Origin of the sequence: Catelliglobosispora koreensis DSM 44566 (assembly GCF_000379685.1) — a bacterium.
Lineage (GTDB): Bacteria > Actinomycetota > Actinomycetes > Mycobacteriales > Micromonosporaceae > Catelliglobosispora > Catelliglobosispora koreensis.
In genome coordinates this window covers 454054-565576 of record NZ_KB903250.1, presented here as the reverse complement: position 1 = coordinate 565576, position 111523 = coordinate 454054, and the positions used below count along the sequence as shown (strand labels likewise).

At 64.7% G+C, this 111523-nt stretch carries 113 protein-coding genes, 4 tRNA genes and 1 pseudogene (2 of these 118 running past the window's edge); 76 read left to right on the top strand and 42 right to left on the bottom strand.

From position 1 onward, the window contains the following. Nucleotides 1-2205 carry the 5' portion of a GDSL-type esterase/lipase family protein gene (locus A3E1_RS0109880; protein WP_020520598.1) on the bottom strand. 1545 nt of this gene lie to the left of the window's left edge, so the window shows 2205 of its 3750 coding nt (coding positions 1-2205); the start codon lies at nt 2203-2205; the stop codon falls past the left edge of the window. A 195-nt stretch (nt 2206-2400) separates the two neighbouring features. On the opposite strand from A3E1_RS0109880, the gene A3E1_RS0109875 reads away from it, so the two are divergent. The 3 genes from A3E1_RS0109875 to A3E1_RS39665 all read left to right on the top strand — a co-directional run bounded on the left by A3E1_RS0109875 (nt 2401) and on the right by A3E1_RS39665 (nt 6800). Next, nucleotides 2401-3954 carry a glycosyltransferase family 2 protein gene (locus A3E1_RS0109875; protein WP_020520597.1) on the top strand — a complete coding sequence of 518 codons (1554 nt, stop codon included), beginning with the start codon at nt 2401-2403 and terminating at the stop codon, nt 3952-3954. Between the two features lie 87 nt (nt 3955-4041). Further along, nucleotides 4042-6012, top strand: coding sequence for an acyltransferase family protein (locus A3E1_RS39670; protein WP_020520595.1), 1971 nt, complete (start codon nt 4042-4044; stop codon nt 6010-6012). Beyond that, nucleotides 6009-6800, top strand: coding sequence for a family 16 glycosylhydrolase (locus A3E1_RS39665; RefSeq protein WP_020520594.1), 792 nt, complete (start codon nt 6009-6011; stop codon nt 6798-6800). The genes A3E1_RS39670 and A3E1_RS39665 overlap by 4 nt, the downstream gene beginning before the upstream one ends. A gap of 139 nt (nt 6801-6939) precedes the next feature. Here A3E1_RS39665 and A3E1_RS0109860 read toward each other — a convergent pair whose 3' ends face one another. Then, nucleotides 6940-7701, bottom strand: a complete 762-nt coding sequence (locus A3E1_RS0109860) for a hypothetical protein (RefSeq protein ID WP_020520593.1) — start codon at nt 7699-7701, stop codon at nt 6940-6942. Nucleotides 7702-7744: 43 nt separating this feature from the next. On the opposite strand from A3E1_RS0109860, the gene A3E1_RS0109855 reads away from it, so the two are divergent. Next, complete coding sequence (locus A3E1_RS0109855; protein WP_020520592.1) at nt 7745-8665, top strand: Ppx/GppA phosphatase family protein; 921 nt, start codon at nt 7745-7747, stop codon at nt 8663-8665. 18 nt (nt 8666-8683) lie between these two features. Beyond that, nucleotides 8684-9475, top strand: coding sequence for a sugar phosphate isomerase/epimerase family protein (locus A3E1_RS0109850; protein WP_245571116.1), 792 nt, complete (start codon nt 8684-8686; stop codon nt 9473-9475). Here the strand turns inward: A3E1_RS0109850 and A3E1_RS0109845 are convergent. Genes A3E1_RS0109845 through A3E1_RS0109835 form a run of 3 tightly spaced genes read right to left on the bottom strand, consistent with a single transcriptional unit; the run spans nt 9472 to nt 11523 of the window. Continuing rightward, complete coding sequence (locus A3E1_RS0109845; protein ID WP_026208273.1) at nt 9472-10041, bottom strand: CGNR zinc finger domain-containing protein; 570 nt, start codon at nt 10039-10041, stop codon at nt 9472-9474. The two genes, A3E1_RS0109850 and A3E1_RS0109845, sit on opposite strands and share 4 nt — an antisense overlap. Before the next feature lie 46 nt (nt 10042-10087). Next, on the bottom strand, nt 10088-11179 hold the full coding sequence (locus A3E1_RS0109840) for a glutathionylspermidine synthase family protein (protein WP_020520589.1): 1092 nt from the start codon (nt 11177-11179) through the stop codon (nt 10088-10090). Next, nucleotides 11167-11523, bottom strand: coding sequence for a hypothetical protein (locus tag A3E1_RS0109835; RefSeq protein ID WP_020520588.1), 357 nt, complete (start codon nt 11521-11523; stop codon nt 11167-11169). The genes A3E1_RS0109840 and A3E1_RS0109835 overlap by 13 nt, the downstream gene beginning before the upstream one ends. A gap of 60 nt (nt 11524-11583) precedes the next feature. Between A3E1_RS0109835 and A3E1_RS0109830 the strand changes: the two genes are divergently transcribed. From A3E1_RS0109830 to A3E1_RS0109805, 6 genes are all read left to right on the top strand, one after another. Continuing rightward, on the top strand, nt 11584-12510 hold the full coding sequence (locus A3E1_RS0109830; RefSeq protein ID WP_020520587.1) for a proline dehydrogenase family protein: 927 nt from the start codon (nt 11584-11586) through the stop codon (nt 12508-12510). A 24-nt stretch (nt 12511-12534) separates the two neighbouring features. Next, nucleotides 12535-13917 carry a hypothetical protein gene (locus A3E1_RS0109825; protein ID WP_157631418.1) on the top strand — a complete coding sequence of 461 codons (1383 nt, stop codon included), beginning with the start codon at nt 12535-12537 and terminating at the stop codon, nt 13915-13917. 50 nt (nt 13918-13967) lie between these two features. Further along, nucleotides 13968-14177, top strand: coding sequence for a helix-turn-helix domain-containing protein (locus A3E1_RS0109820; protein ID WP_026208270.1), 210 nt, complete (start codon nt 13968-13970; stop codon nt 14175-14177). A gap of 84 nt (nt 14178-14261) precedes the next feature. Further along, nucleotides 14262-14363 carry a 30S ribosomal protein bS22 gene (locus A3E1_RS45995; protein ID WP_020520584.1) on the top strand — a complete coding sequence of 34 codons (102 nt, stop codon included), beginning with the start codon at nt 14262-14264 and terminating at the stop codon, nt 14361-14363. A gap of 19 nt (nt 14364-14382) precedes the next feature. Then, complete coding sequence (locus A3E1_RS0109810; protein WP_026208269.1) at nt 14383-15411, top strand: NAD-dependent epimerase/dehydratase family protein; 1029 nt, start codon at nt 14383-14385, stop codon at nt 15409-15411. Next, the gene (locus A3E1_RS0109805) at nt 15398-16258 is read left to right on the top strand and encodes a lysophospholipid acyltransferase family protein (protein WP_020520582.1); all 861 of its coding nucleotides are present in this window, start codon (nt 15398-15400) and stop codon (nt 16256-16258) included. The genes A3E1_RS0109810 and A3E1_RS0109805 overlap by 14 nt, the downstream gene beginning before the upstream one ends. Nucleotides 16259-16261: 3 nt before the next feature. Here the strand turns inward: A3E1_RS0109805 and A3E1_RS39660 are convergent, their stop codons facing one another. Next, complete coding sequence (locus A3E1_RS39660) at nt 16262-17464, bottom strand: MDR family MFS transporter (protein ID WP_020520581.1); 1203 nt, start codon at nt 17462-17464, stop codon at nt 16262-16264. Between the two features lie 46 nt (nt 17465-17510). Between A3E1_RS39660 and pdxR the strand changes: the two genes are divergently transcribed. Then, nucleotides 17511-18893 carry a MocR-like pyridoxine biosynthesis transcription factor PdxR gene (gene pdxR / locus A3E1_RS0109795; protein WP_020520580.1) on the top strand — a complete coding sequence of 461 codons (1383 nt, stop codon included), beginning with the start codon at nt 17511-17513 and terminating at the stop codon, nt 18891-18893. Here the strand turns inward: pdxR and A3E1_RS0109790 are convergent. The 4 genes and pseudogenes from A3E1_RS0109790 to A3E1_RS0109775 all read right to left on the bottom strand — a co-directional run bounded on the left by A3E1_RS0109790 (nt 18883) and on the right by A3E1_RS0109775 (nt 22914). After that, the gene (locus A3E1_RS0109790; RefSeq protein ID WP_020520579.1) at nt 18883-20001 is read right to left on the bottom strand and encodes a hypothetical protein; all 1119 of its coding nucleotides are present in this window, start codon (nt 19999-20001) and stop codon (nt 18883-18885) included. The genes pdxR and A3E1_RS0109790 overlap by 11 nt on opposite strands. After that, entirely contained in the window at nt 19986-20822 is an 837-nt protein-coding gene (locus tag A3E1_RS0109785) for an HAD family hydrolase (RefSeq protein ID WP_020520578.1), read from the bottom strand. Before A3E1_RS0109785 ends, A3E1_RS0109790 begins: the two co-directional genes overlap by 16 nt. Before the next feature lie 297 nt (nt 20823-21119). Next, nucleotides 21120-21959 (bottom strand): annotated as a pseudogene (locus A3E1_RS39655) (DUF5667 domain-containing protein); the annotation flags it as partial. Between the two features lie 88 nt (nt 21960-22047). Then, on the bottom strand, nt 22048-22914 hold the full coding sequence (locus A3E1_RS0109775) for an ECF subfamily RNA polymerase sigma factor, BldN family (protein ID WP_051104957.1): 867 nt from the start codon (nt 22912-22914) through the stop codon (nt 22048-22050). Nucleotides 22915-23270: 356 nt separating this feature from the next. On the opposite strand from A3E1_RS0109775, the gene A3E1_RS0109770 reads away from it, so the two are divergent. From A3E1_RS0109770 to hemB, 8 genes are all read left to right on the top strand, one after another. Next, complete coding sequence (locus tag A3E1_RS0109770) at nt 23271-24686, top strand: class I adenylate-forming enzyme family protein (RefSeq protein WP_020520575.1); 1416 nt, start codon at nt 23271-23273, stop codon at nt 24684-24686. After that, nucleotides 24679-24912 (top strand): glutaredoxin family protein, encoded by a 234-nt coding sequence (locus A3E1_RS0109765; protein WP_020520574.1) that lies wholly within the window; start codon nt 24679-24681, stop codon nt 24910-24912. The genes A3E1_RS0109770 and A3E1_RS0109765 overlap by 8 nt, the downstream gene beginning before the upstream one ends. 10 nt (nt 24913-24922) lie before the next feature. Next, nucleotides 24923-25540: an HAD family hydrolase gene (locus A3E1_RS0109760; protein ID WP_020520573.1), complete on the top strand. Its 618-nt coding sequence runs from the start codon at nt 24923-24925 to the stop codon at nt 25538-25540. A gap of 399 nt (nt 25541-25939) precedes the next feature. Beyond that, nucleotides 25940-26611 (top strand): redox-sensing transcriptional repressor Rex, encoded by a 672-nt coding sequence (locus A3E1_RS0109755; RefSeq protein ID WP_020520572.1) that lies wholly within the window; start codon nt 25940-25942, stop codon nt 26609-26611. Beyond that, nucleotides 26608-27915: a glutamyl-tRNA reductase gene (locus A3E1_RS0109750; RefSeq protein WP_020520571.1), complete on the top strand. Its 1308-nt coding sequence runs from the start codon at nt 26608-26610 to the stop codon at nt 27913-27915. Before A3E1_RS0109755 ends, A3E1_RS0109750 begins: the two co-directional genes overlap by 4 nt. After that, complete coding sequence (gene hemC, locus A3E1_RS0109745; protein WP_020520570.1) at nt 27912-28811, top strand: hydroxymethylbilane synthase; 900 nt, start codon at nt 27912-27914, stop codon at nt 28809-28811. The genes A3E1_RS0109750 and hemC overlap by 4 nt, the downstream gene beginning before the upstream one ends. Further along, nucleotides 28808-30388 carry a bifunctional uroporphyrinogen-III C-methyltransferase/uroporphyrinogen-III synthase gene (locus A3E1_RS0109740; protein WP_020520569.1) on the top strand — a complete coding sequence of 527 codons (1581 nt, stop codon included), beginning with the start codon at nt 28808-28810 and terminating at the stop codon, nt 30386-30388. Before hemC ends, A3E1_RS0109740 begins: the two co-directional genes overlap by 4 nt. Before the next feature lie 5 nt (nt 30389-30393). Beyond that, entirely contained in the window at nt 30394-31359 is a 966-nt protein-coding gene (gene hemB, locus A3E1_RS0109735) for a porphobilinogen synthase (protein WP_020520568.1), read from the top strand. On the opposite strand, the gene A3E1_RS0109730 is transcribed toward hemB, so the two are convergent. After that, complete coding sequence (locus A3E1_RS0109730; RefSeq protein ID WP_020520567.1) at nt 31356-32378, bottom strand: GNAT family N-acetyltransferase; 1023 nt, start codon at nt 32376-32378, stop codon at nt 31356-31358. The two genes, hemB and A3E1_RS0109730, sit on opposite strands and share 4 nt — an antisense overlap. A 114-nt stretch (nt 32379-32492) precedes the next feature. Further along, nucleotides 32493-33266 (bottom strand): lysozyme family protein, encoded by a 774-nt coding sequence (locus A3E1_RS39650; protein WP_157631416.1) that lies wholly within the window; start codon nt 33264-33266, stop codon nt 32493-32495. 168 nt (nt 33267-33434) lie between these two features. Here A3E1_RS39650 and A3E1_RS0109720 point away from each other — a divergent pair, with 168 nt between their 5' ends. Then, the gene (locus A3E1_RS0109720) at nt 33435-36104 is read left to right on the top strand and encodes an adenylate/guanylate cyclase domain-containing protein (RefSeq protein ID WP_020520565.1); all 2670 of its coding nucleotides are present in this window, start codon (nt 33435-33437) and stop codon (nt 36102-36104) included. 1 nt (nt 36105) lies between these two features. On the opposite strand, the gene A3E1_RS0109715 is transcribed toward A3E1_RS0109720, so the two are convergent. The 3 genes from A3E1_RS0109715 to A3E1_RS0109705 all read right to left on the bottom strand — a co-directional run bounded on the left by A3E1_RS0109715 (nt 36106) and on the right by A3E1_RS0109705 (nt 38005). Beyond that, entirely contained in the window at nt 36106-37020 is a 915-nt protein-coding gene (locus A3E1_RS0109715; RefSeq protein ID WP_020520564.1) for a hypothetical protein, read from the bottom strand. Further along, the gene (locus tag A3E1_RS0109710; RefSeq protein WP_020520563.1) at nt 37017-37355 is read right to left on the bottom strand and encodes a hypothetical protein; all 339 of its coding nucleotides are present in this window, start codon (nt 37353-37355) and stop codon (nt 37017-37019) included. The genes A3E1_RS0109715 and A3E1_RS0109710 overlap by 4 nt, the downstream gene beginning before the upstream one ends. Before the next feature lie 122 nt (nt 37356-37477). After that, a complete protein-coding gene (locus tag A3E1_RS0109705; RefSeq protein WP_020520562.1) occupies nt 37478-38005 on the bottom strand; it encodes a phospholipase in 528 nt (175 codons plus the stop codon). A 200-nt stretch (nt 38006-38205) separates the two neighbouring features. Here A3E1_RS0109705 and A3E1_RS45990 point away from each other — a divergent pair, with 200 nt between their 5' ends. Further along, nucleotides 38206-38427, top strand: coding sequence for an FmdB family zinc ribbon protein (locus tag A3E1_RS45990; protein ID WP_083929418.1), 222 nt, complete (start codon nt 38206-38208; stop codon nt 38425-38427). Between the two features lie 100 nt (nt 38428-38527). On the opposite strand, the gene A3E1_RS0109695 is transcribed toward A3E1_RS45990, so the two are convergent. The 3 genes from A3E1_RS0109695 to A3E1_RS45610 all read right to left on the bottom strand — a co-directional run bounded on the left by A3E1_RS0109695 (nt 38528) and on the right by A3E1_RS45610 (nt 43194). Then, nucleotides 38528-39553 carry a 2-oxoacid:ferredoxin oxidoreductase subunit beta gene (locus A3E1_RS0109695; protein ID WP_020520560.1) on the bottom strand — a complete coding sequence of 342 codons (1026 nt, stop codon included), beginning with the start codon at nt 39551-39553 and terminating at the stop codon, nt 38528-38530. Then, nucleotides 39546-41396, bottom strand: coding sequence for a 2-oxoacid:acceptor oxidoreductase subunit alpha (locus A3E1_RS0109690; RefSeq protein ID WP_020520559.1), 1851 nt, complete (start codon nt 41394-41396; stop codon nt 39546-39548). Before A3E1_RS0109690 ends, A3E1_RS0109695 begins: the two co-directional genes overlap by 8 nt. Nucleotides 41397-41529: 133 nt before the next feature. Further along, nucleotides 41530-43194, bottom strand: coding sequence for a SigE family RNA polymerase sigma factor (locus A3E1_RS45610; RefSeq protein WP_020520558.1), 1665 nt, complete (start codon nt 43192-43194; stop codon nt 41530-41532). Nucleotides 43195-43245: 51 nt separating this feature from the next. Here A3E1_RS45610 and A3E1_RS0109680 point away from each other — a divergent pair, with 51 nt between their 5' ends. The 3 genes from A3E1_RS0109680 to A3E1_RS0109670 all read left to right on the top strand — a co-directional run bounded on the left by A3E1_RS0109680 (nt 43246) and on the right by A3E1_RS0109670 (nt 44684). Next, entirely contained in the window at nt 43246-43617 is a 372-nt protein-coding gene (locus tag A3E1_RS0109680; protein ID WP_020520557.1) for an NADH-quinone oxidoreductase subunit A, read from the top strand. 69 nt (nt 43618-43686) lie between these two features. Further along, nucleotides 43687-44217 carry a DivIVA domain-containing protein gene (locus A3E1_RS39640; RefSeq protein ID WP_020520556.1) on the top strand — a complete coding sequence of 177 codons (531 nt, stop codon included), beginning with the start codon at nt 43687-43689 and terminating at the stop codon, nt 44215-44217. Beyond that, nucleotides 44214-44684, top strand: a complete 471-nt coding sequence (locus A3E1_RS0109670) for an SRPBCC family protein (RefSeq protein WP_020520555.1) — start codon at nt 44214-44216, stop codon at nt 44682-44684. Before A3E1_RS39640 ends, A3E1_RS0109670 begins: the two co-directional genes overlap by 4 nt. Here the strand turns inward: A3E1_RS0109670 and A3E1_RS0109665 are convergent. Next, complete coding sequence (locus A3E1_RS0109665) at nt 44622-45497, bottom strand: sterol desaturase family protein (RefSeq protein ID WP_020520554.1); 876 nt, start codon at nt 45495-45497, stop codon at nt 44622-44624. The genes A3E1_RS0109670 and A3E1_RS0109665 overlap by 63 nt on opposite strands. Before the next feature lie 20 nt (nt 45498-45517). On the opposite strand from A3E1_RS0109665, the gene A3E1_RS0109660 reads away from it, so the two are divergent. Both A3E1_RS0109660 and A3E1_RS0109655 read left to right on the top strand, forming a co-directional pair. After that, entirely contained in the window at nt 45518-46063 is a 546-nt protein-coding gene (locus tag A3E1_RS0109660) for a DNA-3-methyladenine glycosylase I (RefSeq protein WP_020520553.1), read from the top strand. Continuing rightward, nucleotides 46060-46263: a hypothetical protein gene (locus A3E1_RS0109655; RefSeq protein ID WP_020520552.1), complete on the top strand. Its 204-nt coding sequence runs from the start codon at nt 46060-46062 to the stop codon at nt 46261-46263. Before A3E1_RS0109660 ends, A3E1_RS0109655 begins: the two co-directional genes overlap by 4 nt. On the opposite strand, the gene A3E1_RS0109650 is transcribed toward A3E1_RS0109655, so the two are convergent. Together A3E1_RS0109650 and A3E1_RS0109645 are read right to left on the bottom strand one after the other, a co-directional pair. After that, a complete protein-coding gene (locus A3E1_RS0109650) occupies nt 46260-47045 on the bottom strand; it encodes an enoyl-CoA hydratase-related protein (RefSeq protein ID WP_020520551.1) in 786 nt (261 codons plus the stop codon). The genes A3E1_RS0109655 and A3E1_RS0109650 overlap by 4 nt on opposite strands. Further along, a complete protein-coding gene (locus A3E1_RS0109645) occupies nt 47045-47836 on the bottom strand; it encodes a PaaX family transcriptional regulator (protein WP_020520550.1) in 792 nt (263 codons plus the stop codon). Before A3E1_RS0109645 ends, A3E1_RS0109650 begins: the two co-directional genes overlap by 1 nt. Nucleotides 47837-48037: 201 nt before the next feature. Between A3E1_RS0109645 and A3E1_RS45985 the strand changes: the two genes are divergently transcribed. Then, nucleotides 48038-48205, top strand: a complete 168-nt coding sequence (locus A3E1_RS45985; RefSeq protein WP_020520549.1) for a DUF3117 domain-containing protein — start codon at nt 48038-48040, stop codon at nt 48203-48205. A 129-nt stretch (nt 48206-48334) separates the two neighbouring features. Next, on the top strand, nt 48335-49750 hold the full coding sequence (locus A3E1_RS0109635; protein ID WP_407637348.1) for a leucyl aminopeptidase family protein: 1416 nt from the start codon (nt 48335-48337) through the stop codon (nt 49748-49750). Here the strand turns inward: A3E1_RS0109635 and A3E1_RS0109630 are convergent. Next, on the bottom strand, nt 49737-50297 hold the full coding sequence (locus tag A3E1_RS0109630; protein WP_020520547.1) for an O-methyltransferase: 561 nt from the start codon (nt 50295-50297) through the stop codon (nt 49737-49739). The genes A3E1_RS0109635 and A3E1_RS0109630 overlap by 14 nt on opposite strands. Nucleotides 50298-50398: 101 nt before the next feature. Between A3E1_RS0109630 and A3E1_RS0109625 the strand changes: the two genes are divergently transcribed. Both A3E1_RS0109625 and A3E1_RS0109620 read left to right on the top strand, forming a co-directional pair. Further along, complete coding sequence (locus tag A3E1_RS0109625) at nt 50399-51640, top strand: S1C family serine protease (protein WP_020520546.1); 1242 nt, start codon at nt 50399-50401, stop codon at nt 51638-51640. Nucleotides 51641-51679: 39 nt separating this feature from the next. Continuing rightward, nucleotides 51680-52069, top strand: a complete 390-nt coding sequence (locus A3E1_RS0109620) for a Sec-independent protein translocase family protein (protein WP_020520545.1) — start codon at nt 51680-51682, stop codon at nt 52067-52069. Here the strand turns inward: A3E1_RS0109620 and A3E1_RS0109615 are convergent. Continuing rightward, nucleotides 52066-53205, bottom strand: coding sequence for an Mrp/NBP35 family ATP-binding protein (locus A3E1_RS0109615; RefSeq protein ID WP_020520544.1), 1140 nt, complete (start codon nt 53203-53205; stop codon nt 52066-52068). The two genes, A3E1_RS0109620 and A3E1_RS0109615, sit on opposite strands and share 4 nt — an antisense overlap. A gap of 104 nt (nt 53206-53309) precedes the next feature. Further along, nucleotides 53310-53795 (bottom strand): hypothetical protein, encoded by a 486-nt coding sequence (locus A3E1_RS0109610; protein ID WP_020520543.1) that lies wholly within the window; start codon nt 53793-53795, stop codon nt 53310-53312. Nucleotides 53796-53876: 81 nt separating this feature from the next. Here A3E1_RS0109610 and A3E1_RS0109605 point away from each other — a divergent pair, with 81 nt between their 5' ends. After that, a complete protein-coding gene (locus A3E1_RS0109605; RefSeq protein ID WP_051104921.1) occupies nt 53877-54800 on the top strand; it encodes a DMT family transporter in 924 nt (307 codons plus the stop codon). On the opposite strand, the gene A3E1_RS0109600 is transcribed toward A3E1_RS0109605, so the two are convergent. Continuing rightward, nucleotides 54748-55506, bottom strand: a complete 759-nt coding sequence (locus A3E1_RS0109600) for an SDR family NAD(P)-dependent oxidoreductase (protein WP_020520541.1) — start codon at nt 55504-55506, stop codon at nt 54748-54750. The genes A3E1_RS0109605 and A3E1_RS0109600 overlap by 53 nt on opposite strands. Before the next feature lie 63 nt (nt 55507-55569). Here A3E1_RS0109600 and A3E1_RS44585 point away from each other — a divergent pair, with 63 nt between their 5' ends. Together A3E1_RS44585 and A3E1_RS0109590 are read left to right on the top strand one after the other, a co-directional pair. Beyond that, nucleotides 55570-56004: a DUF4190 domain-containing protein gene (locus A3E1_RS44585; RefSeq protein WP_083929417.1), complete on the top strand. Its 435-nt coding sequence runs from the start codon at nt 55570-55572 to the stop codon at nt 56002-56004. Continuing rightward, nucleotides 55980-57077, top strand: coding sequence for a class I SAM-dependent methyltransferase (locus A3E1_RS0109590; RefSeq protein WP_020520539.1), 1098 nt, complete (start codon nt 55980-55982; stop codon nt 57075-57077). Before A3E1_RS44585 ends, A3E1_RS0109590 begins: the two co-directional genes overlap by 25 nt. Here the strand turns inward: A3E1_RS0109590 and A3E1_RS0109585 are convergent. The 5 genes from A3E1_RS0109585 to A3E1_RS0109565 all read right to left on the bottom strand — a co-directional run bounded on the left by A3E1_RS0109585 (nt 57037) and on the right by A3E1_RS0109565 (nt 61716). Next, nucleotides 57037-58083 carry a hypothetical protein gene (locus tag A3E1_RS0109585; protein WP_020520538.1) on the bottom strand — a complete coding sequence of 349 codons (1047 nt, stop codon included), beginning with the start codon at nt 58081-58083 and terminating at the stop codon, nt 57037-57039. The genes A3E1_RS0109590 and A3E1_RS0109585 overlap by 41 nt on opposite strands. 18 nt (nt 58084-58101) lie before the next feature. Further along, nucleotides 58102-59034 carry a biliverdin-producing heme oxygenase gene (locus A3E1_RS39630; RefSeq protein ID WP_020520537.1) on the bottom strand — a complete coding sequence of 311 codons (933 nt, stop codon included), beginning with the start codon at nt 59032-59034 and terminating at the stop codon, nt 58102-58104. A 35-nt stretch (nt 59035-59069) separates the two neighbouring features. Further along, entirely contained in the window at nt 59070-60599 is a 1530-nt protein-coding gene (locus A3E1_RS39625) for a DEAD/DEAH box helicase (RefSeq protein ID WP_051104919.1), read from the bottom strand. Between the two features lie 226 nt (nt 60600-60825). Then, nucleotides 60826-61053, bottom strand: coding sequence for a DUF3107 domain-containing protein (locus A3E1_RS0109570; protein WP_020520535.1), 228 nt, complete (start codon nt 61051-61053; stop codon nt 60826-60828). A gap of 36 nt (nt 61054-61089) precedes the next feature. Beyond that, nucleotides 61090-61716: a TetR/AcrR family transcriptional regulator gene (locus A3E1_RS0109565; RefSeq protein ID WP_020520534.1), complete on the bottom strand. Its 627-nt coding sequence runs from the start codon at nt 61714-61716 to the stop codon at nt 61090-61092. Between the two features lie 117 nt (nt 61717-61833). Here A3E1_RS0109565 and A3E1_RS39620 point away from each other — a divergent pair, with 117 nt between their 5' ends. From A3E1_RS39620 to moeZ, 3 genes are all read left to right on the top strand, one after another. Further along, on the top strand, nt 61834-63450 hold the full coding sequence (locus A3E1_RS39620) for a hypothetical protein (RefSeq protein ID WP_020520533.1): 1617 nt from the start codon (nt 61834-61836) through the stop codon (nt 63448-63450). After that, entirely contained in the window at nt 63447-64262 is an 816-nt protein-coding gene (locus tag A3E1_RS39615; protein ID WP_026208264.1) for a DUF3152 domain-containing protein, read from the top strand. The genes A3E1_RS39620 and A3E1_RS39615 overlap by 4 nt, the downstream gene beginning before the upstream one ends. Nucleotides 64263-64334: 72 nt before the next feature. Beyond that, nucleotides 64335-65516, top strand: coding sequence for an adenylyltransferase/sulfurtransferase MoeZ (gene moeZ, locus A3E1_RS0109550; RefSeq protein ID WP_020520531.1), 1182 nt, complete (start codon nt 64335-64337; stop codon nt 65514-65516). A gap of 162 nt (nt 65517-65678) precedes the next feature. Here the strand turns inward: moeZ and A3E1_RS0109545 are convergent, their stop codons facing one another. Both A3E1_RS0109545 and A3E1_RS0109540 read right to left on the bottom strand, forming a co-directional pair. After that, nucleotides 65679-66461, bottom strand: coding sequence for an ArsR/SmtB family transcription factor (locus A3E1_RS0109545; protein ID WP_020520530.1), 783 nt, complete (start codon nt 66459-66461; stop codon nt 65679-65681). A gap of 80 nt (nt 66462-66541) precedes the next feature. Beyond that, the gene (locus tag A3E1_RS0109540) at nt 66542-67525 is read right to left on the bottom strand and encodes an ArsR/SmtB family transcription factor (RefSeq protein ID WP_020520529.1); all 984 of its coding nucleotides are present in this window, start codon (nt 67523-67525) and stop codon (nt 66542-66544) included. Nucleotides 67526-67755: 230 nt separating this feature from the next. On the opposite strand from A3E1_RS0109540, the gene A3E1_RS0109535 reads away from it, so the two are divergent. Beyond that, entirely contained in the window at nt 67756-68535 is a 780-nt protein-coding gene (locus tag A3E1_RS0109535) for a prenyltransferase/squalene oxidase repeat-containing protein (protein ID WP_026208263.1), read from the top strand. Between the two features lie 23 nt (nt 68536-68558). Here A3E1_RS0109535 and A3E1_RS0109530 read toward each other — a convergent pair whose 3' ends face one another. After that, on the bottom strand, nt 68559-69788 hold the full coding sequence (locus A3E1_RS0109530; RefSeq protein ID WP_020520527.1) for a glutamate-5-semialdehyde dehydrogenase: 1230 nt from the start codon (nt 69786-69788) through the stop codon (nt 68559-68561). A gap of 2 nt (nt 69789-69790) precedes the next feature. Next, a complete protein-coding gene (gene proB, locus A3E1_RS0109525) occupies nt 69791-70855 on the bottom strand; it encodes a glutamate 5-kinase (RefSeq protein ID WP_020520526.1) in 1065 nt (354 codons plus the stop codon). Between the two features lie 66 nt (nt 70856-70921). Here proB and A3E1_RS0109520 point away from each other — a divergent pair, with 66 nt between their 5' ends. From A3E1_RS0109520 to A3E1_RS0109500, 5 genes are all read left to right on the top strand, one after another. Further along, nucleotides 70922-71215, top strand: a complete 294-nt coding sequence (locus tag A3E1_RS0109520; protein WP_020520525.1) for an MGMT family protein — start codon at nt 70922-70924, stop codon at nt 71213-71215. 139 nt (nt 71216-71354) lie between these two features. Continuing rightward, the gene (locus A3E1_RS0109515; protein ID WP_026208261.1) at nt 71355-71906 is read left to right on the top strand and encodes a helix-turn-helix domain-containing protein; all 552 of its coding nucleotides are present in this window, start codon (nt 71355-71357) and stop codon (nt 71904-71906) included. Further along, nucleotides 71903-72565: a tetratricopeptide repeat protein gene (locus A3E1_RS0109510; RefSeq protein ID WP_157631415.1), complete on the top strand. Its 663-nt coding sequence runs from the start codon at nt 71903-71905 to the stop codon at nt 72563-72565. Before A3E1_RS0109515 ends, A3E1_RS0109510 begins: the two co-directional genes overlap by 4 nt. A gap of 65 nt (nt 72566-72630) precedes the next feature. Then, nucleotides 72631-73158, top strand: coding sequence for a SigE family RNA polymerase sigma factor (locus A3E1_RS0109505; RefSeq protein ID WP_020520524.1), 528 nt, complete (start codon nt 72631-72633; stop codon nt 73156-73158). A 79-nt stretch (nt 73159-73237) separates the two neighbouring features. Then, entirely contained in the window at nt 73238-74287 is a 1050-nt protein-coding gene (locus A3E1_RS0109500) for a hypothetical protein (RefSeq protein WP_020520523.1), read from the top strand. Here A3E1_RS0109500 and A3E1_RS0109495 read toward each other — a convergent pair. Continuing rightward, nucleotides 74274-75287: a tetratricopeptide repeat protein gene (locus A3E1_RS0109495; protein ID WP_020520522.1), complete on the bottom strand. Its 1014-nt coding sequence runs from the start codon at nt 75285-75287 to the stop codon at nt 74274-74276. The two genes, A3E1_RS0109500 and A3E1_RS0109495, sit on opposite strands and share 14 nt — an antisense overlap. An 11-nt stretch (nt 75288-75298) precedes the next feature. Beyond that, entirely contained in the window at nt 75299-76699 is a 1401-nt protein-coding gene (locus tag A3E1_RS0109490) for a gamma-glutamyltransferase (RefSeq protein ID WP_020520521.1), read from the bottom strand. A 28-nt stretch (nt 76700-76727) separates the two neighbouring features. Here A3E1_RS0109490 and A3E1_RS39610 point away from each other — a divergent pair, with 28 nt between their 5' ends. From A3E1_RS39610 to nuoK, 9 genes are read left to right on the top strand one after another with little or no spacing between them, the layout of a single operon-like run. Continuing rightward, a complete protein-coding gene (locus A3E1_RS39610) occupies nt 76728-78077 on the top strand; it encodes an MFS transporter (RefSeq protein WP_083929415.1) in 1350 nt (449 codons plus the stop codon). A gap of 10 nt (nt 78078-78087) precedes the next feature. After that, nucleotides 78088-78600 (top strand): NADH-quinone oxidoreductase subunit B, encoded by a 513-nt coding sequence (locus tag A3E1_RS0109480; RefSeq protein WP_020520519.1) that lies wholly within the window; start codon nt 78088-78090, stop codon nt 78598-78600. 50 nt (nt 78601-78650) lie between these two features. Continuing rightward, the gene (locus A3E1_RS0109475) at nt 78651-79949 is read left to right on the top strand and encodes a DUF2252 domain-containing protein (RefSeq protein WP_026208259.1); all 1299 of its coding nucleotides are present in this window, start codon (nt 78651-78653) and stop codon (nt 79947-79949) included. Nucleotides 79950-79970: 21 nt separating this feature from the next. Then, the gene (locus A3E1_RS0109470; RefSeq protein WP_020520517.1) at nt 79971-80525 is read left to right on the top strand and encodes an NADH-quinone oxidoreductase subunit C; all 555 of its coding nucleotides are present in this window, start codon (nt 79971-79973) and stop codon (nt 80523-80525) included. Further along, entirely contained in the window at nt 80522-80908 is a 387-nt protein-coding gene (locus tag A3E1_RS0109465; protein WP_020520516.1) for a hypothetical protein, read from the top strand. Before A3E1_RS0109470 ends, A3E1_RS0109465 begins: the two co-directional genes overlap by 4 nt. Nucleotides 80909-80914: 6 nt before the next feature. After that, the gene (locus tag A3E1_RS0109460) at nt 80915-81892 is read left to right on the top strand and encodes a complex I subunit 1/NuoH family protein (protein WP_020520515.1); all 978 of its coding nucleotides are present in this window, start codon (nt 80915-80917) and stop codon (nt 81890-81892) included. A 55-nt stretch (nt 81893-81947) separates the two neighbouring features. Next, on the top strand, nt 81948-82481 hold the full coding sequence (locus A3E1_RS0109455; RefSeq protein ID WP_020520514.1) for a NuoI/complex I 23 kDa subunit family protein: 534 nt from the start codon (nt 81948-81950) through the stop codon (nt 82479-82481). A 5-nt stretch (nt 82482-82486) separates the two neighbouring features. Then, complete coding sequence (locus tag A3E1_RS39605) at nt 82487-82984, top strand: NADH-quinone oxidoreductase subunit J family protein (protein WP_083929436.1); 498 nt, start codon at nt 82487-82489, stop codon at nt 82982-82984. Next, on the top strand, nt 82984-83289 hold the full coding sequence (gene nuoK / locus A3E1_RS39600) for an NADH-quinone oxidoreductase subunit NuoK (RefSeq protein WP_040390699.1): 306 nt from the start codon (nt 82984-82986) through the stop codon (nt 83287-83289). Before A3E1_RS39605 ends, nuoK begins: the two co-directional genes overlap by 1 nt. Here nuoK and A3E1_RS39595 read toward each other — a convergent pair. Next, the gene (locus tag A3E1_RS39595) at nt 83286-83792 is read right to left on the bottom strand and encodes a hypothetical protein (protein ID WP_020520511.1); all 507 of its coding nucleotides are present in this window, start codon (nt 83790-83792) and stop codon (nt 83286-83288) included. The genes nuoK and A3E1_RS39595 overlap by 4 nt on opposite strands. Before the next feature lie 117 nt (nt 83793-83909). Between A3E1_RS39595 and A3E1_RS0109435 the strand changes: the two genes are divergently transcribed. Genes A3E1_RS0109435 through A3E1_RS0109425 form a run of 3 tightly spaced genes read left to right on the top strand, consistent with a single transcriptional unit; the run spans nt 83910 to nt 88515 of the window. Next, nucleotides 83910-85658 carry an NADH-quinone oxidoreductase subunit 5 family protein gene (locus A3E1_RS0109435; RefSeq protein WP_407637351.1) on the top strand — a complete coding sequence of 583 codons (1749 nt, stop codon included), beginning with the start codon at nt 83910-83912 and terminating at the stop codon, nt 85656-85658. Beyond that, nucleotides 85652-87103: a complex I subunit 4 family protein gene (locus A3E1_RS0109430; RefSeq protein WP_020520509.1), complete on the top strand. Its 1452-nt coding sequence runs from the start codon at nt 85652-85654 to the stop codon at nt 87101-87103. Before A3E1_RS0109435 ends, A3E1_RS0109430 begins: the two co-directional genes overlap by 7 nt. After that, nucleotides 87100-88515 carry an NADH-quinone oxidoreductase subunit N gene (locus tag A3E1_RS0109425; RefSeq protein WP_020520508.1) on the top strand — a complete coding sequence of 472 codons (1416 nt, stop codon included), beginning with the start codon at nt 87100-87102 and terminating at the stop codon, nt 88513-88515. Before A3E1_RS0109430 ends, A3E1_RS0109425 begins: the two co-directional genes overlap by 4 nt. Nucleotides 88516-88599: 84 nt before the next feature. Here A3E1_RS0109425 and A3E1_RS0109420 read toward each other — a convergent pair whose 3' ends face one another. From A3E1_RS0109420 to htpX, 3 genes are all read right to left on the bottom strand, one after another. After that, nucleotides 88600-89820, bottom strand: a complete 1221-nt coding sequence (locus A3E1_RS0109420; protein ID WP_020520507.1) for an MFS transporter — start codon at nt 89818-89820, stop codon at nt 88600-88602. Nucleotides 89821-89948: 128 nt separating this feature from the next. Continuing rightward, nucleotides 89949-90617, bottom strand: coding sequence for a hypothetical protein (locus A3E1_RS0109415; protein WP_157631414.1), 669 nt, complete (start codon nt 90615-90617; stop codon nt 89949-89951). 36 nt (nt 90618-90653) lie between these two features. After that, nucleotides 90654-91514 (bottom strand): zinc metalloprotease HtpX, encoded by an 861-nt coding sequence (gene htpX, locus A3E1_RS0109410; protein ID WP_020520505.1) that lies wholly within the window; start codon nt 91512-91514, stop codon nt 90654-90656. Between the two features lie 136 nt (nt 91515-91650). Between htpX and A3E1_RS0109405 the strand changes: the two genes are divergently transcribed. Beyond that, entirely contained in the window at nt 91651-92565 is a 915-nt protein-coding gene (locus A3E1_RS0109405; RefSeq protein WP_020520504.1) for a hypothetical protein, read from the top strand. Here the strand turns inward: A3E1_RS0109405 and A3E1_RS0109400 are convergent. Further along, complete coding sequence (locus A3E1_RS0109400) at nt 92562-93056, bottom strand: YajQ family cyclic di-GMP-binding protein (RefSeq protein WP_020520503.1); 495 nt, start codon at nt 93054-93056, stop codon at nt 92562-92564. The two genes, A3E1_RS0109405 and A3E1_RS0109400, sit on opposite strands and share 4 nt — an antisense overlap. A gap of 92 nt (nt 93057-93148) precedes the next feature. Between A3E1_RS0109400 and A3E1_RS0109395 the strand changes: the two genes are divergently transcribed. From A3E1_RS0109395 to rplA, 14 genes are all read left to right on the top strand, one after another. After that, nucleotides 93149-93232 (top strand) — tRNA-Tyr (locus A3E1_RS0109395). Nucleotides 93233-93496: 264 nt separating this feature from the next. Beyond that, nucleotides 93497-94258: a class I SAM-dependent methyltransferase gene (locus tag A3E1_RS0109390; RefSeq protein WP_020520502.1), complete on the top strand. Its 762-nt coding sequence runs from the start codon at nt 93497-93499 to the stop codon at nt 94256-94258. 210 nt (nt 94259-94468) lie between these two features. Continuing rightward, nucleotides 94469-94669: a hypothetical protein gene (locus A3E1_RS0109385; RefSeq protein WP_020520501.1), complete on the top strand. Its 201-nt coding sequence runs from the start codon at nt 94469-94471 to the stop codon at nt 94667-94669. 39 nt (nt 94670-94708) lie between these two features. Beyond that, on the top strand, nt 94709-97249 hold the full coding sequence (locus tag A3E1_RS0109380) for a putative bifunctional diguanylate cyclase/phosphodiesterase (protein WP_020520500.1): 2541 nt from the start codon (nt 94709-94711) through the stop codon (nt 97247-97249). Nucleotides 97250-97309: 60 nt separating this feature from the next. Further along, nucleotides 97310-97382 (top strand) — tRNA-Thr (locus A3E1_RS0109375). A gap of 27 nt (nt 97383-97409) precedes the next feature. Beyond that, nucleotides 97410-97482 (top strand) — tRNA-Met (locus tag A3E1_RS0109370). Between the two features lie 87 nt (nt 97483-97569). Beyond that, nucleotides 97570-97737 carry a 50S ribosomal protein L33 gene (gene rpmG / locus A3E1_RS0109365; RefSeq protein WP_020520499.1) on the top strand — a complete coding sequence of 56 codons (168 nt, stop codon included), beginning with the start codon at nt 97570-97572 and terminating at the stop codon, nt 97735-97737. Nucleotides 97738-97806: 69 nt separating this feature from the next. Next, the gene (locus A3E1_RS0109360) at nt 97807-98250 is read left to right on the top strand and encodes a MaoC family dehydratase N-terminal domain-containing protein (protein WP_020520498.1); all 444 of its coding nucleotides are present in this window, start codon (nt 97807-97809) and stop codon (nt 98248-98250) included. Further along, nucleotides 98247-98651: a MaoC family dehydratase gene (locus A3E1_RS0109355; RefSeq protein ID WP_020520497.1), complete on the top strand. Its 405-nt coding sequence runs from the start codon at nt 98247-98249 to the stop codon at nt 98649-98651. The genes A3E1_RS0109360 and A3E1_RS0109355 overlap by 4 nt, the downstream gene beginning before the upstream one ends. Nucleotides 98652-98726: 75 nt before the next feature. After that, nucleotides 98727-98799: transfer RNA gene (locus A3E1_RS0109350), tRNA-Trp, on the top strand. Nucleotides 98800-98914: 115 nt separating this feature from the next. After that, nucleotides 98915-99307 (top strand): preprotein translocase subunit SecE, encoded by a 393-nt coding sequence (secE, locus tag A3E1_RS0109345; protein WP_020520496.1) that lies wholly within the window; start codon nt 98915-98917, stop codon nt 99305-99307. Between the two features lie 84 nt (nt 99308-99391). After that, nucleotides 99392-100051: a transcription termination/antitermination protein NusG gene (gene nusG / locus A3E1_RS0109340; protein ID WP_322786256.1), complete on the top strand. Its 660-nt coding sequence runs from the start codon at nt 99392-99394 to the stop codon at nt 100049-100051. 89 nt (nt 100052-100140) lie between these two features. Further along, complete coding sequence (gene rplK / locus A3E1_RS0109335) at nt 100141-100572, top strand: 50S ribosomal protein L11 (protein WP_020520494.1); 432 nt, start codon at nt 100141-100143, stop codon at nt 100570-100572. Nucleotides 100573-100630: 58 nt separating this feature from the next. After that, nucleotides 100631-101344: a 50S ribosomal protein L1 gene (gene rplA / locus A3E1_RS0109330; protein ID WP_020520493.1), complete on the top strand. Its 714-nt coding sequence runs from the start codon at nt 100631-100633 to the stop codon at nt 101342-101344. A gap of 34 nt (nt 101345-101378) precedes the next feature. On the opposite strand, the gene A3E1_RS39590 is transcribed toward rplA, so the two are convergent. After that, nucleotides 101379-101747 carry a GntR family transcriptional regulator gene (locus A3E1_RS39590; RefSeq protein ID WP_407637347.1) on the bottom strand — a complete coding sequence of 123 codons (369 nt, stop codon included), beginning with the start codon at nt 101745-101747 and terminating at the stop codon, nt 101379-101381. Between the two features lie 304 nt (nt 101748-102051). Here A3E1_RS39590 and rplJ point away from each other — a divergent pair, with 304 nt between their 5' ends. The 6 genes from rplJ to A3E1_RS0109295 form a co-directional block, all read left to right on the top strand. Beyond that, the gene (rplJ, locus tag A3E1_RS0109320; protein ID WP_020520492.1) at nt 102052-102582 is read left to right on the top strand and encodes a 50S ribosomal protein L10; all 531 of its coding nucleotides are present in this window, start codon (nt 102052-102054) and stop codon (nt 102580-102582) included. Between the two features lie 46 nt (nt 102583-102628). After that, nucleotides 102629-103012 carry a 50S ribosomal protein L7/L12 gene (gene rplL / locus A3E1_RS0109315; protein WP_020520491.1) on the top strand — a complete coding sequence of 128 codons (384 nt, stop codon included), beginning with the start codon at nt 102629-102631 and terminating at the stop codon, nt 103010-103012. A 392-nt stretch (nt 103013-103404) separates the two neighbouring features. Next, the gene (gene rpoB, locus A3E1_RS0109310; RefSeq protein ID WP_020520490.1) at nt 103405-106845 is read left to right on the top strand and encodes a DNA-directed RNA polymerase subunit beta; all 3441 of its coding nucleotides are present in this window, start codon (nt 103405-103407) and stop codon (nt 106843-106845) included. A 4-nt stretch (nt 106846-106849) separates the two neighbouring features. Beyond that, a complete protein-coding gene (locus A3E1_RS0109305; RefSeq protein ID WP_020520489.1) occupies nt 106850-110719 on the top strand; it encodes a DNA-directed RNA polymerase subunit beta' in 3870 nt (1289 codons plus the stop codon). A 65-nt stretch (nt 110720-110784) separates the two neighbouring features. Beyond that, complete coding sequence (locus A3E1_RS0109300) at nt 110785-111108, top strand: hypothetical protein (protein WP_020520488.1); 324 nt, start codon at nt 110785-110787, stop codon at nt 111106-111108. A 21-nt stretch (nt 111109-111129) separates the two neighbouring features. Beyond that, a protein-coding gene (locus tag A3E1_RS0109295) for a DUF4190 domain-containing protein (RefSeq protein WP_157631413.1) crosses the window boundary here: on the top strand, nt 111130-111523 show its 5' portion. Its footprint extends 197 nt past the window's final position; only the first 394 of its 591 coding nucleotides appear in the window; it begins with the start codon at nt 111130-111132; its stop codon lies beyond the right edge, outside the window.

Here is a 111523-nt window from a genome sequence, read left to right as displayed (position 1 = left end):
GTACGAGGCGACCTCAGATTGGATCGAATACCTTGCCTGTGCTGCTTGCCAGCCCCACCTCGCGAGGTGCTGACTGTCAAACGAAAGCGTGCCGCCCGGACCGTATTTTCCGTCAGTGAACGCTGTCGGTGGGGTCGTCACCGAGAGGTGATGCGTTCCCACCCACGGACCGACAAAGTCGGTGGTGACCCCCTTGGCGTTGAAGTGTTGCTTGAGCCGGTAGCGCCAGGTGTAGTCGCCTTCGTGGCCCTGGCTTATCGAGTCACCAACGACCATGATTCGCGGTGCCGTAGGCAGATAGTGGACATAAAGCATTTTCACCGGAGCGGTGTAGCCGGTTGCCGGATAGTGCTGATTCTCGGTTCCGATGATTTCGACGTTGATATCCCCGGCCCCGCTGATGTTCTGCCACTCGGCTGCGGTAGGTGTGTAGCTGGGAGTGGTCACTATTTTGTCGACCAGGACAGCGCCGGTGTTCTTGTTAGTGATCTTTAGCCCAAACTGGTTATTCGGATGGTTGGGACCGCCGCCAGGCTTCCATTTGAAGGCAACAGGATTTGGGTTTAGCACACCGGAGGCTGGCTCCGTCAGCTCGGGCACGATTCCCTGTGTCTGCAGAATCGCCCGGGCCGATTGAAGTTCACTCGCACTGCGGCCTGCCGTTAGCGCGACATAGGCCTCGTAAAAGGTCGTCGCGCCAGCCGACACGAGCCGGTTGTACATGTCGGTAAAGCTCCACGCGAGGCCGTCGTCGGTTCCGTTGTCAAACCACATGTCCCACAAGACCCGTTGAACGGCGAGCTCGCTATCTTCCCCGGTCGCCTCCGGAGGCGTGCAGTAGTTCTGGGTTTCAAGGCTGTAGACAAGGGAGGAGCCTCCCGTATTGTGCGGCGGCCCAGCGACGTCTCTGTAGACGCCGTATTCCACCAACGGCATGCCCGTGGGGATCGCTACCGATACCTGTGCCACTTCGCCGAAGAAGGTCGCCCATCCTTCGGACCAGGCGAGGGCGAGGGCGTCGTCTTTGTTGACGCTTCCTTGCCAAGCGCCTTGGCAGATGTAGTGTGTCCCGCCCGGTGAGTCCTCGATCCCGGCGAAGTCTCCAACGAGGTGGCCCAGCTCATGCGCCGTCGTGTCCCAGTCGAACGCGTCCTCCGGGCACCAGTCGTTGGCACCCGTCCCACACTTCGTTTCGCCGCCACTGGTGAAGATGAAGCCATCACGGTAGAAACTGCCGTCAGTCCCGTTTGGATACACGGCGCGAAGTTCCGTGGGCCAGCCCGATTGCCGAATCGATTGGTAGAACGTCTGCAATGAATATAGGGAGTCAAGGAGCGCGAGGGCTCGGCCGCTCTCACCCGCGTGGTCGAAATCGATGTTGATCCCTGACACGGTTTGTCCCGGTGTCAGGTTCATGGAAGCGCTGTAGCCAAGGTGGAGCGAATAGAGGTCCAAGTCAGTTTTCGTGACGTAACCCCGGGTGCTGTTGGTGGAGACCCGAACGCGATAAATGCCCGCGGCGAGGTCGGCGACCGCGAGGGTGAAGTTGCCGTTGACGTCGGTGTATCCCTCGGCAACGCCCGCATCGGATTGGTTGACGAGTTCCACGCGAACCTGGCGGTTGGCGAAGGCGACGTCGTTGTGGGCGCGATAGGTGGTGCGGCCGCTCAAGGTCGTAGTGCTGGCCAACGTGGCAAATGTGGACACCGCACCTGAGCTGCCCGGCACTTCATACAGCGCCGCCTTTTGCTGGGCGAAGTCCTGGTCTGACAAGCGTCCTTCGGAGCGGTCAGTTTGCAGGGCGATGTCGGTTAGCTGGGCGAATGATCCGGCGCTGATGAGTTTGCCCCGGTGCCAGGACACGGCAAGGAATTTGCTTCCGAGCGAGGTGCCGTTGGAGGTCACTTCGGCCACGACGCCACTTGTGCCCGCGGGAAGGCTGGCGAATTCGATGTTGTGAGCCGCGCTGGACGCTAGGGTGCCGAGCGCGATCTCGGCGCCCGAAATCCGGTGCTTGTCCTGCCACAGAGCCACCTTGAGGACGGCGTTGGGCAGCGGGCGAGCCGCGGTGGCGGTGACGGTCACGGTCGGCGTCTTTGTCGCCGCCAATGAAACGGTGAGGTCTAGGAGCCGGTTGTGCTTAGGAGCTGCGGGTGGCGCCGCTGGTGCCGCGGCGGGGAGAAAGACCAGCCCTAACTGAAGCAACAGTGCTCCACATAGGACGCCTCCCATACGTCTGAGTTGGCTCGCCATCATGGCCGGAATGATCTATAAGGGGTGCTTGCCCGGCAACAACTATTCGCCTCAAGGAATATGCCCTTCGTAGTGGACGGTTCAAGTTCAGTGTGACTTCCGTTAAGTTTCTTTACTGTTTAACATAGGCGGCCTAACTTAGAGATCATGTCGCTCGCCGCCCCGGCGCGCACGACAGCACCGCTCGATGATGAGCTCTATTGGTATTTCGGCCCGCAAAGACGTTGGGTCCTGTTGTGCGTTTCGGCTTCCTACACGTTCACCGCTGTCACCCTCTTCCTCTTCTCACTACGGCACCCGGCGCTCTGGGTGTTCCTCGCCGTGCTGGCCGTCAACATCGTCGCCTGGTCAATGTCGTTATTGGACGGGCAGAAATCGCGGCGCCTGACCAAGCAGTCGCACGAGATTTTGGTACGGGGCTGGAAACCTGACGCCAAACCGTCCGTTGACGTATTCCTGCCGAGCGCAGGAGAAGACTTCCACATCCTGCGCAACACCTATGAGCACGTGTCCAAACTGGACTGGGACGGGGAACTGACCGTCTGGGTTCTCGATGACGCCGCGTCACCCCTGGTCAAGACACTCGCGTCGACCTACGGTTTCCGTTACCTGAGCCGGCCCGATCGTGGGCACCTCAAGAAAGCTGGCAACCTCAACCACGGATATCAGCACAGCGACGCTGATCTGATCGTCATCTTCGATGCCGACTTCTGCCCACGGCCAGACTTCCTCAGTCACCTGGTGCCGTATTTCGAAGACCCGACCGTCGGCATCGTGCAAAGCCCACAGTGCTTTGACACCAGGCCGGAGATGAACTGGATCGAACGTGCCGCAGGAGCGGCACAGGAGATGTTCTTCCGCTGGTTACAGCCGTCACGTGACGCTGACGACGCGGCCATTTGCTGTGGCACGAACGCGGTCTATCGTCGCGCGGCGCTGGACGCGATCGGTGGCTTCCCGAAGCTGGAACACAGCGAAGACATGTTCACCGGCATCGAGATGCGCAAGGTCGGCTGGCGCACCCAGTACGTCCCCGTGTTGCTAGCCAAAGGACTTTCGCCCGACACGTTGACCGCGTTCGTGAACCAGCAATACCGCTGGTGCATGGGCAACCTGGAACTGATGGTGGACAAGAGCTTCCACCGGACGAAGCTTCCGCTCAGGGTGCGGCTCGCGTTCTGGAACGGGTTCGCGAGCTATTTCGTGAACGCGGTGAACGTGTTCACCATCCCGCTGCCCGCGATCATCATGCTTTGGTTCTATCCCGGGGACATCCGGCCGTGGCACATGCTGCCGTTCCTCGCGCCCGCATGGATTTGGTTCGTGCTGCTGCCAGCCGTGTCTAAGACGCGCTGGCGGTTCGAAGTGACGCGAGCGCAGATGCTTTATGCCCTCGTGCACGCCGTCGCCATCGTGCACCTCATCAAACGCCGTCAGGCCGAGTGGGTCCCCACCGGAGCCAAGGCCAAGAAGAGCCCGCTGGCGCGCACTGTCAGCATCCTCGCGATCGTCTGGTTCACCGCCAGCAACGTGGCCGGCTGGGCTGGCCTGCTCAACGTGGGCTGGCAAAACGGCTGGGCGACAACGTTTTTCCTCGCTGTGAACACCTATCTCGCCGTGCCGCTAGTCAGGGACGCCTGGCGGACACTGCGCCCGCGCAAACCAAGGAGACGTCATGAAGCAATCACTGAGCTGGCCTGACTCGCTAGCGATCACCGTCGCCCTGCTGCTCGCGGGTTTGGCCGCGTCCGGCTTCCTTGATCCGATGCTGCCCTGGATGCAGCAACCATGAGGTTCCGCACTGATATCGAGGGATTGCGGGCCGTCGCGGTTGTTACGGTCCTCGGATTCCACGCTGGCGTACCGTTTTTCACCGGTGGCTATATCGGCGTTGACGTCTTCTTCGTCATCTCCGGGTTTCTGATCACGGGACTTCTGCTGTCACAAGAGAAGATCCGGCTGGGCGAGTTCTATGCCCGGCGAGCGCGACGGATTCTGCCCGCTGCCGCGGTGGTCCTGGTGGGGACCGCATTGGCTAGCTGGATCCTGCTGCCCCCGCTGCGTCAGCGCGATGTCGCGCTCGACGTGGCGGGAGCCGCGCTCAACCTCGCCAACTGGCGGTTCATCGAGGGACAGACCGACTATCTCGCGGCCGGCCAGGCACACAGTCCGCTGCTGCACTACTGGTCGCTCGCGGTGGAGGAGCAGTTCTACCTACTCTGGGCGCCGCTGCTGCTCGTGGTGCGCCGCTTCGCCGTGTGGGCGATGGCGGTGTTCACGGCCGGTTCGTTCGCTCTCAGTCTGCATTGGACAACCATCAGCGAGCCGTTGGCCTACCTCTCTTCGCCGTCTCGCGCCTGGCAATTCGGCCTCGGTGGCCTGCTTGCCTACGCGGCGGTTCGCTTGCGCCGCAACGCTTCCGCATCTGCCCATCCTGAACCGGTCGCGTTAGTGCCCGCGGCCTTGCCTGCTTCGAGTGATTCGGGTGCGCTGGTGACTGCGGGACGCGGCACCCTGGGGCTGCTCGGCATGGCCGCAGTGATTGTCTCGACCACGTTCTTTACCGCTGACACGGCGTTTCCGGGACGGGCCGCTTTACTGCCAACCCTCGGGGCCGTGGCCATCATCGCCGCGGGACCCGCCAGCTTGGTGGGCCGTTTTCTTTCCCTTCCGTGGGTACGCCGTATCGGCCGCCTGAGCTTTGCCTGGTACCTATGGCATTGGCCGGTGCTGGTGCTCACCGAGGCGCAAACCGGTGAACTGCACTGGGGTTACAAGGCCGCTCTCGTGCTCGCCAGTGCGATCCCGGCGTGGCTGACGATGCGGCTCGTCGAGATTCCGTTGCGGCGCAGCAAGTCCCTGAGTGTCAGTCCACGGCCGTCGTTGAGCTTTGGCGCGACGATGATCGTGGTTCCGCTGACGCTGGCGCTTGTATTCGGCAGTGTGGCCACCCGGACCATGGCCGACGCCGCTGTCGCGGCTCCCGCCACCCTCGCCGGTGCCGTGGACGGACCCAATCTGACGGTCACGCCGATTCAAGGCATGTTCCCGTCGCCTTATGAAGCACGCAAGGATCATCCTCACGTGGGTGAGTGCCAGGTGCCGCCAACGGCGGTGACCAGCCCGCCCTGTGTGTTCGGCACTGGCACGCAACGGATCGTCCTGTTTGGAGATTCGCACGCGTCACAATGGTTCCCCGTCGCGCAGCACCTTGCCGCGAGCCGGGGATGGTCGGTGGAGGTGCTGACCAAGTCGGGCTGCCCGGTGCCGGTGTTGCCGGTGACCAATCCGCAACTCGGGCGGGAATACCGCGAGTGCGATGCGTGGCGTGATTATGCCTTGCAGCGCATCGCTTCTGGGGTGCGGCCAAAACTGATCCTCGTGGGTTCGCTCAACCGCTACGCCCAAAATGAACTGGCTTTGAAGAAGGCGTGGGAGGAGCCGCTCGGCAAGCTGAAGGCGGCCGGCGCCCCGATCGTGTATTTCCGGGACACTCCTTTCCCGGGCATGGATATTCCAACTTGTTTGTCGGCAGGCGATCCGTGCACGTTCAGCCGGCAAAGCGCGCTGTGGGCCGATCCTGTCTCCTCGGTGACAGTAGTGAACGTTAACGACATCCTGTGCCCCGGGCTGGAGTGCGCGGCGGTCCGCGAAGGTGTTGTGCTGTATAGGGATGACGCGCATCTGACGAACACGGTAGTCACGTTGCTGGCTCCGCGCGTGGAGAAGATGCTCACTGGGTTCGGGGTGATCTCATGAAACGCTTGCTGGTCTTGGCTTTGCTGCTGGCGGGCTGTTCGCCAGTCGCTGCCGCACCTTCCACGACGGACCGTTGGACACAGGTCTTCCGTGACGATTTCGATCAGCCCGTGGCGGCCAACTGGCGCTATGAGCTGGGGGAGCCGAAGTGGACGGGGGAGATCGCGACCTTCACCGTGCCCAATGTGGCTGTCTCCCAAGGAAAGCTGACGATCACGCCGACGTCGCAAGGTGGCAAGTGGACTTCTGGGCGCATCGAAACGTTGCGTTCTGACTTCGCCTACCCGGCGGGCGGAACGCTGCGAGTGGAAGCATCCTTGAAGCTGCCCGAGGTTTCCACAGCGGACGGAGCCGGGTATTGGCCCGCGTTTTGGATGCTCGGCGCCCCAATCCGCGACAAGGGTGAAGGCTGGCCGCAGTGGGGTGAGCTGGACATCATGGAGCAGGTCAACGGACGGCCCGGCATCTATGCGGCGATGCACGCGACGGGAGTCGATGCCGGATCTGCTGAACTGCCCTGCTGTGTGGGCGGATTCCACGTGTTCGCGATGGAACTGTCAGCGTCGGAAGCGCGGTTTTACGTGGACGGGGAAATGCACCATCGCGTAGCAGCTTCCTCCATGCCATCGGCGGCATGGCAAGACGCCACGGCTCATGGCTTCTACCTGATTCTCAACGTCGCCATCGGCGGACAGTTCCCGCAAGCCCTCGGCGGCGGCCCCAACGCGGCAACCGTGTCCGGCAAACCCCTTACCGCCGACTACGTCGCCGTCTACACCCGCCCTTAGGGCAAGTGGTGCTGTGCCACGCCGCCGCCGCTTAGCGGAGGTTATGCGGACCGCGAGCCAATCACGGATCCGCCGGAACCGAGGGCAAGCGGCGGTGGCCATGAATCATGGCCCGCGCGGCACAGCACCACTTAACGCTTTAGGGCTTTGCGGCGGTGGTGGCGGGGTGGATGGCCAGCAGACCGCGCGAGGCGGAACGTTGCTGGCACAGGTCTTGCAGCATCGCGTAAGCCTTGTCGCCCAGCAGGGCGGTCAGTTCGGGTCCGTAGGAGACGTAGACCGGTTCCTTGCCCACGTGGGCTTCTGGCGACGATGTGCACCACCAGTCGAGGTCGTGGCCGCCGGAGCCCCAGGCGCGGCGGTCGAACTCGCCGATGATCGACACCAGGACCTTGGTCTCATCGGGACGCGTGACCCACTGCTGATCCCGGCGAATGGGCAGTTGCCAGCACACATCGGGCTTGTATTCCAGCGGGTGCACGCCGTCGCGCAGCGCTTGGCCATGCAGGGCACAGCCGCCACCGGCGGGGAAGTCAGGATCGTTCTGGAACACGCATCCCGCGTTTTTCCGGGTTGCCGTGCGGCGCGCGGGCTTGTCGTCGAGCTCGTCCTCATCGGTCCAGTTCTTGAAACCCTTGCGGTAGTACTGCCACGTTTCCGGGGTCAGTCGCTTAACCGCCGCACGCACTCTCTTCACATCGTCTTTGTCAGTGAAGAAGGCGCCATGGGAACAACAGCCTTCAACAGCCCGGCCGGCGATGATGCCTTTGCAGCCTGTGCCATAGATGCAGCTCCAGCGAGACAGCAGCCAGGTGAGGTCGGCCCGGATCAGATGGTCTTCGTCGCCGGGATCGCTGAATTCGATCCACTCACGCGGGAAGCCAAGCAGCACTTCTTTCACGAGCCAAGCGTACGCGGGTGCGAGCGAGCATTACGGTAGGCGCATGCGCTTAGGTGTGCTTGACGTTGGTTCCAACACCGTTCACCTGCTCGTGGTGGACGCGCATCCCGGTGCGCACCCGTGGCCGGCGCATTCGCAGAAGGAACAGCTGCGCCTTGCCGAGCAGCTCCACCAAAACGGCGCGCTCAGTAAGCACGGCTCGGATTCCCTCGTGGCCGCGTGCCGTCAGGCCAAGCTCGCGGCGGAACGGCTTCAAGTGGACGAGTTCATGGCTTTCGCCACCAGTGCCGTCCGCGATGCCAGCAATTCCGCCGAAGTGCTGCGCCGGGTGTGGCTGGAAACGGGCGTCGATCTGAAGGTGCTCTCCGGAGAGGATGAGGCGCGCATGACGTTCCTGGCGGTCCGCCGCTGGTTCGGATGGTCGGCGGGACGGCTCCTAGTGCTGGACATCGGCGGCGGCTCGCTCGAAATCGCGGCAGGCATCGACGAATCGCCCGATGTAGCTATTTCGCTGCCCTTGGGAGCCGGCCGGCTGCGCCGCGAACGGCTCAAGAACGATCCACCGGCGCCTGCCGAACTCGAGTCGCTTGAGTCCTATGTGGACAAGCTGCTGGATCACAAAGAACTCGACAAGGTCGGCGGCTGGGATCTGGCGGCGGCGACCTCCAAGACGTTTCGCACCCTCGCCCGGCTCGCGGGAGCGGCGCCCTCCGCCGCAGGGCTGTGGGCGCCCCGCCAGCTCACGCTCACGGGACTGCACCAAGTCAGTGCGTTCATCCGCCGGATTCCGTCTACCGGACTGGCCGAATTGGACGGCGTCAGTCCTAGCCGCGCCCATCAGCTGCCCGCGGGTGCCATCGTCGCCCAGCGCGCGATGCAGCGCCTGGGGCTCGACGAGCTGCGGATCTGCCCGTGGGCTCTGCGCGAAGGGGTCATTCTGTCGCGTTTAGACCAGCTGACTTAACGGGTTAGGGTGGAGGGCGTGTCTGTTCCAGTGCTGCTATCGACCTCTTCGGTCTTTCCGGAGCCCACAGCAGCTGCCTTCGAGGTAGCGGCGACGCTTGGCTATGACGGGGTAGAGGTGATGGTCTGGACCGACGCCGTTAGCCAGGATCCCAGCGCGCTTAAGGGCTTGGTGCACCATTACGGCGTACCCATCAAATCTATTCATGCTCCTTGTCTTTTGGTGACGCAGCGTGTGTGGAGCAGTGACCCGATGGAGCGGCTCCGGCGTGCGGTGATCCTCGCCGAGGAGCTGGAAGCACCGACGGTCGTCGTGCACCCGCCATTCACCTGGCAGCGTGATTACGCCCGTGGCTTCGCCGATGGCCTGCACAAACTGGCCGGGCGGCATCCGGGCATCAAGATTGCCGTCGAGAACATGTACCCGGTGCGCATGGGCAAGCGGAAGTTCGTGCCCTATTCGCCTGGCTGGGACCCAACCGAGACAGGTTACGAGTCATACACTTTGGACGTTTCGCACTGCGCGGCGTCGCGAGTGGACGCCGTCGAGATGGCCGACACGATGGCCAGCAATCTGGCACACATCCACCTCGGTGACGGCACAGGTGAAGGACGCGACGAACACCTCGTGCCCGGCCGCGGCGCACAGCCGTGTGCCGAGCTGCTCGAATCACTCGCGGGACGGGGTTTCACCGGTTCGGTGGCACTCGAAGTCGCCACCCGGCGTTCGCGCAGCAGGGCCGACCGGGAGCGTGACTTGGCTGAGGCCCTGGCTTTCACCAGGGCACATTTGAGCGTTGCGGTTAGTTAGCCGACCGGCGCCAGCTGCACCGCGTCGAGCCGCATCGCGGTCTCCTCGATCGCGGCGCGCTTGCGGGCACGGTGCGCGGCGACGTGCGACCTGGTGGCGCAGCGCTCCGAGCAGAACCGGCGGCAGTTGTTAGACGACGTGTCGAGGTAGACGTTGCCGCAGCGTTCGTCGGCACACACGCCAAAGCGTGCGCTGCCGAACTCGCACAGCCAGACCGACAGACCCCAGACCGCTCCAGCGAGGTATTCAGCGCTGACCATCGAGCCGCGCGACGTCACGTGAATGTGCCAGTTGCCGGACTCATGTCCGGAGATGCGTGGGTGCACCGGGTGCTGTTCCAGCAGCGAGTTCAGTTCGTCGACCGCGTCGTGCTCGCGGCCGCCCGATCCGTGTTCGAAAACGTCGCGCAGCCTCTTCTGAGCCCGCCGGAAGATCTGGAGATCGCGGTCGGTGGGGTCCTCACACATCCATTCCGGTTCCGGGAACAGGGCTTTGAGGTCGCTGAGATCGTCCAGAGGCGCATTGACTAGGTCAACCGCCATTCGGGCGTACGCATCGAAGTCCACCCGACAAAGGTAGTGCACTTCGCGGCGAATCGGTGTGCCACGGTTGTTACAAGATGTAATGCGGGACGAACCGCGCAGATGAATCGGTGATTAGTCCAGCGCTTTCCCGAATGCCGAGCCCGGCCGCCTCGCCGCCAGCAATCCACGAACCGAGAACCGGGTGATTCCCGTCGAAATCCGGTAAAGGCATCCATTCTTGATAGCAATGTCCCGCGCCGGGCGTTTCGTTGATCGTGATTCCGGCGCCTTCGCGTCCGTGCAGCGGCTTGGCCACATAGGCGCTCAGCTCACGCGGGCCGTCGAGGTAGGCGGGCAGCAGCAGCTCATGGCCCGGATAGAGCTCCCAGAGAATCGCTAGCAGGGCTTTGTTCGACAGCAGGAGTTTCCACGACGGTTCGATCCACGTCGTTGGCGTGCCCGGCTCAAGCGCGAGCCTGCCGTAAGGCTCGGCCAGCATCCACTCCCACGGGTAGAGCTTGAAGCACGTCCGCAGCGGATCGCCGGCGCTGTCGCGGAACTCGCGGCCGTCCCACGCGATGTCCAGCATCGGCGTGACCTTGATCTCCAGACCGGCCTGGTGAGCGGTCTCGGCCAAGTAGCCGACCGTCATCAGGTCTTCGTAGGTCTCTTCGAGATTCGACCAGGCGAAGTGGACCGGGCCGTCGAGAGCGAACTTCTGCCACGTGGCGACCAGCGACTCATGCAGGCTGTTCCACTGGTCGTGCGCCGGATGCGTGTCCTGGAGCCAGAACCACTGGATGATCGCGGCCTCAAGCACAGAGGTCGGGGTGTCGCCGTTGAACTCAAGCAGCTTTGGGTTGCCGGTGCCGTCATAGCGCAAGTCGAACCGGCCGTAGAGGCTAGGCGGCTGTTCCCGCCAGCTGCTCCGGACGGCATCGTGTGCCCAAGCGGGCACACCGAAGTCGGCTAAGCGGTTCGTTTCAATGACGTGACCTGCGGCGGTGAGGCACATCTCATACAGCCGCTCGGTCTGCTCCTCCAGCTGGAGCACCTCAGCCATCGAGAACGCGTAGGCCGCCGTTTCATCCCAGTAGCGGACGTCTTCGGCGTACACCAACCCCTGCGAGCGGACTGTCTCGCGCCAGCCCGCCCGCGGAGTGCTGGCTATCCGCCGCATGACGCCAAATGGGTGCCAAAACCGCCCGTCGCCGGAACGACAGCGCCCTGTTCGCGTGCCGCCGGAGGAGCCGCTTGCACGCCGGAAAACCCAGCCGCGAAGACCTGTTCTCCGTTGGGGGCCATCGAATCGCAGTCGTCGTCGTCAATGTTGCTGCACACGCAGGCACCCACCGCGAGAAGCGCGACGATGCTGCCGAGGACGAGCATCGGCTTTTTCAAGCTGCTTTTCGGAGGCGGCTGGATCGGGCCACCGTTGCGTCCCTGCTGGCCCGCTTGGAAATTGCGCTGTTGGGCCTCCTTGATCAGGTCGCGATCGCGCTTGCGGGGTGGATGTTTCTTCACGCCTGCATTTGTAGCCGAGGCCGACAAGAGACGGGAGAGGTGGAAGCTAGTCTGATCCTTATGCTGCGTTCAGCCATCCTCGCCGCCGCCCGGTCACCCCGAGTGGAGAAGCTGGTCGAGACCGCCCCCGTTAGCCGCGATGTCGTCAAAAGATTCGTGGCTGGAACCACCACCGATGACGCGCTTGCCGCCACCCAGCAGCTAGCCGCCAGCGGGCTGAGCATCACCCTTGATCACCTCGGCGAAGACACCCTCAACGAGGCACAGGCGACCGCGACGACGGACGCCTACCTGGAGTTGTTGAAGGCGCTCGATTCCGCTGGCTTGACGAAGAACGGCCAGTCCGAGGTGAGCCTGAAGCTTTCCGCCCTGGGGCAAGCCTTCGATGAGGCCAAGGCCGAACGCAACGCCCGGGAGATCTGTGCGGCAGCAGCAGCCGCTGGCACGACCGTGACCCTGGACATGGAAGACCACACGACCACGGATTCCACCTTGGACATCCTGGCCCGGCTGCGGCGCGACTACCCCTCGACGGGCGCTGTGCTTCAGGCCTACCTGCGGCGCACCGAAGCCGACTGCCGGGAACTGGCGACCGCTGGCTCCCGGGTGCGGCTGTGCAAGGGCGCTTACAAAGAGCCCGAGCACGTGGCCTACCAGTCAGACCTTGAGGTCGACAAGTCCTACGTGCGGTGCATGAACATCCTCATGGCCGGCGACGGGTACCCGATGCTGGCGACCCACGACCCGCGGCTCATCGCGATCGGGGAAGACCGGGCGCGCTGGTTCGACCGCGAGCACGACCGGTTCGAATTCCAGATGCTCTACGGCATCCGGCCGGAGGAGCAGCTACGGCTGTCGCGGCTGGGCTACACCGTGCGGGTTTATGTGCCTTACGGGACGCAGTGGTACGGCTACCTCATGCGCCGGCTAGCCGAACGGCCCGCCAATCTCGGCTTTTTCGCTCGCGCACTGATGAGCAAGAAGTAGCCGTCTGCGGTAAGTTTGCCGCTCGTGCACCCCCAACACACGCCACACCCGCAGAACCCTCAGTACCCGCAGTACTACCCACACCCTCCGCAGTGGCCCGTTCAGGTGCCACCGCCGCAGCCGAAACGGCGCTGGGGCCGGTGGGTCGCGCTTGGTGCGGCGGTTCTCGTGTTGTGTTGCGCGGGCTCGGTGGCCGCGATTGTGGTGGTGCCGTCGCTGGGCAAGAAGGATCTGTTCACGAGCGCTAAGGCGCAGCCGACCAAGTCGCCTTCGATCGCGCCAGCGAAGAGTCCTTCGGCGGGCGATCCGCAGTCGGTGTTCCAGGCGTGGGCACACGAGAAAGTGCGTGAAGCGCTGGCTAAGCAGCGCACCGCCCTGCTCGCGGGCAACGAATCCGGTTTCCTGGCGGTCATCGACCCGAAGATCCCGGGGACGGAGAAGAACGCGCTCCTACGCACGTTCCGCTCGCTGCGCGCGATGAAGGTCGCCGATTGGCGCGATTCACCTGGTACGGCGGTGGATAAGTCGAATGGTTTGTGGGCCTTTGAGATTTTCAGCACGGCTTGCTTCGTCTCCGCCGAGTGTGAGGACGGCCCGGCTTCCGCTGACACCATTTGGCGAGTTGAGGGAGCCACGGCGACCTTGACATCGTGGAAGGCTTCCGACGAAGCGCACCCGTGGCAATACAGCGAACTGGTCGCCTCGTCCGGCGGGCGAACCGTGGTGGCTACGACCAAGAACTACGAGTCGCGCCTGCCGCAGCTCGTGGCCGAGGCGGAGAAGGCCGCCATCGTCGCGGACCGTTTCGCCCCAGCGGGTAAGACCCCGTCGCGTTATGTCATCTACTTCGCTGGCCAGACCGAGTGGAAGAACTGGTTTGGCTGGGATCCGCCGGAGTGGTCCGGTGGCGTGGCCATTGACGTCAGCGATGACCGCTACGAGCTGGTGCTCAACGGTCAGCTGCACCGCTCGGCCGTCGATGACCTGCTGCGGCACGAACTCACGCATGCCTCGTCGCTAGTCGGCAAGATTGGCGGCTCAAACGCACTGTGGTGGCTGATTGAAGGCATCGCCGAGTACGCCGAGATGCAAGGCGCGCCAGCCTCAACGCATCCGGGCATTTCCGAGGTGAAGAAGCTCGTCGATTCCGGTGATGTCACCAAAATCGATATCTCGGGACCGGGCCGCAAGACGGCTGAAGACGTCGTGGCCGGGCAATATGGCATCGCGTTCCTGGCGACGCGCTGCCTCGCGGAGCGGTTCACCGAGGAGAAGATGGTCGAGTTCTTCCACACCGTCGTGCACGACCAGAAGACGCTGGTGACCGCGTCGACTCAGGTCTTTCAGAGCGACTGGGGTTCGGTGAGCGCTGACTGCTTCAACTATGTGAAGCAAGCGGCCGGCTGATCTTTTCGAAGTCTCGCATTAGTCACTTCTGTCTCGGTAACATCGCAAATATGGTTAGTCCCGTGCATCAAGCGCGCTTGGGGGACGTCAAATTCCTCACCGTCGCTGAGGTGGCCACCCTCATGCGGGTGTCAAAGATGACGGTCTACCGGCTTGTGCATTCCGGTGAACTGACCGCCGTGCGCGTGGGGCGGTCGTTCCGGGTGCCTGAGCAGGCCGTCCACGACTACCTCCGAGGAGCCTTCCAATCGGCGGCTTAGCCCCGGAGGGACCCCCGCGAGCAGCTCCGCTACTCTGGACAGGTTCGGTACACCAACCACCCGTCAATCTGAGAGGGCTGCCGTATGGGCTCCGTGGTCAAGAAGCGCCGCAAGCGCATGGCTAAGAAGAAGCACCGCAAGCTGCTGCGCAAGACCCGCGTCCAACGTCGCAAGCTCGGCAAGTAACGGCCTTCCTGGGGGTTCGGTGGAGAAATCGGACGCACCCAGGGTGGTCGTCGTTACCGGCGTCAGCCGGTTCCTCGGCGCTCAGATCGCCGCCCAGATCGCTGCTGACCCAAGGGTCGAGCGGGTTATCGGTCTGGATCGCACCGATCCCCCCGGTGAATATCAAGACTTGCTGCGAAACGTTGAGCTACGCAAGTCCGACCTGACCCGGCACAGCGGAAGCACGCTGACGAAGCTTCGTGCTGAGGCAGTGGTGCACCTGGCTGTGGTGTCCTCTCCGGACGCCACCAAGGGCGGTCGTGCTGCGATGAAAGAGCAGAACGTCATCGGCACGATGCACCTGATCGCCGCCTGCCAGCAGACCGAGTCGCTCAAGCGGCTCGTGGTCCGCTCGTCGACGGCGGCCTATGGCGCTTCGTTTCGCGACCCTGCTGTGTTCACCGAGGAGACCGAGGCCCGCGACGTTCCGCGCGGTGGTTACGCGCGCGACATTCTGGATATCGAAGGTTACGTGCGTGGCTTCCGGCGGCGCCGGCCTGACGTGACGGCGACCGTGTTGCGGTTCGCCCCGTTCGCGGGCCCTGCCGCCGAAACGGTGCTGCTGAAGTATTTCGCGCAGCGGGTCGTGCCCACGGTGCTCGGACGCGATCCGCGCCTTCAGTTCGTGCACGTTGACGACGCCTTAGAGGTCTTGCGACGGTCCGTTGTGGAGGATCACCCGGGCACGTTCAATGTCGCTGGGCCGGGTGTCATCACGCTCGCGCAGGCGATCCGGCGGGCTGGGCGGATTTCGCTGCCCGTGCTGGAACCGTTGCTGCAAGCGGCGACCCAGATGGGTGGCGTCTCGCTGGACCAGGTGGACTTGTTCGTGCACGGCCGGGTCGTGGACACCACCCGGCTGGTACGCGAGTTCGGCTTCACCCCGCGCTCGACAGCGCAAGCATTCGAGGACTTCATCAAGTCGCACCAGGAGGGCGCGCTAGTGACTCCGTCGCGAGTGGAGTCCTTCTTGGACATGATCGAGGCGGTGCGGCGTGGACGTGCCTGAGCTTCGGGACGAGTTCGACGCTTCAATCGCCAATGGGCTGGCGTTTTTGCGCCGCCGTCTCACAGGCGACTACGAGGTCGATGACTTCGGCTTCGACGCTGACTTGACCGAGCACGTGTTCCATCCTGTGCTGCGGCAGCTTTACCGGCACTGGTTCCGCACCACTGTGGACGGTTCCAAGAACATTCCGGCCGAGGGCAGCGCGCTCATCGTGGCCAACCACTCCGGCACGGTCGCGCTCGACGCGCTCATGCTCTGCCTCGCGGTGCACGATGAGACCGAACCCCACCGGTTCCTGCGGCTGCTCGCCGCCGACTTCGTGTTCCGGTTGCCGATGGTTTCGGAGCTGGCCCGAAAATCAGGGGCGACCCTGGCCTGCAATCCCGATGTGGACCGGCTGCTGCACGACGGCCATCTGGTGGGTGTCTTCCCCGAAGGCTACAAAGGCGTGGGCAAGCACTACTCCCAGAAGTACAAGCTGCAGCGGTTTGGCCGCGCGGGCTTTGTTTCGGTCGCCTTGCGCAACCGCAAGCCCATCATTCCGGCCGCGATCGTTGGGGCGGAAGAGATTTACCCACTGCTCGGCAACATCAAGCCGCTGGCACGGCTTATCGGTGCACCCTATTTCCCTGTCACCCCAACGTTTCCCTGGCTCGGCCCACTCGGTCTGGTTCCGCTGCCGAGCAAGTGGCTGATCCGGTTCGGCGACCCGATCGACACCACACCGTGGGCCGACCAGGCCGACGATCCGGCCGTGGTCTTCAATCTCGCCGATCAGGTGCGGGAAACCATCCAGGGCATGCTCGGCGAGATGCTCAAGGAAAGACCCGACCCGTTCGAGGACTAGCCGTTACGCGGGAACCAGTTCAGGGGTCCGCAGTTGCGCCATCCGGTGCTCACGCACCCGTGCGGTCAGCACGTAGGCCGCCGCGGCGCCGACTCCCATGACGAGACAAGCGATCCAGAGCAATTCGCCGTGGCTGTGCAGCAGGTATCCGGCGAACAGTGGTGCGGCGAATCGTGAGAGCTGGCTCGCGGAGGAAAACACGCCGAAGTAGCGGCCCCGCAAGTGAATTGGTGCCAGGCCCGCCACGTTGGCGTCGAGCACGGAGAAGTAAGCCATTTCGCCGAGGGTCCAGACCGCGACGGTAACGGCGTAGAACCATGCCACATCGGCCAGTGCGGTCATTCCAAAGCCGACGCCGACGAGCAGCACGCCGAGCGCGAGAACCTTCGAGTGTGCCCGGTCGCGGATCAGGCGCGGCAAAAAGAGTTGTCCAATCACGATTAGCAAAGTGTTGACGACATAGATCCAGCCGTAAGCGGCCGCGTCCAGCCCGTCACGCTGCACGGCCAAAGGCAATCCAGCGTTGTTCTGCTTGAAGATCAGCTGAAACACGAAGAACAGCACCACAAAGGTGAGGAACACCCGGTCGGTGAGCACGTTGCGCAGTGAGCCTGAAGTAACGGAACTGTCCGTCGCGGTCGGCCGGGTTTCCGGAATGAGAAAGAACATGATCACGGCCAGGATCGCGACACCGGCCGCGTCGACCGCGAAGAGCAGAAAGAAATCCGCCCGCATTGCCACGGGCGCAAGCAGTGCGGCGATTGACGTGCCGATGTTGATGGACCAGTAGTTGATGCTGAACGCTCGCGTCCGGTCCGCTTCCGGGACAACGTCGGTCACCAGTGCACTGCTCGCTGTGCCGGCGAAGGAGATGCCAATTCCGTTGGCCAGCATCATGGCGGTGATGACGGGCAGGTCGGACGTCAAACCCGTGCCCAGCAAGGAAACCATGCAGATGAGATAGCCCGTGATCGCGGTGCGGCGCCTGCTCCAGCGATCGGCGAGCACTCCGCCGAGGGTGCTGCCGATGACACTGCCCACGCCCGCCATCGCGAGCACCACGCCGACTTGCACCGCGGTGAAGCCTCGCGCGCTTTGCAGGTAGAAGGTGAGGAAGATCAGCACGAACGAGGCGATGTTGCCGATCAGGGTGATGCTCCACAGGTACCAGAAAACCTTGGGTAAGCCGCGAGTGACGAGGTCCATGAGTCGACCTTGCGGTTCCAGTGGTCCGAAAATAAGCTCCACTTCGATGGAGGAAAACTGGTCCACTTTTCGCGAGCTGCTGCTGCCGGCCAAAACCGGGCCCCGGCGGCTTGAGCGCGCGCTGCGAGAAGCGATCCGTTCCGGCCACTTGCCCGCCGGAGTCCGGCTGCCCTCCACCCGGGATTTGGCCGCGCAGCTGGGCTTGGCTAGAGGGACCGTGACGGCTGCCTACGATCAGCTCATCGCCGAGGGCTACCTCGCCGCTCGGCGCGGCTCAGGCACCCGGGTCGCGCACGCGTCGGTCAGCGCGTCGGCAGCCGTCGCCATCCCCGAGCGGCCAGACCGCTGGGACCACGACTTGCGCAGCGGGATGCCCGCGCTCGGTGCCTTCCCCAGGGCCGCATGGATTTCCGCCTGCCGCAGCGGGCTCGATCTGCTGTCCGATCACGACTTGGGCTATCCGCAGGCACAAGGGCTCGCGGTGCTGCGCCAAGAACTCGCCGGATATCTGGCCCGCGTCAGGGCGATGGCGGTCCGGCCGGACGACCTGGTGATCACGCACGGTTCAGCGGAAGCGCTGGTGCTGTTGGTGCGCTCGTTGCGCGACGCCGGCCACACCGAGATCGCGGTCGAGGACCCGAGTTACCCGGGCCAGCTTGAGCTGATTGTCGAGCACGGCCTGCGCCCTGTGCCGGTCCGCGTTGACGACGAGGGCCTGCGCGTGACAGACCTAGAGCGCACGAATTGCCGCGCGGTCGTGGTGACTTCCGCGCATCAGTACCCGCTGGGCGTGGTGCTTAGCCCACGCCGGCGCCGCGCCTTGGTGCAGTGGGCTGAGGCGGCCGACGGGCTGATCATTGAGGACGATTACGACGCTGAGCACCGCTATGACCGGCCGGCTTTCGGTGCGCTGCAAGCACTTTCGCCCGAACGTGTCGCCTACCTTGGCACCGCGAGCAAGACGCTCGCCCCCGCGCTGCGGCTGGGCTGGCTTGTGCTGGCCGGGCCGCGGCTGGAGCAAGTCGTTGAAAGCAAACGGCTTTACGACCGCGGGGGCGGTGTTCTTGAGCAAGCAGGTTTCGCCGAGTTGCTGCGATCCGGTGGCTATGACAGGCATCTGCGCAAGACCCGACGCCTCTACCGGCAACGACGGGACGCCTTGCTAGCCGAGCTCGGGGCCCGATTCCCAGACTGGCAACCGGTCGGCATCGCCGCCGGGCTGCACGTCGTGTTGCGGCTGCCCGACGGAGTCAACGATCGCGAGGTGGCCAAACGGTTGGCAGACAAGGGAATCAGGCTCGCGCCCTTGTCGGCCTATGCCATGACCGCCGCGCCCTATCCGGGCTTGGTCATTGGCTACGGCAACGTGGGGGCCGACAGACTGCGAGCCGCTGCCGCCGCGATCGCTGGCGCGCTCTTCAAGACTTGATGAGGGTACGCAGATCAAGCACTCGCCACTGCGTCGTCTCGTTGTCTCCGGTTGACCACCACAGCACCGGCCCACGGCTGGCGACCTGGCCGATGTTGGCGGCGATGGTGACTGTCTTGTTCAGTTCGAGGTCATAGAGGGTGAGGTTGCCGCCACCGCGGGAGTAGACCTCAAAGCGATCGAGCAGCGCGACGTCCACGATGGACGCGGCGACGTTGCCGGTCGCGGTACGCAGGCGTTTGCGCCCGTCAGTCGTTAACAGTTCGATGATCGTGGATTCCCCGGTGGTACTGATAATGATCGCCCGGCACCACTTAGGCGAGCAGGCCATGAGTTCGTTGGCCTGCACCCCGATCACGACGCGTTCTTCGGATTCGAGGTTGCGCAGTTCAACCGGGCCGTCCAGGGGAGTGTTGACGGACGATAGCCATGGCCAGCCCACGAAGCTGAACGCGCCTTGCTGCTGGCGTACGTCGACCGGACCGCCCGTGAGCGCCACCGTGCGGACTTCGGTCGTGGGTTCCTCCGTGGGCGCGATGGAGATCCAGCTGAGCTGACCGTCATGGATGACGATGTCATCGCGTTTGTCGAACAGGGCGACATCGCCGGTGTCGCTGGTGATCAGCCGGGGTGCCGCGGCGAAGTTGTCGATCGCCCAGAGTGAGGTCTTGGCCGGTCCGTCCGGGGTGGTGGTGAGTTCCATCCACACCAGAAGGTCGCCGTCGAGGGCGAAGCCGGCGAACTCGGGCGTGTTCACCTTGGGCAGGCGGCGCAGTTCACGTTCACCCGTCTCGGTGACAAGGAGGAAGCGGACCGCTCCGTCTTCGGCGCTCGCCGTCCCGACGAACCGTTTGGCGTCAGCGAAGAACAGCGGCGTGAGGCGGGCGCCATCGTCGGTGGTCTTCTTGACTAGCTCGGCTTTGGCACCGGGATAGGCCTGCTCAAACGTTTCCGTGGTCGACGTCGCCGAAGCCGACGGGCCGTGTGCGGCGGGCCGCAGCATGAGCATCGCCGCCGCCCCGGCCAGGGCAAGAAGCAGCGCCATGGCGCGGGTCAGGCCGACGGTCGCCGGGTGGCGATGACGTCCCGTGTTCACAGCCCCCGCCATTTACGGCGCACCGCCATTCCGCCGATCACAGCACCGGCGACGGCACCGGCTCCGAGCGCGACCGGGATCGCGACCTTGGCGGCCTTGCGCCCGGTGCGGAAATCCCTTATCTCCCAGCCGTTATCCTTGGCCGCTTGCCGAAGCGCGCTGTCGGGGTTGACCGCGACGGCCCGCCCGACGGTGCTCAGCATGGGAACGTCGTTAATGGAGTCGCTGTAGGCCGAGCACTTGGCGAGGTCGAGCCCTTCCGCCGCGGCAAGAGCCTTGATCGCCACCGCTTTGGCCGGCCCGTGCATCATGTCGCCCGCGAGCCGCCCGGTGTAGTGCCCGTCGCGGATCTCGGCCACGGTGCCGATCGCACCGGTCAGCCCGAGCCGGGACGCGATCACGGTGCCTAACTCGACCGGAGCGGCCGTGACCAGCCAAACGCGCTCGCCAGCGGCGAGATGCAGGTCGGCCAGGGCTCGCGTGCCCGACCAAATCTTCTCGGCCATGAGTTCGTCGAAGATCTCCTCGCACAGGCGGGCCATGTCTTCGACTTTCCAGCCCTCGACAAAGGCGAGAGCGGCCTCCCGTGCTTCAGCGACATCGCCGGCGTGTTCGGCGGCCATCAGCCGGAATCGCAGCTGGCGCCAGGCGAACCGGGCGAGGTCGCCGGTGGTGAAGTAGCGCCGCGCGGCCAGGCCACGGGCGAAGTAGTAGATCGACGCGCCTTGCATCATCGTGTTGTCGACGTCGAAGAAGGCCGCCGAATCGGGCTGTGGCGGAACCATCAACGCAGCTTCAAGCTCGGCCGCGGCCCAGCCCGCTGACTCTGCCATGCATCCTCCTGCGGTCAGCTTTAGAGCGTAGCTGGATGGGCAAAGAATGAAGGGACGGCATCACGCCGTCCCTTCGTCCAAATTTGCTGGGGCTTAGCCGAGCAGACCGCCCAAGATCCGGCCAAGCTCGCTGAGCAGGCCGCCCTCTTCCTTCTTCTCTTCTTCGGTCGTGGCGGCAGGCGTGGGCGAACCCGACGATTGCGGAGCGGCGGCCGGGCCGTTGCCTGGCTGCCCGCTCGTCTGCCCAGGTGCCGTGGCCGTCCCGGTGGCCGACCCGCGGGTCTGGCCAAGTGGGGCGCAGTTGCCTGGCACCGGGCCAAGCTCGTCGCTGCCCACCGGCTTTACCCCGCAAGCGAGAGCGGAACGTGCGGCGATCGCGCGCTGCTCAACCTTGCTGAGCAGGGCCAACGACTCGGTGACCTTCTGGCGGCCGTTGCTGCCGCTCAGATCGAGCATGCGGCCAGCCAGCGAGCGCTGAGACGCGACGAACTTGTCCACCGCGTCGAGGGCCGTCGTGTCGTTGAGGGTCAGCGCCGACGTGACCAGCATGCGAATGCCGAGCCGCGTCTCATCGTCCATCTCGCTCAGGGCCGAAACGAAACCATTTTCGTCGCCCTTGATCGCGACCGCTTCGTGCAGACGCGTCCGGGCGAAGTCGAGGTAAAGCTGGCCGCGGCTCAGATCGGAACCGGCCAGCGCGAGCTGGGCTCGTTCCGTCGAGCGCTTCATGCCATAGAGCGCGTCGCCGGGCATCGCCTCGCCACTGGCGACGGACACGCCGGACAGCACCAGGGTGCCGGCGGCTATGCCGACGACCACCGCGCCGCGGGCACGGCTCTTGCCGCTGCCGGCTTGCGCGATGCGGCGCCGTAAGTTCGGCTTCGCCTCGGGCTGGGCGGTCACACCAATGCCATCGCGTTCTGCTGTGGCGATAAGCATCGCTCGCAGGTCACGACGGAACACTGGATCCGGGTCGGCGGCCAGAGGAATCGCTTGCAGCTGCTTGGCCTTGGCCACTAGGCCGGTCACCTCATCGTCACCCTTGGAGCGGGTGTGATGACGGCGGCCGCCGTTGGCCTCTTCCAGGAGCTGTGCGAAGCGCTCGGCGCGCGCACGAGGAAACAGAGACGCGTTCATCGCGAGCACCCCCCTTGGTTCTTGTTCGAGAAAACGGCTCGCACTCGGACAAACGCCAATTGGGTGTGTGTGGTTACGGCGTGACCCGTCACGGCTGGAAGCCTTCCGGTAGCAGTCTGGCCAGCGCGCGCACCGCGCGGTACTGCAGTGCCTTGATGGCACCCTCGTTTTTCCCCATGGCCTGGGCGGTCTCAGCGACCGAGAATCCCTGCAGGAAGCGCAGCACGATGCACTCCTGCTGCTCGGGGTTGAGTTGTTTGACAGCTGTGAGAAGCGCGACATTAGTGATGTGGTCGACGACGGCGGTTTCCGGGCTTCCCTCGGGGCCACGGTCCTCGCGGTCGGCGTCGAGCACGTCGCCGGTCGTGACCTCCAGCCGGTACCTGCCGGACTTGAAGTGGTCGGCGACGAGGTTGCGGGCGATGGTGACGAGCCAGGCGCCGAGGTCACGGCCCTGCCACGTGAAGCTGCTGATGCGCTTGAGCGCACGCAGGAACGTGTCTGACGTCAGGTCCTCGGCCAGCGGGCGGTTGCCCACGCGGAAGTAGATGAACCGGAAGACCGTGTCGACATAGCGGTCGTAGATGAGACCGAATGCCTCGGTGTCGCCCCCCTGGGCGCGCTCGACCAGCGTCCACACCTCGTGCGCGGCGTCGCTGGGGTCGGGCCGGTCGGGGTACCCGGTCGGGCCACCCGTTCCGGTGGTCTCCTCGGGGACAACCGGCAGAACGGTCGTCGGAGCTTCAGCGAGCGTGCCGCCGGGCCCCGTTTGGGTCGGCATGGCTGGACGTCCGTTCACCTTGGTGCTGCTCGGTTTGTGCCGTGCTGAGCCGTCGTTTTGCTGGCGCGTCCGAATCCGCTGCGTCGTCGGCGTCCGGTCGCCGTCGCCGCGCACCGCCGTGGAGAACATCTCGTTGAACGCTGATAGCGCTTGGCGCAGGGCGTCGATTCCCATGGCGCCGCCGCCCGGCATCAGCTCATCGCCATAGAAGACCGTATTCATCCAAACACCTCCGCGTGCCCCGCAATCCCGGCAATCTCCACCATAAGCCGACAAAGGCCCGCTTGGTACAGGTTCCGACTTATATCTGGCACTAAGGTCTCCTCCGGCTGAGAGGTGCAGGTCGTATGAGAGTACGACAAACCACCCATTCGATTCATCTACTCTGCCCGTACGCCGGGGGTAAGTGTTGGCATGTACCACGAAAGGCCCGTCGCACAATGTGTGCGGTTTGGCGCACAGCGTGTGCCAGATTCAAGTGAGTTCACTCATTGGGGTTCACCGAATGGGGTGATGAATACAATTCGCGCGTGAACCTCGCCACGCTGCTGCGCCGGCACGCTGAAGCCAACCCGGACCATCTCGCCTTCCATGCTGGCATTAAGACCTGCACCTGGTCCGAAATGGATCAGCTTGTCGACAAGGCCGCCACGGCGCTGTTGCAGCGAGGCGCCACCCGGGTCGCCATCGCGCTGCCCAACGACATGGACTTCGTCATCACCCTGCTGGGCACGTGGCGAGCTGGGTTAACGGCTGTTCCGGTCAACCCCGGTTTCACCGCGCGCGAAATGCGCCACGTTCTCTGCGATTCAAGAGCAGACCTTTTAGTGGGTACTCAGCAAGCTGTCGAGGCGGCAGCCGGTGAAGTGACCGCGCTGCTCAGCCCACCGCTCGCGGACAAGGCCGGTGACCTGCCGGAAGTTGATCCGCACGGCCTGGCACTGCTGCTCTACACCTCGGGCACCGAGGGCGCTCCCAAAGGGGCGATGCTGACCCACCGGGCGCTGATCGCCAATCACGAGCAGCTGGCGCGTCTGCAGCCCCCGATCATGAGTGCCGATGACGTGGTGCTCCTGGTGCTGCCGATGTTCCATGCCTACGGGCTGAACACGGGTCTCGGGGCGATGCTCTACTACGGCGCGACCGGCATTCTGGAAGCCGAGTTCGATCCCGTTGGCACCGCTGGGCTGATCGCGTTGCACCGCGTGACTGTCGCGGTTGGAGTGCCTGCGATGTATCAAGCTTGGGCGGCCTGTTCCCCTGAGCTGCTGCGTTCCTTGAGACTGGCCGTTTGTGGGGCCGCCCCGCTTGATCCAGAGGTGGCTCAGGCCTTCACCGAGGCGACGGGGCATCCTGTCCACATTGGATACGGCCTGACCGAAACGGCACCGGTCGTGACGTCCACTCTGGCGAGCGCTTCCATTAAGCCAGGCTCGATCGGCCGTCCGATCCCGGGCGTTGAGGTACGGCTGTCGAACGCCTACGGCGTCGCGGCCGAGGACGACGATTTGCTGCCCGCGGCTGAAGACCCAGGTGAGATCGTGGTCCGCGGCGAGAACCTCTTCCTGGGCTACTGGCCCGACAAGCATGGCGGCCCTGCTCACGACGGCTGGTGGCCGACGGGAGACGTCGCCTATGCCGACGCCGATGGCGATCTGTTCATCGTGGACCGCATCGGTGAGCTGATCATCGTTAACGGCTTCAACGTGTACCCGGCTGAAGTCGAACTTGTCATCGCTGGTTACCCGGGCGTGGCGGAAGTGGCGGTGACCGGGCCGTCGGTGACCGCTTACGTCGTGGCCGAGGGCGTCACAGAGGCGGAACTGTCCGCTCACTGTGAGGCAAATCTCGCCCGGTTCAAGAGGCCGTCCACTTATGTGTTCGTGAGCGAATTGCCGCATTCAGCGATCGGCAAGGTCCGCAAGAAAATGTTGCGCGATGAGTGATCTGCATCGCCTCACGCTCTATACGCGGCCGGGTTGCCACCTTTGTGAGACGGCGGTGCAGGTGCTGAAAGACATCGGTGAGCCGTTCACGGAAGTCGATATCAGCACCGATCTCGACCTCGAAATCGAGTACGGCGACCGGATCCCTGTTCTCATGCTCGACGGCAAGGAACACGGCTACTGGCGGGTGGAAAAAGAGCGGCTGCTCAGGGACCTCGCCCGATAATCTTTCGGCCATGCATTTGGTGTGGGACTGGAATGGAACGCTTCTCGACGACTTCCACATAGTCGTCGAATCCACCAACGCTGCCTTCGTGCACGCGGGCGGCCAGCCGATCAGCGCTGACCGGCATCGCCGCAACTTCCGCCGCCCCATCATCGACTTCTATAGCGATGAGCTGGGACGCCGGCTGGACGAGCCAGAGTTCGTGCGGCTGAACGACGTTTTCCACAACCACTACCGGGCCGCCATGATCTCCTGTGCGCTGGCCGCTGACGCGCACGACGCGATGGCCTCGTGGAACGGCACCCAGTCCCTGCTGTCCATGTGGTACCACGACGAGCTGATCGCCGCCGTCGGCCGCTTTGGCCTGTCGTTCGCGCGGGTCGACGGTTCACGAGAGTTCCGTGAGCACAAGGCTGAGGCTCTCGCTGAGCACCTCGACGAGCTGAAGATCAAAGGCGAGGACGCCGTGCTGATCGGCGACTCGATTGACGACGCCCACGCGGCTGAAGCCGCAGGCGCACGCTGCGTTCTCTACGCAGGCGGATTCACCGACCCGGATGTCTTGCGCGGGCACGGCGCTCCCGTGGCCGACACGCTCACTGCGGCGGTATTACTAGCTTTGCGGTGATATGCCCGATTTTGGGTAATACTTCTGGGGCAGCGCCCACTCGTGGCCTCTGCGCGAGAATGGAGGGCACGTGTGCCGCGGGGGCATATCTCGCCAGACAAACCCGTTACCGGGGGTGTAGCTCGGTCACGGTGGGCGCTGCAATCGCCGCCTAGCGGAGGTGAAACGGCCGCAAGCGGGGCCGTGAACCCGGTGGCACCGAGGGCAGGCGGCGATTGCCAGGTGGCACAGGAATCGCCGCCTAGCAGCGCCGGCTCGCATGTGCAATTCGCCTCACACTGTCAAGTCGGCCATTCAAGATCGCGATTTGTGCACGCGTTCACAAGCGCATACTCTGTTACCTCGAACTCCGCTACCACAGCGCCGAATGCGCCTGTGCAGGGGGTCTGTAGGAGTCAGATGAGTCAGGCTGGACTGGATTTACCCGAAGCGACGGTGGCGCGGCTACCTGAATACCTGCGCGCACTTCATCACCTCGCCGACACGGGTCACGACACCGTCTCCAGCGAAGGCCTGGCCAACGCGGCCGGCGTCAACTCCGCCAAGCTCCGCAAAGATCTTTCCCACCTTGGTTCTTACGGCACCCGGGGTGTGGGTTACGACATAGGCCCGCTGATCGGCCAGATCGAATACGTGCTCGGGCTGACCATGCGCCGGGCGGTCGCCCTGGTCGGTGTCGGTAACCTCGGGCACGCCCTCGCGGGCTATGCCGGGTTCACCAGCCGTGGCTTCCGCATCGCCGCCCTATTCGACGCCGACACCACGCGCGTGGGCGAAAAGATCAATGGATTGGCCGTCCTCCATGTGAGTGACATCCCCGTCGTCGTCAAGCGCGAAAGCATCTCCATCGCCGTCTTGGCTACCCCAGCGTCGGCGGCGCAAACCGTTGCCGATCAGCTGATTTCCGCCGGTGTGACCAGCATCCTCAACTTCGCTCCGTGCGTTCTATCCGTGCCGGACCGAGTCGACGTCCGTAAGGTCGATCTCGCCATTGAATTGCAGATCCTGTCCTTCCATGAGCACAGGAAATCTGCCCACGTCAACGGACTCAACGGAGAGGTGCGCAAGTGAACCTCATCGTGGTGGGAGCCTCGCACCGCAACGCACCGGTCACCCTGCTGGAGAAGCTTTCGCTGCTCGCGGGGCCGCAGCCGCTCACGGGAGTGCACGTCGCGGAAGCCGTGCTGCTCAAGACGTGCAACCGGGTCGAGATCTACGCCGCCGTCCCCGCTTTCCACGCTGGCCTGAGCCACCTCGGTGAAGTGCTCGCTCAGGTGACGGGGGTGCCCGCGGAGGAGCTTGCCAAGTCGCTCTATGTGCACCACGGCATTGACGCGGTGCGCCATGTCTTCCGGGTCGCCGCTGGGCTGGAGTCGATGGTCGCGGGCGAGGCGCAAATCCTGGGCCAGCTGCGCGACGCCTATCAGCAAGCGTCCGAAGTGGACACTGTTGGCAAGACCCTGCATGAGCTGATGCAGCAAGCGTTGCGCGTCGGCAAGCGGGCACACGCCGAAACCGGCATCGACAAGGCTCCGCGCAGTCTCGTCTCCGCCGCGCTCGACCAGGCGACACTCGCGCTCACACCCGCATCGCCCGCGCCATCGGCATCGCGTTCGGCTTCGGCGGAAGCTTCCGTTCGGCCGGCCGTGGCGAGCCCGGTCGGCGCTGGCGGCGGGCGCAGCGTGCGCTGGGTCATCGTGGGTGCCGGGGCGATGGGCGCGCTGGCGCGCGTCGAGCTGACCCGTCGCGGTGTCACCGAGATCATTCAGGTCAACCGCAGCGAGCGAGAAGGCACGCGCCCGCTGGAGGATCTGCCCGCGCTGATGGACGAGGCAGACGTCGTCATCTCCGCGACGGCCTCGATCAGCCCCGTGATCACCAAAGCGATGGTGACCAAGCCGATCACGATCATCGACTTGGCGATGCCTCGCGACGTGGAGGTGGGCGTCGGTGACCTCGCCGGCGTGCGGCTGATCGACATTGAGCACCTGGCGGCCGTGCTGCCCGATCACAGCAACGAGCTGGAAGAGGTCGAGCGGATCGTCGCGTCCGAAGTGGACGCTTTCGAGACCTGGCTGCGTGGGGGAGAAGTCGCTCCCACCGTGGCGGCGTTACGTTCCCGGGCCGATGACGTCGTCGGCAACGAACTCAAACGGCTCGCCCAGCGGCTTCCGGAGCTTTCCGCGCAGCAGCGTGACGAAGTGGCCCACGCGCTGCATCGCGTCGTGCAGCGCCTCCTGCACCAGCCGACTGTCCGCGTGCGGCAGCTCGCCGCTGGGCCGGGCGGAGAGACGTACACCCAATTGGTTCGTGATCTTTTTGATCTGCACCCGCATGCGGCGACCGTCGCCGATATCCCGGAGGTGGCTGAATGACGCTCAGACTGGGAACGCGGGGCAGCGCTTTGGCGCTGGCACAGTCACGGCTCGTCGCGAGCGAAATCACGCGGCTGACGGGGCAAGAGGTTGAGCTGGTCGAAATCGTGACCGCCGGCGACACGTCCTCGGCGCCGGTGCAGCAGCTCGGCGTGGGCGTTTTCGTCTCCGCGCTGCGGGATGCCTTGCTGGCCAAGGAAATTGACCTCGCCGTGCACTCCTATAAGGACCTTCCGACCGCGCCAGTTGACGGGCTCGTCATCGCGGCCGTGCCACCGCGAGAAGACCCGCGTGACGCCTTGATCGCCCGCGATGGCCTGACACTGACCGAGCTGCCCGACAACGCGACGATCGGCACCGGTGCCCTGCGGCGCGTCGCGCAGATCGCCGCGCTTGGCCTGCCGCTGCGCACGGTGCCGATTCGCGGCAACGTGGACACGCGCCTGCGCAAGGTCGCCGAGGGTGAGCTCGACGCCGTCGTGCTTGCCCGCGCTGGGCTGGCCCGCCTGGGCCGTGCACACGAGATCACTGAGATTCTTGACCCGATGCTCATGCTGCCCGCTCCCGCCCAGGGCGCGCTCGCGGTAGAGAGCCGGGGAGATTTCGCCGAGCTGCTCGCGCCGCTCGACGACCGGGCCACGCGCGGGGCAGTCGCCGCCGAGCGGGCCCTCCTGGCCACCCTGGAAGCAGGATGCAGCGCGCCCGTCGCCGCGCTGGCCGAAGTGACCGAGGACGACGAGATATACCTGCGCGGTGCGGTCATCAGCACGGATGGGCGCTATGCCCTAAGGCTGTCGCGCACCGGAACGCTCGCCGACGCCGCGGAGGTGGGCCGGCTTCTCGCCGCCGACCTTCTCGAAGAAGGTGCTGATCACGTATTGGGGAAAGCAGCATGACCCGCACTCGCAAGCCCGCTGGCCACATCGCGTTCGTCGGGGCTGGACCCGGCGACCCTGGCCTGTTGACGCGCCGCGCCTATGACGCGCTGCTAGACGCCGATCACGTGGTCTTTGACCAAGCGGTGCCTGCTGTCCTGCTCAATGAGGTCCGCATGGTTGCCCACGAGTCGACCGAGTTCAGCCCGGCCGAGGGCGATCCCGGTGACGTGGCAAAGGTGCTGCTCACCGAGGCCAAGGCGGGCCGCAACGCGGTTCGCCTGGTCGCCGGGGACCCGTTTGGCCACGAAGCCGTCGTCAAAGAGGTTCAGGCCATCGCCCGGACCAACGTTCACTTCGCGGTGGTGCCGGGGGTCGGCACCGCCTCGGGTGTGTCCACTTACTCCGGTGTTCCACTCACGGGCGTTCGGTCATCGGTTGACGTCGATGACGTGACGACGCTGGACTTCGATGGGCTCGCGGCCGCGGTTCGCCACGGCTCCGCCGCTCTGGCGGTCGACGCGGGTGAGCTGGCCACGGTTCGCGACGGACTGCTCGCCGCCGGGGTCGACGGGACGCTTCCCGTCGCGGTGACCGGTGACGGCACAAGCGAAACGCAGTACACCACGATCTCCACTGTGGATAGCTTCGTGGCCGCCGCGCTCGGGTTCTCCGGCCGCGTCGTGGTCATCGTCGGCAACGGCGTGCACCAGGTGGACAAGCTCGGCTGGTGGGAGCGGCGCCCGCTCTACGGCTGGAGGGTGCTCGTCCCGCGCACCAAGGAGCAGGCTGGCGTGATGAGCGCCCGGCTGCGCGCCTATGGTGCGATCCCGTGCGAGGTACCGACGATCGCCGTCGAGCCGCCGCGCACCCCGGCCCAGATGGAACGTGCCATCAAGGGTCTCGTCGACGGCCGCTACGCGTGGGCGATCTTCACCAGTGCCAACGCGGTGCGCGCGGTGTGGGAGAAGTTCGCTGAGCACGGCCTCGACGCCCGTCACTTCGGCGGCGTGAAGATCGCTTGCATCGGTGAGGCGACCGCGGACGCGGTGCGCGCCTTCGGCATTCAGCCGGAGCTGGTGCCCAGTGGCGACCAGTCGAGCGAAGGCCTGCTGGCCGAGTTCGCGCCCTACGACGAGATCTTCGACCCGGTAGGCCGGATTCTCCTTCCCCGGGCCGACATCGCGACCGAGACGCTGGCCGCCGGCCTGACCGAGCGCGGCTGGGAAGTCGACGACGTCACGGCTTACCGGACCGTCCGGGCGGCACCGCCGCCGGAGGAGATCCGCAACGCCATCAAGTCGGGTGGTTTCGACGCGGTTCTGTTCACGTCGTCATCGACGGTTCGCAACCTCGTTGGAATCGCGGGTAAGCCACACCAGCGCACCGTGGTTTCCGTGATCGGCCCGAAGACGGCGGAGACGGCTGTCGAGTTTGGACTGCGCGTTGACGTGCAGCCCGAGCACGCGTCGGTTCCCGATCTCGTGGAGGCGCTCGCCTCGTACGCGGTGGAGTTGCGTGAGCGGCTCGCCGCGATGCCGGCCAAGCAAAGGCGCGGCTCGAAAGTCCAGGGACCAACGGCACTTAGGTTTAGGTGATCGCTATGGAAAGGCCCAGACGGCTAAGGCGCACCGCCGCGATCCGGCGGCTCGTCAGCGAGACCCGCGTGCATCCAGCCGAGCTGGTGCTCCCGATGTTCGTCAAAGAGGGCCTTTCCGAACCACACCCGGTGGCGTCGATGCCGGGCGTGGTGCAGCACTCGCGTGAGTCGCTGCGCAAAGCCGCCGTGGAAGCGGTGGAGGCTGGTGTTGGCGGCATCATGCTGTTCGGCATTCCGTCGCAGAAGGACGCTGGCGGCACGGGCGGGATCGACCCGGGCGGCATCCTGAACGTCGCGATCCGCGATCTCGCCAGCGAGCTGGGCGACTCGACCGTCATCATGAGCGACCTGTGCCTGGATGAGTTCACCGACCACGGTCACTGCGGCGTGTTGCGGGCGGACGGGACGGTCGACAACGACGCGACGCTCGTGTCGTACGCGGAAATGGCCGTCGCGCAGGCGACTGCTGGCGCACACGTGCTCGGCCTGAGCGGAATGATGGACGGACAGGTCGGCGCGGTCCGCAAAGCCTTGGACAGCAACGGTTTCCAGGATGTGTCGCTGTTGGCTTACGCCGTCAAATACGCCAGCGCTTTCTACGGACCGTTCCGGGACGCCGTTGAGTCGTCTTTGGAAGGTGACCGCCGGACCTATCAGCAAGACTCGGCGAACGTGCGCGAGTCCATGCGCGAGGTGCGGCTCGACGTCGCCGAGGGCGCCGACATCGTCCTAGTCAAACCGGCTCTGCCTTACCTCGACATCGTGACCCGCGTGCACGAGACCGTCGACGTGCCGGTGGCGGCGTATCAGGTCAGCGGTGAATACGCGATGGTGGAAGCGGCCGCCGCGAACGGCTGGCTTGACCGGGACCGGGTCATCCTCGAAACCCTGACCTCGATCAAGCGAGCCGGTGCGCAGATCATCCTTACCTACTGGGCCGTCGATGCGGCCCACCTGTTGCGCGCTTAAGCGACGCCGAGACGCGCGGCTAAGTCCGCGACATCGATTTCGTATTCGAGCCAGTCGCGGTCGGGGACGAAGCCGAGCTCGTTGTTGACGCGAATGAGCGGCTCGTTGATCGCCGCGTTCCACGTTTGCACTTCGGCGAGGCCGGGCTCGGCGGAGCGGAGCTCAAAGAGCATGCGCGCCTTGATCGCCCGGACGATGCCATAGCCGCGGTGCCGGGGCACCACGACGGTGTCGTATTGGTCGGCTCGGGTGGGATGTTGTTGCGGGACAACAACTTCGGTCAACCCAGCCACATCGCCGGTGCTTTCGTGGACGGCCACGACGACGTAGAGCTTCAGGCCGCGAGCGGCGAGGGTTTCGATGCTGGCCCGAAGCCGTTGCGGCTCATAGGAACTGGGGCTCAGCTCAAGGTCACCGAGGTCGTATGACTCCCGGACCTCCGCCTTTGCCGCGGCATAGGCGGTGTATAGCTCCTCCGGCGGGCCACCGGCGTAGAAGCCGATGCTGTAACCGGACCCGATCCCGGCAGCCATCTCGCCCAGGCCGAACCAGTCGACGGCAGAAAGCGAGAGCAGGCTGCGAATCTCGGTGAAAGCGCACGTGAAGCCGAACTTGCTGTAGAACTCGACCGCTGGCGTGCCTCCGGGGACTTCGACGCCAAGGGCGCTGAAGCCTTCCTCGCGCGCACAGGACACCACTTGCGTGAGTAGGGCTCGCCCGACGCCGAGGCGGCGGGCTTTGGGATGCACGATGACTTCGACGACGCCGATGTCACCGAGCATGAGAATGTTGGCCTGGCCGAGTGGGGGGATGCCCCGTGAGGCGTCTCCGCTGTTTTCCTCGGCTAGCCACATCTTTTTGCGTTCGCCCGGCATGGTGACGGCTAGATACTCACGCATCGTGTCGTCAAGCCAGAGTGGATCATCCGGCAGATCGGCGGCCATCGCCTCGTTGAGCAGGGCAACTATGGAAGCGATCTCCGTGGCGGGGGCGGTAAGGGGATCCCATTCGCGCACCATCACCCGTCCAGCTTGCACACTTCAGGGCAGAAACGGAAGGGTCGATCCTGTCACGGTACACAATCCATTACTCTGAGTGTCGATTGATCGCCGTCTGGTCAGCGGACGGTAACCTTATTCCTTGCTCTTGGTCCCGTAACTCTGCGCAGTTTCGAAGATCTTGTCGATATGCGGAGCTAGACCGTGATAAGCATTGATGGCCTTCTTCCAATTGGCCACAATGGACAAATCTGCTCCCGTGTCGCACAAGAAATATCCGGCGCTCAGCGCGGCGTCGTCGACATCTTGCGGATCGGCTAGCTCGTCGGAGTCGGCATCGACCCCAAACGCGCGCCACATCGTGGGCGTGAACTGCATCGGCCCGACCGCATGGTCTTTGGCCTGATCGCCGTCAAGAGCCCCACCGTCGGAATCAGAGCCGCTGAGGGCCGGCCCCACCAAACCCGGCTTTGAGCGCCCCTGCGCGTCAATGGTGCCGCCGCCCTGGCGTCCGTGGTCTGAGGTGAGCTTGCCGATCGCGGCGAGGGTGGTCCACTGCAGCTTGCAGGTGCTTCTTGTTTGCTGCAGAACCCATTCGGCGTACCCGTAGGATTCCAGAGCGGTTTTCGGAATGTCCACTTTGCCGGATAGGTTGGAAGCCCACCCCGCGAACGCGCCCGACGGGCGCGGGCTGTTGCTAGCCGAGGGAGTTGGGGAAGGAGAAGCCGAAATGGACGGCTCGGCGGAAGGTTCCGCGGACGGTTCGGCCGTCATAGTCGGCTTTACCGGTGCGGGTCCAGCTAAAGCCGGAATCACTGTCGCGCCAACAGAGGTGGCGGCACCCGTTAACGTGACGATCAGCAGACCGGCAAAGGCTAGCCGCTTCCAGGTCATCTCCCCATCTCGCACGCCCACGAGTATTACTCATGCTTCGGGGGAGTGCAGGGTCTGGCTGAAAGTGCGATATCTGGACCTTGGGAGGAGTCGTTACGCCAGGAGGATCAACCCGTTCCGATGATGTTCCTTTTTTGCGGAGTTGGCACGATGAATCGCGACTTCCAGGGGGCGGAGGTTTAGGTGGGGCAAGCGGTGCAACTGCCGAAAGGTCTGGTGACCTTTCTCTTCACCGACATTGAGGGCTCGACTCGGTTGGCCCAGGTGCTCGGTGACGGTTACTTGCCGGTGTTGAAGAAGCACCGGCAGATTTTGCGCGCCTGCCTCAGCGCCGCCGGTGGCGTCGAGCTATTCACCGAAGGTGATTCCTACTTTTTCGCGTTCGCCAATGCCACGAGCGCCGTCACCGCCTGCGTTAGCGCTCAGCGAGCCCTGGCCGGTCACGAGTGGCCCGACCCACAGGTGCGGCCGTTGGTCCGGATGGGACTGCACACCGGGTACGCCGAACCGCACGGCCGCGAATACGCCAGTGCCGAAGTGCACCGTGCCGCACGGGTCGCCGCGGCCGCGCACGGTGGCCAGATCCTGCTGTCCGCCGCGACCAAAGCTGAAGTGAGCGATGCCGAAACCATCGATCTGGGCTTGCACCGGTTGCGTGGGTTCGATGGCAGGGAGAGGCTCTTCCAGCTGACCGCTTCCGGGCTGGACCTGAACTTCCCGCGTCCCCGCACCGAAGGCCACTCGCCGCATAACCTGCCGTGCCCGGTGACGTCATTTGTCGGCCGCGACAAGGAACGCGCCGAGTTGGAGCGCCTGCTTGAGGCGAACCGTCTGGTGACGGTGGTGGGCACGGGAGGGTCAGGCAAGAGCAGGCTGGCGGCACTGGTCGCGTCCGGTCTGGTGGACCACCCGTCCTATCCCGACGGTGTGTGGCATCTCGACTTGGTGACCGTCTCCGATCCGGGCCTGGTCGCCTTCGCCCTGAGCACGGTGCTGGGACTGCGCCCGGAGCCGGGCCGCCCGATCGCGCAGACGCTCGTCGATCACCTGGCTGACCGCCAGATGCTGCTCATTTTGGACACCTGCGAAGTTCACCTCGAACCAGCCCTGACGCTCGTGACCGAGCTGCTCGCGGGCGCACCGGGAGTGTGCGTCCTGGCGACCAGCCGGGAGCCGCTCGGCAAGCCCGGCGAGCTGGTCTGGCGCATTCCGTCGCTCGGCCTCGCCGAGCCGAGCGAGGCCGTTGCTCTGCTCGCCGAGCGGACAGCTGCCGCGCGCGGGGGAGTGCCCGTTGACGACGCCGAGCTGGAACCGCTGAGCCGCATCGCGCATCGTCTCGATGGGCTGCCGCTGGCCCTTGAACTCGCCGCGGCCCGCCTGCGTGTGCTGTCGGCTCGCGAGCTCGACAACCGGCTCAGTGCCGAACTCGGTGGTACAGACCCGTTGCAGGCCCTCGACGCCGGGCAACGCCCCGCGCGCGCCGACGAGCCCCGCCACGCCACCATGCAGGCCGCGGTCGGCTGGTCTTACCGCACACTTGGCCCGGACGCCGCCAAGCTGCTGCGCTGGCTATCCGTTTTCGCCGGGCCGGTCGATCTGTCCACAGTGGAGTCCCTATTCGGCCAGGACCCGCTCAACGCCCTGACCGTGCTGGTCGACAAATCCCTGGTGCAGGTCGAGCGCACCGGCGGCACCGACAGCGGCATCGGCTATCGCATGCTTCACCCCATCAGGGGGTACGCGGCGCGCAGTCTCGCCGAAGCAGGAGAAGAAAGCGCGGCCCGCAACAGGCACGTCGCCTGGGCGATCCGGGAACTGGAACGCACTCAGCAAGGATCCGACGGCAAGCCGGTCACGTTATCGCTCTACTCGATCGATCCCGTGGCCGCCGAACTGCGTGCCGCGTTGCGCTGGTGCGGCACGGGCGGGAGTGCCCGCGCGGGGTTGCGCATCGCGATCGGACTCGACCAGTGGTGGCGCGAACGCGGCCTAGCCCGTGAAGGGCGGCTCTGGCTCTACCGCCTTTACGCGCGCCAATCCGAGACCGGCGAGACCATCCCTGACAGTGAGCTCGCCCGTGCCTTCCTCACCCACGCTCACCAAGCCGCGGCTGACGGTGAGTTCGCTGAAGAACTCCGGTTCAGCAAACGGGCCGAAGCCGCCGCCCGTCGCACGGGCGAAGCAGGGCTGCTCGTGCGCACCCTCGCCGGACGGTCCGGCGCCCTGCGCGATGCCGGCCGCACCGCCGACGCCGAACGAGTGTGCCGTCAAGTCATCGACTGGGCGCAGGCTCAAGGCGTACCGGCGGAGGCTCTTTTCGCTGTTTTCAATTTGGCTGAGCTGATGTGGCTTCGTGGTGCACACGACGAGGCGGCCGAAATCCTTGCTGCCGCAAGGCCTTTGGAACAGATGCGCCCGGCCGAGCGCGGACGGCGGACCGTCGATCTGCTCCTGGGACTGGTCGCCTTAGGCCGGGGCGATCTCGTTGCGGCACATGAACATTTGATGGTGGCGTTGCGTTCGCGGATCACCTATGGCTTCCACAGCCGCGCTTGCGTTGCGCTCAAAGCGATGGCGGCCCGCTGTGTCGAAGGCGGCGATGTCGCGACCGGCGCGATGCTTTTCGGCGCGGCCGAGTCGGCCAACATCAAGCTCCACTGTGGTCCGGGGATCTTCGGGCCGTATTGGAAGGCGATGCAGCGCTCCGCGCGCTCAGCGCTCGGCGACGCGGCCTTCGACGAGGCTTACGCGCGCGGCACCCGGATGGGGCTGCGCGAAGCGGCGACGCTCGCCTTGGCGGTCGAGCACCCCGACCTCGCGCACGGCTCCGTCCGCTTCGCCGAAGTCGCGTGAGCTAAAACGCCCGCGTCTGCGATGGCGGGTTCACATTGGGTGGGAGCGTCTCGTAGCGGTTCTCCCCGTTGAGGTAAGAATCCACCTGCCGCAACGCTTCCAGGACCAGTTCCTCCTCGGCCCGGATCGCGGCGGCGAGGTTCTCGATCGCGCTGACCATGCTGGCTGAGATCTCGTTGAACCCGCTTCCGGCAACGTTGAAAGCCGCTCCAATAAGGATGTTCCCGCCGGCGCTTAGAGTGTCGCCCACTCCCTTGACGGGATCGGCTTCGCTGGTGGCTACCGAAAACGCAAGCTGCGTAAGGTCTTTGAGAAGCTGATCGTCGGCCTCGGCCCGGGCTTCCCGCGACTTGCCGAGCTTCTCCAAGGTCTGGTCAGCGATCCGGAGAATCCCTTCGCGAGCCGACAGCACGATGTTCTCGTGCATCTGCATGATCATGTCGAGCGATCGGACCACGTCCAAGGTGTAAACCAGCGACCTTGTCAGCTCCGGCATGATCTCGAACCGGACCACCGCGGCGGCACTGCCCGGCGGACCGTCCCAAGTCGCCAGCTTGGCACTGACGATGTCCGTCGGCCGGGAGTCCGCGAACTCCACGCTCGCCACACTTCTGATGGGGCCCAGGACATCCAGGGCGATGGTGTCGCGCACCTTGGCCGTGCCGTCGGTGATGTTCCAGCCGCGGAACTGCTTGTAGAGCGTGCGCCAGTACTCCTTGGAATCCTCGACACCCTCGCGTGGAAGGTTCGGAACGCCGCCCTCCAAAGGGGATTCGCCGAGAAAGAAATCGTGAATCATGCTCCCCAAAGAAGGATCGGGGAATGCTTCGTTGATGAGTTCCTCGACGACCTCATCGACGATCTCGTTCAGGGTGTCCCGGAAGACTTGGTCGTCTCGCATGCGGTAGTCGGTCATGCCGGCTCCTCGCGGATGTTGATGAAGCCCTCCGCCGTGATGTCGTCTGTGGTGGTGATGTTGTCGGCGACGGTGATGAGCGCGTCGGCGAACCGGTCGATGCGCCGGGCGGAGTCATACATGAGGGTGTAGAAGTGATCGCACACGGAACTCCACTTGCGGCGGGAGTCGTCATACATGCTCTCGTTCGGCGTGCGGTCTTCGCGGAACGCCGGATCCCACTGGGATTCTGTGCTCACAAGGCTTTCCGCGACTTGCCTGAGCACTTCGGCGAGATTGGGCAGATCAAGGGTGCCCACTTCGCGAAGCGTCGCTGGATCGGTGACAAAAGCCATGTCTATATCTGAGCATTCGGACAGGTGGATGCCTAGGGGCCGTTGCTCAAGTTCATGTTAAGAAACGCGCGAATGGCGCGGCCTTCCCGGAGACGGATCGGGAAGGCCGGCGTGCCAGGTGTTTAGAAGCGCCCTCCGCCACTTGCGGGCAGGAGTTCAGCGGCGCGATCAATGTCGGCCTGCGTCACCGCGGCGACGGAGCCGAAGTTCTTCACCGCCGTGTAATACGTCCAGGCGAGGCTGTAGCAAGCTGGGCGGACCGCCCAGTTGTACCTGGCGCAACGGCGTTTGAGGTCTTCGTAGAAGGCGGAGTCCAAACGCGACTTGTTCGCGCTGAACTGGCCCATCTCCTTGTAGTTGCGGTAACCGAAGTCGTGCCGGTAACAGGAGAGGGCAAAGTCGAAGCCCAGCGGATTGTCCGGGCTGCTGGAGCAGTAGTCGGTGGACCAGTTGAAGGCATAGTCAGCCCACGAGCCCTGGTTCTGCCGCGCTGAGTTCCAGGAGTCGTAACTGGCCGCGTTGGTTTGCGTGAACGCGGAGAGTTGTCCTAGCTTTTGCTCGAACGTCACCGCGGCCGCGGGGCTGGCAAGCCCAATCACCACGGTGAATGCCACAATCGGGGTGAGGAGCCACTTCAGGGTTCTGGTCATCGCGTCACCTGCCGTCCAAAGTGGTCATATAGCGGGGGTGCGATGACTGTAGCCGTTACCGTCGTGTTAAGGAAGTATGTTGCCCGTGGAACAAGGTTGGAGTGAGCAGCCGTTACTCACGATCACTGGGATCATCATCGGCGGCGCTTTGATAATTGCGGCTATTCGCTGGATGTTCGGCAAGAAGTAACATTCTCCGCATGCCTCGCTATGAGTTTCGTTGCCGTGCCTGCGGAGACACGTTCGTCGTCACCCGTCCGATGAGTGCCTCAAGCGACCCCGCGTCGTGCCCGGCCGGACATGACGACACGGTTAAGTTGCTAACGACGGTCGGGCTCGGTGGCGGCGGCTCCAACATGGGAGCAGCCCCCGCACCAGCTGGTGGCGGCGGAGGCTGCTGCGGTGGAGGTTGCTGTAACTAAGACGCGCCCATTTGCCCCCTGGCGGCGTTGCGGCCCCCCTCATTTGCGATTAGCAAACTTCGGGAGGCCGCGCCTTGCCAGGAGCCAAATGGATCGCGCTTTAGAGAATCGTCCACGTGTCGCCGGAGTTGAGCAGGGCGGTGAGATCAGCCTCTGGGCTGTTGCCTGCCGCCTTCTCCTTCGCCCGCGCGACCTGGCCCCGCACGATCTCGTCGTAAGACGGGCGGGTGATCGAGCGGAAGATGCCGATCGGCGTGTAACGCAGGTCGGGTCCGGCCAAGCGCGACAAGGCGAACGCGTAAGCCGGGTCTTCCTGATGCGCGTCGTGCACCAGAGCTTCGGCGGTCGGCGATTCCTCGACGGTCAGGCCGAAGCTGCCGGCCGGGTGCGTCACCGAGAATTGGCTGTCCTTGCCAAACTTCAGCGGCTCACCGTGCTCTAGCCGGATCAGGTAGTTGTCCCGGGTCTCGTTGTCCTTGAGCACCTCGAACGCGTTGTCGTTGAAGATGTTGCAGTTCTGGTAGATCTCCACGAACGCGGAACCCTGATGCTCGGCCGCGGCACGCAGCACGCTCGTCAGGTGCTTGTTATCCGAGTCGATCGTCCTGGCGACAAAGGACGCCTCCGCGCCGAGCGCCAGTGAGATCGGGTTGAACGGATAGTCAGCCGAACCCGACGGCGTCGACTTGGTGATCTTCCCGACCTCTGACGTTGGCGAGTATTGCCCCTTCGTCAGACCGTAAATCTTGTTGTTAAACAACAGAATCTTGAGGTTGACGTTGCGCCGCAAGGCGTGGATGAGGTGGTTGCCGCCGATGCTCAGCGCGTCGCCGTCACCCGTGATAACCCACGTTTGCAGATCGGGCCGGCTAACCGACAGACCGGTCGCGATCGCCGGCGCGCGGCCGTGGATCGAGTGCATGCCATAGGTGTTGAGGTAGTAAGGGAACCGCGACGAACAGCCGATGCCCGAGATGAAAACGATCTTCTCGCGCGGGATGCCCAGCTCGGGCAGGAACCGCTGCATCGAAGCCAGGATCGAGTAGTCACCGCAGCCAGGGCACCAGCGCACCTCCTGGTCGGACTTGAAGTCCTTCGCCGTGAGCTGCAATGGAGTGCTAGGCATTCTTGATCACTTCCTCGAGCATGGACTCCAGCTGGCTGGAGGTGAAGGGCATTCCACGCACCTGGTTGTAGGCAACGACATCGATCAGGTAGCGCGCCCGGATGACGTGAGCCAACTGGCCCAGGTTCATCTCCGGGATAACCACCTTGTCGTACGACTTGAGCACCTCGCCGAGGTTCTTGGGCAACGGGTTCAGGTGCCGCAGGTGTGCCTGGGCCACGTTGAGCCCACGCTGGCGCAGGGCTCGTGCCGCGGCGCCGATCGGGCCATAGGTCGAACCCCAGCCGAGTACCAAAACGTTGGCTGTTTCTGAGGGGTCCTCGACCTCGATGTCAGGAACATCGATGGCCTCGATGCGGGCCGCCCGGGTGCGGACCATGAAGTCGTGGTTGGCCGGGTCGTAAGAGATGTCGCCCGTCTTGTCCGCCTTCTCCAGACCACCGATGCGGTGCTCCAGGCCCGCCACGCCTGGCACGGCCCACGGCCGCGCGAGGGTCTGCGGGTCGCGCAGGTAGGGGTAGAACTTGCCGTCTTCACCATTGGGACCCTCGGCGAAGGTCGTCTGGAGGTCAGGCAGGTCGCTTACCTCTGGCAGCAGCCACGGCTCGGAGCCGTTGGCGACATAGCCATCGGACAGCAAGATCACGGGAGTCCGGTAGGTGATGGCGATGCGGCAAGCTTCGAGCGCGGCGTAGAAGCAGTCAGCGGGGGACTGCGGCGCGACGATCGCCACCGGAGCCTCACCGTGCCGCCCGAACAGCGCCATGTTGAGGTCGGCCTGCTCGGTCTTGGTAGGTAGCCCGGTGCTTGGCCCGGCCCGCTGCACATCGACGATCACGAGTGGCAGTTCGAGGGCGACCGCGAGCGAGATGGTCTCGCCCTTGAGTGCGACGCCAGGACCGCTCGTCGTGGTCACACCAAGCGCACCACCATAGGCGGCACCAAGCGCGACACCGATCGCGGCGATCTCGTCTTCGGCCTGAACCGTCGTGACGCCAAGCTTCTTGTGCTTGCTGAGTTCGTGCAGGATGTCGCTGGCCGGAGTGATCGGGTAAGCCCCGAGGAACACCGGCAGCTTCGACCGGACACCAGCGGCGACAAGACCTAGCGCGAGCGCGGTGTTACCGGTGATGTTGCGGTAGTTGCCAGGCCGCATGTGAGCCGGGGCGACCTCATAGCGAACGGCGAAACCCTCCGTCGTCTCGCCGAAGCTCCACCCGGCGGAGAACGCTGCCTTGTTGGCGGCGACCAGCTCAGGGCGTGCGGCGAACTTTCGCTCCAGGAACGTCATCGTTGACTCGTAAGGCCTGGAGTAGAGCCAGGAAAGCAGGCCGAGGGCGAACATGTTCTTCGCGCGCTCAGCGTCTTTCTTGCTGACCGGATGCCCTTCGAGGGCGCCGACGGTCATGCTGGTCAAGCCGACCTGGTGCACGTCATAGCCGGCGAGCGAGTCGTCTTCGAGGGGGTTGGTTTCGTAGCCGACCTTCTGCAGGTTCCGCTTCGAGAACTCATCGGTGTTGACGATGATCGTCGCGCCCTTGCGCAGCTCGGCGAGGTTGGCTTTCAGGGCGGCCGGGTTCATCGCGACGAGGACGTTGGGGGCGTCACCCGGGGTGAGGATGTCGTAATCGGCGAACGCGACCTGGAAGCTGGAAACGCCGGGCAGCGTTCCTGCGGGGGCGCGGATCTCCGCGGGGAAATTGGGCAAGGTGGAGATGTCGTTGCCGAGCTGAGCGGTTTCCGAGGTAAACCGGTCGCCGGTTAGCTGCATGCCATCGCCGGAGTCACCCGCGAAGCGGATGACAACCCGATCCAGCTGTTGGACATGCTTCGGGGTGGTCATCGTGGGTACGACCTCCTACCGGGTCTTTGTTGCGCTGAGTATCCAGGGCAAGCCTACGTCGGAGGTAGGGAATCCCTACCTCCGGACCCCAGTGTGGAGCCAGCCGCGTACCCGAGTCCACCCCTGTCGATGGCTACCCGGTCACACGGGTGAATCGTGATAGCTCCCACCGGTATTTCGCGCCGGGGACGTCACCGCCACTGACCGTGATCTCCAGCCCGGTCGCACGGCTTACCCGCAGCTCGCTTCGGGCCGGCCCGGAAATGACGCCGACCGCCTTCCAGCCTCCGGTGACTTGCTCGAACAGCACGATGGAGGTTGACGTCAGCTTGTCAGCCGCGGTGCCGGCTTTGCCGCAGCCGATGGTCAGCAGGAGCAGCGGTTTGACGTCGGTGAAGGCCAGGTAGTGCGGCTCGTCCATATCGTGCGGGATAGCCGACCAGAGCCGGTCGCCATCGCGCCACAGTCCGTCCGCGTCGAACTTCGGCGTCAGGGAAGTGCGCGCTGGCAGCCCATCGCAACTCGTGAGCTGGGACGCGACCGGGTTCAGATCCAGGTTGGCGCCCGCCCTCGTCGGCAGAAGCGCGGGGAAAGTGGCGCTGACATCGACACTGACGAAGGTGGATCCGTTCCAGCGCAGCGCCTGGACCGTGCCGACTTGGTAATCCCAGCCGCGTCCCGCCGCGGGACGTGGCCGCGCGTCGACATAGAGCACGTTGTCGCGGATCCAGGAGTTGAGCGAATAGCCACCGCTCGGGCCGGTCCAGGCCAGCGAATGGAGCGTGCCGTCCGCTCTTCCTTCCACGATGAGGATCGACTTTTCGAGGTTGACATTTTCGGCAATAGGACCGCAACTCACCGGAATCGCCGCCTCGGGATGCCCATCGCCGGTCAGATCGCCCAGCACGACACCGTCGGGCCGGAACCCGATCACTTCTTGTGATCGTGCTGGCCCCTCCGCCCCGTGGAATTCCGTGTCGCGGAACGTGATGGTGCCGCTAGCGCATCCTGTGGGCGAACCGGTGATCGTGATCGTCGCCGTGGCGTAGTTGACGTCCTGCATTGACGGCCGCAGATCTGGAGTCGTGGTCGTGGTCGTGGACGGTGTCGGGGTGGGCGTCGGGCCGCTCGGGCTCGGAATTGGCCCCGGTGTCGGGTGAATGACCGGGTTCTGCTTCGGCAGCCACGTGTTCAGCAGGACCGCCACGCCAGTGAGCACGATCGCGAGCACGGCCGCCGCCTTGAGGTTGCGGTTGCGCTTGTACTTGCGCGCCAAGTCACCCACGGTGGAGACCGGTGGAGTCTTGACGTCGTTGCGAACGTCGATGTCTAGCTCGCGGGCGAGCGCGGTACGGCCGCGGTGCAGCCAGGACTTGACCGTGCCCGCGGGCACCTCCAGCTCATGTGCGACATCCTCAACGGGCAGATCCATGAGGTGGTGCAACACGATCGCCTGCCGCTGCCGGGGTGGCAGCTTACGCAACGCCGCCACGACGGCGACATGATCAGGATTGGGCCCGGGTTCGATCTCGGGACGCTGCCGCAACAAATAACTGCTGGCGTACTTGAGCTGCCGCCACCGGGACCGGGCGAGATTCGTGGCCACCCGTCGGACCCACGCCACCGGGTTGTCGTATGTGGACACCGACCGCCACCGCATCCACGCCCGGGTAAACGCCTCCTGTGCGATCTCCTGGGCCACGCCGAGATCGGCCGTGTAGGCATACGTCATGGCCACGGTGTCGCCGAAGTGAGCGTGATAAAACCCGTCGAAATCGGCGGAGGCGTCAGCAGTCATACGGCAACACACTCTCCACCTTGGATGCTGGTTGCACTAGGGTGAGCGATTGTGGACGCGTATCTCAGCTCGTATGCCACGATCGGTGCGCTAGCGCTCGTCGGCGTCGTCATCATCGGCGGTGCGTTCCTGGTGAACCGGCTGTTGCGTCCGCGCCGGCCCAATGCCGCCGCGGGTAAGCGCGACACGTACGAGTGTGGCCTTGATCCTGTGCCGGGCGGCTGGGCACAAATGCACATTCGCTACTACCTTTACGCATATCTCTACGTTTTGTTCGCGGTCGAAGCGATCTTCCTATTCCCATGGGCGGTTGTCTATCTAGAGGCAGGCCGGGCGGTGATCGTGGAAATGGCGATCTTCGTTGGGGTCCTGGCACTCGGGCTGCTTTACGCGTGGCGCAAACGCGCGCTTACGTGGCAATAGCGGACGGGTTAGAGTGCAGCCCATAGCGGCGAGTTGCGCTCGTCCCGGCCGGCGTTGGAGGCTAAGGCAGTGAATATCGTGCTGATCCTGGTCATTGCGGTGGCCGTCGGTGCAGTGGTGTTCGGGGTCATGACGCTCATCTCCGGCGGCGACCCCGGATTGCGCGCGGTGGATCCTGACAGCCGCGCGCGCCCCCTTCCGGGTGATCGCCCCCTGGCTGAAGGCGACGTTAGCGACGTCTCGTTCGACTTGGCGCTGCGGGGCTACCGCATGGATCAGGTGGACAAGGCGCTACAGCGGCTCGCCTATGACATCGGCTACAAGACTGAGCTGATCAATGTGCTCGACGCGGAAATCGTGGCCCTGCGCGAAGGCCGCCACGAAGACGCGGACACGCTGGCCCAGGCGAGAGCGGCGTCGCTTTCCGGCCGGGCCACGCAGGAAACCAAGATCACCTCGATCCAAACCGTTGACCTGTCGATCGAGCTGTCCAGCGAAGTGCCCCCGGTCGAGGCCGACGAGGCGGACCTCGCCGTCGAGACCGACCTCGCTGAACAGAAGGAAACCGCCCCGGAGAAGAAGAAGTCAGGGGTGGCGTGACCGATCCGAATAGTCCCGGCAGCGGCGAGGTCACCGCGACGGTGATCATTAATGCCCCGGCCGAGCAGGTCTTTGACGCGTTCACCGAGTGGGAGCGGCAAGGCGAGTGGATCCCTTTCACCAAGGTGAAGGTGGTCTCGGGTGACGGTGGCGAGGGCAGCGTCATCGAGGCGGTGACCGCCGTCAGCGGTGCCTCGCTGCGGGACGAGATGCGCGTCGTCAAGCTCGACCGGCCCTACGAGGTGCGGGTCGTCCACTTTGGACGCGTGCTCCGTGGGCCTGGCGTCATGCGGTGCACCCCGATGGGCAACTCCCGCACACAGGTCGTCTGGCACGAATGGTTTCACCTGCCGGGTGGAATGGCTGGACGGCTGGCGTGGCCACTGGTCTGGCCGGGGTCGAAGTTAGCTTTTACTCGCACTCTCAAACGCTTCGCCGCGCTTGTGGAGCAGGGCCGGCTGCCCTGACCAGCCCGGCTTGTTGACGAGATAGCCAAACTTGTAGCGCCACGGCGCTCGCCACATGTCTTTCGCTAGTGCGGCGTACTCGTGGTAGGCGACCTTCAATGGGTTGTACGTTTCGATGTTCTTCGTGAGCCCGTAGACGACCCGGTCGGTCTCCGGCGCGAACGAACCGAACAGCCGGTCCCAGATGATGAAGATGCCGCCGTAGTTGCGGTCGAGGTAGCTGCCCTGTGAGCCGTGGTGCACGCGATGGTGCGATGGGGTGTTGAAGACGAATTCGTACCAGCCCCACATCTTGCCGATGCGTTCGGTGTGAATCCAGAACTGGTAAACGAGGTTGATGCCACCGCAGAAACCGACCACGAGCGGGCTGACGCCAAGGGCGACCATCGGCAAGTAGAACAGGAAGCTGGTGAATCCCGTCCAGGTCTGCCGGAGCGCGGTCGACAGATTGAACATCGTCGACGAGTGGTGTACCACGTGCGACGCCCACAGCAGCCGGATAACGTGGTGGCCGCGATGCGACCAGTAATAGCAAAAGTCCTGTGCGATCAGGAACAGCGGCAGCAAGGCCCAGCTGAACTCGATTCGCCATGGGGTGAGGTTGTAAACGGCGAGGGTGGCTGCGGCGGTGCCGAAGCCCCACAGGATGTCCCAGCCGAGACTGCCCAGGCCCATGCTGAGACTGGTGGCAGTGTCTTTGGCGCCGTAGCCCAGCTCCTCATCGTCGCGGTGGAACAGGTAGGAAACCCGTTCCACGATCATGAGGAGAATGAACAGGGGCACGGAGAACAGCACAACGTCGGGGAACTCCACAACGCGGAGGTTATTCACTTATGGCGGGCGTGACAATAGGCGCCGATGGCCTGGCCAGGTGTTCTTGGGCGGTCGGTGAGCTTTACGAGGCCTATCACGATCAAGAGTGGGGTCAGCCGGTGCGCGGCGACGACAAGCTTTTCGAGCGAATGTCGCTGGAAGCCTTCCAGTCAGGCTTGTCGTGGATCACGATCCTGCGCAAGCGCCCGGCGTTTCGTAAGGCGTTCGCCAACTTCAAGATTCGTAAAGTGGCCGCCTTCGGGGAACCTGACGTCGAGCGACTGCTCGCTGACGCGGGGATCGTGCGTAACCGGTCGAAGATCGAGGCCACTATCGCCAACGCCCGGGTGGCGCTGGAGGTCGATCTGGACGAGCTGCTGTGGTCCTACGCCCCGGCGCGCGGCAAGCGCAAGGCGGACATCCCGGCGACGACACCGGAATCCATCGCGATGTCAAAAGCCTTGAAGAAGAAGGGATTCCGGTTCGTCGGGCCGACCACGTGCTATGCCTTGATGCAGGCGACGGGAATGGTCGACGACCACATCGAAGGGTGCCACATCTCGTGAAGCGGTTTCTGGTAAGCGTCTCGATGCCGATCGAGGCCGAGGACGAAGCCGGGGCGGCAGCTGAATTCTGGCGCTACGTCGGCGAATTGGGGCCGCACGACCTTCCTGTCTTCGTGTCCCCAGTGGACGACGAGCTCGCCATGCTGGCTTACGTCGATGGCGAGCCCGCCGGCCAAGACCCTGAGGAAGACGAGGATTAGCGGCCCTCGAAGACCGCCTTCTCCTTGTTGACGAAAGCGATGGTCGACTTTTTGTGGTCCTGCGTGCCACCGCAGACCATCTGCGCTACCGCTTCGATCGCCAGTGCTTTGGCCAGACCCACCGACGCACCCTTGTGCAGCTCCGCCTTGATCTGTCCGAACGCGATGGTCGGCCCGGCGGCGAGTTTGGCGGCAAGTTCCTGAGCCTGCGGCAGCACCTGCTCGTCTTCCTCGGCCAGCTTCGTCAGCAAGCCCAGGTTCAGGGCGGCATCGGCTTTCACCGGCTCGGCCAGCATCAGCAGCTCCGTGGCCTTCGCGTGCCCGATGAGCCGGGGCAGCGTCCAGGACACGCCCGTGTCGCCAGCTAGGCCCACCCGTGCGAAGGCCATCAAGAAGCTCGTGGACGGTCCGCCGATGCGGAAGTCGGCAAGGAGCGCCAGCGACGCGCCGGCTCCGGCGGCTGCTCCCCGCACCGCGGCGACGACCGGCTTAGGCATCTCCGCCAGGGCGAGCGTGATCGGGTTGTAGTGCTCCGTCACGGTGTTGAGCGGCTCAGCGTTGTCCAGATTGGACACGTGCTCACGCAAGTCCTGGCCAACGCAGAAAGCCCGCCCTGCCCCGGTCAGCACGATCGCCCGTACCGCGCTGTCAGCCGCCAACTCGGGCAGGACCTCCATCAGCGCGAGCTTCAGCGTCGTGTCGAGCGAGTTCAATGAGTCTGGGCGGTTGAGCGTGAGCGTCGCGACGCCCCCGTCGCGCTCCACCAATAACGTGTCGGACATCAGGTCTCCTTGTCGGCGAGGCACTGGTCTACAAAACGGTCCGCCGCGGGGCGCAGGCGGGTCGCGTGACGATCGAAGAATATGGCTGCCGCCTGACCCGGCCACGGATCCGGCAACAGCGAAGGTGGCAATTGGGGATCCCGGAAAAGGAAACCACGCCACTCGTGCACAAGCTGGCTGCGGGCGCGAAACGCCGCCTGGTCATCTTCGGGCACGGAGCGCAGCACCGGTGTCAGGCGTTCGACGAAAGTGGCGTACTCGGCCCCGATCGCGGCCAGATCCCACGCCCGGCCGACCATCACCCGGGCACCCGCCGCGCCACCGGTGTGTGCGGCGGAGAAGCGCTCAAAACGCACCCCGGCCTCGTTGAGCATCTCGTCCGCCTCACCAGCCGGGCGCGCCGCGACCCAGGCCGAGCCGTCCAACCGCCCGTAGCCGAGGAAGGTCAGGTTGGCCGCGAGCCGATCGCGCTCGGCGCGTCCCGTGGGATTCGTCACTACCAGCAGATCGAAGTGGCCATCCCACGAGAGGTTGCCGGTGCGGTAAATGCGGGCCGCCGCGTCCTCCAGCCGCAGCACCGCGCGGGCCGTCAGGCGGTAGCCCGGGCCGCCCGTCGTGCGAGCAGGCGCAAGCCAGCCCTGGCGCACCATGCGCGAGACAGCCGTGCGCACGGCGGGTGCGGCGATGCCGAGCGGAGCCAGCATCCGGATGAGCGCCGAAACCGGTGCTATCCCGCCTCGCTTCCGCAGATGATCGCCATAGAGGTCAAAGAGGGCCGAACGGGCCTGCATGAGGGGAGATTGTGACAGAAGTTAACCCCGCTGGCGAGAAGATGTCACAACGTGACCAGCCCGGTTTGGCCGGCTGGGACTCCATCAGGGAAAATCATTGGTTGGCACCCCTAGTTGCGGCCTACCCAACCGCACGGAGGTTGGCGGTGTCGGAGGCCAAATAAGCAAAAGCTTGGGTGCGAGCGTCGAGGGGAGACATACATGGCGGCGATGAAGCCGCGGACGGGCGACGGTCCGCTGGAGGTCACCAAAGAGGGTCGGGGCATTGTTATGCGGGTCCCGCTCGAGGGCGGTGGACGGCTCGTCGTGGAGATGACTCCGGACGAGGCGACCGCGCTCGGAGAGGCGCTGAAGACCGCGGTCAGCTGAGCTAGACCTGTCCTTTGCCCGGGTTGCTTCGCGCACTCCCGGGCAAAGTAAGGTCAGCTCAGGTACTCCTGACAGGGCGGTTAGATGATCTCGATAAGGCTGGGCTCAACCACGAGCAAGCAATCGCAGGTGCTAGTGGTCCCAGTCCGCAAGGCGGACAGTTCCGCGGCGGTTCCCGTCGCCGCGGTCCCGGCAGAGATCGGGGCCGAGGTGGCCTCGTTTCTGTCCGAGTCCGGGCAATTGGCCAAGCCAGGCCAGGCCGAGAGCTGGAAGCGCCCGCTGCGTACCCCCACCAAGATTGTTTTTGCGGGCGTGGGATCAGGCGACGAAACCGGATGGCGGCTGGCGGGCGCGGCCATCTCACGGCAGGCCGCCAAGGACGCCACAATCGCCATTGTCGTGCCCGAAGACTTGGCACCCGAGGCACTTCGCGGCCTGGCCGAAGGGCTGTGGCTCGCCGAGTACAAATACCGGCTGCGTGAGAACAAGCCCGAAGAGGTGCGTCTGCTCGCCTCAGCCGAAGTGCTGTGCGCGGACACCCCGGAGCGTCAAAGCGTGCTGAAGACGGCCTCAGCGGTCGCCAGCCTGACGAACTTCGCGCGTGACCTGACCAATACGCCTTCGCTCATCAAGACACCGGAGTGGTTCACCGAGCAGGTGGTCAGCCGGGCCGAGGCGATGCCTGGCGTGAGCGCCACGGTCCGCGATCCAAAGCAGCTCGCCGACGACGGCTTCGGCGGCATCCTCGCCGTCGGCGGAGGATCGGCCCACAGCCCGCGCCTTGTTGAGCTGAGCTGGAACCCGCCCAACGCCACGGAACATATCGTGTTCGCGGGCAAGGGCATCACCTATGACACCGGCGGCGTCGACATCAAGCCGCCAGACGCCATGCTGTTGATGCGTAAGGATATGAGCGGTGCGGCCGCCGTGTGTGCGATCGTGCTCGCCGCGGCACAGCTCAATCTGCCGTTCCGGGTCACCGCCTTGGCACCGCTCGCGGAGAACATGGTTTCTGGCAGTTCCTGGCGCTCTGGAGATGTCGTACGCCACTACGGCGGCCTGACCTCAGAGATCCACAACACGGACGCTGAGGGCCGTGTGGTCCTGGCCGACGTGCTCGCCTACGCGTTCGCCAACCTTGAGCCCGATGTGCTGATCGACATCTCGACGTTGACCGGAGCCGGGCGAGTGTCGCTGGGCCCGAAGATCGCGTCGATGTTCACCGCCAGCGACGAGCTAGCCGCGACGCTGTCAGACGCCGCACGCGAAGCCGGGGAGTCGGTCTGGCGCATGCCATTGGCCGACGAATACGCCAAGGACGTCATCGCCGATCTCGGGGACTTCAATAACGCCGCCGGGAACCCGGGCGCGATCACAGCCGCGCTCTACTTGCGCGAGTTCGTCGGGCCGGCGCGGGACAAGTGGGCTCACTTCGATCTGTCCGCGCCGGCGTGGTCGGAAACCGATGACGGCGAACTGGTTCGCGGTGCCACCGGCTGGGGCGTGCGCACCATGGTGCGCTGGCTGCTGGCTAGAGCCGGATAGCCGCCACTAGCCCATCCCCGGACGGAATGACGGCCGGTGCCCACAATCCACTGTCGCGAATGGACGTCGCGCCGTGCGTGCCGCGCAGGATGACGAGACCGCCTTTGCGCAGCAACCGCCCGGCGGCCTCCACGTAGGACTCTCCTTCGGCCCGGTCGCCGTCGATGAAGATCAGGTCGTAGATGCCGTCGGATAGCCGGGGCAGCACCTCCAGTGCCCGGCCGGTGATGATGCGCGTGCGTGCGGATGGAAAGCCTGCCTCGGTGAATAGGCGCCTGGCCATCCGCTGGTATTCGCCTTCGATATCAATCGTGGTGAGGACGCCGTCGCTTCGCATGCCGCGCAGGAGCCATAGGCCACTGACACCGGTGCCGGTGCCGATTTCCACCACGGATTTGGCTGGGCTGGCGGCTGCGAGCAGAGCTAGGAGCGCTCCGGTCGCCTCGCTGACGGGGGTGAGGCCAACTTCGGCGGCCAGGCCCCGGGCGGTTTGCAGGATCAAGTCTTCCTGATGGAAGGATCCGGTCAAATCAGTGTCAATAGCCAATTGACCGCTCTTTCCTCTCTAATGTGAGAAAAACACGCCAGTTGCATGCCATTCTGAAATCCAAGTATGGCGAATATGAACCTGTGGACGGAGGCAGGCACGTGACCGACGGCTGGGCTTATCGACGGCCGGCTGACGGCGGAGAGGATCCCAGCGAACCACCGTTGCCCCCGCCGCCATCCCACTGGTGGTCCGATGCTCTTAACGATCCGTGGCGCGATCCGAATTCTCTGGTCGTCCTAACGCGCCCGGCCCCGGCCGGCCCGCCACCAGCATTGCCTCCCGAACCACCGAAACCTAGCCGGGCCTGGTGGCTCGCGGGAATCGTCGGTGTTGTTTCCGCCCTGGTCGCCGGCCTTCTCGGGGCGGCCGTCGGCGTACGGTTTACCGGCACTGACGGCACGAGTGTGCGGGCGCAAATCGCCGGGCCACCACCTGTTCCCGCGCCGGACAGCCTCGCCGCTGTTGCGAGTTTGGTCTTGCCGAGTGTCGTTACGATCCGCATGTCTGTCGATGGCGGAACGGCTTTGGGATCAGGGTTCGTCGCTTCCGAAGACGGTCATGTGATCACCAACGATCACGTCGTCGCGGGCGGGTCGGGTCTGGCGACCATCATCTTCGACAACGGAGCGACTGCTCAGGCCGAAATCGTTGGTGCTGACCCGGAAAGCGATGTGGCCGTGCTGCGGATCATGCAGCCGGGCCAGCTCGTAGCGGCGAAACTGGGCAACTCGGATCTGGTCGCCGTGGGCGATCACGTGATGGCGATCGGATCGCCGCTCGCCTTACGTGGCACCGTAACCGCAGGCATCGTGAGCGCGGTTGACCGTCCGATCGCGACAGGTTCGGGTCAAGGGGACATGCGCTACTACGCCGCGATTCAGACCGACGCCGCCGTCAACCACGGCAACTCGGGCGGCCCGCTGGTCGACGCGGCGGGTCAGGTGATCGGCATCAACGCCGTGATCAAGTCGATGGCTGGCGACGAGGCGAGTGCGGGCAACATCGGCTTGGCGTTCGCGATCCCGATCAATCACGCCGAACGGGTCGCGTCCGAGATCATCCAGAACGGCCGCGCGCGGCGGACCGTCATCGGCGCCGAACTCGAAGATTCCGTCAACGGGGTGCGGTTGCGCGGTGTGGCCACCTCCGGCCCGGCCGACGTGGCGGGCATGAAGGCCGGCGACGTGGTCACGAGTTTCGATGGCAAACCGCTGACCGAGCCAGCTGATCTCATCGCACTTGTGCGGAAAACTGCACCAGGTGAGGTGGTCTCGGTGACCTACAAACGCGGCCCTAGCAGCCATAACGTCGACGTGACACTCGCCGCCGACGCCAAGTGAGGGCTGGTAACGACCGCGGCGGCGGCCTAATCTGGGGACGTGTTCGAGAACCTAAACGCCTGGGAGTTCGCAGGGCTCCTGCTGATCGCCCTGCTGATCTTTGGGGAGCGCCTCCCCAAGGTGATTGGCGATGGCATGCGCATGCTGCGCAGCCTGCGCGCGATGGCTAACAACGCCACCGGCGATCTCAGCCGGGAACTCGGCACCGACATCAAGCTCGAAGACCTCAACCCGAAGAACTTCGTGCGCAAGCACATCCTCAGCGAGGAAGACGAGGCCGCGCTGCGGCGCCCGCTGCAGAACCTTTACGACGACGTCAAAAAGGACGTGGCGCACGTTAAGGACGCAGCCGACCTCAATTCGCCGCTCGCCGGAGCATCGAGTCCGGCGCAGCCCGCCGTCAAGGCGAGCTACGACGACGCGACTTAGCGGCGGGCTGGCGCTAGCCCGAGCGGCTTGCCAGCCAGTGACTCCCGGCGCACGGCCAACTGGTCGGCGATAGCGTTTAGCGCTTTTGCCGCAGGCGAATCCCAGTCCGACAGCACGACAGGCGTGCCATCGTCGCCCCCTTCACGCACGAGCGTGTCGATGGGCACCTGTCCCAGCAGGGGCACCCGGGCGCCAGTGATCTTGGTCAGTGAATCCGCGACCGTCTGTCCGCCGCCGGAACCGAACAGCTCCATCCGCGAACCGTCAGGCATCGGCAGCCAGGACATGTTCTCGACCACGCCAACCAGGCGCTGATGGGTCTGAAGCGAGATCGCTCCCGCGCGCTCGGCGACCTCAGCGGCGGCCATCTGCGGCGTGGTCACCACGATGATTTCGGCGCTGGGCAGCAGCTGGGCTAGGGAGATCGCGACGTCGCCGGTGCCCGGCGGAAGATCGAGGAGCAGCACGTCGAGGTCGCCCCAGTAAACGTCGGCGAGGAACTGCTGCAGTGCCCGGTGAAGCATCGGCCCGCGCCACACGACAGCGGCGTTGCCACTGGTGAACATCCCGATCGAGATGACCTTCACGCCGTGCGACTGCGGCGGCATGATCATGTCTTCGACCTGGGTCGGGAGGCCCTTAACGCCAAGCATGCGCGGCACGGAGTGGCCGTAGATATCGGCGTCGACGACCCCGACGGACAGGCCACGGGCGGCGAGTGCGGCGGCGAGGTTGACGGTGACGCTCGACTTGCCGACGCCACCCTTTCCGGAGGCGATCGCGTAGACACGCGTGCGCGAACCCGGCTGGGCGAACGGAATGACTGGCTCAGCACCACCGCCCTGGCTGCCACCACGCAGCCGCTTTTGCAAGTCCTGCCGCTGGTCTTGGCTCATCACGCCAAAGTCAATCTCCACGACGGAGACGCCCGGGACGGTCAGCCCCGCTTCGGTGATGTCCGAACGCAGTTTGTCGCGCAGCGGGCAACCCGCCACCGTGAGCAGAATGTGCACGCGCGCGGTCGAACCATCGACAATCGCGGACTCAACCATGCCGAGGTCAGTGATGGGCCGGCGGATTTCCGGGTCATTGACCTTGGCAAGGGCGGCAAGGAGCGCTTCGGACATGAGCGCCATGCTACCCCTAATGGTGATCATGAATTAACTCTCGCACTCCGGCGTGAGCCATGGCACCATCGAGGGAACGCACCGCGCTCTGAAGAACCCCTTGCAGAGCGCGGTTATTTTTTGGGCTTGCGCACCTTGTGCAGTTTGAAGGGCATTCGCGTCGCGTTGACCGCCGTTGATGGCCTCGGCTCTGCCCGCTGGTCGTCGGCACCGAGTCCTGCTGGCTCACCGGCCGCTGACATCGCCCACAGAGCGCATTCCTTGGCCCACCGGGCCATCAGGTCCTCGGCTGTCCCGCTGGCATTGAGCCGCTTGGAGGCCATCTGCGGCGCGATGACTTCCCACCGGTCGCTTTCGGGCTTGATGCGCTCGACGGTGACCGGGTAGCTCACGATCGCCCCGCCATGGTCTCCGCGCAGGGTCACGAAAACGGTGCTGGCGACCTCAAGCCCGGGCAGATCCTGCTCGCCCTGGCCGGTCACGACGCATATCGCGCCATCGATCGTCAGGCACCAGACCGCGAAAGCCGGGCCGCCGTCTATGGAAACCCAGGCGATTCCCGCCTTCTTCGCCGCCTCGTCAACCAGAGGCCCAGTCATAGCGAAACTCCAAAGAGCGCGGAGTTTCGCCATGAGGCGCGAGGCACCCTGCAATCCCGATTCGCTCCGCAAGCTTCGCTCATGCCGAAGATACTAAGCTCCTTGCGCATGTATGCCAGATGGGACGCACTAACGATTGCGGCACTAGTGGTCGGGATCGTGGCGGTGTCGTCCTCGGGTGCGTTGATCGCCTATGCCGCCGCGCCCGCGCTGGCGATCGCCTTTTGGCGCAACGCCCTGGCCACAGCGGTTCTTCTGCCCGCCGCCGCGGTCAAGAAGGAGTTCAGCCATCGTGCTGCCCTTGGTTCCTCGGCGCTCGCGGGACTCGCGCTGGCCGTCCACTTTGGCACGTGGGTGCCGAGCGTCAAGCTCACGAGCATCGCGACAGCGACGGCACTTGTGTGCACGCAACCGGTTTGGGCCGGGTTGCTGATGGCGTTGCGCGGAAACCGGCTCGGTGGGTGGACGTGGGCGGGGATGGGACTGGCCGTCGGCGGGGCGGTGCTGGCCACGGGAGTCGATCTGCAAGCGGGCGGCAACGCACTTCTTGGCGACGCGCTGGCGATCTGCGGAGCGATCGCGGGCGCTTTCTACACCCTGCTCGGGCAGCGGGTCCGGGCTCAGCTGAGCACGACGACCTACACGACTGTCTGCTATGGAGTGTGCGCCATCACTTTGGGGCTTGTGTGCGCTCTATCTAGTACCCCCATAACGGGTTTCGCGGCAGGCGCTTGGCTGGCCATCATTGGGCTCACCGTTGGCCCGCAACTGCTCGGGCATTCGATGCTCAACTACGCGGTCAAGCAGGTCCCGGCGGTCACCATCAATGTGATCGTGCTGCTGGAGGTGCCGGGCGCGATTCTGCTGGGCTACCTATGGCTGGGGCAAAAAGTCAGCGCGATCACGCTGGGCGGGATCGCGCTGCTGCTGGCCGGGGTCGCGTTAGTCGTGATCAACCCTGGCGTACGCTTTGGCCCCCGTCCACAACCAGCATCTGACCTGTGACATAGCTAGCGCCGGGGGAGCACAGGAACGTGATCGCCGCGGCGACTTCGTCAGGCGTGCCGGGCCGGGCCATCGGGGTGTCGTAACCCTGCTTGAGCTCGATCAGCGTGGACGCGGATGTGTGGATGATCCCTGGCGCGACAGCGTTCACCGTGACGCCATCGGCGACGAGTTCCATAGCCAAAGCACGCGTCAGACCCAGCACGCCGGCCTTCGCCGCGGCGTAACCGGCTTCGGCTGGCAAGGCGTTGACCGGTCCCGCGGTCGCGGCGAGGTTGACGATGCGGCCCCAGCCGCGTTCGGCCATGCCGCTGAGAAACGCTCTGCTGCAAAGGAAAGCCGTGCTGAGATTACGGTCGATTTCGGCGCGCCATTCGTCGAAGGAAAGCTGCGCGACCGGCCGGATGACCTCGACGCTGGCCCGGCTGGTCAGCCCGGCGTTGTTGACAAGAATGTCAATCTCACCAAGCTGTTCGGTCACCGCGTCGGCGAGCGCGCCAACCTCCGCCTCAAGCGTCAAGTCCGCCACGAAGCCAAGAACACCGAGTTCGCCAGCGCGTTCGTGGATGCGGCGAGTGGTGGAGACGATCGCGACTTTGGCGCCATGGGCGGCTAGATGTTTTGCCGTCGCGAAACCGATGCCATGCGGGCTGCCCGCACCGGTCACGAGAGCCTTCTTGCCGTCTAGGCGGAAGATGTCAGCCATGGGTTGATCCTGCCGGTTTGCCCGGGCTGACGCCAGTAGCCGGCAAGCCCTACTCTTTGCGCCATGACCGACCCTAACCAACAGTTCTCCTCGCAGTGGACCCCGCCACCACCGCAATATGGCTACGGCTATCCGGTGGTTCGCCCCACGAACGGGCTCGCCATCGCGGGCATGGTTTGCGCGATCATCGCCTTGCCAGCGGCCTGTTTTACCTGGGGGGTGGGCGGGATCGTGCTTGGCGCGCTGGGGGCGATCTTTGGTCACGTGGCGCGCCGGAAGATCCGCCAACGTGATGAGCAGGGCGGCGGCATGGCATTGACCGGCGTCATCCTGGGTTGGATCAGTGTGGCGCTCAGCATAGCTTTCTTAGTCTTCATGATCTTGTTCGTGATTTACGGCGAGACTTGGGTGACAAACCTGGAGAACTCCGGGGGCTCCGACTGGGATGACGCCCTGCGAGGCATGCTTATGGGATGGCTTCCCTTGAAGACGCACTGACCGAGATCCGTGCGGCGCTGCTGCGCCCTGGACTGATCCGTGCGGTAGGGAGCGGGCAGCGCCGGGGCGCGACTCCGTCGTGCGAACGGGTGACCCTGCGGCCCGTCGCCGTCAAGGCGGGCGAGCGCTGGCAGGTCGTCACCGAGGACGGTCAGCGCCCCACCACCGTGCTAGTTCCCGTGGGTGACGAGGCGACCGTGGGCAAACTCCTCGCTGAGCCGTTCGGCAGCTGGGTCGTGGAGACGGTCGATGGCACGGTCCGGCTGCAGGCGACGAAGAAGGGCGCGATCGTGCATCGCTCAGGCCCGCCTGCTGCTAGGCCATCACTTGAACACGATCGTGTTAAAGGTCACCTGCTCGATCCGGGCGATCCGCTGTTTGACGTCATCGGGGGCAACGCCGCTAAACGGCGCCAGGTGGACGCCTTCCTCAGGCATTTACCCACCGACATTTCCGCGCCGCTCAAGGTGGCCGACCTCGGCTGCGGCAACGCCTATCTGACCTTCGCCGCCTATGCGTACTTGTCGAGCCTCGGTCTGGACGTCAGTCTCACCGGAGTCGACGTCCGCGAGGACCAGCGCGAGCGCAACACTGCCCTGGCCGAGAAGCTGGGCTGGGGCGACCGGGTGCGGTTCGTCGCCGGGACGATCGCCGACGTGCAGATCGAACCACCCGACATAGTGCTCGCGTTGCATGCCTGCGACACCGCCACCGATGACGCGCTGGCTCGTGCCGTGCGGTGGCAGTCGAAGTGGGTGCTCGCCGCGCCCTGCTGTCACAAGGACATTTCGCGGCAGCTGCGTCAGCACAAGCCCGGATTGCTTACAGCGCACGGGATTTTGCGGGAGCGGTTCGCCGACGTGCTCACTGACGCGCTGCGTGCCGGACTGCTGCGCGAAAACGGCTATGACGTGGAAGTCGTGGAGTTCATCGACTCGGCGCACACCCCACGCAACGCCCTGATCCGGGCAGTGTTGCGGGGCTCTTCGGAAAGTGATCCCGAGCTGGCAGCCCTCATGGAGCAGTGGCAGGTCACTCCGGCACTTTCCCATAAGCTTGCAGCAGTGTCGTGATCTCGCCAGCGGTGTCGGCCAGCAGCGTGTCCTGAGTGAGCGGCTCGCTAGCCAGCACTGACACGAGCGTGGCGAAACCGGGCAAGGGGAAGCCGTCATCGTCCATAATGGACGGTTCGATGCGGCCGAGCGACGTCCTCGTACGATCCCAGGTTTCGAGCAGCTGAGGGATGGAAGGCACCCCGAAGCCATGCCCGACTGGAGCGCTGTGACGCAGCCGCATGATGGCGGAATCGTTGAGCGTCAAGGCAAGCCGGCACCCGTGTGTCGCGATCTCAGCGTCAGCTGGCGAGAGTCGCGTGTAGACAGTGCATTGCCGTTTGCACGCCGAGGCGCACACGCCAAACGCGTGCGAGACATTGGAATGCTGACGGGCCAGGTAGGTGCGCCAGCCCGCGTCGTTTTCCTGCGACACGGTCAGAATCCGTTTAGCGGCAGACTTTTCCGTCTTCGTGTGCGGACACTCACGGTCCTCAAAGTTGCCCCACGCGGAGCCATCTCCGCCGACCGCACTGCCCACCCGGGCCGGGTCAGCGGCGTGGCCCAGCACCCGCTCCCACACCAGCAGTGGCGCGTATTCACTGGCGATGTGCATCGACGAGACGACCGCGTTGGTTTCCCGTCGGCGGAACCGGGCGTCGATCACTTCGAGCAGCAGCCGGTACACGGGCCGAAGGCTGCCCAGGGCGCCACGCTCCCGTTCGCGAGACGACTGCGGTACGCGGCACAGCAGCGCCCGCTCACGCAGGTACTCCGGCACGGCGTCGCCGTGGACCTCCGTGGCGATGGCGTGCTCCACGTTGGCGTCAGCGGCCGCGTCCAGCTCACCGAAGTCTTCCGCGTCGAGGTCGAGCAGCCGTTGCCCCAGCGCACACAACTGCTGCAGCTGCGCTACGTCGCGAGTGGACAGCCGCTCACCCGCGGCGCCCCCGCTCAGAAGGGCCGCGACTTCAGTGAACGCATAGCGCTGAGTGAGCACGAGCAAGGCGTCGAACGCGGTTTCCACGAACGACAGTCTCGCACCCTAATGTGCCTCGGCAGGCGGAAGACCGAGTTCCGCGCGGGCGTCGTGGTACATCCGGGTGACTTCCTCGCGTACTTGCGCGCGTGAGGTCAGCCGTTGCGACCACGGCACGCGGGCGGCGACGTTGCCGCCGCTGACCGTCACGCGAAAGTCGATGCCGTCAGCGTCCATTCCCGACATCACCGCGGCGGTCGCCTCCGGCTGCCCGCCGTAGGCCCGGCAGATGATGAGGGAGTCTTCGGTGTGGTGGCCGTTCATGTGCCGCATGATCTGGCGGACCACGTCTTCGGTGAACGGGTTGACGTGCACCTTGCCGAGGTCGTCGAGCACCCCGAGATTCAGCCGGTATGCCAGCTTCACCTCGTCGATGACACGGCCGCGCTCCAGCTCGTCCCATGGGCTTGAGTCAAGCAGCGAGCGGTAGCGGTCCTTATAGGACGGCAGGCTGCCAAGAGCGCTGAAGTCGTAGAACCGCAAGCCGTCGCCAGACAGCCCGTAAGACTTGGCGATGGCGCTGCCGACGAACTGACCGCCGGACAGGTCGCCCAGGTAACGGTTGTAGTGATGGGCGACGAACCCACCCGGCCAGGTGAACGCGATCTCGCGCAGCCTGGCCAGGTATTCCGTCGTGCTTTCCGTGGGCACCAGCAGGTCGCGCCACTGGGTTCCGGCGAGGAACTCAAGGTCGGCGGCCAGCGCGGGTAACCGGTCGAGCACCGGGTCATGGAACTGACCCGCGATGCTGTCCGTGGCCATCGCCCGTGAAGCCTCTTCCAGCACTTCATAAATCAGGTAGTGCTGAGCGGTCAGCGCGGTGTGCGCGGCGACCGTCAGCCGCCCTTGCGTCAGGTCCGCCAGGAACGTGCTTTGCTCCGCTGAGCTGTGGTCATCCCACGTCGCAGCACGCAGGCGGGCCGAGAAGGGTGTCGTCATGAAGACTGAGCGTACAGCACGAAGGTTAGGTCACCCTAACCTTCGGCTTGCTCGCCGCTCGCGCTCTTGCGGCTCCTCCGGCGGCGGCGCGGCTTTGACTCGGCGGCCTCGGTAACGACTTCCGTCGTGACCTCAGCCGTAACCCGGCGGCGCTGACGCCGTGGCTTGGACTCCGCGTCAACGACCGTTTCGGCGGCCTCAGGCGTGACTTCCGTGAGGCGACGCCGGCGCCGGGGCTGGCGTGCCTCGGCTGGAACGTCAGCGGGAGCGGTCTTGCTGCCACGCTTGGGGCGACGGCGGCCACCACCGAGGTCCTCTTCCACCTCCGCGCCCAGCCCAGCACGCGAACGCTGAGCTGACGGCAGGGTCGAGGTCACCTCCGCTGGAATGTCCAGGTCGGAGTAGACCCACGGCGAGGTGTGATAGGTCTCCGGCGGGTCAGACAGGTCGAGGCCGAGCGTCTTGTCGACCAGGCGCCACCGTGGCATGTCTTCCCAGTCCACGAAAGTCACCGCGACACCGGTGGCCCCGGCACGGCCCGTACGGCCAATGCGGTGCACGTAGGTCTCGGAGTCTTCCGGGCAGTCGTAGTTGATCACGTGCGTCACGCCGGAGACGTCAAGCCCACGGGCTGCCACATCGGTCGCCACGAGCACATCGACCTTGCCAGCGCGGAACGCCCGCAGGGCCCGCTCGCGAGCGCCCTGGCCCAGGTCGCCGTGAACGGCGGCCGAAGCGAAGCCACGGAAGTCGAGATCCTCGCTGACGCGGTCGGCGTTGCGCTTGGTACGCGTGAAGATCATGGTCAGACCGCGGCCGTTGGCCTGCAGGATGCGCGCGAGCAGCTCCAGCTTGTTCAGCTGGTGCGTGCGATAGGCGACCTGCTTGGTCTGCGGGCTAACGCCCGGCTCGGCCGAATGACCCGCGTGCACGGTCACCGGGTTGCGCAGGAACCGGCGCGACAGCGTCACGATCGGGTCCGGCATGGTGGCCGAGAAGAGCATGGTCTGCCGGTCTTCCGGCAGCAAGGTCAAGATCTTCTCGACATCGTCGAGGAAGCCCAGGTCAAGCATGCGGTCAGCCTCATCGAGCACGAGCGCGCGAATGCGGTCGAGCTTGAGGTGCTTCTGCTTGGCGAGGTCGAGCAGCCGCCCGGGCGTGCCAACGAGAATCTCGACGCCCTTCTTGAGCTGGTCAACCTGTGGTTCGTAGGCGACGCCGCCGTAGATCGGCAGCACCCGGATGCCACGGGTGGCCCCGGCGCCCTGTAGGTCTTTGGCGACCTGCAAGCCAAGTTCGCGCGTCGGAACGACGATGAGCGCCTGCGGCGTACCGTCGCCGCCTTCTTCGCGCGATAGCACGCGGTCGATGATGGGGACGCCGAAGCCGAGTGTCTTTCCGGTGCCGGTCGGGGCCTGGCCGACCATGTCGCCGCCCCGAAGGCCGATAGGTAGTGCGTATTCCTGGATGGCGAATGCCCGGTCAATTCCCATCGCGGAAAGCGCGGCCACTGTTTCTGGCCTAGCGCCTAATTCCGAGAAGGTTGGTTTTAGAGTTTCGTTCATGGGGTTATGGGGTGCCCTTGTTAAGTGCGCCCCTTTTTCCACATAAGGGCGCTATCCGTCGTTTTGTGCGGGGCCGCACGTAGCTAATGAGCCACGGGCCACACGCACGCGACATGGGCACGGCCCATGTCAACTCCGCTATCCTACGGGTTCGACATGGGCCGGGTCACCAAAACGTGGTGAGAAATTCATTCACGCCATTAATTGAGGCGCGTTTACCAGGAGCTCAGCGGACGGTGAAGCCCACCTGGCGGCTCGTGGCCTCGGCTATTTCGACATAGGCGAGCTTGTCGACCGGAACGATCACCCGCTTGCCCTTTTCATCGACGAGCGTAATTGTGTTCTTGCCGGACTCGATCGCGTCCGTGACCTGCGCCTCCACCTCGGCAGGCGACTGGGCGCTGTCGATAATCAGCTCCCGGGCGGCGTATTGCACGCCGATTTTGACCTCCACGCGCTTCCCCTTCGTTGCGTCCCAAGCGACTTTAGCTCAGTGCTCGTGATGCAACGGGAAGCTGCCGATGCCTCGCCAAGCCAATGTCGTGATGAGCTGTTCAGCCTCCTCTTGCGACACTTCGCGGCCACCCTCGAGCCAGAATCGCGCGGCGACCTGAGCCGCGCCGCAAAGACCGGCGGCGAGCATCTCGGCGCGGGCGCGGTTGACGCCGGTGTCCGACATGATGGTCTCGGTGATCGCGTCAACGCTGAGGCGCTCCATCCGGTCGACGCGTGCCCGCACGGCTGATTCATTGCGTAGATCGGATTCAAAGACGAGCCGGAACGCTTCGCTCTCGTGGGACACGAAGTCGAAATACGCTCGCATGGCGCCGCGAACGCGAAGCGCGTTATCGGTCGTCGCCGTCATCGCGTCCTTGATCCGCTCGGCGAACGCGTCGCAGTGAGTGTCCAAAAGGGCGAGGTAAAGCTCCAGCTTGCCCGGGAAGTGTTGATATAGGACAGGCTTGGAAACGCCCGCGCGCTCGGCGATGTCGTCCATGGCAGCAGCGTGGTAGCCCTGGGCAACGAAGACATCCTGGGCCGCAGCCAGCAGCTGCTTACGTCGTGCGGAGCGGGGAAGCCTGGTCGGGCGCCCCGTAGCGCTCGATGCCGCGGTCATGAAGATCTCCTCCGTTAGACGGACGTTCGACGGATCTTGTCAACTGGCCCGTCGTTGCAACTTATCGTCATTCACCGTTCACGGTAGCCTCAGCATTGGGCGACCGAGGAGCGCACGGTGGATGGTCTAGGACAAACCGATAATGACCGCAACGACGAGGGTTCAGCCAATGGGCATATGGCACCTTGGGCCAAAGAAGTTTGGTCCAGCGCGGGTGCCGATCGCCGTGGCATCGAAGCCCTCGCTGGCGGCAACGCTCCTGTGTTCCCTCCCGACGATGATCCATTAACGCAGACACTGATCCAACCGCGCTTTAGCCCCTATGTTCCAGCCGAGAGTTCCGAAGATCCCTACGCCGATGAGCTGGCTCAACGGTCAGCCGAGTTCGCCCGGCACGCCGCTCACGACAACGGATCGTTCGACAACGGCAGTTTCGACTTCGACGCGCCGACCCCACAGCAAGGACTGCCGCAGATCGGGGCACCCCCGCCCATTGCCTGGTCGCCACCACCCTTGCCGCCCGCTATGACACCGCCGGTCGCTCCGGCCGAAGAAGAAGATCCGCCGCTGGCCGCGCTGACGCTAGGCCAGCGGTTCGGTATGGCGTTTCCAGATGCTGAGAGCCCGGCCCTGCCGCCCATCGAGGACGCGGAGCCTGAGGATGCCGAAGCCGAGCTGCCGCAACGCATTCCGGCCGAGCCAGATGTGCCGCAAGACGTGCCTGATCCGCCTGTCCAGCCGCTTGAAGACAAGGCTCAGCTGAGCAAGATTCGCGATGTGCTGCGCCGTGACGACGTGCCACCGACCGACCGTCCCGAGGGCTTCGATGTGGAAGCGATTCTCGAAGCGGTCCGCGGGGTGGGCGGGGTCCGGGAAGCGACGATGCGCACGACCACAGCCGGGGCTCATCATCTGCGCCTGGAGCTGGCCGAGGGCGCCGACCCAGCGGTCATCAGCCGCAAGGTCGCGCGCATGCTTCAGGAGCAAATGGGTCTCGACGCCGCGCTGACCGGTGAGGTGCCGAAGATCCCGGGACAGGGCGAGCCCGCGCCACCTCCGGCCGACCCGCCGGTCGTGCCCGGTCCCCGAACGGGTCTGGGTGCCGTGCCGCCTGCTCCGCCCGAGCCATGGCAAACCCCCGCGCCACACGAGCCGTGGGCACAGGAGCGGCGTGAGTCGCGGCGGCGTCATCCCGTCAGCGTGCCGCGCCGGCAGCCTGGCGAGCTTCGTCCCTCGGAGCGCGCGGCGGCCACGTGGCGGACCGCTAATCCAGAGGGTGAGCCGCCCTCGGGAGCACAGTCACCCGCGCTGCCAAACGATCGCGACCAGGGTCCACGCCCGATCATCGAGCACGTTCAGACCACCACCTTTGGCCTCGACGCGACCGTCGAGGTGCGCTTAACGACGGCTGGCAAGACGGCGTCAGGCAACGCGAGCGGTCCTGCGGTCGACGCATACGTATTGCGGCTGTGCGCTGCCGCGACCGCCGCGGCTGTCGACGATCTGCTCAAGGAAGGCACCACGACCGGTGAGCCGGGCCGGTGCTTCGTGGAGCACGCGGCGCTCGTGCCGATGGGCAGTTGCGATGTCGCCGTGGTCGTCGTCCTGCTCGTGTGCGGTGGCTGGGTCGAGCAGCTCGCCGGCTCCGCATTGGTGTCAGGGGATCCCCGACGGGCCGTGGTCCGGGCTACGCTTAGCGCTGTGAACCGCCGCCTAGCTGCTCTTATACCTTGAGTCGCAAGCCTGCTTGGAAAAAGCGGCAAGAGGCTCAGCGCCGCCGGCTTCGCTGGGCGCTGACCGTGGTGGCGCTTGGCGCGATTCTGGTGGCGGCGAGCATGTTCCGTGATTTCCGGGCTTCCAGAGGCACGCTCAATCCGGTTCTGGCCGGTGCGCCGGATGCCGCAGCCGTCTCCGTGCCACCACCCGAGCCCGTGTTGCTCGCCGAGGCCGAACCGCCCGCCTCGGGCCCGGGCACGTTCGTCATCGGCACGACGCGCGGGCAAATCCTGGGCACAGCAGGGACCCTGAAGCGGTTCCGCATCGCGGCCGAGTCCAATGTCGCCGCCGACGACCTGACCGAATTCACGCGGATGGTCGATGCGACCCTCGGCGACCCGCGCAGCTGGATCGCTGGCAAGCAGGTGCGCTTCCAGCGCGTGGCTGACGGTGAGCCCTATGACTTCACGATTCACTTGGCGACCCGCGACACGGCGCACAAGATGTGCAGCCAAAGCGGTCTCGACATTCGGGTAGACGGCATCCCCTACACGTCGTGTCAGCAGTGGAAGAAAGTCATCATTAATCTCGATCGATGGCACAAGTCGATTCCAGATTACGTGGATGGTGGCGTTCCGCTGGAGACCTACCGGCAATACGTCATCAACCACGAAGTCGGTCATGAACTCGGCCGTGGTCACGAGGGTTGCCCGGGCGAGGGCAAGCCCGCCCCGACGATGTACCGCCAAACTCTGGGACTCGACGGCTGCACCGCGAACCCATGGCCATATCTCGATGGGAAGCGATACGCGGGCGAGCCTGTTGCGTAACGTGGGCGGCCGCGTCACAGGAGTGGCGGACGTCGCATAACGTTCCCGACCCGGGAAGAGGAGAATGCAATCATGTCGTTGCCGCCGCTGGTTGAGCCAGCCGAGTCCCTCTCGGTGGACGAGGTCCGCCGCTACAGCCGCCATCTGATCATCCCTGACGTCGGAGTCACCGGGCAGAAACGGCTCAAGAACGCCAAGGTGCTCTGTGTGGGCGCCGGCGGTCTGGGGTCGCCGGCGCTGATGTATCTAGCAGCAGCGGGTGTAGGCACGCTCGGCATCGTCGAATTCGACACCGTCGATGAGTCGAACCTCCAGCGCCAAATCATTCACGGGCAGTCCGACATTGGCCGCTCCAAGGCGGAGTCGGCCGCGAACTCGATCCGCGAAATCAACCCCTACGTGAACGTGGTCATCCACAACACGGCTCTCGACCGCGACAACGTGCGCGAGATCTTCTCGCAGTACGACCTGATCGTTGACGGCACGGACAACTTCGCCACGCGTTATCTGGTCAACGACGCCGCGGTGTTGCTGGGCAAGCCCTACGTGTGGGGCTCGATCTACCGCTTCGACGGCCAGGCCAGCGTGTTCTGGTCCGAGCACGGCCCTTGCTACCGCTGCCTTTACCCCGAGCCGCCGCCGCCCGGCATGGTTCCGAGCTGCGCCGAGGGTGGCGTGCTTGGTGTGCTCTGCGCGAGCATCGGCTCGATTCAGGTCACCGAGGCCATCAAGCTGCTGACCGGCACCGGTGAGCCGCTCGTCGGTTCGCTGATCGTTTACGACGCCCTGGAAATGAGCTACCGCAAGATCCGGGTTCGCAAGGACCCGTCGTGTGTCCTATGTGGAGACAACCCCACCGTCACCGATCTCCTTGAGGACTACGAGGACTTCTGCGGAGCCGTTTCCGACGAGGCCGCCGAGGCGACGATCGGCTCGACCATCACCGCCCGCGAGCTCAAGGACTGGCAGGATGCGGAGAAGGACATCTACCTCGTCGACGTCCGCGAACCAGCCGAATACGAGATCGTCCGCATCCCGGGCAGTGTCCTGATTCCCAAGGGCGACATCCTTTCGGGTGAAGCGCTCGCCAGTCTGCCGCAAGACAAGCAGATCGTGCTGCACTGCAAGTCCGGCATTCGCAGCGCCGAAGCCCTTGCCGCGCTTAAGCAAGCTGGCTTCAAGGACGCCGTTCACGTGCAGGGCGGCGTGCTCGCCTGGATCAAGACAGTCGACTCCTCGTTGCCTGTCTACTAATAGTTGTTGCGCCCCAGCGGTTTCGGCCGCTGGGGCGCATTCTTTTCAAGAGCATTTTATGCGCCGGCCCGCCGTGGCCCAGGCCGCGAGCTCCCGCGCGGCAACGAAGGTCCGCGCGTCCCGGGCTCCTTTCGCGTGGCAATCGCCGTGATTCGCGCGCGGCTAGGCCGGCTCGGGTAGCGGTTCGCCGGTTTCGAGCAGGGTCTTGAGGCTTGATAGCAACGGCAGCCAGCCTTCGCTGACGTCCTTGAGGATTTGGCTGTCGTCGTCGAATCCGTCGTGTGTCACGGTTAGCTTGACCATCTGACCGGCGGGCTCGATCTCGAAGGTGACTTTCGAGCGGCTTTCGGCGGCCAATGTGGACAGTGTCTGCTCGTCCGCGCCGATCTCTTTGCCGAACTCGGGCGTAAAGTCGTGCCACGTAAAGGAAAGCTTGCGGTAGGGCTCGGAGTCGAGCACGACCTGTTCGGGCCCGTCCATCGTCGCGCCGCGGAAATGCCAGGTCACGTGACTGCCTTTGGTCCACTCGGAGTCGAAGGTGACTCCCCAATAGCGGCTGGTGAAGGCGGGATCGGTGAGGGCCTGCCAGAGCTTCTCCGGTGTGGTCTTGATGTAGGTCTTGTAAACGAACTCGTTCATCTCGGACTCCAATGCCTTCTTGAGATCGGCGAGTGCCTGGACCCGTTCGCGCGCGTAGTGCCCGATCCAGCGGTCGGCGATCGCGTTGACCGGCGCCGAGTTGAGGTAGTGCAGCTTTTCCCTGCCGCGCCGAGCGGTGGTCACGAGATCGGCTGCCTCAAGCACGGCGAGGTGCTTGCTCACGGACTGTCTCGCCATGCCCAGCCCGTCGCAAAGCTCCCGCAGGGTCTGCCCATTGCGTGCGTTTAGCCGGTCGAGCAGCTCGCGGCGACTGGGGTCAGCCAGCGCTTTGAAGATCTCATCCACGGCGATTGCCTCCAGACATGCAGCCAATTAGCTGCCTTTTCAAGATAGGCAGCCGAATGGCTGCATGTCAACTTGGCGGGCTATTGGCCCTTCAATAGCGCCTGACCTAGCGGCGTGATCGCGTGCCGGGTGGCGTTGCGCATCCGCACCGATTGGAGCAGTCCCGCGTCGCGCAGGACGGCGAGATGCTTGGTGGCGTTTGGCTGTGAGATGTCGAGCTGTTTGGCGATCTGTGACACGGTGGCTCCGCTGGCCGCCTGTTCCAGCACGGCTGCCCGGCTGCGGCCAATGAGTGCGCTCAGTGCCGTGCGCTGAACGTCAATGGCGACTCTGGTCCCTCGATGGACGGGGTAGACGATCACGGGCGCTAGCTCCGGGTCAGCCAGCACCATGAGCGTCGCCGATTCCTTGAAGTAAGACGGGATCAACGTCAGTCCGCGGCCGTCCAGATGAACGTCGCGGTCCTGGCGGTGGTGCAGCAGCTCCAGCACTTCACCACGAAACCGGCCGAGCGGAGCCAAGTCGCTGAGCATCGCTTCCGGTCCGCCATCGGCTAACTGCTGACCGCGCAGGGTGCGGTCGGCCTCGACGGCAGCACTGATGTTTGTCCACAATGGAGCAAGCATGACGTCGTAGTACCTGCGCAGGGCACCCGCGAGCGACAGCAGTGCCGACGGACGGCCCGACCCGATGTCCTCCACTGTGGACCCGATCGCCGGGTTCGCCTCGCAGACTTGGGAAATCTCCGCCTTAAGTTGCTTCTTTGGCGTCGAGAGCAGGGCTTGCAGCCCGGCGTCTATCCCGGCTGAGGCTCCGGCCGGGGTGAGGAAGTCAGGAAAGTAGCCGAGCGGCGGGTTGAGTATGGAAGCCAGGGCGAGCTGTTCCTTGAGGCCGCTGGTCGCTTGCAGCAGTTGGGAATTGCGCAGTCGCCAGCCTTCGAGGAGCGCGTCCGGTGCGGGTGAGCGGAGCACGTGCATGCTCAACGCGGTTTCCCAAAGCGGATCTGGCTGGGTGACGATGCGGGTGCGAGCCAGATCGCTAGCGGTGAAATGAATCCGCAGCATCCTCTCACTCCCAGCTCGTGACCGAACCAGGACCTTAGCACCCGGCGTGACTATTCCTCCAGGTGAATACAGGTTGCCGTACTTACTAATACTGTCGATCATTTCCACGTCGCTGGGTGAACGCCTCGATATCGCCGGGGGCGAGGCGTTCACCACAGACGTGCCACATCTTTCTCTAGCCGAACGGTGAGTTGACCTTGCGTAACGCGCCTCCGGTAGGCTTTGCCGCTGTGGTAGATCTGGACGCGGCAATCGGTTTCGTGGTGGCAAAAGGGGACCAGGTAGACCGCGCAAGGCTCTCCTACCTGCGCACGGGCGCCTTACCGAGTGAGGACATGCTCGCCGCGGCGGAAATCGGGCAGACCCTGGCTGGCGGTTGGCCGGCCTTTTACAGCGGTCGTGTGCCCTCTATTGACGCCACCTGCTTCAGATTGGCACAACTCGATGACCTTGGTGCCCTGCAACGGCACAAGGCACGCAGCGCACTGCACTGGCTCGCCTCACGGCAGCGCACCGATGGCACGTGGCAAGAAGACGAGTCGCTCGCCCACGACGCCCCGCCGTGGGCGCAGCCGGGTGACCCCGAAGCGACCCTGTACCTGACCGCCTACGCCGCGTTCTGGCTGTCGATCGGCGAGGGTTACGACGAACACGTCGAGCGTGCTGCCGACGTGCTCAAGGCGAGCCTGAACCCCGACGGCACATGGCCCTCGTTCCTTGTCACGGGCTGGCTTGCCGCCTCGGTGCTGCACCGCATGGGTGCCTTCTACGAGTCAGCCCGGATGACGGTGGTGCTCACCGAGCGCGTACCAGGAATGACCGCCAACGACACCGCATGGCTGGGCGCGTCGATGCGCCGCGCCGGTTACGCCGACGACGACTGGACGTTGTCGGCCGCTCGCAAGCGCCTCGCCGAAACGCAGCGCTCCGACGGCGGCTGGCCCTCAGACGACGGCGAACTCTTCGACGTCAACGTCACGTTGCAAGCCATCCGCGCCTGCCGCTTCTGAGAGCCCCGGCACCAAGGCCGTAATTAGGAGCGAGTTTGGCCGGAGCCCGTGATGACGTATTTGGTGCTCGTGAGTTCCGGTAGTCCCATCGGCCCGCGGGCGTGCAGCTTCTGCGTGGAGATGCCGATCTCGGCGCCGAAGCCCAGCTCACCACCGTCAACGAAACGCGTGGAAGCGTTGACCAAAACGGCCGCGGCATCGACACCGGCGGTGAACTTCTGTGCCGCGTCGAGCGACGTCGTGATGATCGCTTCGGAGTGACCCGAGCCGTACCGTCTAATGTGCTCGATCGCGGCTTCCAGCGACGGGGCGACGGCGACGGACAGGTCGAGCGAGAGGTATTCGGTGCCCCAATCCTCTTCCGTGGCAAGGACAACGGCCGGGTCATAGGCGCAGACCGCCGGCGAACCGTGCACGGTCACTCCAGCGTCTGCCATCGCGTCGAGGGCACGGGGGAGGAAGGCATCGGCCACGGACTGGTGCACGAGTAGTGACTCCAGGGCGTTGCAAACCGACGGGCGCTGGACCTTGCCGTTGACCAGAATCTCCAGTGCCATATCGAGATCGGCGCTTTCGTCGACGTAGAGGTGGCAGTTGCCGACACCTGTCTCGATCACGGGAACGCTTGACTCTTCGACAACGGTCTTGATGAGCGACGCGCCACCGCGGGGGATCAGCACATCGACGAGACCGCGAGCGCGCATGAGTTCCTTGACGGTGTCGCGAGTGGACGAATCGACCAGCTGCACCGCGTCGCGAGGAAGGCCGGCCGAATCGAGAGCGTCGCGCAGCACTTCCACGATCGCGAGATTGGACCGGGCGGCCGAGCCAGATCCGCGCAGGAGCACGGCGTTGCCGGATTTGACGGTCAGCCCGGCGGCGTCGGCGGTGACGTTGGGACGGGCCTCGTAAATGATGCCCACGACACCGAAAGGCACCCGGATCTGGCGCACTTGCAAGCCGTTGGCCAGCGTGCCGCCACGCACGACTTCGCCCACGGGATCGGGCAGCCCGGCGATCTCTCGCAGGCCGTCTGCCATGCCGCGAATGCGGGCGTCGGTCAGGATCAGCCTGTCGACGGTTGACTCGGCCGTGCCCGCGAGCCGGGCGTCCACCACGTCAACGCCATTGGCCTCAATGATCTTTTGCGTGTTCTCCTCGAGCGCGGCCGCCATCGCCAGGAGAGCCTTGTCCTTGACCGACCGGGTCAAGGGGGCCAGGGCGATAGCGGCGGCGCGAGCGCGTTCATACATGTTCATAGGAGCACCAAGTCGTCGCGGTGGATAACTTCAGGGTGACCGGACTTGCCCAGCAACGCGGGCAGCTCCAGAGCGTCGTAATTGGACAGTCCACGGGCGACCGTGCGGCCCGAATCGTCAAGCAGGTCAACGGGATCGCCGGCGATGAACGCACCGTCAACGGCGGTCACCCCCGCGGGCAGGAGCGAAGCACGACGGTCGACCACGGCTTTGACCGCACCTTGATCCAGGTGCAGGCGTCCCCGGGCGGTCGTCGCGTAAGCCAGCCAGTGCAGGCGAGCGGCACCTCGTACCCCCGCTGTGAACAGAGTGCCCACGGACTCGCCGCGCAGGGCCCCGGCCGCATGTGGCGCGGAGGTCAGGACGACCGGAATGCCGGCGCCGGTCGCGATGCGTGCCGCCTCCACCTTGGTCACCATGCCACCGGTGCCGACGCCTGCTTTGCCCGTGCCACCCACGGCGATCTCGGACAGCGCGGCGAAGTTGTCCACCACCGGGATGAGTGAAGACGCTGGCAGCGAAGGATCGCCGGTATAGAGAGCGTCCACATCGGACAGCAGGATCAGCAAGTCAGCCTGGACCAGCGCGGCCACCAAAGCGGCCAGGCGGTCGTTGTCACCGAAGCGGATTTCTTCAGTGGCGACGGTGTCGTTCTCGTTGATCACCGGCACGGCCCGAAGGTCGAGCAGCTTGCGCAGCGTGCGGAAGGCGTTGCGGTAATGGGCCCGCCGCGTGACGTCGTCAACGGTCAGGAGCACCTGCCCGACGACCCGGCCGTGCTTGCTGAACTCTTCGGTGTAGGCGTGGATGAGACGACCCTGGCCGACGCTGGCTGCCGCCTGCTGCGTGGCCAGGTCCTGCGGTCGTTTGCGAAGTCCAAGCGGGGCAAGGCCAGCGGCGATCGCGCCACTGGAGACGAGAACGATCTCCCTAGGGTCACCCGCGAGAGCCGTGACGAGATTTGCCAGCCGGGCCGGGTCGAGCCCGCCGGCCGCTGTCGTCAACGATGACGACCCCACCTTCACGACGATGCGTTTTGCGCCCGTGACTTGCACACGCATTGGTGAAGAGTATCGTGTCGCAGCATGCGACGTAGTCGGCGTGGCTTGCTAGCCGATCACGTGAAAATGACCCCGGACGAATACATTGAGGCCGTCTTGGACCTCGTGGAGCGAATCCCTCCCGGCCGGGCGATGACCTATGGTGCTATCGCCGACGCCCTGGCTGACCGGTCGGGCCGCAACTCCGCCCGGCGTGTCGGGACGATCATGGCACTGCACGGCAGTTCGGTCCCTTGGTATCGCGTGTGCGGCGCCAACGGGAAGCTACCCCAGGGTCACGAGAACGAAGCGCGCAGACGGCTGCAAGCCGAGGGAGTGACCTTCAGGGGTGAACGCGTCCCACCGGAGGTGATGCTGTGAGCGAGGGAGCGCCTTTCGGTGCGGGATCACCTCCGAGGTGGCGGATCCTGGGCGCGAAGCGCGTCTCAGGCTTTCCCGGGCGAACCGGGATAGCAGGGTGCCTCGTGCCTCATGGCAGCGACGACCGAAGGAAGCTGACATGAGCACGTCTTTGAACATTGGGGAGCGGCTGCGTCAGGTGCGGCGCGAGGCTGGGCTGAGCCAGCAACAGGTGGCCGAGCCTGACTACCCGCGGTCCTACCTGTCCCAGATCGAGCTGGGCCGCATCGTGCCCGATCCGCAGGCGCTGCGTGTTTTCGCCCAGCGGCTGGGCTTGCCCGCGCGGCTGACGACTCTGCTCTTGCAGGCCCGCAAACGGATGGCGAGCGCCGATGTGGAACGGGCGCTGGCCGATTATGCGACGGTCGCTTCGCAGGCGGCCCTGTTCGCCCTTCCCGAGCTGCGTTACGCGGCGCTTTGCGGCCAAGGTGAGGCGGCCATTCAAAAGGGTCACTACCTGTTCGCGGCCGAGAGTTTCGAGGCCGCTGAGGCAGTCGCGTCGGATGACTTGGCGCGGGCGGAAGCACTGGCGCGCCGGGTGACCAGTTTGGCGTTGTCGGGCGAGCCGGGTCAGGCGGTCAGTCTGGGGAGGGGGCGCTCGGCTCAGCGGGCCGCGATGACCGGATCCACGCGCGGCTGCTCTCCGCGTTGATCATGCCCTATGCCCAGCTCGGGGCCTTTGAGCGAGTGTCGCGCGTCAGCAAACAGGCGTTGTCGCTGGCACCACGGATAAACGATCCCGCCCTGCTGGCTTATCTCTACCGGGCCGTGACGCACATGTTCATCGAGCAGCACCGGTTCGCCGAGGCACTGTCCTATGCCGACAAGGCGATGCGCCTGAGTGAACAGCTCAACGTGGCCGGTGATGTCGGGTTGTGCCGGCTCGCCTCCGGCGCGGCGCTGATGGACGCGGACCGTCTGGCAGAGGCCGCCGACGAATTCGCTGAAGCCGTGAAGATCTTCGAGAGCTGTGGCGCGCCGAGCTATGCCGCCCGCGCGGTCGCGGGTTTGGCCGAAGCTCAACTGCGCCAAGGGAATGCTGCCCAGGCCCGGCAGCTTGCCCGCACGATCGCCGAGATCGATCCGTGGACGACGGCCTACCTCAACCGCATCGCGGCTCAGGCCGCTGCCGAGTGCGGCGACCCGGGCGAAGCCGAGCTGCGGTTTGGCCGGTCTGCCGCGCTCTTCGAAGCGCAAGGCGGCCGTTCGGATCTCATCGAGACCTGTCGTGAGTGGGCGCGCCTGCTGGTGCGGCAGGGACGGCTGGCCGAAGCATGCGAGGTTTACAACCGAGGCCTCATCCTGACCTAATCGTGACCTCCTGGCCGCAAACAAAGCGCGACAATCTGCGTCTTCTACGGCTAGAGGAGGTGAGCATGGGTGACAAAGCCGTGGCCGCGGAATTCACCGCGTTTGTGGAAGAGCGGTCACACGCGTTGATGAAAGCGGCCTACAGCCTGACGGGCAGTCAGCACGCGGCCGAGGATTTGCTGCAGACCGCCTTGACGAAGACCTACCTGAACTGGCGGCGCATCGACGGCTCCGCCGAAGGCTATGCCCGCCGCATCATGTACCACGACTTCGTCTCCAGCTGGCGGCGGTTGCGCAAGCTCAAGGAACTGAGCTTCTCCGAGCTCCCGGAACACGCGCCCGACGCGGGCGCCGAACGCGTGCCGGTGCAGATGTTGCTGCGGGACGCTTTGCTCACCTTGCCGGCCAGGCAGCGGGCCGTTTTGGTCTTGCGTTACTTCGAGGATCTGTCGGTAGAGGAAACGGCCGCCATTCTCGGCTCTCCAAAAGGGACGGTCGCGAGTCTCGCCTCTCGCGGACTGGCCCGGCTCAGAGAACTCGTGCCCGAGTTCGCCGCGGCGCAAGACCAGCCGAGCGAGGTGGTAAAGGCATGAGCGAGGGCTTGCCCGAGCGAATCGGGATTACAGGGTGGCGAGTGCCTCGTGGCGCCGGCGACCGAAGGGAGTCGGCGACATGAGTCAGGAAGCTTTGCTGCGTGAAGCCATAGAAGCGATGACAACCGGGGTGCGGGGTATGGACGGGATAGCTGCCACCGCGATCGCCCGGGGCAGGCGGATCCGCCGGCGCCAGCGGCTGATCGCCGCCGCGGCGGTCGTCTTACTGGCCGCCGCTGGCGCGACGGTGCTTTATCAGGGAAGGCCGGCGAGCGCCCCGACCAACATCGCCGCCGGGGTGCCGAGTCCGGTCAGGACGCTCAGTGAACCGGGGGCGCGGATTCTGGCTGGCTGGGCACTCGTGCCCGGCCCGGCTGTGCAGGAGTTTCCGCAACCGGATCTGCGGGTGCTCAGAGCAGACGGCGGTGACAGCGTGTCGCCCACCGGACGGTTCGTGATGCGGGCGACGGCTGGCTCTGACGGCTTCCGGCTGAGCATCCTGCGCGATGGCAAGGAAGTGCACAACGTCGCGCTTGCGGGCGCCGAAGCCTTCCAGTGGTCACCGGTGTCCGACATCGTGCTCACGACACTGTCCAATGTGGAGGGACAGAAGGGCTTCGCGACCATCGACGCTGAAACCGGTCAGGTGCAGTCGCATTTGCCCGTCAGCATTCCGGCGTCTTTCTGCGGGCCGTGCACTTTTTCCTGGTACCCACGGGGAAATGAAGTTGTTGTCCGTCAGGCCGAAGACTTCACGGATGCCGATGGCAATTTCACCGGCCGGGGCAGCACGTTCCTATTCGACGCGGTGACGGGTAAGGCGACCCGCAATTTGCCCTTGCAGGTCAACGTTAGTGGCCCAGGATCGTGGTCGCCCAACGGCCGCTATGCCTTGTCGGAAACGGAACGGGGGTCGCAGCTCATCGACCTCGAGCTGCGGCAGATGACGCAACAGCTGCCGGGGCGCGCGTGGTTCGCCAACGACGAGACGCTCCTGGTGATCCGGTCGACCCCGGAACGCGGGCGCGAGCTGCTCGTGATGAAGCTCGACGGCACGATCACGGAAGTGATCACTCTCGCGGGCGCCTTCACTAAGGGAAATCTCCCGGTGCTGGTTATCCGGCAGTGACCGGACGCGGTGCCAGCACCGTCGCGCAGGCCTGGTCGAAGCAGCTCACCGCTTCGGCCAGGCGCCCCTGAGCGGACAGGTGCAAGCCAAGCAGCCGAAGGGTTTCCGCCATCTCCAGCGCGTCACTCGACCGGGCGAACGCCGCGGCGCTGTCGCGGAAGAGCTGCTCCGCGGTTTCCGGTGCGGAATCGCCAGCGATCAGTGCCAGGACGCGGCGGACCAGTCCCAGCTGGCTCGGGGTGAAAGCGAGCACAAGTGCTTGCTGCGCATAGTGATTCGCGGCATCGAATCGCTTGACCCGCCTGTGCAAATCGGCCAGCAGGCAAAGCCCAGCGAGCTGGTCGTGTGAGGAAAGCACCCGGGCGCGCTGGGCGTGGTCGATGGCTTCGGCGATCGCGCCGTGCCCGGCCAGCTCCTCGGCGCGAATGAGATGGCAGGTCGCCAGACCTGAGTGCAGCCGGGTGCGGGCGAGCAACTCGACCGCGCGATCGAGCGCCCCGCCTGCTTCGATCAGGTGACCGGACCGGCGTAACGTCGCCGCCAGCTGGTGATAGGTGTCGGCGGCTTTGCGAAAGTCAAGCGCCCCAGCGATGCTGAGCGCCTGCCGGGCTCCGGCAACGCGACGTCGGCGCGGCCAGACTTGGGCTCCAGCGCATGTCAGCCACAGGATCGCGATCTCATCGTCCACTTTAGACAGCGCGTCGTCGCACATGTAGCCGCCATACTCCGGCTCGCCTGAGGCCGCCACGCAGCTGGCACGGCGAGCGATCGCAGGCGCCCTGCTGGTGACGGGCTCGTCGGTGAGCAGCAGCTCGGCCTCGGCGAACCCGCGTGCGCCCTCGGCCGGCAGCTCTTGCAGCTCAGCCAATCCGAAGCGGGCCCAGAACATGTCGGGCAGCGTGGTGAAGATTCGGGCCGCCGCGGCACTCTTGCCGTCGGCGAGCAGCATCCAGGCACGGACGAGCTGCTCCTTGGCGTCCAGCTCGGCATCGATGCCCATGCACGCAAACTCTAGACTAGTAACGCCGCCGCACCATCCCGGCGAGGATCGCCCGCGGCACCCGAAACGCCGATAGCGGAGACGCCGCCGAAGTAGTGGCTCTTTTCCGTCCACTGATTCACGCGGAAACCCGCGGTGCGCAACGCCTCGGCGATCTCCGGCGGGTAGCCCGGCTCCAAGTGCAAAAACCCTTCTGAGGCATGCATTCTGGGCGCTCTGACCGCCTCACTCACGGTCGTCTCGTTGATCAAAGAGCTGAGGAGGGTACTCATCAAAGCCGACCGAATCCGCGCAGCCCCGGCCGAGCCGGCGGCAAGACGCAAGTTGCCCTCGCCATCAAGCGCCACCATCGGGCACATCATCGAGCCGATCCGGTCGCCCGGAGCCAGCTCCCCGATGATCAGGTCGAGCTCGCCGAGCATGGAGTTCAGATGCATGCCATAGCCGGGTAGCCACAGCCCGGCACCCATGCCGAGCGTGGTCGTGATGACGCACGCGTTTCCGTCGCCGTCGACGACCGTGATGTTGGTGGTGTCGCCATAACCCTCGTGCGCACTCGGGCCCAGCACACGTGCCAGCGCGACGGCGGCCTCGGCGCTGTCCATCGTGGACAGATGCGGCGGCAGGGAGGCGATTGTGGCGATGGCCTCGTTGAGGTCTTCGCGGCCGAAAATCGTGTACCCACCCAGCCGGGCCGTGTGCACGGGAATCTGCAGCACGCGGTAGCTCGCGAGGTCCTTCGGCCCGATCGCGCCGCCGTCACCGCGAACGAGATCCACCAGCAGTTCGCCCAGTTTGCCGGTATACATCACTTGCGGACCCTCCTCGGCCAGCGCGCTAAGCGCGTCAGCCAGGCCCGGGTGGAAAAGCCGGTCCCCTTTGCTCAGGAGGTTGCCGCCGGGGGAGTAGGCGACCATGCCCTGATCGGGCAGCATCGCTTCGGCCAGCCAGGGAAGAATCGTCGCGTGCGCTTCAGTCATCGGCACGCCATGACTGGCCATGCCAATGACCGGCTCAAGAACGTCAGCCCACGGCAGCCGTCCCCAGCGCGAGTGAATTTCGCCACAGCCCGCCGCGACGCCCGGCACCGCCACACTCGCACCGCCGATGCCGTAAGGAATGTAGACCTCTCCAAACCGGACGTTGATCGGTTTCATCGGCCCAGACTTGACGTCGCCGTCGGTTCCGGGAGCCGCGCAGAAGAAGTCCAGGCAGGTCACTTCCCTTGTGGCAGCGTCGAAATAGGTCGCGAAGCCACCGCCGCCAAGGCCGGTCAGGATGCTCTCGCAGACGCATGCCGCCAGGGCCGCGGCCACTCCGGCATCGGCGGCCGATCCGCCCATGCGGAGTACCCGAATGCCTACCTCGACGGTGGCCGGATGGCCCGCGGCTACACCGGGTGGCACCACCATTTACCAACCTCCCGTAACATCCGCGCTCATGACATCCAGTGTGGAAGCGAGCGCCGCTCCGGTGACTTTGCTTCCCACCCGTGTGCGGGTCGGATACTCGCTGGGGTCCCTGGTCACCGGTTCGTTCGGAACCGTGCCAGGGCTGCTTTTGCTGCCCTACCTGACTAACACCATGGGAGTGGCCGCGGGTGCTGCCGGTCTCCTGGTGTTTGTCCCCAAGGTCTGGGACGTCATCCTCAACCCCGTCGTTGGCAGGATTTCCGACCGCACGCAAACCCGGTGGGGTGCACGCCGGCCGTATCTCATTTTTGCTGGGATAGCCGTCACTTTGCTATTTATCGGGATGTTCGCCGCCCCCTTTGGGGTGAGCGGCCCGGCCGACATCTATGTCGCCGTGATGTTCCTTTTGACGGCAACGGCCTTTGCCTTCTTCCAAGTGCCGTATGTGGCGATGCCAGCCGAAATGACGGATTCTTACCTCGAACGAACCCGCATGATGACGTGGCGAGTGGCCCTTTTGGCTACTTCTATCCTCATCTCAGGCGCCGGTGCACCGTACATTTTGGACGCTACCGGAGGTGGCATTTCGGGGCATCGCTGGATGGCACTTTTCGTCGGGGCCATCATGATTACCGGTACCCTGGCGGTCTTCTTCGGCACGGCAAGAGCACCCATCGGCGTCATCTCGGCCAGCGAACCGTCCCTGCGAGCGCAACTGAAGGTCGCCGCGTCAAACCGTCCGTTCCGGTTGCTCGTCGCGTGCTTCGTGGCCCAGGCGACCGGCGTGGCCTGCATGCTCGCCGGTGTCAGGTACTTCGCGGCCTACGTCATGCACTCTTCAGCCGCCAACGTGCTGCTGTTCGTCATCGTCGTCGCCCCCGCCTTGTTCACGACACCGATCTGGCGGCGGCTCGGGGAGCGGGTCGGCAAACTGCGCGGCTACGTCTTCGCCTCCATCACGCTGACCGCGGCGACCTTCGCACTGACCGCCGCGCCACTGCTGCCGCACTTCCTGGTTTACGTCATCATCTTCGTCATTGGGTTCGGCTACGCCGGCCAGCAGCTGTTCGGCCTGTCGATGCTGCCGGACTGCATCGCCTACGACACCAAGCGCACCGGCAAACGTCAGGCTGGCGTCTTCACCGGCGTATGGACAGCCGGTGAGACCCTCGGCCTCGCGCTCGGGCCCAGCATCTACGGCTTCGTGCTCGGCATCTTCGGCTACGTGCCCACCATCACCGGCGACTTTCCGGCCCAGTCGGGGCTGGCTGAGACGGGCGTGCTGCTGGGCTTCACCCTCGTGCCGGCATTCATCGTTGGCATCGCTCTGATTCTGCTGCGTGGCTATGACCTCGAAGAGGAAGCCGAAATGGCGTAGTGTCCGACTCATGTCGGTGCTCGGTGACCCCATCAAGTTCGTGCTGAACTGGGGACGTCGCTACTCGCTGTGGGTCTTCAACTTCGGTCTGGCCTGCTGCGCGATCGAATTCATCGCGACGAGCATGGGCCGTCACGACTTCATGCGCCTGGGCGTCATCCCCTTCGCGCACGGTCCGCGCCAGGCCGATCTCATGGTCGTTTCCGGCACCGTGACCGACAAGATGGCCCCGGCGGTCAAGCGCCTCTACGACCAGATGCCCGAGCCTAAGTATGTCATCTCGTTCGGTGCGTGCTCCAACTGCGGTGGCCCCTACTGGGACTCCTACTCGGTGACCAAGGGCGTTGATCAGATCATCCCGGTCGATGTCTATGTGCCCGGCTGCCCGCCCCGGCCAGAGGCCTTGCTGCACGGCATCCTGCGTCTGCAAGAGAAAATCGCGGGTGAGAGTTCCGGCTTCGGCGGCGTTTCGCGGCCGGACCCAGCGGCACTAACTGCCCCGGTAGTCGCACGCCCTAGCTAATAAGCCGTCAGGCGATAGCCTGGGTTGCGGCCGCGAGCTAACCTCGCCGCATGGGTCCGAGCAGGTCAGAGCAGCTCTTAGAGGTATTAGTGACCGAATTCGGGTCACTAATGCTGGCCGAGCCGTTAGCTTTTCGGCGGAAATTCCGCAAGATGGCCTCAAGCGCTTTCGCGTTCTATCGCGGAAGCGCTTGTGTGTTTTATGCCGACATGACCAGCCGGTACGCCGATAGCTCGTTCCTAAACGACAAGACAAGCCGCGTTTGGATCCACGGCGACCTGCACGCGGAGAACTTTGGCACCTACATGAACGCCGAAGGCATTCTCGTGTTCAACGTGAACGACTTCGATGAGGCCTATGTCGGGCCGTTCATGTGGGATCTCAAGCGGTTCGCGGCGAGCATCGCCTTGATCGGATACGCGAAGGCGTTGTCAGACGACCTGATCGGCTACTTGGTGAGCGGGTTCGCGAATTCCTACCTCGCCGAGCTGCGGGCGATCGCGCTCGGTGGCGATGACGCGATTGGCTCACTGACCATCCAGACCACCACGGGACCGCTGCATCGCGTGCTGCAGCAAGCCCGGCTGAACACCCGCGTTGATCTTCTCAAAGCGGAGACAGTGATCGACAACTATGAGCGGCGGTTCGCGCACAACGATGGCGTGTTCATCATCGACGCGCCGGTCCGGGCCATGGTTGAGGAGGCTTTCCTGGGCTACCTGACCACGCTGCCCGCACACGCGCGCAAGGTCGAGCACACGATCAAGGACATCGTGCTGCGCAAGGGCGTTGGCATCGGCTCAGCCGGGCTCCCTTCGTACAACCTCTTACTTGAAGGCCACACGCAAGCGCTAGAAAACGACGTCATCATTTACATGAAGCAGGCGCAGGTGCCGGCCGTGTCGCGGCACATCACCGACGACAAGGTGCGGGGCTACTTCCAGCACCAGGGACACCGGACCGCCGAGTCGCAGCGGGCATTGCAGGCCGCGGCCGATCAGTGGCTTGGCTATACCGAGCTCGGTGGCGTCGGTCAGGTGGTCGCCGAGGTCTCGCCCTACGCCGCCGATCTGGACTGGGCTGACGTGAACGAGCCCGACGAATTGGTCGCCGTGGTCCGCGAGCTGGGCCGGGCGGTGGCCCGAATGCATTCGGTCGCTGACGACGAGTCCAGTCATGACCTGGTGGACTTCTCGACCGAGGAGGCGATCGTCGCCGAGATCGAGCGTGATGAGGCCGGCTTCGTGACCTGCCTGGCCGAGTTCGCCCATGTCTACGGTGCTCAAGCGCGCACAGACCATCAGCTATTCGTCGACCTATTCCGCAACGGACAGTTGCCCGGTGTGTGATCCGTCGTAGGATCAGGCGCTATGACGCCATCTGAACTCGCGGATCTCATCGAGGGTGCCGAGGTGAGCACCTCGGGTGGGGGCGCCTGGGCGCGCGTGACGATCGATGTTCCGCCGGGCGCTTGGCTCGATGCCGCGTTCAAGGCGCGTGATGAGCTGGGATGCGACTTCTTCGACTGGCTGTCCGCAGTGGACGAACTCGACGGCTACTACGTCGTCGTGCACGTTTGGTCCACGGCGCAAAAGCATGGAGTGCTCCTGCGTACCAAGCTGAGCCCCGAAGCGGCCTCCCTGCCCTCGCTGACGGGCGTCTATCCCGGAGCGACGTGGCACGAGCGGGAAACGGCCGAGATGTTCGGCATTGGTTTCCCCGGCCCACTGGCCCCGCTCCTGCTGCCGCCGGAGTTCGAGGGGCATCCGCTGCGCAAGAGTTTCGTGCTGGCGAGCCGGGTAGCCAAGGCCTGGCCTGGTGCCCGTGAGCCGGGGGAGTCACACGACCCGAAGGCGCCCAAGCGCGCCACCATGCGCCCACCGGGCGTACCCGCCCCCGGCGAGTGGGGGCCCACTGAGTCGTGAGGCATCGCTGGGGATCGCAGCGGCTGACCTATCTGTCGTTCGCGCTGATTCTAATGTGGACCGTCTATCTCACCGTGCTGATCAGCTCTCAGCCGCCGCGCGGAGCCGACGACCCGGGAGCGCTCGCCGTGCGGTTCGAAGAGGCGGTCAGCGCGCGGGACAACGCGGAGATAAAACGGCTCGTCTTTGAGGCCGATATGGAGACCCAGAGTGTGGACCGGCTGGTGAGCGACGCCCGCTGCGGAGACAGGATGCGCGCCAGCGATGGGCACATCGCGGTCTACCGTGCCGACGGTTCGCTTTGCGGCAGGCTGGCGATCGCCGAGCACAATGGACGGTGGTTCATCGACCCATGGGCTGATCCATTACTTCTAGGACGCTAACGACGTATGCTGCCGGGCATGCAATGGCTGGAGCTTGCCCTGCGGGTCGGCGCGGTAACTGTCGCGTTCCTCGTGCTTCCGCTGCTGGTCGGGCAGACCGAGCACAAAGTCATGGCACACATGCAGGCCCGGCTCGGGCCGATGTACGCCGGTGGTTTCCACGGCTGGGCACAGCTTGTCGCCGATGGCGTGAAGTTCATTCAGAAGGAAGACATCACGCCCCGCGCCGCTGACTCGCCTGTCTTCAAGCTCGCTCCCGGCGTCGCCCTCATTCCCTATCTGCTGGCGCTCGCCGTCATCCCGCTCGGGCCCGGTGACCTGGTTGGTGAGCCGCTCGACATTGGACTGTTCTTCGTCCTGGCGATCGTCGGCGTCGGCGTGGTCGCGGTGCTGATGGCGGCCTGGTCGTCGGCTAACAAATACTCCTTGCTCGGCGGGCTGCGGGCTGCCGCTCAGCTCATGGGCTATGAACTCCCCTTCGTTTTGGCGGCTGCCAGCGTGGCGATGGCTGCCGGGACGCTGAGTTTGCCCGGCATCGTCGAGGCGTGGGAACCGTGGTGGCTCATCTGGCAGCTGCCAGCCGCGATCGTCTTCTTCATTTCCGGGCTCGCCGAGATCAGGCGGCCCCCGTTTGACATGCCGATCGCTGACTCTGAGCTGGTTTTTGGCTACCTCACTGAGTACACAGGAATGCGTTTCGCGTTCTTCTTGCTGGCTGAATACGTCGGCATCGTCGTCATTTCGGCGCTCACCGCAACATTGTTCCTCGGTGGCTGGCACGGCCCCATGGCCGAGTCGCTGGGCTGGCTGTGGATGCTCCTCAAAACCGCCGCGGTGGCGTTCGTCGTGATCTGGCTGCGGGTCGCCTGGCCGCGCCTGCGCGAGGATCAGCTCCAGCGGCTGTGCTGGCTGGTGCTCGTGCCCGTTTCGCTGCTGCAGTTAGTGCTGACAGCAGCCGTCCGCGTGGCTATGGTGCAGTCATGAGCGAGGGCTCGCCCGAGCGAATCGGGATGGCAGGGTGCCTAGCGCCTCGCGGCGAATGCGACCGAAGGGGGTGTTCGGCGTGAGTGTTCCGGGATCTGGGCTCGGTAAGGGACTGGCCGTCACGATTAAGACGCTGGTTACCAGGTCCACCACGCAGCAATACCCGGATGTGAAGCCGGAGTTGCCGCCGCGCTCGCGTGGGGTTATCGCGCTTCGCGAGGAGAACTGCACGGTCTGCATGCTGTGCGCACGGGAGTGCCCCGATTGGTGCATCTACATTGATTCGCACAAGGAAGAGGTCGTCGTCCCCGGCGCGGCCCGTCCTCGCCAGCGCAACGTGCTCGACCAGTTCGACATTGACTTCTCGTTGTGCATGTACTGCGGAATCTGCATCGAGGTCTGCCCGTTCGACGCGTTGTTCTGGAGCCCCGAGTTCGAATACGCCGAGCACGACATCCGCAACCTTCTGCACAACAAGGACCGGCTCGGCGAGTGGATGGAGACCGTTCCGCCCCCGCAACCGCACGACCACCGGGGCGAACCGTCCAAAGAGGAAGCTAACGCAGCGAAGAAATCCGGAGCGGCATGACGGTGATCACGCTGGCCGACATCATGTTCGGCGCGGTCGGCCTGGTAGCCGTGGGTGCCGCGCTGGCGGTTGTGTCTACGTCTCATCTTGTCCGGGCGGGCCTGTGGCTCGTCGTCACGCTGGGCGCCATCGCGGTCGAATTCTTGTTGCTGCGCGCTGAGTTCGTGGCCTGGGTGCAAGTCCTCATCTATGTCGGCGCCATCGTCGTGCTGCTTTTGTTCGCGGTCATGCTGACGAAAGCGCCGATTGGCCGAAGTACGGACCTGGATCGCCCCATTTGGCCCGCTCTGCTCGTGGGCGCTGGCAGTGGGCTGGGCCTGGCGACACTGTTCGCCTGGGTCTACGCCAGTGACGGCATCTCGGCGCCGCCGGTCGGGTCGGCGGAAAAGCTCGGTCAGAACATTTTCCGCGACTGGGTGCTGCCCTTCGAGGTCCTGTCGGTACTGCTGCTCGCCGCGCTCGTGGGCGCCATCGTGCTGTCTAAAAAGGACGCCAAGTCATGATCAAGCCGGTCATTCCCCTGATCACGGCGGCGCTGCTGTTCGGCATCGGTGTCTACGGCGTGTTGCGCCGCCGCAACGCCGTCCTGGTGCTGATGTCGGTGGAGCTGATGCTCAACGCCGTCAATCTCATCCTGGTGACCGGCGACAGCATCCGTCAGCAGGTCAACGGCCAGGTCTTCGTGCTGTTCATCATCGTGATAGCCGCAGCCGAGGTCGGGATTGGCCTCGCCCTCGTGCTGCGGCTCTTCCGGATCAGAGGTTCCATCAACGTTGATGAAGTCCCGTTGGGGGACAGGCAGTCTTAGGCCACCGGCGGTGGCGGAGGTGTGGCCGGCATGCTGAGCTTGCCACCCAGCGAAGTGAACGCGTTGAACGTGACCCAAGCGGCGAGCGCCGCAAGGACGAGCCGGATGAGGGCTAGCAGAACTCCGGAAAACGCGCCGAAGGAGCTGCGGGCATCGTGGATGCCATCAAACGCCGCCACCATTCCTAACAGGAACGTCAGCAGCCCGAACAGCACGATGAACGCGTATTCGGCCAGCGCGATGAAGGCGAAGAGCTTCGCCGCCGACACGACAGGCCGCACCACGCCAGTGATCAGCACCGCGAGCAGCGGTAGCGCGATCGTCTCCAGACTGGTCACATCGTTGGTCGCCCACCACGACCGGCCGAAGATGGTGCTTCCATCTGAAGGCACCAGCCAGGACAGCAAGGAAAAGAACAGCGAGATGGCCACATAGGCCAGCAACGCCCACGCGAAGAGCGCGCGGTACTGCTTGACGGCGGGTTCTGCATCAGGGGTCGTCATAGACGAACACCTTAGGTACTCGCGCCGGGGCGCGCGACACGGCAGGATGTCGTTCATGTGCGGAGATCGGCCAATGGCGTGAGCGCGGGTCTCAGTGTCGGGCTCATCGGCGTCCCGTTGTTGCTGGGGCTGGTGGGCCTGCTCGTGCCACAGCGCAATCGCCCGGACGCGGCCGCCTTAGGCATCGCCGGAGCGGCCATCGCTGTCGCCATCGCCGCGGTGATGCTGGCGCTGCGAGAGGGCCCGCGTGAGTCCACCTTGGACTGGGTCGCCTTTGGTGACCTCCAGGTGACGCTGGCGACGTTTGTCGATACGCGCGCGGTGCTGATGGCGCTCACGGTGGGGATCGTCGCGCTGTGCGTGCAGGTCTACTCCATCTCGTATTTGCGCGGCGACGAACGCTACGGGCCCTATGCCGCCCAGATCAGCATCTTCACCGCGGCCATGCTGACCGTCGTGCTCTCAGGTGACCTCATCCTGTTGCTGGTCGGCTGGGAATTGATGGGCGCCTGTTCCTACCTGCTGATCGCCCATGACCGCGGCCTTCCCGACGCGCCGAGGGCCGCTGTGAAAGCCTTCCTCGTCACGCGTGTTGGTGATGTGGGCTTCCTGCTCGGCATCGTCTTGCTCGGCACCAAGGTAGGCAGTTTCAAGATCAGCGATGTGCTCGCCGGGGTTGGATCCCTGGACAAGACCACGGTCACCATCGCCGCCTTGCTCCTGCTCGCCGGTGTGGCCGGAAAGAGCGCCCAATTCCCGCTGCACACCTGGTTGCCCGACGCCATGGCCGGCCCGACGCCGATCTCGGCCCTCATCCACGCGGCCACGATGGTCGCCGCCGGTGTTTACGTGGTGGCCCGGCTGTTCCCCGTCTTCGCCGCGTCGCCGGCCGCCATGACCGTGCTAGGCGTCATGGCTGGGATCACGCTGCTGCTGGGAGCACTGGCCGCCATTGCCGCCGATGACATCAAGCGGGTACTAGCCTGGTCCACCGTCTCGCAGCTCGGCTACATGATGGCGGCGCTGTCGGTTGGTGCCGTGGACGCCGCGATGTTCCACCTTTTCACCCATGCGGCCTTCAAAGCCCTGCTGTTCCTGGGAGCGGGCGCGCTCATCCACGTGGTGGGGAGCAACCTGCTCTCGCGGATGGGTGGGATGCGCAAGGGCATGCCGCTGACATTCGTCACGATGACCATCGGGCTGGGAGCGCTCATCGGAGTACCCCCTCTTGCTGGTTTTTGGAGCAAGGAGTCGGTCGTCACCGCACTGGCCGACCGGCCTTGGCTGGGCACGGCGGCGCTGGCCGGAATCGCCATCACCGCTTGGTATTCCACGCGCCTGTGGTTGCGCGCGTTCTTTGGCCAGGTGCCCAAGGGGGTACACCCGCACGACCCGCCCGGCGACATGAAGTTTCCGTTGGTATTGCTGGCGATTCCGGCGGCTGGACTGGGCTGGGGCGCCTACGCGGTGCGTCACGACCTCGTCCACTTTGGACCTGAACTCGTGCTCCCGCTCGCGCTTGCGGGCCTTGGCATCGCCCTCGGTGTGCTGATGTGCCGCCGCTCCGATCCGATCCGCCGCCTTGGCCGCGCTGGACCGTGGATCGCGAGTGGGTTTGGCCTCGACACGGTGCAGCGCTGGCTGGTCGTCGAGCCGGTGCGGGCGCTGGCGAGAATCGCGAAGGCGATCGATACGTCGGTGGTGGACGGTGTCGTGCTCGGCACGGGACAGGCGACGCGAGCCGCGGGCTCCGGCCTGGCGGCCTGGCACCGCGCCGTGCTGCCCCGCGCGCTAGCCGGGGTGCTCGCTGGCGCTATGGTGCTCGCGGCCGCAGGGATAACGCTCAATCTTGTGGGGGTATGGTGAACCTCCTTCTGCTGTGGACGCTGGCGGTGCCGCTGGCGGGAGCCGCGATCGTCGCCGTGCTCCCGGATCGCACTGGCCGCAAACTGGCGTGTTACGTGGCTTTGCTGACGCTTGGCCTGGCCGCGTTGCCAGTCATGTGGCGCAAAGCCGGGATGTGGCTGGAGATGGACTGGGCGTGGGTTCCCGCGTTCGGGCTGCGAATGCATTTGGGTGTCGACGGCATCTCCTACCCGCTTGTCCTGCTGACCGCCCTGTTGACGGTCCTGTGCTGTGGATACACCCTCTGGCACACGCCGGAACCCGGCCGTGGCAACGTGTTGTCCTCGCTGCTGCTGCTCATCGAGGCCGGCATCCTCGCGACTTTCCTCGCCCAGGACCTCGTGCTCTTCTTCATCGCCTTCGAGGTGGTGCTGTTGCCGATGGCCGCGGTGATCGCTGTTTGGGGCGGCCCGGCCAGACGGCGGGCCGCTCTTAAATTCGCGCTCTATACCTTGGCCGGCTCGGTGCTCCTGCTGGTTGGCGTGATCGCGGTGGTTTCGCTAACCGGATCCGGGGACATGACGCGGGTGCCAGCGTTGTCCGCGACCGCGCAGATGTGGATATTCGGCGTCTTCGCGTTCGCGTTCGCCGTGAAGAGCCCGCTGTGGCCACTGCACACCTGGCTGCCCGACGCGCATACCGAGGCTCCCACGGTCGGCAGTGTCATCCTGGCCGGTGTCCTGCTGAAGATGGGCACCTACGGCCTGATCCGGGTGGGCATGGGCCTTACGCCCGACGCCTTCCGTCAGGCCGCGCCAGTTTTGGGCGTACTAGCCGTCTGCGCCATCATCGTCGGATCGCTCGTGTGCCTGGCCCAAACGGAACTCAAGCGGCTTATCGCGTATTCGTCCGTCGGGCACATGGGTTTCATCCTGCTCGGCATCGCGACCGGCAGCACGATCGGGCTGCAGGCCGCACTGGTCGGCAACATCGCCCACGGTGTCCTGACCGGACTCCTGTTCTTCCTCGCCGGAGCGATCAAAGACCGCTCGCACACCGGTCAGCTCACGGAGCTTGGCGGACTTCGAGAACAGGCTCCTTGGCTGGCCGGAATGATCGGCTTCGCCGCGCTTGGCAGCCTCGGCCTGCCCGGCCTGGCTGGGTTCTGGGGTGAGGCCTTCGCCATTGTGGCGGCCTGGTCACGTGGCGGTCCGCTGTGGACAACGCTGGCGATTGTGGCCGCGATCGGTGGCGCTCTTGCCGCGGCCTACCTGCTTCGCTTGCTGCGCAAGGTAAGCCACGGTCCACTAGCGCCCTCGCTGGAAGGTGTGCACGACGCTCGCTGGCCCGAAGTGGTCGCCTGGGTCCCGCTCATCATCCTGGCTGTCTTACTCGGGCTGCTGCCCGTGCTCATCATCGATCCTGCGGCTGGAGCCGCCCTGATCTCCGAGGCGGTGGGCAAGTGATCTGGCCGTTGCTCATCGCGGCGGGGACCGCTGTGGCCGTCCTGCTTTTCGACGTCGTCTTCCCGCGGTGGTATGTGCCGCTGACCGTCGCGGTGGCGGGTTCACTCGCCGTCGCGGGTGTCAGCGCGTGGGCACCTCTGGGCACTTCACGTGTTCTGTGTGCCGCTTCGGGGCAGTGCTCCTTCGTGTACGACCACACCGCCGCCCTGGTGTCCGTCCTGTTTGGACTGTTGACCGCGTTTGCTTTGCTGCTGTTGGTGCCTGCGCTGCGTGAGGGCGACTCTCCGGCGGGGGAGATGTGCTTCCTGCTCGCCTGTGCGATGACCGGTGGTGTCGTGCTGGGCGGAAGCCGTGACCTGGTGACGATCATCATCGCGCTGGAAACGTTGACACTGCCGCTTTACGCCCTTGTCGCCCTGCACAAGCGCCGGGCACCCGGCGGAGCCTCCGGGGCGGTCACGTTCTTCACCACGAGCATCGTCGCCACCGCTGTGACGCTTCTAGGCGCGGCACTAGTGAACCTCGCTAGTGGACAACTCCATCTTCCGGAGGCGTTCGCCCCGTCCGTCGGAAAACCGTTGGTTCTGACGGGACTTGTGCTCATGCTGACCGGGCTCGGGTTCAAAGTCGCGGCGGTTCCGCTGCACGCCTGGGCACCGTCCACTTACGACGGTGCTCCGGTGCCGATAGCGGCGTACTTGTCGACCGCGTCGAAACTGGGCGGCGTCATCGCGATCCTTCTCGTGACCGATGCGGCTGTGAAAGGCGGCCTGGCATACCCGGCTGGCCTCACCCTGGCCGTGCTAGCCACCGCGTCGCTGGTCGTCGGAACGCTCGTGGCCCTGCGCCAAGACCGGACGGTCCGCCTGCTGGCCTGGTCGTCCGTCGCGCAAGCGGGCTTCATCCTCGCTCCGCTCGCCGGCCTGGCCGTGACGGTCCGGCCCGAGCTCTTCGCCGCCTCGCTGGCTTACACGCTGTTCTTCATCGTTCTCGAACTAGGCGCGTTCAGTGGTGTCATGTCCCTGCGGCCCGCGGCCGCCAGCGGCGGCGTGATCGGGGATTTGCGTGGCCTGGGCCGCAGCGCGCCTTGGCGGGGAGCGACGCTGGCGTTCGCGCTCATCGGCCTGGCCGGGCTGCCGCCCGCCCTCGTCGGCCTTTTCGCCAAAATCACGATCCTGCGGGCACTCATCGACGCGGGAACCTTCTGGCTCGCGGTAGTGGTCGCGTTGGTGTCCGTCGTCGGTCTCGCGGTCTACTGGCGCCCGTTGGCACAGCTCTACCGGACCGCACCCGATGACAGGCCAGCTCGCAGTTCCTGGGCGATTTACCTCCCGCTGGCAGTCGCGACGGCCGCCGCCGGTGCCCTGACCGTCCTGCCGCAGCTCGCCCTGGATCTCGCCCGCTGGAGCTGACGCTCAACCGAAGTCAGCGGCCGGCGGCAAACGGGTGGACATAAAAGTGCCCCCGCGATGACTGCGGGGGCACAACTGTCGTGATTAGACGGTGGACGTGGCAGCGTCCGCGCGAGCGATGGCGCCCTGTGGGAGCGCAGCGACCACGGCGCCGAAAGCCGCGCACAGCCCTGCGAACAGGAACGCCGCCTTCACTCCGGGGCCGTCCACGATGAGCCCGGCCATCGAACTGCCGAGCGCACTAGCCGAAACGCCAACCGTCACGATCCACGTGTACGCCTCGTTCAGCATCCTGCCCGGGGCAAGCCGGCCAACGAGAGCGTTCTCGATGGTCAGCGCCGGGGCGATCGTCGCGCCTCCGAGCACCAAGGCGGTGCCCAGCGCGATCGGGCCAGGCATCGCGGGCAGGATCAGCAAGCTGACCGCCACCGCGCTTAGCAGCCAAGCGAACTGACGGCTCAACGCGTGCTTGATGACCCGCGTGCCGAACCACAGTCCGCCAGCGGCACTGCCGAGGCTCCACACCGCGATGAGCACACCGGCGAGCGTCTCCGGCTGCTCACCGCCAAGGGCGGTCGCGTAAGCCGGAATCGCCACGGTCGACGCGCCGAAGGCGGCACCCAAGCCAGCACAGCAGGCGAGCAGCGCGGCGAAGCCGGGCGCGCGCAGCGGCCCCAGCCCCGAGGTTGGTGCTGCCGTTGGATGTGGCTTCTGAGCCCGGATCGCCGGGCTAAGCGCGGTCCAGACCGTGCCTACGAGTGTTGCCAGCGCCGAAAACGCCAGGGCGGCGGCAGGACTCGCCAACGCGACGAAGAACGCCACGAGCAGCGGGCCAACCACGAAGACGAGTTCGAACATGGATGTCTCAGCGGCGAGGGCAGCATTACGAACCCTCGTCCTGGTACGCGTCAGCTCCGTCCACGCGCCACGAATAGCGGCCGTCAGCGGCGGGTAGGTCGCGCCAGCGACCGCGGCGGCGATGAACAGGAAGTGAACCGGCAGCCCTTGCAGTGCAAGGAGAACCCCGAGTGCGATGGGATGCGCGATACCGGATGCCAGCAAAATGCGGGTCGGGCCGAAGCGGTCGGCGAGCCGTCCCCAGACCGGGCCCAACGCGGCGCCGGCCACCGCGTAGGACGCGCTGGCGATAGCGGCCGTCGCGTAGCTGCCGGTGAGGTGATGCACGAGCATCAGCAGCGACAGCGAAATCATGCCGATGCCGACGCGTGCGAAAGTGCCTACGACCAACAGAAGTGGCGCTCCAGGAACTCGCCACACCGCCACATACTGCTTGAATGCCTTCATTCCTGAGCCCCCTTCCGTAACCGAGGCACCCAAAACAGCGCTCACGAAGACGCGAGCGCTGTAAGGAGCCAACTGTGGTTACGACCCTAACACTGGGGCAGGGAAAGCGATATGAGCTGAGTCACCACTCAGGAAAACGGGTCGTTCGCGAAGTCGCGCAAGCGGCCCGCGATGACAAACGCTGGGTCTTTATCGTCGGTCTTCGTCCGGGCGTTGGTAATCGCATTGGCCAACATGGACAGTTGGTCCGACGGCAGAATCGTCGCACCATTGCGCTTCACGGGAATCGACACGCGTTTGTTCGTCTCAGGATCCGTGGCTGACAACGACTGCACGCTAACGGTCACTTGCCCGTCGCCCGCGCCTGTCGCCTGGGTTGTCGATCCAGCGGAAAGGGTGGAGGTCGCGAGATCCGCCGACTTGGTGAGCACAGCCCCGCGCACGAACAGCCGGCTGCCCTCAAGCCAAGCCGCACTGCGCACGACACGCAGAATCAGGAAGATCGCGAGCGCCACGAAAAGCAAGCTGCAGAACATAAAGCTGAGCCCTAAGACGCCCTCGACGCCACCGGCGAACCCTTGCGTCTCACCCGGCCCCGGCACGAGCTTGCCGTTCTCGTCGATGTGGAACTCGCCGTCCACTCCGGACGTGTTGACCACTTGCTGTTCGCCAAAGGCGAGGCCGTAGCCGAGGAGGCTAAAACCCGCACCGCCAAGGACGAGGAACAGGCCGACGATCGAGAAAATTACCTTCATTCCGGTCGGGGCACCGACCGACAGGGGTATGCGAGGGGGCATGGCGGGCAGCTTAACGCCTGCCCGCCATGCTTTTCACTAACGTCGCTGCATCGGGGAGGCCATCGCCTCAAGCCGCCGCACGCGCTCCTCCATCGGCGGGTGGGTCGAGAACAGTTTGGCCAGTCCACCGCCCTTGAGCGGGTTGTCGATCATCAAGTGAGCCGAGCTGGTCAAGCCCGGTTCGGGCGCGAGCGGCCTCATCTGCGTACCCATATGAATCTTTTTGAGGGCACTGGCTAGCGCGAGCGGATCGTTGGTGAGCTGGGCACCCGAGGCATCGGCCTGGTATTCGCGGCTGCGGCTGATCGCGAGCTGGATGATCGACGCGGCCAGCGGGCCCAGGATGATCATCAGGAGCAACGCGCCGGGGTTGACGTCGTCATCGTCGCCGCCGAGCGGCAGGAAGATCGCCAAGTTCGCGAGCATCGTGATGATGGTGGCCAGGCCGGCCGCCACGCTGGAGATCAGGATGTCGCGGTTGTAGACGTGGGACAGTTCGTGCCCGATCACGCCACGCAGCTCTTTGTAGTCAAGGATTTGGGTGATGCCTTCGGTGACGCACACGGCCGCGTTCTTCGGGTTGCGCCCGGTCGCGAAGGCGTTGGGTTGCGCCGTGGGGCTGATGTAGAGCCGGGGCATGGGCTGGTTGGCTTGCGTCGCGAGCTCGCGGACCATCTGGTAGAGCTGCGGGAACTCCGCCTCGGTCACCGGCCGGGCACGCATGGAGCGAAGGGCCAGCTTGTCGGAGAAGAAGTAGCTGACGCCATTCATGATCAGGGAGACGATCACGGCGATCACGAGGCCACTGGTTCCACCGATCCAGTAACCAACCGCCAGGATCATCGCTGACAGCAGCCCGAGGAGGGCCGCTGTCTTCAGGCCGTTGTGACTATGCACTTTGACTCCTTTTTGGGTACCACATACAACGCCACCTCGTACCCACAACGTTCCTGCGGCACGCTGTGAGAAACCTGAGCCTCATCGATTGTCCCTTTTGCCTTGACTTAATCTGATATTTCCTCAGAATCAGAGCATGGCGGTCCGCATGCTTTCCCCACGCGAACTGAAGCTGACCGCTGTGCAAATCAGCGTCGCCGCGGTGCTCGCGACCGCGATCGGACTGCTCGCTGGGCAGCGGTTTCCGCTTTTCGCCCCGCTGACCGCGGTGACCTTGATTCAGGTGCTTTGCGCGCCGCACCGCCGCGGGCTGTGGCTATTTCTCTTCGGCGAGGTGAACGGTGCGCTCGTGTGCACGATGTTCATCCCGGGTTTTTCCACCCGCCACGCGTTTATGAACGCCCTGGTCGGCGCGATCGTCGCAGTGGCTGTCGCCATCGCCACGACGCCACGCAACCCCGTCCGCCTCATCAACGCGGCCATGGAACCCGTGCTGACCCGCCTGGCCAACAACACCCGCGCGGTCGCCGCCGCTTTACGGGGAGGCGATACCCCGGCCGCTGGCGCGGCCGTGTTCTCGCTCAACGATGTCGAGCCCGAGCTCGCGCGTTTGCAGGAAGTGCTGCTGCAAGTCCGCCGCTCATCGCTGCTGACCCGGCTAAGTGGCCGCGACCTCAGCGAATACATCGTCAGCGCACGCGAACTCGGCTTCGCCGTCCGCAACATCCGCACGCTAGCCAGACACGCCTGGTGGGGAGTGCTGCGGACCGGCGAGCCCGTCCCTCCCGCGCTCCCGCAAATGCTTGAAGCGCTCGCCGACGGACTGGCCGTCCTGCGTGATGAAATCCGCAAAGACGGACAGCCCCACGAAGCCCGCCCACTCCTCATCGCCGCCGGCCGCTGGGTCGACGTCATGCGCGCCCAGCCCTTGTCGATCTCAGCGGCCACCGTGGCCGCCAGCGCCGACGCGGCTGTGCTCGACCTGCTCATCGCGACCGGTGTTCCGGTCCAGGACGCCGACCAGATGCTGCGGCGCCCTTCGTACAGCTAGCGGTAGTTGGTGAACTGCAAGGCGACGCCCAAGTCGGCGCCCTTGAGTAGCGCGATGACGGCCTGCAGATCATCTTTCTTCTTGCCGGTCACCCGCAGCTGGTCACCCTGAATCTGGGCTTGCACGCCCTTGGGGCCTTCATCACGGATCTTCTTGGAGATCGCCTTGGCTTTCTCCTGATCGATGCCCTGCACGATGCTGCAGTCGATCTTGTAGATCTTGCCGGACGCCTTCGGCTCCCCGGCATCAAGCGACTTCAGCGAGATGTCCCGCCTGATCAACTTCTCCTTGAATACCTCTAGGGCAGCCTTGGCACGGTCCTCGGTGCTGGCCTGAATCGTGACGGCGGATTCACCTGCCCAGTCGATCTCTGCCCCGGTGCCCCGGAAGTCGAACCTGGTCTCCAGCTCCTTTTGAGCCTGGCGCAGTGCGTTGTCCGCCTCCTGCCGGTCTACTTTGCTGACGATATCGAAGGACGGGTTAGCAGCCATGCGTACCGTTTTAGCAGACTCCCTGTGACCATGGTCCAACCCGGTTGCACGAACCGGGAGGGATACCGCTATTCTTGCGGGGCACCAAACAAGGCGGCTTGCCCGAGCGGTCAATGGGAACGGTCTGTAAAACCGTCGCGAAAGCTACAGTGGTTCGAACCCACTAGCCGCCACCACGTGCAGAAATAGCCCTCAGTTCCGCTAATGCGGCTGGGGGCTGCTTCTTGTTCCGATGTGGTTGATCTGCTGTTGCAGCCGGTTGAGTAAATGTCTGGGCAGTCCCGTGGCGGCGTACCTGTCGGCAAGCGACGGGCTGGTGTCAGCTTCGCTCGGCTCGCGGTTGAGGGGCCACCACTGCTTCTTATTCGATACAGACTTCACCGGGCTGGCGTACCCGTGGGGCGCTCCGGCAAACACGGGAAGTTTTACGATCAGCAGCGATGAACGGGTCTCCGCTGGCACAGGCATGGGATGAAGCCGCTGACGGTTACGAAAGCTACTTCGTGCCGCGGTTCGCGCCGTGGGTCAAGGCGGCCGCGTCAGCGTTAATCTCCCAGCCGCTGCCGGACGGTCCGATCGTGGTGCCTTGTTGCGGAACGTTTCCGGAGCTGACGGAGTTGCGGAAGATCGATCCCCAGCGCGAAATAGTCGGCATAGATCTGTCAGCGGGCATGGTCGCCCTCGCCCGTCAGCGCGCCGCCGGAATGGGGCGCGTAAGCGTCATAGAAGGCGACGCTACGACGTTGGCTCCCGAGTCGTGTGCCGCCGTTGTCTGTGTTTTTGGCCTGCAGCAGCTGCCCGACCCTGAAGCGGCCATCGCGAGCTGGACTGCCGCGGTGCGCAAAGGCGGCCTGCTCTCGGTGGTCTTCTGGCCCGGACAGTCCGAAGTGGAGGGTCCGTTCGCGTTGCTGTACAACGTTTTGGCGGATCGCCGTCCACCAGCCGACATCAGCTGGGAACAACGGCTTGCCACAGCGGTGGGTGCCGTGATCGAGAAAGACGAGCGAGTGGCCTTTCCGATGGAGCACGAGAGCGCGGCTGAGTTCTGGGATGCGATGGCGCATGGCGGTCCGCTGCGTGCGCTGGCCAACGCCCGAGGCGAGGCGTTTATGCGAGTCGTTCGGGAGCAGTTCCTAAACGCTGCCCCCGGCGGACCGTGGCGCCATACGCCTGCGGCAAGATGGCTGGTCGCCCGCCGATGAGGAATAGCGGGTGAACCACGCTAGAGTTTTGGGTGGTTTCGGTTAGTACAAAGTTCTGACTTAGAGCCGACAAAACACCACCGAACGGCTATACTTCCGCAAGTTGCTGGCTTGCCACGCCGCTCGGACTTCCGAATCCGCCGGCCCTTGTGGCACGATCTCCTAAGCACGCTTATCCGATGTCATGATCTTTTCCCGCGGGAGTTAACTATGCGACCGAATAACCTTCGCCGCTGGCTCCTTCGCGGTGCCTTAATCGCCTCCGCTGCCACGGCTTCCTTAGCTGGTGCCGAAGCCGCGCACGCCGGCGACGTGATCTGGCAGAACCTGCCAGAAGCCGCTGTCGCTGAGAGCACTGCGCCGGCAGATGAGGTCCACCTCCTGGAGAACCACGACATCATCTGGCAGTAGGCCCGTTTGACATGACTGTCGTGCGGAAGTAGGTGCTGAGTGGCCGCGGTCAAAAGATCCGCCCGCTCGCCCGAATTGGCCTGGCTCGTTACCGGTCCAGTTGCCTGTCTCGCGCTTGCTGTTGCCGCGATGCTCGGTCTGCAAAGCGACCATCCATGGAGCAGCTGGCCGCTCACAGGACTCTTCTTCCTGTTATTCGTGATGGCCGATGTAACGCCATTGAGCTTCGAGGTTCGCCGCCAAACATTCGCGCAGAACCTCGTGGAAATTCCGCTTTTACTCGGTCTGGTTTATCTCGAGCCGCTAAGTCTCATTACCGCGCGCGTGCTAGCTCTGCTTATCAGTTTGGTGCTACGGAAATCGCAGCCGGTAAAGACCGCATTCAGCCTCGCCCTAGTCGCGCTTAGCACGGCTGCCGCAAGTCTGGTGATGGTCGTTTTTGGACCGCCCGGTGGGCTGACCCCACAAGACATCTCGAAGCCGAGCACCTGGCTGTTGCTTGCCTCCGCGGTGCTAACCACCACGGTGATTTCGCTCGCGGGTGTCATTGGCGTGGTCACGCTGGTGCAGGGCCAGATTCCGCAGGCTCAGCTGGTCGCGATTGGATTCCCGACCATCCTCATGGCGGCCGTTAACACCTCGGTGGCGCTCGCGGTGCTGCTGGCTCTGCAAACGAGCCTCTGGGCGGTCACGGTTCTGGCTGCCCTCCTCTTCTTCTCGATCATGGCGTACCGCAACTATGCGCAATCACTGCGCCAGCACCGGACCATCGCCGAGATTTACAGCCTTACCAAGGCCATTTCCGACACGCCGCATGACGGGACGCTTCCGGACACGCTGCTTGGGCGGGTGAGGCAGCTGCTGCAGGCCGAATACGCCACGTTGTGGCTACCGGCCCAAGGACGCCATTCCGAGGTCATGCTCAGCGCCCGGACCGATGACAAAGGCCTGGTCGACACGTCGGCGGCGCCTGAATCGATTCGGAAACGCGCCTTCGACACGGGCGATACGGTCGCTGTCGGTCCGCAGCTCGGCGACGAGATTCTGCGGGGAGAGCTGCGGGACTCGGGGCTCAAGGACGCGATCGTCGTGCCGCTGCGTGCGGGATCTGCCGTGATCGGGACGCTTGAGGTCGCGGGCAAGCTGGGCGACCTGTCGAACTTTGGTGAAGCTGACGTGCGCCTCCTGGAAGCGGTGGCGGCACACGCGGCGGTGGCTGTGGAAAACAACCGGCTTGTGGACAGGCTGCGCTTCGACGCGTACCACGATCAGCTCACGGGGCTGCCGAACCGCAGGCGGATGATCCAAGCGCTCGAAGAAGCGGTCCGTGTGCGCACGCATGGCGAAGTCGTGGCGATCCTCATGTTCGACATCGACGGGCTCAGAGACGTCAATGACTCACTGGGTCACGCGGCGGGGGACAAGCTCGTCACCGAGGTGGCGAGCAGGCTGCGGGCGACCGCCCCGGCCGCGGCACTCGTGGGCCGGGTGAGCGGGGACGAGTTCGTGGTCACGATCCGGGCCAGCAGTGGTGAGGCGGCGTTGCAGCTCGCCACGAAACTTCGGACGCAGCTTCAGGATCCGCTAACGATCGGCACGCTGACGCTCGACGTCGACGCGGTGGTCGGCATCGCGATCTACCCCGATCACGGGTCGGATCCGGCGATGTTGATCCAGCGGGCAGATGTGGCCACTCATGCGGCTAAGTCGGCGGCTTCGGGAGTACAACTATTTGATCCTGCTCTTGAATCTCGCAGTGTCCGGCGTCTTGGCCTTGCTGGGGACCTGCGCCGGGCGCTTGATACCGGTGATCTCGAGGTCTACTTCCAGCCCAAGGTGAGCCTGCGGGACAGGCGTCTCGTGGGCGTGGAGTGCCTGGCGCGCTGGGATCATCCGACGCATGGCGCGGTGAGCCCCGAGGACTTCGTCGCCGTCGCCGAGCACACGGGCCAGCTAGGGCGGTTGACCGAAACCGTTCTGCGCGAAGGACTTCAGCGGGCACGTCAGTGGGTTGACGCTGGCCGACCACTATCGGTGGCAGTCAATCTCTCGCCCCGCACGCTGCATGACGTTGAATTCCCGCGTCTGGTTGACGAACTCCTGCGGGAGCACGGCGTGTCGCCTGACCGGCTCACGCTGGAGATCACTGAAGACGGCGTGGTCGACGGGATCGACCGGCATCTTCCGACCCTGCGCCACCTCTATGACCTGGGCGTCCGGTTGTCCGTCGACGACTTCGGCACGGGCTATTCCAGTCTTTCTTACCTGCGCAGGCTTCCTGTCCACGAGGTCAAAGTGGACAGATCGTTTGTGCAGGGCATGGCCACCGACGCGGGCGATCTCGCGATCGTGCGGGCTGTGGTGGACATCTCGCGGCACTTTGGACTCGCCGTCGTCGCCGAGGGTGTGGAAAGCGAACTCACGCTTGAGTTGCTCGACGAGATCGGCTGCGACATCGGGCAGGGCTTCCTGTTCAGCCGGCCGCTTCCCTACGAGCGACTTGAAGCCTGGCTAGGTGCGCAGACTGACGCCGAACCCACTCCCGGCGGCGAAGTTCGCAAGCTGCGCGCCGTCGGCTGAGACACGGGTAACCCGATTTCCGGTCCGTGGCGATGTTGTGTACTCTTACCGAGGCACATCGCCCCCTTAGCTCAGTCGGCAGAGCGTCTCCATGGTAAGGAGAAGGTCTACGGTTCGATTCCGTAAGGGGGCTCGGTTCGTGGACGCGAGTCCACCCAACGGCGGTGTAGCTCAGTTGGCAGAGCAAACGACTCATAATCGTTGTGTCGCCGGTTCAAGTCCGGCCATCGCTACGTAGGTCACAGCGAGTGGCCGCGCATGCGTTACTGGGCTAGCCTGGTGCGCCGGGTTTATTTCGCGAAGGATAGAAGGGCAGTCCTGTGGCCAAGGCGACTGATGTACGTCCAAAGATCACCATGGCGTGTGTGGACTGCAAGGAGCGGAACTACATCACCAAGAAGAACCGGCGTAACGACCCGGATCGCATTGAGTTGAAGAAGTTCTGCCCGAAGTGCGGCAAACACACGGCTCACCGCGAGACGCGCTAAGCGTCGTCAGACTTTTTCAAGAAGGGGTACCTCTGATGGGGTACCCCTTCTTGGCTTAAGTTCTTTGTCATGCCGTTGGATCAGTCGTTCCGCGGGCGGGTATATCCGCCCACCGCCCCCTATCAGGTCGGGCGGGAAAAGGTCAGGGAATTCGCTCTCGCGATCGGGGCCACCGATCCGGTGCACTTCGACCTCGAAGCTGCCAAAGCGGCGGGTTACCCCGATCTCGTCGCGCCGGTCACCTTCCCGATCGCGATCACGCTGCCGGCGCTCAAGCCGATCGTGGGCGACCCCGAGCTGGGCATCGACTACGGGCGCGTGGTCCACGGCGATCAGCGGTTCGCCTATACGCGCCTGGTTGTGGCGGGGGACGAGCTGGTCATTATCGCGACCATCGAGGAGATTCTGAGCCGCGGTGGGCACGACTTCCTGACAACGCGGCAGGAAGTCCAGACAAGCGCCGGCGAGCCGGTAGTCACGGTTTGGCACAAGACGGTGGTGAGGGGCGAATGACGCTTTCTGTTGGCGAGGTTCTTCCGGAGCAGGTCTTCCGGATCACACGTGCTGACCTCGTGCGCTATGCCGGGGCGTCGGGCGACTTCAACCCGATTCACTGGAACGAGCGATTCGCGCTCAGCGTAGGGCTGCCCGGAGTCATCGCACACGGCATGTTCACGATGGCGCTCGCGGGCCAGGCCGTCGCCGCTTGGGCTGGCGGTGGCGACAAGGTGCTCGATTTCGGGGTCCGGTTCACCCGTCCGGTGCTCGTGCCCGATGACGACGAAGGCGCTTCGCTGGTTTTCACCGGGCTCGTGAAGTCAGCTGAGGACGGCTTCGCCACCGTCGACATCACCGCGACCTGCAACGGCGAGAAGATTCTGGCCCAAGCCAAAGCCAAGATCAAAAACATTTAGTGGGTACCAGGTTGGCCCGCCCCTGAGTCAACCCGTACACTGGCTCGCCGTGGGGTCCTGCAAAGGACCCCACATAGGGGTGTGGCGCAATTGGCAGCGCAGCGGTCTCCAAAACCGCAGGTTGCAGGTTCGAGTCCTGTCGCCCCTGCTGCGTTTATGACGTGGCTCATCATCCGTTGCCGGATGTAGCCAAGGGTGTCCATCTCCGGGCTTCTGTGCCAGGATTGGCCCCATACCACCCCGCGAGATGGAAGTAGGGCGACGTGGCCGACAAGAACCGGCGCGGCGATGAGGATGCCGCTGATCACGGTCTCGATGACGTGTTCGACGACGCCATCGACGACGATGCCGAGCTTGAGGACGACGACGACACGTCGTCCAGCAAGAGCGGTGGCGGCACGGCGGTCAAGTCACGCAAGTCGGAGAAGACTGAGCGTTCCGGAGGCGGTGGCCCGTTTGGCAAGTTTGGCCGGTTCATCCGCGAGATCATCTCCGAGCTGCGCAAGGTCATCTGGCCGACCCGCAAAGAGCTGCTGACCTATACCGCCGTCGTGGTGGTGTTCGTCGTGGTGATGCTGGCGATCGTGGGCACCCTGGACTTCCTCTACGCTAAAGGTGTCCTTTTCGTCTTCGGTAACCAAACGACGGCGGAATGATAGCCGCGGCTGCGGTTCGTCGCAGCCGCATCATGTGGAAGTGAGACAGTGAGCGTGTCCGACTACGACGAGACGTCTGAGACCGTGGACATCGACGACGCGGGAGGATCAGCCGTCGTCGTTGCCGAGGGGCACGCGGAAGAGGATTTCGACCCTGCGGCTGAACTGCGCCAGAAGCTGCGTTTCGCGCCTGGCGACTGGTATGTCGTGCACTCATACGCCGGTTATGAGAACAAGGTCAAGGCCAACCTCGAGACCCGTATCACGAGCCTCGACATGGAAGAGTTCATCTTCCAGGTCGAAGTGCCGACCCGGGAAGAGATCGAGGTCAAGAACGGCAAGCGCTCGACGGTGCAGAACAAGGTCTTCCCCGGTTACCTGCTGGTGCGGATGGACCTGACGCCGGAGTCCTATTCCTGTGTGCGTAACACCCCGGGGGTCACCGGGTTCGTCGGTTCGACCGACCGTGCTGACCGCCCGGCGCCGCTGAGCCTCGACGAGGTCCTCAAGTGGCTGCTCCCGTCCGTTGAGCAAGCGGCCGGTGCGAAGAAGGCCAAGCCTGAAGTGCGTGTGGTTGACCTTGAGGTCGGCGACTCGGTCACCGTCACCGACGGTGCGTTCGCGTCCCTGCGCGCCACGATCAGTGAGATCAACATCGATCAGCAGAAGCTGAAGGTGCTGGTCTCGATCTTCGGCCGGGACACCCCGGTGGAGCTGAACTTCAATCAGGTTTCCAAGATCTAATTCGCATACGTTACTCTTGTACGTCCGCAGTGGGTTGACCGTGCCCATCGGCGGCTCTTGGAAGTAATTCACCAGCCCAGGAAGTAGACATGCCTCCAAAGAAGAAACTCGTCAAGACCTTCACGCTGCAGTTGAAGGCTGGCCAGGCGACCCCGGCTCCGCCGGTTGGTCCCGCGCTGGGTCAGCACGGCGTGAACATCATGGAATTCTGCAAGGCCTACAACGCCCAGACCGAGTCTCAGCGTGGTGACATCGTCCCGGCACAGATCTCTGTGTACGAAGACCGGACGTTCACCTTCATCCTGAAGACGCCTCCGGCGGCGCGGCTCCTGATCAAGGCAGCCGGTGTGCCTAAGGGATCGGGCGTCCCGCACAAGGAGAAGGTCGGCTCCGTGAGCCGCGAGCAGGTGCGTGAGATCGCCAAGGCGAAGATGTCTGACCTCAACGCCAACGACCTCGACATGGCCGAGCGCATCATCGCTGGAACCGCCCGCTCCATGGGCATCACCGTCCGCGACTAATTAACGACGTGGGAGGGCCCAACGCGGTCCGCCTTTAACCACAGGAGATTTTGAGAACATGCAGCACGGCAAGAACTACAAGAAGAGCGCCGCTCTGGTTGACCGGGACAGTCTTTACGGCCCGGTGGAAGCCATCAAGCTCGCCAAGGAAACGACCACCACGAAGTTCGACGCCACGGTTGAGGTCGCTATGCGCCTCGGTGTCGACCCGCGTAAGGCTGACCAGATGGTCCGCGGCACGGTCAACCTGCCTCACGGCACCGGTAAGACCGCCCGCGTCATCGTCTTCGCCGCGGGTGAGAAGGCTGCCGAGGCGGAAGCCGCCGGCGCTGACGCGGTGGGCACTGACGAGCTCGTCGCCCGGATTCAGGGCGGCTGGCTGGAGTTCGACGCGGCGATCGCCACGCCGGACCAGATGGCCAAGATCGGCCGGATCGCGCGGATCCTGGGCCCGCGCGGCCTGATGCCGAACCCGAAGACCGGCACGGTGACGCAGGACATCACCAAGGCTGTCGGCGACATCAAGGGTGGAAAGATCACCTTCCGGGTGGACAAGCACTCGAACCTTCACCTGATCATCGGCAAGGCCTCGTTCACCGCCGACCAGCTGGTCGACAACTACGCGGCCGTGCTCGACGAGGTGCTCCGCTCCAAGCCCGCAGCGGCCAAGGGCAAGTACCTGAAGAAGGTCTTCGTCACCACGACGATGGGCCCGGGCATCCCGGTCGACCCGAACATCATCAAGAACTTCCGCGGCGAAGCCACGGAGTAATCACGGTCGTAAACAGAAACTGGGACGCAGCCACTTAGGCCGCGTCCCAGTTCTGTTTTACCGCCTCGGCCGCTTGCGTCGCGCTCAGCCCGAGTCGCTTGACGGCCTGAATGTATTGCCGCACAACGGTTTCAACGCGACCGTCTGTCGTGTGTGGACGCACAGGTGCCACGACAGTGCCGGCGGCCCGTCGCGTTAGGACGAGCCCGGCGGTCTCAAGTTCTTTATAAGGGGCGGGCGACCGTGCCCGGGGCGAGCCCGAGGTCGCCGGCCAGTTGCCGGATCGGGGGGGCAGCCGCTGACCGGCGCCGAGCGTGCCTCCGGCGATCAGGTCTGCGAACTGCTGGCGGAGTTGCTCATAGGGCGGAACATGCGACCCCGGGTCGACCGTGATCTCAAGCACGGCTGCTCCACAGGAAGAATCCGCCGCCGTAGGCGATCCAGGTCGGCGCTACCGCGTCGCAGCAGCCCCCATTTGGGGATTGACAAGAGGGCCGTGTACAGTCTGTCGAGTTCCACCCAAAGACCGCTGGTCACTGTGTCTGACACAGTCGAAGGCCCCGCAAAGCGGGCGGCCCGCGCAGGGAAGAACGGATCGCTGAGCGGCTCCTCGCCGCGTAAAGCCCCGTGCGCCCTGCGCCGGGGCGTTTTGTTTTGCCGGGCCCTCGATACCCCGACCGGCAAGGAGCAATGAGAGAGGAGGGGACATGGCGGACAAGATCCGTACCGACAAGGCCAACGCGGTCGCCGAGCTGACCGAGAACTTTCAGAACTCGAGCGCGACGGTGCTCACCGAGTACCGCGGGCTGACCGTGAAGCAGCTCACCGAGCTGCGCCGTTCGATGGGCGGTGCGAGCTACACGGTTGCCAAGAACACGCTCGCGAAGCGTGCCGCGGCTAACGCTGGCCTGGCTGGTCTTGACGATCTGTTCACCGGTCCTACCGCGCTCACCTTCGTCTCCGGTGACGTTGTGGAAGCTGCCAAGGGTCTGCGCGACTTCGCGAAGGCCAACCCGCAGCTTGTCATCAAGGGTGGTGTCTTCGAGGGCAAGCCGCTTTCCGCGGCCGAGGTTTCGAAGCTCGCCGACCTTGAGTCCCGTGAGGTGCTGCTGGCCAAGCTGGCCGGCGCCATGAAGGCCAACCTGAGCAAGGCCGCTGCGCTGTTCCAAGCGCCGCTGGCCCAGGCCGTTCGCACGGTCGCCGCTCTGGAGGACAAGCGTGGACAGGAATCTGCCTGATTCAGGCGCACCTAAGAATTTTTGTAACTGAGAAAGGACGCCTGATATGGCGAAGCTGAGCACCACTGAGCTCCTTGACGCCTTCAAGGAGATGACCCTGATCGAGCTCTCCGAGTTCGTGAAGGAGTTCGAGACCACGTTCGACGTTAAGGCTGCCGCTCCGGTCGCCGTTGCCGCCGCCGGCCCGGCTGGTGCCGCTGCCGCCGAGGTTGTCGAGCAGGACGAGTTCGACGTCATCCTCGAGGGTGACGGTGGCAAGAAGATCCAGGTCATCAAGGTCGTGCGTGAGCTGACCGGCCTGGGCCTGAAGGAAGCCAAGGACCTCGTTGAGGCCGCTCCGAAGGCTGTTCTGGAGAAGGCCAACAAGGAAGCCGCCGAGAAGGCCAAGGCCAAGCTCGAAGGCGAAGGCGCCAAGGTCACCCTCAAGTAGTTCCTTGCGCCTTCGCCACGCGAAGGCGCGCAGGGCCGCTTAAGGGCATCACCCTCAAGTGATTACCTGGGTTTGGCTGCGCAAAGAGCGGGTATCCGAGTCGGATGCCCGCTCTTTGTCCTAGAAGGACTTGACTGAACAGCCCTCACCAGGCACGCTTTTCTCAGTAACTTTGTAGGTGCGTGACTGCGGTCCTTCCGCGGGTGTTTTTCGCAGCTTCGCGAAAGCATGCCGTGTCGAGTTGATAGCGGTCCGACTTTCGGCTACACTGCTAGTTTGCGCTGCCCTTCTGTCTAACCCTGCCCATGTATCCGTGACTGGATCTTGGTTAAGGGTCGACTGGAGTGCTCGCGAAACGGCCGTTGTACCACCGGTCCTCGGAAGGACGTATCTTGGCAGCCTCCCGCCCTGCGAAGACCAGTCGCTCATCGAGCGCGTTCGCACCACGCCGAATTTCATTCGGCCGGATTACCGAACACCTCGAAGTTCCCAATCTTCTCGCCATCCAGACAGAGTCCTTCGATTGGCTTGTCGGCAACGAGTCTTGGCAGCACCGGAACGAGGGTGTTTCACACGCCCGCTCCGGCCTCGCCGAGATCCTCGAAGAGATCAGCCCAATTGAGGACTTCTCCGGGACTATGTCCCTTAGCTTCTCCGACCCGCGCTTCGACGAGGTCAAGGCCTCGATCGAGGAATGCAAGGAGAAGGATCTCACTTACTGCGCGCCGCTCTTCGTGACCGCGGAGTTCACCAACAACTCGACTGGCGAGATCAAGAGCCAGACGGTGTTCATGGGTGACTTCCCGATGATGACGCCTAAAGGCACGTTCATCATCAACGGCACCGAGCGTATCGTCGTCAGCCAGCTTGTCCGTTCCCCTGGGGTCTACTTCACCAAGGAGCCGGACAAGACCTCCGACCGCGACCTCACCAGTGTCAAGGTCATCCCGAGCCGCGGCGCGTGGCTTGAGTTTGACATCGACAAGCGTGACACCGTCGGCGTCCGGATCGACCGTAAGCGCCGTCAGGCCGTCACGGTCATCCTCAAGGCGATCGGCTGGTCCGCCGACCAGATCCGCGAGCGTTTCGGCTGGTCCGAGCTGATGATGGTGACCCTCGAAAAGGACCACATCGCTGGCCAAGACGAGGCGCTGCTAGATATCTACCGCAAGCTCCGCCCTGGCGAGCCGCCGACGCGTGAGAACGCCCAGACCTTGCTCGACAACCTCTTCTTCAACCCGAAGAGGTACGACGTCGCCAAGGTCGGCCGGTACAAGTTCAACAAGAAGCTCGAAGTACAGGTGCCGATCACCACGGGCACCCTTACCGAGGACGACGTCGTCGCCACGGTCGAGTACCTCTGCAAGCTGCACACTGGCGAAGAGGGCTACGAGGCCGATGACATCGACCACTTCGGTAACCGCCGTCTGCGTACGGTCGGCGAACTGATCCAGAACCAGGTTCGGGTCGGTCTGTCTCGTATGGAGCGTGTCGTGCGTGAGCGCATGACCACGCAGGACGTCGAGGCGATCACGCCGCAGACCCTGATCAACATCCGGCCCGTCGTGGCTGCGATCAAGGAGTTCTTCGGTACGTCGCAGCTGTCGCAGTTCATGGACCAGACGAACCCGCTCGCGGGTCTGACCCACCGTCGCCGTCTGTCGGCGCTCGGACCGGGTGGTCTGTCGCGTGACCGCGCTGGCTTCGAAGTGCGTGACGTTCACTCCTCGCACTACGGCCGCATGTGCCCGATCGAGACGCCTGAAGGCCCGAACATCGGTCTGATCGGTGCTCTGTCGACGTTCGCGCGGGTCAACCCGTTCGGCTTTGTCGAGACGCCGTACCGCAAGGTGGTTGAGGGCCGGGTTACCGACCAGATCGACTACCTGACCGCCGATGAGGAAGACCGCTTCATCAAGGCTCAGGCCAACGCGGTTCTCAACGAGGACGGCTCGTTCGCCGAAGACCGGGTGCTCGTTCGCCGTAAGGGTGGAGACGTCGACCAGGTGCTGCCGGCACAGGTTGACTACATGGACGTGTCGCCGCGCCAGATGGTGTCGGTCGCTACCGCCATGATTCCGTTCCTCGAGCACGACGACGCCAACCGCGCGCTCATGGGTGCCAACATGCAGCGTCAGGCCGTTCCGCTGGTCAAGGCGGAGGCTCCTTTGGTGGGTACGGGTATGGAGTACCGTGCCGCCACTGACGCCGGTGACGTCGTGGTCGCAGAGGCCAGCGGTGTCGTTGAGGACCTGTGCGCTGACTACATCACGGTCCACCAGGACGACGGCCACCGTCGCACCTACCTGCTGCACAAGTTCCGCCGGTCCAACTCGGGCTCGTGTGTGAACCAGAAGCCGGTGGTCGCCGAGGGTGCTCGCGTTGAGGTTGGCCAGGTCATCGCCGACGGTCCTTGCACCGACAACGGTGAAATGGCGCTCGGCCGCAACCTGCTCGTGGCATTCATGCCGTGGGAAGGCCACAACTACGAAGACGCGATCATCTTGTCGCAGCGTCTGGTGCAGGAAGACGTCCTCACCTCGATTCACATCGAGGAGCACGAGGTCGACGCCCGTGACACCAAGCTGGGGCCGGAAGAGATCACCCGGGATATCCCGAACGTCAGCGAGGAAATGCTCGCCGACCTCGACGAGCGCGGCATCATCCGCATCGGTGCTGAGGTCGTGCCGGGCGACATCCTCGTCGGCAAGGTCACGCCCAAGGGTGAGACCGAGCTGACGCCGGAAGAGCGTCTGCTGCGTGCCATCTTCGGTGAGAAGGCGCGCGAGGTTCGTGACACGTCGCTGAAGGTGCCGCACGGCGAGACCGGAACGGTCATTGGCGTACGCACGTTCTCGCGTGAAGATGGCGACGAGTTGCCGCCGGGTGTCAACGAGCTGGTCCGGGTCTACGTGGCGCAGAAGCGCAAGATCCAGGATGGTGACAAGCTCGCTGGCCGTCACGGAAACAAGGGTGTCATCTCCAAGATCCTTCCGGTCGAGGACATGCCGTTCCTTGAGGACGGAACGCCGGTCGACATCGTGCTCAACCCGCTGGGTGTGCCGGGCCGTATGAACATCGGCCAGGTGCTCGAAACGCACCTCGGCTGGGTCGCCAAGACCGGCTGGAGCGTCGATGGTGACGACGCCAGCTGGAAGAAGGCACTGCGGTCGATCGGTGCACACGAAGCGGAGCCGAACACGAATGTGGCGACTCCCGTCTTCGACGGTGCGCACGATGACGAGATCGCCGGTCTTCTCGCCAGCACGCTGCCCAACCGCGACGGACAGCAGCTGATCGGGGAGTCGGGTAAGGCCAAGTTGTTCGACGGTCGTTCCGGCGAGCCGCTGCCAGACCCGATCTCGGTGGGCTACCTCTACATCCTCAAGCTGAACCACTTGGTCGACGACAAGATCCACGCTCGCTCGACCGGGCCGTACTCGATGATCACGCAGCAGCCGCTGGGTGGTAAGGCGCAGTTCGGTGGTCAGCGCTTCGGTGAAATGGAGTGCTGGGCGATGCAGGCCTACGGTGCGGCTTACGCACTGCAGGAACTGCTCACCATCAAGTCCGACGACGTTCTGGGCCGGGTCAAGGTCTACGAGGCGATCGTCAAGGGCGAGAACATTCCGGAACCGGGCATCCCAGAGTCGTTCAAGGTGCTTCTCAAGGAACTCCAGTCGCTGTGCCTGAACGTTGAGGTGCTGTCCAGCGACGGTGTGGCCCTGGAGATGCGCGAAACCGACGATGAGGTGTTCCGTGCCGCGGAAGAGCTCGGCATTGACCTAGCCCGTCGGCCCAACGAGGGCATTCTCTCTGTGGACGAGGTGTAAGTAAGTGCTTGACGTCAACTACTTCGACGAGCTGCGGATCGGCCTCGCTGCCGCTGAGGACATTCGCCGCTGGTCGCACGGTGAGGTTAAGAAGCCCGAAACCATCAACTACCGAACCCTGAAGCCCGAGAAGGACGGACTCTTCTGCGAGAAGATCTTCGGCCCTCAGCGGGACTGGGAGTGCTACTGCGGTAAGTACAAGCGCGTCCGCTTCAAGGGCATCGTGTGTGAGCGTTGTGGGGTCGAGGTCACACGCTCCAAGGTGCGGCGCGAACGTATGGGCCACATTGAGCTGGCCGCTGCTGTCACGCACATCTGGTACTTCAAGGGAGTGCCGAGCCGGCTGGGTTACCTGCTGGACCTCGCGCCGAAGGACCTAGAGAAGATCATCTACTTCGCGTCCTATGTGGTCACGAGCGTTGACGCCGAAGCGCGTCACCGCGACATGACGACGATCGAAAACGAGATCTTCGCGGAGAAGCGTCAGGCTGAGAACGCCCGTGACGCTGAGGTTGAGAAGCGCGCGGTCAAGCTCGAAGCCGACCTGGCTGAGCTCGAGACCGAGGGTGCCAAGGCCGACGTGCGGCGCAAGGTCAAGGAAGCTGGCGAGCGTGAAATGCGCCAGATCCGCGACAAGGCGCAGCGTGAGATCGACCGGCTTGACGAGGTGCTCGACACGTTCCGCAAGCTTGACTCCAAGCAGCTGGTTACTGACGAGCTGCTTTACCGCGAGCTGCGGGACCGTTTCGGTGAGTACTTCACCGGTGGCATGGGTGCCGAGGCCATCAAGGCTCTGCTGGCCAACATGGACCTCGAGGCTGAGGCCGACTCGCTGCGGGAGACCATCCGCTCGGGTAAGGGTCAGCGCAAGCTGCGTGCCCTCAAGCGCCTCAAGGTCGTGGCCGCGTTCCTGTCGACCGGCAACTCGCCGCTCGGCATGGTGCTCGACTGCGTCCCGGTTATCCCGCCGGACCTGCGGCCGATGGTTCAGCTCGACGGTGGCCGGTTCGCCACCTCCGACCTGAACGACCTGTACCGCCGGGTCATCAACCGGAACAACCGTCTCAAGAGGCTGATCGACCTAGGCGCGCCCGAGATCATCGTCAACAACGAGAAACGGATGCTTCAGGAGGCCGTCGACGCGCTGTTCGACAACGGCCGCCGTGGACGTCCCGTCACCGGCCCGGGTAACCGGCCGCTGAAGTCGTTGAGCGACATGCTGAAGGGTAAGCAGGGCCGGTTCCGTCAGAACCTGCTCGGCAAGCGCGTTGACTACTCCGGCCGTTCCGTTATCGTCGTCGGCCCGCGGCTCAAGCTGCACCAGTGTGGTCTGCCCAAGCAGATGGCGCTGGAGCTGTTCAAGCCGTTCGTGATGAAGCGCCTGGTTGACCTCAACCACGCGCAGAACATCAAGTCGGCCAAGCGAATGGTCGAGCGTCAGCGTCCGGTCGTTTGGGATGTCCTCGAAGAGGTCATCACCGAGCACCCGGTGCTGCTCAACCGCGCGCCAACGCTGCACCGCCTGGGCATCCAGGCCTTCGAGCCCCAGCTGGTCGAAGGTAAGGCCATCCAGATTCACCCGCTCGTCTGCACCGCCTTCAACGCAGACTTCGACGGTGACCAGATGGCCGTGCACGTGCCGCTGTCGGCTGAGGCGCAGGCTGAGGCCCGCATCCTGATGCTGTCCAGCAACAACATTCTTAAGCCCGCTGACGGTAAGCCCGTGACCATGCCTACCCAGGACATGATCATCGGTCTATACCACCTCACGCACCTGCGCGAGGGGCTCAAGGGTGAGGGACGCATCTTCGGCTCCGACGCCGAGGCGATGATGGCCTTCGACGCCAACGAACTGCACCTGCAGACGCCGGTGAAGATCAGGCTCCGTGACGTGACCGAAGTGGACAACGGCACGGGTCCGGCCTGGGAAGCTCCGGAAGGCTGGCAGGTCGGCGAGCCGGTGCTGCTGGAGACGACGCTCGGCCGGGTTCTGTTCAACGAGACCCTGCCCGTCGGCTACCGCTACATCAACTACGAGGTCCGCAAGGGCCAGCTTTCGGCGATCGTCAACGACCTCGCCGAGCGCTACCCGAAGGTCGCTCTCGCCGCCACGCTGGACGCGCTCAAGGAGGCCGGTTTCCACTGGGCCACCTGGTCGGGCGTGACCATCGGTATGGAGGACGTCATCTCGCCGCCGCGCAAGTGGCAGATTCTTGAGCGGTACGAGAAGGAAGCCGACCGGATCGACAAGCAGTACCAGCGCGGTCTGATGACCGTGGAGGAACGGCGCAGCGAGCTGATCGACCTGTGGACCAAGGCGACCACCGAGGTGGCCAAGGAACTCGAAACGTCACTGCCGCAAGAGAACCCGCTATGGCGCATGATCCACTCTGGTGCCCGCGGTAACCTCCTGCAGCTGCGTCAGATCGCCGCGATCCGTGGTCTGGTGGCTAACCCGAAGGGTGAGATCATCCCGCGCCCGATCAAGTCCTCGTACCGTGAGGGCCTGAGCGTGCTGGAGTACTTCATCTCCACGCACGGTGCGCGTAAGGGTCTGGCTGACACCGCTCTGCGTACCGCCGACTCGGGTTACCTGACCCGTCGTCTGGTGGACGTGTCGCAGGACGTCATCATCCGCGAGGAAGACTGTGGCACCGACCGTGCCATCCCGATGACCATCGGGGTGCGCGACGCCGAGGGCACGCTGCACGTTCACGAGCACGCCGAGACGGGAGCGCACGCGCGCACCCTGGCCGACGACGCTGGTGGCGTCACGCGTGGCACCGACCTCAACTCGATCGTCGTCGACAAGCTGGTCAAGGCTGGCGTGGAGACGGTGCGGGTGCGGTCTGTGCTCACCTGTGAGTCCAAGCTCGGTGTCTGTGCCGCTTGCTACGGCCGTTCGCTGCCGACCGGCAAGCTCGTCGATGTGGGTGAGGCCGTCGGTATCATCGCGGCCCAGTCGATCGGTGAGCCCGGTACACAGCTGACGATGCGTACCTTCCACACCGGTGGTGTCGCGGGTGAGGACATCACCCAGGGTCTGCCGCGTGTCCAGGAAATCTTCGAGGCGCGTGTGCCTAAGGGCAAGGCGCCGATCGCGGAGACGGCTGGACGGATTCGCATCGAGGTCGGCGACCGGTCGAAGAAGATCATCATCGTTCCGGATGACGGCAGCGATGAGATCGTCCACGACAAGATCTCCAACCGCGTGCGGATGGAGGTCCACGATGGTGATCACGTCGAGGTGGGCCAGAGGCTGACCGTCGGCACGATCGACCCGCACGAGCTGCTCCGGGTGCTTGGCCCGCGTGCGGTTCAGGTCCACCTGACCAATGAGGTCCAGGAGGTCTACCGCTCGCAGGGTGTAATGATCCACGACAAGCACATCGAGATCATCATCCGGCAGATGCTCAAGCGCGTCACGATCATCGAGTCGGGTGCGACCGAGTTCCTGCCAGGTGTCCTGGTCGACCGGGCGCACTTCGAGGCCGAGAACCGCCGTATCGTCGCCGAAGGTGGCGAGCCTGCGGCTGGCCGTCCGGTGCTGATGGGTATCACCAAGGCGTCGCTCGCTACCGAATCGTGGCTGTCGGCCGCCTCCTTCCAGGAGACGACCCGGGTGCTCACGGACGCGGCGATCAACGCGCGCAGTGACTCGCTCATCGGTCTCAAGGAGAACGTCATCATCGGTAAGCTCATCCCGGCCGGTACCGGTATCTCCAAGTACCGCAACATCCGGGTGGAGCCGACCGAAGAGGCGAAGGCCAAGGTGTACTCGATGACTGCCTACGGCGAGACCGATTACGGTTTCGGCCCGGCAAGTGGTGTCGCGGTGCCGCTGGACGACTTCGATTTCGGGTCGTACCGCTAAGCACGTAACGAACTGATTGGGGTGTGGACAGATAACTGTCCACACCCCACAGTCGTTTATGGATCATGCGGCATCCGGATGACCCTGACGTCGCCCCCGATTCCAAAGCGGCCGCAGCGCTATGCCTTGGCGTGCTTGGTGCCGTCACGGGCTTCGCCCTGGGCGGAGTCATCCCCGCTACCGTCGCTCTGGTGCTGGCGCGTCAGGCCGGCCGCGACATGGATCGCTCTGAAGGCTGGCTAACCGGGGCTACACAGGTGCTCTGGGCGCGCAGGCTGGCTTGGGTAGGTATCGCCCTAGCCGTGTGCTCCGTGGCCGTCATCGTGGCGCTGAGGCTGTTTCAGGACGCCGGTGCTGGTTATCGAGACTTCCCTCCTACGGTGGATTGACGCGCATGCGAGGATCACCTGGTGACGCAAAATCCGCCTGGGGAAAAGCCTTGGGCTGAGCCAACGGCACCGGTTCCTGAGTTTTCGCCAGTCCAGCCGACGTGGCACGTTTCGCAGCAGCCCGGATACCAGCCGCCGCCTGCACCGCCGCCGCCCCCACCAGCGCACGTGCCCTCGTGGCCGTCCGTCGCGCGGGCGCCGGTGCCGGCACCGGTCAGTTATCCCGCACCCGTGCGCATCGAGGCGATGCCGGGCGATCCGTTCGGGGTGGCGATCTTGCCCGGTCCACGGGCTATTTCCGGGGTCGCCATCGGTTCGATGGTGGCGGGGATTGGTTCCTTGCTCGTGGCCATGGTGGTCTGGTGCTTCGGGTTGATGGGCGCGGAGGAGGGCTGGGGTGGCATCGTCTCCGGCG

What these genes read in the sequence shown, in the direction of transcription:
- A3E1_RS0109495 (WP_020520522.1), bottom strand. Translation starts at nt 75,287, where the DNA reads ATGGGCATCGATGCCGAGCTGGACGCCAAGGAGCAGCTCGTCCGTGCC.
- rplL (WP_020520491.1), top strand. Translation starts at nt 102,629, where the DNA reads ATGGCGAAGCTGAGCACCACTGAGCTCCTTGACGCCTTCAAGGAGATG.
- A3E1_RS0109530 (WP_020520527.1), bottom strand. Translation starts at nt 69,788, where the DNA reads ATGTATGAACGCGCTCGCGCCGCCGCTATCGCCCTGGCCCCCTTGACC.
- A3E1_RS0109480 (WP_020520519.1), top strand. Translation starts at nt 78,088, where the DNA reads ATGTCGGTGCTCGGTGACCCCATCAAGTTCGTGCTGAACTGGGGACGT.
- A3E1_RS0109610 (WP_020520543.1), bottom strand. Translation starts at nt 53,795, where the DNA reads ATGACTGGGCCTCTGGTTGACGAGGCGGCGAAGAAGGCGGGAATCGCC.
- A3E1_RS0109455 (WP_020520514.1), top strand. Translation starts at nt 81,948, where the DNA reads ATGCGACCGAAGGGGGTGTTCGGCGTGAGTGTTCCGGGATCTGGGCTC.
- rplK (WP_020520494.1), top strand. Translation starts at nt 100,141, where the DNA reads ATGCCTCCAAAGAAGAAACTCGTCAAGACCTTCACGCTGCAGTTGAAG.
- A3E1_RS44585 (WP_083929417.1), top strand. Translation starts at nt 55,570, where the DNA reads ATGACCGACCCTAACCAACAGTTCTCCTCGCAGTGGACCCCGCCACCA.
- A3E1_RS45985 (WP_020520549.1), top strand. Translation starts at nt 48,038, where the DNA reads ATGGCGGCGATGAAGCCGCGGACGGGCGACGGTCCGCTGGAGGTCACC.
- A3E1_RS0109790 (WP_020520579.1), bottom strand. Translation starts at nt 20,001, where the DNA reads ATGGCGGGGGCTGTGAACACGGGACGTCATCGCCACCCGGCGACCGTC.
- A3E1_RS45990 (WP_083929418.1), top strand. Translation starts at nt 38,206, where the DNA reads ATGCCTCGCTATGAGTTTCGTTGCCGTGCCTGCGGAGACACGTTCGTC.
- A3E1_RS39595 (WP_020520511.1), bottom strand. Translation starts at nt 83,792, where the DNA reads ATGACGACCCCTGATGCAGAACCCGCCGTCAAGCAGTACCGCGCGCTC.
- A3E1_RS0109430 (WP_020520509.1), top strand. Translation starts at nt 85,652, where the DNA reads ATGGTGAACCTCCTTCTGCTGTGGACGCTGGCGGTGCCGCTGGCGGGA.
- proB (WP_020520526.1), bottom strand. Translation starts at nt 70,855, where the DNA reads ATGCGTGTGCAAGTCACGGGCGCAAAACGCATCGTCGTGAAGGTGGGG.
- A3E1_RS0109390 (WP_020520502.1), top strand. Translation starts at nt 93,497, where the DNA reads ATGAACGGGTCTCCGCTGGCACAGGCATGGGATGAAGCCGCTGACGGT.
- A3E1_RS0109695 (WP_020520560.1), bottom strand. Translation starts at nt 39,553, where the DNA reads ATGCCTAGCACTCCATTGCAGCTCACGGCGAAGGACTTCAAGTCCGAC.
- A3E1_RS0109505 (WP_020520524.1), top strand. Translation starts at nt 72,631, where the DNA reads ATGGGTGACAAAGCCGTGGCCGCGGAATTCACCGCGTTTGTGGAAGAG.
- A3E1_RS0109355 (WP_020520497.1), top strand. Translation starts at nt 98,247, where the DNA reads ATGACGCTTTCTGTTGGCGAGGTTCTTCCGGAGCAGGTCTTCCGGATC.
- A3E1_RS0109650 (WP_020520551.1), bottom strand. Translation starts at nt 47,045, where the DNA reads ATGTCCGACACGTTATTGGTGGAGCGCGACGGGGGCGTCGCGACGCTC.
- A3E1_RS0109590 (WP_020520539.1), top strand. Translation starts at nt 55,980, where the DNA reads ATGGCTTCCCTTGAAGACGCACTGACCGAGATCCGTGCGGCGCTGCTG.
- A3E1_RS0109475 (WP_026208259.1), top strand. Translation starts at nt 78,651, where the DNA reads ATGGGTCCGAGCAGGTCAGAGCAGCTCTTAGAGGTATTAGTGACCGAA.
- A3E1_RS0109690 (WP_020520559.1), bottom strand. Translation starts at nt 41,396, where the DNA reads ATGACCACCCCGAAGCATGTCCAACAGCTGGATCGGGTTGTCATCCGC.
- A3E1_RS0109660 (WP_020520553.1), top strand. Translation starts at nt 45,518, where the DNA reads ATGGCGGGCGTGACAATAGGCGCCGATGGCCTGGCCAGGTGTTCTTGG.
- A3E1_RS39630 (WP_020520537.1), bottom strand. Translation starts at nt 59,034, where the DNA reads ATGACGACACCCTTCTCGGCCCGCCTGCGTGCTGCGACGTGGGATGAC.
- A3E1_RS0109415 (WP_157631414.1), bottom strand. Translation starts at nt 90,617, where the DNA reads ATGCCCCCTCGCATACCCCTGTCGGTCGGTGCCCCGACCGGAATGAAG.
- A3E1_RS0109600 (WP_020520541.1), bottom strand. Translation starts at nt 55,506, where the DNA reads ATGGCTGACATCTTCCGCCTAGACGGCAAGAAGGCTCTCGTGACCGGT.
- A3E1_RS0109515 (WP_026208261.1), top strand. Translation starts at nt 71,355, where the DNA reads ATGAGCACGTCTTTGAACATTGGGGAGCGGCTGCGTCAGGTGCGGCGC.
- A3E1_RS39665 (WP_020520594.1), top strand. Translation starts at nt 6,009, where the DNA reads ATGAAACGCTTGCTGGTCTTGGCTTTGCTGCTGGCGGGCTGTTCGCCA.
- A3E1_RS45995 (WP_020520584.1), top strand. Translation starts at nt 14,262, where the DNA reads ATGGGCTCCGTGGTCAAGAAGCGCCGCAAGCGCATGGCTAAGAAGAAG.
- A3E1_RS45610 (WP_020520558.1), bottom strand. Translation starts at nt 43,194, where the DNA reads ATGACTGCTGACGCCTCCGCCGATTTCGACGGGTTTTATCACGCTCAC.
- pdxR (WP_020520580.1), top strand. Translation starts at nt 17,511, where the DNA reads ATGGAGGAAAACTGGTCCACTTTTCGCGAGCTGCTGCTGCCGGCCAAA.
- A3E1_RS0109360 (WP_020520498.1), top strand. Translation starts at nt 97,807, where the DNA reads ATGCCGTTGGATCAGTCGTTCCGCGGGCGGGTATATCCGCCCACCGCC.
- A3E1_RS0109830 (WP_020520587.1), top strand. Translation starts at nt 11,584, where the DNA reads ATGCTGCGTTCAGCCATCCTCGCCGCCGCCCGGTCACCCCGAGTGGAG.
- A3E1_RS39660 (WP_020520581.1), bottom strand. Translation starts at nt 17,464, where the DNA reads ATGGACCTCGTCACTCGCGGCTTACCCAAGGTTTTCTGGTACCTGTGG.
- A3E1_RS0109760 (WP_020520573.1), top strand. Translation starts at nt 24,923, where the DNA reads ATGCATTTGGTGTGGGACTGGAATGGAACGCTTCTCGACGACTTCCAC.
- A3E1_RS39625 (WP_051104919.1), bottom strand. Translation starts at nt 60,599, where the DNA reads ATGAACGAAACTCTAAAACCAACCTTCTCGGAATTAGGCGCTAGGCCA.
- rplJ (WP_020520492.1), top strand. Translation starts at nt 102,052, where the DNA reads ATGGCGGACAAGATCCGTACCGACAAGGCCAACGCGGTCGCCGAGCTG.
- A3E1_RS0109540 (WP_020520529.1), bottom strand. Translation starts at nt 67,525, where the DNA reads ATGCTGCGGATTCATTTCACCGCTAGCGATCTGGCTCGCACCCGCATC.
- A3E1_RS0109615 (WP_020520544.1), bottom strand. Translation starts at nt 53,205, where the DNA reads ATGGCGCTCATGTCCGAAGCGCTCCTTGCCGCCCTTGCCAAGGTCAAT.
- A3E1_RS0109500 (WP_020520523.1), top strand. Translation starts at nt 73,238, where the DNA reads ATGAGTCAGGAAGCTTTGCTGCGTGAAGCCATAGAAGCGATGACAACC.
- A3E1_RS0109775 (WP_051104957.1), bottom strand. Translation starts at nt 22,914, where the DNA reads ATGGGAATCGACGCCCTGCGCCAAGCGCTATCAGCGTTCAACGAGATG.
- A3E1_RS0109605 (WP_051104921.1), top strand. Translation starts at nt 53,877, where the DNA reads ATGCCGAAGATACTAAGCTCCTTGCGCATGTATGCCAGATGGGACGCA.
- A3E1_RS0109740 (WP_020520569.1), top strand. Translation starts at nt 28,808, where the DNA reads ATGACCCGCACTCGCAAGCCCGCTGGCCACATCGCGTTCGTCGGGGCT.
- A3E1_RS0109460 (WP_020520515.1), top strand. Translation starts at nt 80,915, where the DNA reads ATGCTGCCGGGCATGCAATGGCTGGAGCTTGCCCTGCGGGTCGGCGCG.
- A3E1_RS0109755 (WP_020520572.1), top strand. Translation starts at nt 25,940, where the DNA reads ATGAGTCAGGCTGGACTGGATTTACCCGAAGCGACGGTGGCGCGGCTA.
- A3E1_RS0109705 (WP_020520562.1), bottom strand. Translation starts at nt 38,005, where the DNA reads ATGACCAGAACCCTGAAGTGGCTCCTCACCCCGATTGTGGCATTCACC.
- A3E1_RS0109420 (WP_020520507.1), bottom strand. Translation starts at nt 89,820, where the DNA reads ATGAAGGCATTCAAGCAGTATGTGGCGGTGTGGCGAGTTCCTGGAGCG.
- A3E1_RS0109520 (WP_020520525.1), top strand. Translation starts at nt 70,922, where the DNA reads ATGACCCCGGACGAATACATTGAGGCCGTCTTGGACCTCGTGGAGCGA.
- A3E1_RS0109710 (WP_020520563.1), bottom strand. Translation starts at nt 37,355, where the DNA reads ATGGCTTTTGTCACCGATCCAGCGACGCTTCGCGAAGTGGGCACCCTT.
- A3E1_RS0109470 (WP_020520517.1), top strand. Translation starts at nt 79,971, where the DNA reads ATGACGCCATCTGAACTCGCGGATCTCATCGAGGGTGCCGAGGTGAGC.
- A3E1_RS0109405 (WP_020520504.1), top strand. Translation starts at nt 91,651, where the DNA reads ATGGCGGTCCGCATGCTTTCCCCACGCGAACTGAAGCTGACCGCTGTG.
- A3E1_RS0109840 (WP_020520589.1), bottom strand. Translation starts at nt 11,179, where the DNA reads ATGCGGCGGATAGCCAGCACTCCGCGGGCGGGCTGGCGCGAGACAGTC.
- A3E1_RS0109820 (WP_026208270.1), top strand. Translation starts at nt 13,968, where the DNA reads ATGGTTAGTCCCGTGCATCAAGCGCGCTTGGGGGACGTCAAATTCCTC.
- A3E1_RS0109490 (WP_020520521.1), bottom strand. Translation starts at nt 76,699, where the DNA reads ATGGTGGTGCCACCCGGTGTAGCCGCGGGCCATCCGGCCACCGTCGAG.
- A3E1_RS0109730 (WP_020520567.1), bottom strand. Translation starts at nt 32,378, where the DNA reads ATGGTGCGCGAATGGGATCCCCTTACCGCCCCCGCCACGGAGATCGCT.
- A3E1_RS0109785 (WP_020520578.1), bottom strand. Translation starts at nt 20,822, where the DNA reads ATGGCAGAGTCAGCGGGCTGGGCCGCGGCCGAGCTTGAAGCTGCGTTG.
- A3E1_RS0109855 (WP_020520592.1), top strand. Translation starts at nt 7,745, where the DNA reads ATGCGCTTAGGTGTGCTTGACGTTGGTTCCAACACCGTTCACCTGCTC.
- hemB (WP_020520568.1), top strand. Translation starts at nt 30,394, where the DNA reads ATGGAAAGGCCCAGACGGCTAAGGCGCACCGCCGCGATCCGGCGGCTC.
- A3E1_RS0109400 (WP_020520503.1), bottom strand. Translation starts at nt 93,056, where the DNA reads ATGGCTGCTAACCCGTCCTTCGATATCGTCAGCAAAGTAGACCGGCAG.
- A3E1_RS39670 (WP_020520595.1), top strand. Translation starts at nt 4,042, where the DNA reads ATGAGGTTCCGCACTGATATCGAGGGATTGCGGGCCGTCGCGGTTGTT.
- A3E1_RS0109565 (WP_020520534.1), bottom strand. Translation starts at nt 61,716, where the DNA reads ATGACCGCGGCATCGAGCGCTACGGGGCGCCCGACCAGGCTTCCCCGC.
- A3E1_RS0109385 (WP_020520501.1), top strand. Translation starts at nt 94,469, where the DNA reads ATGCGACCGAATAACCTTCGCCGCTGGCTCCTTCGCGGTGCCTTAATC.
- A3E1_RS0109875 (WP_020520597.1), top strand. Translation starts at nt 2,401, where the DNA reads ATGTCGCTCGCCGCCCCGGCGCGCACGACAGCACCGCTCGATGATGAG.
- A3E1_RS0109300 (WP_020520488.1), top strand. Translation starts at nt 110,785, where the DNA reads ATGCGGCATCCGGATGACCCTGACGTCGCCCCCGATTCCAAAGCGGCC.
- A3E1_RS0109715 (WP_020520564.1), bottom strand. Translation starts at nt 37,020, where the DNA reads ATGACCGACTACCGCATGCGAGACGACCAAGTCTTCCGGGACACCCTG.
- A3E1_RS39610 (WP_083929415.1), top strand. Translation starts at nt 76,728, where the DNA reads ATGACATCCAGTGTGGAAGCGAGCGCCGCTCCGGTGACTTTGCTTCCC.
- rplA (WP_020520493.1), top strand. Translation starts at nt 100,631, where the DNA reads ATGCAGCACGGCAAGAACTACAAGAAGAGCGCCGCTCTGGTTGACCGG.
- A3E1_RS0109645 (WP_020520550.1), bottom strand. Translation starts at nt 47,836, where the DNA reads ATGCAGGCCCGTTCGGCCCTCTTTGACCTCTATGGCGATCATCTGCGG.
- hemC (WP_020520570.1), top strand. Translation starts at nt 27,912, where the DNA reads ATGACGCTCAGACTGGGAACGCGGGGCAGCGCTTTGGCGCTGGCACAG.
- A3E1_RS0109765 (WP_020520574.1), top strand. Translation starts at nt 24,679, where the DNA reads ATGAGTGATCTGCATCGCCTCACGCTCTATACGCGGCCGGGTTGCCAC.
- moeZ (WP_020520531.1), top strand. Translation starts at nt 64,335, where the DNA reads ATGTCGTTGCCGCCGCTGGTTGAGCCAGCCGAGTCCCTCTCGGTGGAC.